Origin of the sequence: Ralstonia sp. AU12-08 (assembly GCF_000442475.1) — a bacterium.
GTDB classification, from domain to species: Bacteria; Pseudomonadota; Gammaproteobacteria; order Burkholderiales; family Burkholderiaceae; genus Ralstonia; species Ralstonia insidiosa.
Genome location: NZ_ASZV01000022.1, coordinates 113,950 through 210,242, shown reverse-complemented (window position 1 = coordinate 210,242; position 96,293 = coordinate 113,950). Strand labels below are relative to the sequence as shown.

Below are 96,293 nucleotides of genomic sequence, written 5' to 3'. Positions count from 1 at the left end.
GCGCGCCCGCAACAGGCTGCGCCTGCTGCTTCGGCGCCGGATGCTACGCCGGGCGGTTCGTATACCGTGCAGCGCGGCGACAGCCTCTACGACATCGCGTCGACGGCCTCGCAAGGCCAGGACGCTGTGTCGCTCGACCAGATGCTGCTGGCGATGTACCGCAACAACCCCAATGCCTTCATTGGCGGCAATATCAACCGCCTGCGTACCGGTTCCGTGCTGAAGGTGCCGTCGCAGGCTGATGCGCAGAAGGTCTCGCCGCGTGAAGCGCGCCGCGAGGTGGTCGCGCAGACCTCTGGCTTTGCTGGCTATCGCAATCGCCTAGCAACCGCCGCTGAAGCCAATGCCGCCACCGATACCGATTCGGCTCGCCAGCAAAGCGGCAGCGTGTCGGCCCGTGTGCAGGATCAAGCAACGCCGGCGGCCAGCGGTCGTGACGAGCTGCGCCTGTCGAAGGCCGATCGCACCGGCAAAGCCAACGCTGCTGCGCGTGACGAAGAACTCGTTGCCAAGGAGCGTGCGCTCAAGGATATGGAATCGCGCGTTGCCCAGTTGGAGAAGAACCTCTCCGACATGCAACGTCTGGTGGAACTGAAAAACGCCGAGTTGGCAAAGGCCGCCAGTGCAGCCAAGCCTGCTGCGGGCGCGGCGCCGGCAACGGCGGCACCTGCTGTGGCGGCTGCCAACGCACCTGCTCCGGCGGCTGCAGCGGCATCGTCCACGTCGGCACCGGCTCAACAGGCCGCCCAAGCAGTCGCTACCGCTCCGGCGGAAACTGCACCTGCAGCACCTGCTGCTTCGGCAACTGCCGCAGCAGCGTCTGCACCGGTGGCTACGGCCTCGGCGCCGCAGGCGGCGGCCAGCGCACCGGTTGCGGCAGCGTCGGCACCTGCTGCTGTGCCGAAGAAGGCACCGGTCGTCGTGGCTCCGCAGCCGCCGATCGCAGAGGAGTCGTTCTTCTCATCGCTGCTGGGCAACCCGATGGCGCTGGGCCTGGGTGGTGTCGTGGTCGCGCTGCTGGGTGGATTGGCGGTGTATCGTCGCCGTCAGCAGAAGCCTGAGCAGGCACATGGCTTCCAGGACAGCCTGTTGTCGCAGGAAAGCACTGTAATGGCGGGTGCGAACTCGCTGTTCGGCGCGGCCGGCGGTCAAAGTGTCGATACCTCGCAGCACAGCGTGTTCGGTGCGGATTTCCGTATTGGCGGCAGCAACGAGAGCAACGAAGTCGATCCGATTGCCGAAGCGGATGTCTATATCGCCTACGGTCGCGATGTGCAGGCCGAGGAAATTTTGCGCGAGGCGCTGGAACAACATCCGGACCGCCAAGCTATTCGTTTGAAGTTGATGGAAATTTACGCAAATCGTCAGGACGCACACGGCTTCCAGACCATTGCAGAAGAAATGCTGGCGCAAGTCGGCGCCGCCTCGCCGGAATGGGCCGAGGCCGCTGCGATGGGTCGCAAATTTGATCCCGCCAATCCGCTGTACCTGACGGTGCAAGGGGATGGACATCATCCTGGCGCCGAAGCGCCTGTCGAGCACAGCCATGCAGGTGCCGCTGCTGCCGGTGCGGCCGCTCTGGCAGGCGTCGGTGCAGTCGCTGCCGCCGAAGCCTTCAAGCCGACCGTGACAGGTGAAACCACCCGCCGCGGCGACGACTGGACTACGTTGTCCCCGGATCTGGACCCGTCTGCGCCGTCGACCAAGGCCCCGCAATTGGCCGATCTGGACCTGCCGCTGGAGTCGTTCCCGGCTCCGGCTGCTGGCGATCCGATCACCGCATCGGCTGACGCTGCCGAGGTGTTCAAGCCGCACGCTGAGCCGGAAGTCGATCTGCCGCAGTTCAACGCACACGCTGGTGAGGCTTACCAGCCGGTGTCTGCGCCGCCGATGCACATGGACCTGTCGGACCTGTCGCTGGATCTGAACCCGACGCCGCCGGCAACCGACGCGGCACCGGCTGCTCCGGCTGCCGTGGCTGAAGAAAGCCTGCCGGCCTGGGCTCAGCCGGCGGATCTGTCGCAGGCGCCGATGCACTTCGATGCCGACCCGCATCACGCGGAGCATGAACATGTTGCCAACGATGAGCCGCAATCGGCCATCCGCCTGGACACCAACCTGCCGCACACGCTGTCCGGCGAGCATGGTGCCGATGGCGTGCGCGATCTGCAGATCAAGTTCGACTTGGCCAAGGCCTATATCGAGATCGGCGACAAGGAAGGTGCTCGCGAACTGCTGCAGGAAGTGCTGGACCTGGGCGATCCGTCGTTCCACGCCGAGGCACAGGCCCTGATGCGTCAGATCGGCTGAGCGCCAGTCGATACAACGCAGTTAAGCTCAAGCTTCATCAGCGCCGGCAGGGTGGTATCCTGCCGGCGTTTTTCTTTCCGCAGAGGATTCACAAGGCATGACGCGCATCGCGCTCGGCATCCAGTACGACGGTGCCGCGTTTTCGGGGTGGCAATCGCAGCCACACGGCAATACCGTGCAAGACATGCTGGAGGCGGCATTGCGCCAGTTTGCCGGCGTGCCACTGCAGACGACCGTCGCAGGCCGCACCGACGCTGGCGTGCACGCACTGGGACAGGTTGTGCACCTCGACACCGACCTCGTACGCGATCCGTTCTCGTGGGTGCGTGGCACCAACGCCTTTCTGCCATCGACCGTGGCAGTGCGCTGGGCGCAGGAGATGTCGGAAGACTTCCACGCGCGCTTCTCTGCGCATCGCCGCACTTACTACTACGCGCTGACCTTCGGGCCCACGCGCGCGCCGCTGCTCGAAGGCAAAGCAGGCTACGTCATGCTGCCGCCCGGCAAGTCGCTTGACGTGGCAGCCATGCACGAGGCCGCCCAAGCGCTGGTCGGCGAGCACGATTTCTCTTCTTTCCGTGCAGCGGAATGCCAGGCGAAGTCGCCGGTGAAGTCGATGTATTCAATAGAGGTGCGAGGCGAGGGCGAGTGGGTGTTCGTGCGCATCCGCGGCAGCGCCTTCCTGCATCACATGGTGCGCAACATCATGGGCTGCCTTGTGGCGATCGGTCGCGGCCGTCAGCCGGCATCGTGGATTGCCGATGTGTTGGCCGCCCGTAGCCGTGTGGCCGCCGCGCCCACCTTCATGCCCGATGGTCTGTATCTGGCCGAGGTCGGCTATCCTGATGCCTTCTCGCTGCCGGCATCTCCGGCTTCCTCCAGTTTGTTTCGCGGCGTGTTCGATGAGCACGCCGGGCCGTGAACTCCGCTTCCTCCATGTCGCTTCATCGCACCCGCATCAAGCTGTGTGGCCTGACCCAGCCCGCCGACGTCGACCACGCCGTCGCGCTGGGTGCTGATGCCATCGGGCTGGTGTTCTATCCGCCCAGCCCGCGCTACGTCGCCACTGAACTTGCGGCTGCGTTGGCCCGCCGCGCAGGTCCCTTCGTCACGGTGACAGGGCTGTTCGTCAATGCGAGCGCAGACGACATCGCCCGTGTGCTCGACCAAGTGCCGCTCACGTTGCTCCAGTTTCACGGCGATGAGCCGCCGGAGCTGTGCGCCGAAATTGCCGGTAAGGTCGGGCTGCCCTGGTTGCGTGCCCTGCGTGTTCAGCCCGGGGCTGATTTGGTAGAATTTGCCGATCGGTTTGCCGCTGCCCAAGGCCTGCTGCTCGACGCATTTGTTGAGGGATATGGCGGTGGCGGCCACGTCTTCGACTGGACCCTGATTCCCCCGCAATGGCTCCCGCAATCGCCATCCTTGCCAACAAGCGCCGCTCCTCGGCTCGTTTTGAGTGGTGGGTTGAGCGCGCAAAACGTCGCTGGCGCGATTGAGCGCGTGCGGCCCTACGCTGTTGATGTCAGCAGCGGGATCGAGGCCGCACGGGGCGTGAAAGACCACGCCCGCATGACTGCATTCGTGCGTGCGGTCCGCGAGGCCGATGCCGCCCTGGGCGCATCGGTGCAAGCCTGAGCCAATCTGGCAGGTCCCTCGCGGTTCGCACCTTCCTGAATTTCTCCGCTGACTTGGACCCATGTGTCTTCGGCGGACGTCCCGAGAGATCGCCATGTATAACCTGCCTGACGCCCACGGCCATTTTGGCCCCTACGGCGGCACCTTCGTTGCTGAAACGCTGTCCCACGCGCTGGATGAACTGCGCGATGCCTATGCGCGCTACCAGCACGATCCCGAATTCATCAAGGAATACGAGTACGAGCTGAAGCATTTCGTCGGCCGTCCGTCGCCCATCTATCATGCAGCCCGCCTGACTGAGCACTGCGGCGGCGCGCAGATTTACCTCAAGCGCGAAGACCTGAACCACACCGGCGCGCACAAGGTGAACAACGTCATCGGCCAGGCATTGCTGGCGCGCCGCATGGGCAAGCCGCGCGTGATTGCCGAGACCGGCGCTGGCCAGCACGGCGTGGCGACGGCCACCATCGCGGCGCGTTACGGCATGGAATGCGTCGTCTACATGGGCAGCGAAGACGTGCGCCGCCAGGCCGCCAACGTCTACCGGATGAAGCTGCTGGGCGCGACCGTGGTGCCGGTGGAGTCGGGCTCGCGCACGCTCAAGGACGCGCTGAACGAAGCGATGCGCGACTGGGTGACCAACGTGGCCGACACCTTCTACATCATCGGCACGGTGGCGGGTCCGCACCCGTATCCGATGATGGTGCGCGACTTCCAGGCCGTGATCGGCGAAGAGTGCAAGGTGCAGATGCCCGAGATGATCGGCCGCCAGCCGGATGCCGTGATCGCTTGCGTGGGCGGTGGCTCAAACGCCATGGGCATCTTCTATCCGTACATCGACCATGCCGACGTGAAGCTGATTGGCGTGGAGGCTGCGGGTGAGGGCATCGAGACGGGGCGTCACGCGGCATCGCTTACGGGTGGTTCGCCGGGCGTGCTGCATGGCAACCGTACGTATCTGCTGCAGGACGACGACGGCCAGATCATCGAGACGCATTCGATTTCGGCGGGGCTGGACTATCCGGGCGTCGGCCCTGAGCACGCCTGGTTGAAGGATGCGCACCGCGCGGAATACGTCCCCATCACCGACAAGGAGGCGCTGCAAGCCTTCCACGATCTGTGCCGCATGGAGGGCATCATCCCCGCGCTGGAATCGAGCCACGCGCTGGCCTATGCGTGCAAGCTGGCGCCGACGCTGCCGAAGGACAAGATCCTGCTGGTGAACCTGTCGGGCCGCGGCGACAAGGACATGCACACCGTCGCCGAATTCTCCGGCATCACACTCTAACGGCACTGGCACCCGCATGACCGAGCGCGCCATCGACGGCATCTTCAACGAGGACTGCATCACCGGGGTCGGGCATCTGGCCGACGGCAGTGTGGACCTTGTCATCGCCGATCCGCCGTACGGGCTGGGCAAGGACTACGGCAACGACTCCGACAAGCTGTCGGGCGATGCGTACCTCGCCTGGTCCGAGCGCTGGATCGATGCGGTGGTTCCCAAGCTGGCGCGCAACGGCTCGCTCTACCTGTTCTGCACGTGGCAATACGCGCCGGAACTGTTCGTGATGCTCAAGCGGCGTCTGACGATGGTCAACGAGATCATCTGGGATCGCCGCGTGCCCAGCATGGGCGGCAGCACGCGCAAGTTCTCGTCGGTGCACGACAACATCGGCTTCTTTGCCGCTTCGCGCGATTACTACTTTGATGTCGACGCCGTACGCATTCCGTACGACGCAGAGACCAAGAAAGCGCGCAGCCGCAAGCGTTTCGAGGGTAAGAAGTGGCTGGAAGTCGGCTACAACCCGAAGGACGTGTGGAGCGTGTCGCGCCTGCACCGGCAGGATCCGGAGCGCGCCGAACATCCGACGCAAAAGCCGCTGGAACTGGTGGAGCGCATGATCCTGGCAAGTTGCCCGCCGGGCGGCCTGGTGCTGGACCCGTTCCTGGGTAGCGGCACCACGGCTGCTGCGAGCGCGCGCCTTGGCCGCCGGTTCGCCGGCTTCGAGATCAACGCCGACTATTGCCGTGTGGCGCGTGAGCGTGTGGCCGCTGTGCATGCCGCAGCCTCGAACGCCCAACCGACTGATTCTGAGGCGCCTGAGACCATCAAGGTCGCCTGACAAACCAATCCCCCTATGTCCCGCATCGCTCAAACTTTTTCGCAACTGTCCGCGCAGGGCCGCAAGGGCCTGATTCCGTTCATCACGGCGGGCGATCCGTACCCCGAGATGACCGTTGACCTCATGCACGCGCTGGTGAAGGGCGGCGCCAACGTCATCGAACTGGGTGTACCGTTTTCTGACCCGATGGCCGACGGCCCGGTTATTCAACGAGCGTCTGAACGCGCATTGGCCCAGAAGGTGGGCCTGCGTACGGTGCTGGAATACGTGCGCACGTTCCGCGCTACGGATGCCACGACGCCCGTGGTGTTGATGGGCTATGCCAATCCGATCGAGCGCATGGGCGTTGACGCCTTCGCCAAGGCTGCGTCTGAAGCGGGCGTGGACGGCGTGCTGGTAGTCGATTACCCACCTGAGGAGTGTGACGACTTTGCCAAAGCCATGAAGGCCGTCGGGATCGATCCGATCTTCCTGCTGGCACCCACCTCCACCGAGGCGCGTATTGCGCAGATCGCCCGCGTGGCCAGCGGCTACATCTACTACGTCTCGCTCAAGGGTGTGACCGGCGCGGCGACCATCGATCTGGATGCCGTGGCTGCACGCATCCCGCAGATTCGCCAGCATGCGCGGCTGCCAGTGGGCGTCGGCTTCGGCATCCGTGATGCGGCAACTGCACGTGCCATCGGTGGCGTTGCCGATGCCGTGGTCATCGGATCCCGCATTGTGCAATTGCTTGAAGAGGCTCCGCGCGAACAAGCGGTACAATACTTGACTGATTTCATCGCGGAGATTCGCCAGGCGCTGGACGCCTGAGTCACATTCTTCGCGCGAGCGCATTCAAGGAGCACGCATGAGCTGGCTGGACAAACTGCTTCCGCCCAAGATCCAACAGACCGATCCGTCGCAACGCAAGGGCATTCCGGAAGGCCTCTGGATCAAATGCCCGGCTTGCGAGTCGGTGCTGTACCGTACCGATATCGAAGCCAATCTGCACGTTTGCCCGAAGTGCGATCACCACATGCGCATCGGCGCGCGTGCTCGCCTGGATGCGCTGCTGGACGCAGAAGGCCGCTATGAGCTGGGCCAGGAGATCCTCCCGGTCGATCCGCTCAAGTTCAAGGACAGCAAGAAATACCCTGACCGCATCAAGGCCGCCATGGACAACTCCGGCGAGACCGATGCGATGGTCGTGCTGGGTGGTGCCATCCATGCGCTGCCAGTGGTGGTGGCCTGCTTCGAGTTTGAGTTCATGACCGGCTCGATGGGCTCGGTGGTGGGTGAGCGCTTTGCACGCGGCGCGCAGATGGCGCTGGAGCAGAAGGTGCCGTTCATCTGCGTGACGGCGTCGGGTGGCGCGCGTATGCAGGAAAGCTTGCTGTCGCTCATGCAGATGGCCAAGACCACGGCGATGATCCAGAAGCTGGCCGAGGCCAAGCTGCCGTTCATCAGCGTGCTGACCGATCCGACCACGGGCGGCGTGTCCGCCAGCTTCGCCTTCATGGGCGATGTGGTGATCGCTGAACCCAAGGCAATGATCGGCTTTGCCGGCCCGCGCGTGATCGAGCAGACTGTGCGCGAGAAGCTGCCGGAAGGCTTCCAGCGTGCCGAGTTCCTGCTGCAGAAGGGCGCCATCGACATGATCGTCGACCGCCGCAACATGCGCCGCGAGATTGCCGAGCTGCTGGCGCTCTTGCAGAAGCAACCGGCCGACGCACTGGCCTGATGCATCACACCTGTTGAACCGAAGCGCGGGCGAGAGTCCGCGCTTCTTGTTTTTGCGCGGCAGGTTTGCCTCAACGCCACCCCGGCCGCGCCACACATCGTTCGCATGCCTACATTCGATAACCTTCCCGATTGGCTGGCCCACCTGGAAACCGCGCACCCGGTCGGCATCGACATGGGCCTGGCCCGCATCAGCTGCGTGCGTGACGCGCTGGGTCTGGAGTTCAAATCCGTCGTCTTTACGGTTGGCGGGACCAATGGCAAAGGTTCGACCTGTTCGATGCTGGAGGCGATGCTGCTGGCCGCCGGCTACAAGGTCGGTTGCCACACGTCGCCGCACCTGATCGATTTCAACGAACGCGCCCGCGTGAACGGTGAAATCGCCACCGACGCGATGCTGCTGCCGCATTTCGAGGCCGTTGAACGCGCGCGCTGCAGCTTCCCGGAGCCGGTCAGCCTGACGTACTTCGAGTTCACCACGCTGGCGATCATGCATCTGTTTGCCAACGCCGGGCTGGATGCGGTCATCCTTGAGGTCGGGCTGGGCGGTCGGCTGGACGCGGTCAATATCATCGACACGGACTGCGCCATCATCACCAGCGTCGACCTGGACCACATGGCCTACCTGGGCGACACGCGCGAGGCGATCGGCTTTGAGAAGGCGGGGATCTTCCGCCCAGGCAAGCCGGCAATCTGTTCCGATCCGGTGCCGCCGATTTCGCTGGTCAAGCAAGCCGAGGCCGTTGGTGCTGACCTTTGGTTGATCGGCCGCGATTTCAACTTCCAGGGCGACAAGCAGCAGTGGGGTTTCAGCGGACGGGGGCGGCGCTGGCCGAGCCTCGGCTATCCGGCGCTGCGCGGTGCGAATCAGTTGCTGAATGCTTCGGCGGCGCTGGCGGCGCTGGAGTCGGTACGCGACCGGTTGCCCATTTCGGCGCAGGACGTGCGCCTGGGGTTGTCGCAGGTGGCGTTGCCGGGCCGCTTCCAGGTCATGGCGGGCCGCCCTGCGGTGATTTTGGATGTGGCGCATAACCCGCACGCGGCGGCTGCGCTTGGTCAGAATCTCGAGAACATGGGCTTCTTCCGCTACACCTACGCGGTGTTCGGCGCCATGCAGGACAAGGACATTGCGGGGGTGCTCGGTCACATGCTCGACAAGGTTGACCATTGGTGCCTGACCGATCTGCCGACGCCGCGTGCGGCCAGCGCCGCGCGCCTGGAGCAGGCATTGACGGACGCCGGCTTCCAGCCGGGCAAGGAATCGAGTGTCAGCACATTCAGCGATCCCGCCACAGCCTATCGCAACGCCATGGAGCGCGCGACTGAGGATGATAGAATCGTGGTCTTCGGATCGTTCTTCACCGTTGCTGGTGTGCTTGCAGAGCGCAAGAATCGCGCGCACTAGCCAAGCGCATTGCCAACATTGGGCAGCGCCGGGTCACAGGACGACCGGGCGTCGGCGCTGCCCTCGCATGCATCGTCTGAGAGCCAAACCGAGCGCAATCCATGGGACTGTTTTCCATTTTCTCCTCCCGCAAGAACGCTGAAGGCGAACGCTCGCGCGGCGCCGCTGGCAGTGCCGCCGATGTGGCCCGCGATGCGGTCCATGAATCGCGCACATCGTCCCGCGCATCGTCGAACTCCCGTAGCCGCGCTTCTCGCCGTGTGGACGATGACGACGATGGCCTCGACCCCGAACTCCCGCAAAAGCAGCGCGCCCGTCGCCGGTTGATCGGCGCGGTGGTGCTGGTGGGCGCTGCCGTGGTGGTGTTGCCGCTGGTGTTCGACGCCAAGCCGCGCCCCGTGACCGATGCGGTGGCCGTGCAGATTCAGGATCAACCGATCGACCGAGGCGCCAAGGCATCTTCCGATGAACCCAAGGTGGCCAGCCGTCGTTCTGCACCGCGTGCACCGGGCTCGTCGGCAGATCAACCGCAAGCGTTGGATCAGGGCGAAGAGGTGGTTGCTTCTGCTGACACACCGTCACCCAGCTCGCCTGCACCCGCACAGAACACGCCGTCGGCCCAGCCGACACCACCCAAGACGGTCGCCAGCCTGACGCCGCCCGCAGATGCCAAGCCCGCCGCCAAACCGGCTCAGCCAGCGCCGCAGGCCGCCGCGCCCAGTGCAGATGCCAGCGGTAACAAGTTCGTCCTGCTGATTGGCGCGTTTGCATCTGAAGACCGCGCGCGCAACTGGTTGAGTAAGCTCAAGGCTGAGAAGATCCCCGGCTATATCGAACACAAGAAGGTGCCCGAGAAGGGCGATCTGGCGCTGTTGCGTGCAGGTCCATTCAGCGATCGTGCCGCAGCGGAAGCTGCGCAGAAGCGCGCCGAGCAGATTGGCCTGACGCCCAAGCTTGTGCAGCAATAACGATGCTGGATCACGTGCACTCGCCAGATTCACTGACCTGTCACGCCACCCTCAGTCAAAGTCAATCCAAGCCGCTGCCCGATGCAACCGACTTTCTTTGACTATGGTGTGCTGTTCATCGTCGTCACGTCTGCGCTGATCGGGTTGTTTCGCGGACTGATTCGCGAAGTGCTGGCGCTGCTTGGATGGTTGTTTGCCGCGTGGGTGGCGTATACGTTTTCGGGGGTAGCCGCAGGCTGGATGCCAGAGTCGCTGCCGGGTGGACCGGTGGCGCGCACCATTCTCGGTTTCGTCCTACTGTTTATCGTGACGGTGATTGCGACGTCGCTGGTGGGGGCGCTGCTCTCGGCGGCATTGGCAAGCGCCGGGCTCAAGCCGGCGGATCGCGGCCTGGGGATGGTGTTTGGGCTGGCACGCGGTGGCGTGATCATCCTCGTGCTGATGACGGTGGCGGGCTTTACCAGCCTGCCCGAGCAACCGTTCTGGCGCGATGCGATCAGCCGGCCGTATGCGGAGGAAGCTGCGCGTGCTGCCAAGCCGCTGCTGCCGCCTGACGTCGCGAAGTATGTTCACTATTGATTCGGAGCGTCTGGCCACCAGCTAGACGATCTGGGAAGTTTTTTTCGGTGCCGGCAACGGGTGCGGGCGCCACCAATACGTTCTCGCTGGAGATCGACATGTGCGGTATCGTTGGCGTGGTTTCCTCCACGCCGGTCAATCAGCTGATCTATGACAGCCTGCTGCTTCTGCAACACCGGGGGCAGGATGCGGCTGGCATTGCCACTGCGGCTGGCAACACCTTCCATATGCACAAGGCCAATGGCATGGTGCGTGACGTGTTCCGCACGCGCAACATGCGCGGCCTGCCGGGCACGAGCGGCATCGGCCAGGTGCGTTATCCGACCGCTGGCTCTTCCAGTGAAGAAGAGGCCCAGCCGTTCTACGTCAATGCGCCGTTCGGCATCGTGCTGGCGCATAACGGCAACCTGACCAACTCCGATCAGCTGCGCGAAGAGATGTTCCGACGCGATCGTCGTCACATCAACACGCAGTCGGATTCGGAAGTGCTGCTCAACGTGCTGGCCGACGAACTGCAGCGCGCCAGCAACGACATCCCGCTGGATCGTGATTCCATCTTCACCGCCGTGGAAGGTTTGCACCGCCGCGTGCGCGGCTCGTACGCCATCGCAGCCGAGATCTCCGGCTACGGCGTGCTGGCCGTGCGTGATCCGTTCGGCATTCGCCCGCTGGCGCTGGGCAGCCAGGAAACGGCGGACGGCAACATCGAATACATGGTCGCCTCGGAATCGGTGGCGCTGGAGGGCATCGGCTTCAAGTTCGAGCGCGACGTGGCGCCCGGCGAAGCGATCTTCATCGACCTCGAAGGCAAGCTGCACACCAAGCAATGTGCCGAGAACCCGGTGCTGTCGCCGTGCATTTTTGAGTACGTGTACTTGGCGCGTCCGGACTCGCGTATGGATGGCGTGTCGGTGTACGACGCGCGTCTGCGCATGGGCGACTACTTGGCCGAGAAGATCAAGCGCGAGGTAACCGACCCGATCGACGTGGTGATGCCGATTCCGGATTCGTCGCGTCCGGCTGCCATGCAGGTGGCCAACCACCTGGGCGTGCCGTACCGCGAGGGCTTTTTCAAGAACCGCTACGTGGGCCGCACCTTCATCATGCCGGGCCAGGCGGTGCGCAAGAAGTCGGTGCGCCAGAAACTCAACGCCATGGCGATCGAGTTCAAGGGCAAGAACGTCCTGATCGTCGACGACTCCATCGTGCGCGGTACGACGTCGTCGGAAATCGTGCAGATGGCACGTGATGCGGGCGCGAAGAAGGTGATCTTCGCTTCGGCTGCGCCGCCGGTGAAGTTCCCGAACGTGTACGGTATCGACATGCCGACGCGCGGCGAATTGGTCGCCTACGGCCGCACGCATGAAGAGATCGCCAAGATCATCGGCGCCGATCAACTCGTGTACCAGGACGTGGAAGACATGAAGCGCGCCGTGCGCGACGTCAACCCGGCGCTCAAGGACTTCGACGCGTCGTGCTTTGACGGCAAGTACGTGACGGGCGACATCGACGAGGCGTATCTCGATCGTCTGGAGACCGCGCGCAACAACTCGGCCACCAATGCCGATCGCGACAACGCGCAGAACGATGATCCGCGTACGCAACTGCACCTGCAACGTTCCGCTGTGAACGAATAAGCGACCGCACCGCAGTCGCCGCAAGCAAAAAGCCCGTCTTACGAAGACGGGCTTTTTGTTGGGTGCTTGGTCTGCCGCATTACTTCAGCATGCGACGGCGCAGCAGCCACAGGCACAGCACGAGCGCGACAGCGGCGTAGAGCAGCAGCACACCCAGGTGCAGCAGAACGTTGTCCGGTGTGCGGCCCAGCATCAGCGGGCGGATCAGCTCCACCGCGTGCGGTAGCGGCAGCACGTTCGTGATCGCGCGCACGGGTGCCGGCAGTTGCGACAGCGGGAAGAACACGCCCGAGAGCAGCATCATCGGCGTGATCACCAGCGTCTGATAGAACATGAAGAAATCGTAGTTGGGCGCGAGCGCCGTCATGTTCATCGCCAGGCAGGCAAATGTGAAACCCGTGAGCACGATGACAGGCAAGGCGAGCAACGCCTGCGGCATCGATGCATAGCCGAGAACGCCCGCCACCAGCATGATCGCCAGACCCGAGAGCACGGACTTGCTGGCCGCCCAGATCAGCTCACCGAGCACCACGTCACCCAGGGTGAGCGGCGCATAGAGGATGGCTTCCCACGTGCGCTGCACGTGCATGCGCGAGAACGCCGAGTACATCGCTTCGAAGCTCGCTGACATCATCGTGCTGGAAGCCACGGTGCCGGCAGCCAGGAACGCGATGTACGACACACCGTCGATATGCCCGACCAGCAGGCCCAGGCCGAGCCCGAGACCAAACAGGTAGATCATCGGATCGGCCAGATTGCCGGCGAGCGACGGAATGGCAAGCTTGCGCCAGACCATGAAGTTGCGCAGCCAGATGGTCTGCCAGTTCCGAAAATTGAGCGGCCGCAGCGATTGCGGATAGGCCTGTTGCGGGGCTGCGGTAAGGGTGGCTTCGTTGGACATGGGGGGCTCGTTCAATCGCGCTGCATTAATCACGCCGCATTAGTCACGCCGCATCAATCCCGCATCTCGCGGCCCGTCAGACGCAGGAACACGTCTTCAAGATTGGCGGGGCGATGCAGGTAGCGCAGGCCGGGCATGGTGTGCGTTTCGGTCTGCGTGCGCAGGGCGGCCACCAGCGGCTGCGGATCGCGGGCGTAGCAGAAGAGGGTTTCGCCGCTGGTTTCTACGCGCTCGGCAAGGGGCTCGAGCAACGTGCGCAGGGCGGAGAGATCGTCGCCGTAGACTTCCACCACGTCGCAGCCGATCTCGCGTGCGATGAGTTCGTGCGGCTTGCCTTGCGCGATCTTGCGGCCGTTGTCGATCACGCAGAGTTCGTCGCACAGGCGCTCGGCCTCTTCCATGAAGTGCGTGGTCAGCAGGATGGTCTTGCCACCGGCCAGCAGTGAACGCAGGCGCTCCCAGATCAGGTGGCGGGCTTGTGGATCGAGCCCGGTAGTGGGCTCGTCCATCACGAGGATGTCCGGGTCGTTGATGAGTGCGCGCGCCACGGTCAACCGGCGCTTCATGCCACCGGAGAGCGCACGTACCGGCGCATCGGCTTTTTGTTCAAGCCGCGCGAATTCCAGCAGGGCAGGGATGCGCTCGCGGATGGCCGCGGAGGACAGGCCAAAGTAGCGGCCGAAGATGCGCAGGTTTTCCGAGACGGTGAAATCGGGGTCGAGGTTGTCGAACTGCGGCACCACGCCTACACGCATGCGTGCACGGTGCGCAAACTCGGGAACCGCCTCGCCGCACAGCTGCATCGCGCCCGCATCGGGCATCGTCATGCCAAGCAGCATGCGCAGCGTGGTGGTCTTGCCGGCGCCGTTGGGGCCCAGCAGGCCGAAGCACTGGCCGCGCCGTACGGAAAAACTCAGGTTGTCGACGACCATTTGATCGCCATAGCGCTTGCGCAAGCCTTCGACGCTCAGGATCGGTGTGCTACTCACGCCAAAGCCCTGTTGCTCGTATCGCACATCGCCTCCGTTGCAAAACGCTGATTATGCGCTTGCGTCGGCATGTGCGTATGCGGGGAATGTGCGATGGCGCGGACCGCGCTCAGATAGCAAAAAGGGCCAGACAACACTGTCTGGCCCCTGCCTTGCAGCGCATGAACGCTGCGGATGAGGCGGATTACTTGGTGGCGGCGTTACCGATCACGCCACCCAGTGCCGCGCCACCCAGCGTTGCGCCCGGGCCGCCCCAGATGGCTGCCCCGGCGACGCCACCTGCGGCCGCGCCCAACGCGGTGTTGCGCTGCTTGGGCGTCATGTCCGCGCATCCGCTGACGGATGCCAGCGCGGCCGCCAGTAACAAGGATACGAAGGCACGCATAGCACACTCCTTTTGTCGTTCGTATGCCCGTATTAAAGGCCGCGCAGGGTGCCATGTGCAGTGGCCGATGCCTGAAAACGGTGTCAGCCGATTCCCACACATGCAACGCGGATTCCGGCGCGGAAGTTCCGCCCTTTCTTGCGTGTTGCTAACGGTCCAGCGTTTTCTTCACCTCTTCACGAACATCGCCCATGGTGGCGCGAGCCTTGCCGATGTTCTTTTCGATGTTGCCCTTGAGCTGCGTTTTTTCATCGCCGGTCACCTTGCCGGCCACTTCCTTGATCTTGCCTTTCGCTTCTTGCAGACGGCCCTTCACTTGATCTTTATTCATGGTGTCGATCCCTCTGTTGGTCGGCCGGTGCAGGGGTCGTCCACCGGCATTGACGAGTGGCGCAATGCCACCGTTGCAGCTTACAGCGTGTGGTTTTCGTGCCCAGGCGACGTTGTCCGAAAGACCTGTAGGACAAACGGGGATGTCACAGAAATAGGCTTGACCGATGGCTACACTGAAACGCCCGGCCGTGTCGGCACGCGCCGGATCCATTCATCCACCATTCTCACGATCCCCAAGGGAGATAGCGACATGATGACTCTGGAGCAACTCGGCATCCTGCACCGATCGCAAATCGAGGCGTGGCTGGCCGTTACGGAAGAAGCTGTTGACGGCGTCAACCGCCTGATCGGGCTGAATCTCCAGGCACTCAAGGCCGGCTTTGGAGAGACGGAGCAGTGCCTGCACGAGGCGGCCGGCGCGCAGGATGCCGGGCAGTGGTTCGGCGCGCAGGCGCGGTTTCTGCAGCCTGCCGGCGAACGTGTCTCCGGCTATACGCGCAACTTCATCGAGATCGGTGTGCAGACGCAGAACGGCATCACGCGCGCGCTGCAACGTCATGGTGACGAAGTGCGTCGTCAATGGGGCTTCGTCGCAGAGAACCTGGCCGACGCTGCGCCGCCGGGCGCCGAGGTGGCCGTGAAGTTTCTCAAGGCAACGGTCGGGCTGGAGGTGGCCGCTGCTGAAGCCGCAGAGGCAGCCGTATCCGAAGCAAGTGGCGTAACCGACAAGAACGACACCGCACATTGAGTACGCCTCCACACGGGGGAGGTTCGTCGGCAGTGGGCCGACATGGATTTCGGCGCAGTCCTACAGGGCGTTGCGGGCAGGCTTCGATACGCGCGCCAGGCGCCGATTTCTACACTTCCTACATGTCCATCAACATGAAGGAGGTGATCGTGCCCTACCTGGTTGCATGGTTCCTGGGCCTTCCCGCGTTCGTGTTGCTGTTGATGTGGCTGTTCGTGCATTGATGCGCGCAGCCCGATCCCTCAACGCGAACCGGAGGAAGTATGACCTTCCGAGGCGATTGCAAGATCGAAGTCTCTGCCTATGAAATTTCCCCCAACGCCTGGCGCGCAGAAGTCAGCATCCTGCGCGTGAGCGACGGTGAAATCCTGTTGCCGCGTACCACTGTGCGCGAATCGATCAACACCTATTCGAATGCAGGCACCGCACTTGAAGTTGCGCGGGCCTATGCAGAAGCGATGATCACTGCGGGTCAGTTCGATTGCAGCCCGGCATGACAAGACGTGGTGGTGGTCTTGTGGCGTTACGTTCTGTTACTAAATCGTCAGCACCGTATCACCTGTGTCTAAGGCCCTGAATACAATACAGATACCGTAATCGGCGCTGGTGCAGTTCTGACCGGGTGCCCTTAAGCAGTAGGTGATGACAATGATTCGACGTAATGGGCTGTTGATTGCAGGTGCAGCCGCACTGGCCGTGCTGGCGGTGCCGCAGATGGCGTCGGCGCACGTAAGCGTCGGCATTGGGATTGGTGTGCCGGTTGCACCCGTGTATGTGGCGCCGGCTCCGGTCTATTATCCGCCCCCGCCGCCGGCGTACTACCCGCCCCCGCCGCCGGTCTACTATGGCGCACCGGCACCCGTGTACTACGGCCCGCCGCCTGTCGTAGTGGGCCCGGGCTGGTATCGCTGGGGTCCGCGCTATCGCTACTACGATGGCTATCACTGGCGTCGCTGGCGCTAAGTCGCACATCGCACACATAAGGCTCCTTCAGGAGCCTTTTTCTTTGCGAGTGCCAGCAAATTCGTGCACCGAAGTCGCCGCGGCGATCGGCAATCAGGACGCGATGGCATGGTGCACTGTCGCATCGCAACATCAGGCCCGGGCTATTCCCGGGCTTTTTCTTTGTGCATCTTCGGCGCGTGCACCGCGTGCCAAGGTCGGCAAGAAGAACTGGCGCGCGGCGCATGCGCGACGATACTGGAGACACGAGATGTATCGGCTCATTTGCATCAGGTAGACAGGATCGCGCTATAGCAGCGACGCAGGCAAATGGCATACTTTCGCCCTATGCGAGCCCACTGCCAGCAACCCGCAGCCTTCGCACACTTGCATCACCACAACCAAGGAGAACGCGTCATGAAAACCAAGCCCTGCCTGTGCCAGGACGATGTCACCAAGATCCTGGATGCCGCCGAGAAGGAAGCACGCGCGCACCAGTGGGCCGTGACAATTGCCGTGGTTGACGATGGCGGCCATCTGATGGGCCTGCGCCGCATGGACGGCTGCGCCACCATCTCGTCGTACATCGCACCGGAGAAGGCTCGTACGGCTGCGCTGGGCCGCCGTGAATCGAAGGTCTACGAAGATATCATCAACAATGGCCGCATCTCGTTCCTGTCGGCGCCGCATCTGCAAGGCATGCTCGAAGGCGGTGTGCCCGTGCTGGTGGAAGGCGTGTGCGCCGGTGCAGTCGGTGTGTCGGGTGTGAAGTCGGCGGAAGATGTGCAGATCGCCAAGGCGGGCATTGCCGCCGTGCACGTGATCTGCTGAGTTGCCGATCGCGAAGACGCGAATCGAAAGAGAAGGGCGCGGCGCAGGTCGCGCCCTTTTTCTTTGGGCGCTCGCCTGGATGGGAGCTGGCGGGAAAGAACGGCTTGGCTGGCAGTCGTCCGGCAGACGGGTCTGGTGTCTGCCAACGCGAAGTGACGATGGCTGGCTACTGCCGAATGTCTCCTGAGAGAGACGTCCCCACAAAAGTCAGTACGTGCCGCGTGTTACTTGGTCAGGATCAGCTTGCCGAAGCGCGTGACGCGCAGCGTGTAGATCGCACCGTTGTGGCGGATGGCGACAGCGCTCTGGCCGGCAAACAATTGTTCGGAAGTCATGACCCGCGTATCACCGATGGTTGCGGGGGTGGCCTCAACGGCTGGTGCTGCGGCAGGCGCGGTGGCCGGTGCGGCATTGAGGCCAGCCGGGCGCTGACGGGCCACGATGACGTGGCGACGGCGGGTCACGGTGCGTCCTGCATCTTGGTGTTCGGCAGCATTCATGGTGAAGGTCCTGGCTGGCGGAAAAGCGTTGACTGGCAAGGGATTCCAGCGAATGCCAAGCAGTCTAAATGAGAATCGTTATCATTACAAGCAGCATCTGACGATGTGCTGATGGCTGCCCGCCAGCCCTGAAAAAAGAAACCGGGCACGTGGCCCGGTTGCGTGTCAGGTATGACCCGGCGCTTCGCGCAGGAGGGTCGTACGCTCGTCTGTGCGTTGGGCGCGGTAGCGCTCGTAGTGGCGCAGGATGTCGGCGATGATCTCTTCGCCGCGCAGGTACTCGATGTCGTAGCCCTCGCGACCATCTTCGAAGAAGGTCACGGGCTCGTGGGTGAGCGCGTGGTCGGGGGCCGCTGCCTGGCTTGGTGTCGCGACGGGGAGTGCTTTGCTCGCGCTGCGCACGCCGTAGACGAAATCGCGGTCCGATGGATCGGGGATGACCAGGCGCACGCTGTCTTCGGCTTCGAGCACGTGCGCCTCGATACCGCGCCGGCTCAGTTCCGTCACCACGTCGTTCATGGCGGGCCGCACATGCGTGGCGAGAAAGGCGCGCACGTCGGCCTCGGTGGACGGGTTCACCATCTGCGCAAGACGCTGGCGCCAGCGCTGACCGCTCCAGAAGGATGTGGCGGGAGCCAGTTCGCGCGAGTAGTGCGCGCGGTCAGCCGACATGCCACGCCACAGGCCATAGCAGAGCAGCAGCATGATGATCGCGACCGGCAGGGCAGCAATCAGCGTCATCGCCTGCAAGGCCTTGAGGCCGCCGGCCAGCATCAGGATGGCGGCCGTTGCCCCGAGCACGACCGCCCAGAACAGCCGTTGCCACACCGGTGAATGCACGGCGCCACGCGAGGCGATCGTGTCGATCACGAACGCGCCGGAATCGGCCGAGGTCACAAAGAACACGGCGATCAGCACGATGGCCAGCCACGACAGTGCCGTAGTGCCGGGAAAGTAATCGAAGAAGTGGAAGAGCAGGGCATCGACATTGCCTGCGGTGCGGGCGAGATCGCCGGCTGCCTGATGGGTGTCGAGCCAGATCGCGCTGTTGCCGAAGGCGGTCATCCACAGCAGGTTGAACGCGGTCGGCACGATCAGCACGCCGATCACGAACTGCCGCAACGTGCGCCCGCGCGAGATGCGCGCAATGAACATGCCGACGAACGGCGACCACGATACCCACCATGCCCAATAGAGAATCGTCCAGCCACTGAACCAGCCGGACGCGTTGGGTGGCGTATAGGCAAAGGTGCGGAACGACAGGTTGACCAGGTTCGATAGGTAGTTGCCGACGTTCTCGCTGAAAGCTTGCAGCAGGAACACTGTCGGGCCGGCAATGATGACGAAGGCTAGCAGCAGGAAGGCCAGCGTCAGGTTCAGCTCCGAGAGCCGGCGCACGCCGTTGCCGAGCCCCGACGCGGCCGACGCGCCGGCCAGCAGCACCACCACGCAGATGAGGCCCACGCGGAAGGTGTCGGAATCGGTTTGCCACCCCGCCACCTGATGCAAGCCCGCACCGAGTTGCAGCACGCCGTAGCCGAGCGTGGTGGCAATGCCGGCGATCGTGCCGATCAGGGCGAAGGCATCCACCCCGTGGCCCAGCACGCCGTTGATGCGCTCACGCAGGATGGGATACAGGCCCGAGCGCATGGTGAGCGGCAGGTTGTAGCGGAACGCGAAGTACGCCAGCGCCAGGCCCATCACACCGTAGATGGCCCAGGCGTGCAGGCCCCAGTGGAAGAAGGTGGAGAGCATCGCTTCGCGCGCGGCGAGGGCGGTCTGCGGTGCGACGGTCGGCGGTTGCAGGTAGTGCTGCATCGGTTCGCCAACGCCGAAGTACATCAGCCCGATGCCCATGCCGGCTGCGAAGAGCATCGCCGTCCAGGAGACGAAACTGAACTCGGGTTCGGCCTCGTCGGGGCCCAGGCGGATGTCGCCGAACCGGCTGGCCGCCACGACGATCAAGAACACCAGGAAGCCCGTGACCGCCAGCATGTAGAACCAGTCGAAGTGCCCTGTGACCCAGCGTTGTGCGACGCCGAAGGCGCGGTCGGCCAGCTCGGGCTGTACGGTGCACAACACGAGCAGCAGGACCAGTACGACCAGCGATGGCACAACGACCTGTGGAACCAGGGTGGTGCGCGGCGGCGCGATGTCGGCAGGGGCGGGAGAGCTTGCCATGTAGGATCCTTCTGATTGCGGGGATGGCCGCAAAAGTACCGCCAGCGCCGCTCCTTTGCAAATGGGAGGAGCCAGAAATGACAAACCCCCGTGCAAAGACGGGGGTTCGAGCCGGTGTGGCGGGATGTTGCGTCAGCTGCCTTAGTTGCGCTCAGGCTCCGTCACGAAGCCGATGCGCGCCAGGCCGCCACGCTGGATGGCCGCCATGACCTGAGCGACACGCTCGTAGCGGACGTTGCGATCCGCACGCAGGTGCATCTCCGGTTGCGGCTGCTGTTGCGCGGCCTGTGCAATGTTGGCCTGCAGCGTGGCTTCATCCACCGGCTGGTTGTTCCAGAACGCCTGACCTTGCGCGTTGATCTCGACATTCACGCTTTGCGGCTTGGCGTCGTCGGGTTTGTTCGATGCGCGCGGCAGGTCGATCTTCACCGCGTGGTTGATCACAGGAATGGTGATGATGAAGATGATGAGCAGCACCAGCATGACGTCGACCAGCGGCGTCATATTGATCTCATTCATCACCTCGTCATCGTTGTCGAAGGTACCGAAGGCCATCTTGGCTCTCCTTACTGCTGCTTGACCGAGGCCAGACGGACGCTGGCATCGTCGCGCGAGGCACCCGGACGCAGGCGCGCGCCGGTCACGAAGTAGGCGTGCAGGTCATGCGCGAAGCGGTTGAGCTTGGCGATGATGGACTTGTTGCCACGCGTGAGCGCGTTGTAGCCCAGCACGGCCGGAATGGCCACGGCCAGACCGAAGGCCGTCATGATGAGCGATTCGCCAACGGGGCCCGCCACCTTGTCGATGGTCGGCACGCCCGATGCGCCGATACCCAGCAGGGCGTGATAGATGCCCCACACCGTACCGAACAGGCCCACGAACGGTGCCGTCGAACCCACCGAGGCCAGCACAGCCAGGCCCGATTGCATCTGGCCGACCGACTCATCAATGGCGCTCTTGAGCGAACGCGTCAGCCAGTCAGAGATGTCCATCACATCGTGCAGTTGCGGCTGGCTGGCGCGGTGGTGCTGCGCGGCTTCGCGGCCGGTTTGCGCGAGTGCGTAGAACGGGTTGTCCTTGGGACTGCCGAGCGTCTGCATGGCGTGGTCGAAGTCGTCGGAGTGCCAGAAGCGCTTTTCGGCGCCTTGCGCCATGCCTTTCAGGCGCACGATGTCCCACGCCTTGGTGAGGATGACGATCCACGAGGCGAGCGACATGATCAGCAGCAGAATGGCCGTGCCGCGCGCGACGATATCGCCTTGTGTCCAGAGATGGGAAAGACCGAGTTCCTGCATGATGAGTGTCCTGAATTGAGCGAGAGACGGATCGGATTAATTATCGAGCTTGAAGACATACGGCTTGCTTGCCACAACGGGCACGGCATGGCCGTTCTGCTTGTACGGGGTGCACTTGATGGAGCGGGCCGCTTCAGTGGCGGCACGGTCCAGACGCGGTGAACCGGAAGACGACGTGAGCGCCACGTTGGTGACCTCACCTGCAACACCGATGGAGAGTTTGACCATGGCGCGGCCTTCCTCGCCCATCTTTTGCGACATCGACGGATACACGGGCTGCGGATCGCTGCACTGGATATCGTTGATGCCCACGCTGATCGGGCCACTGGGCGCCGGGGCCGGTGCGGGTTCTGCGGGCGGCGCGGGTGGTGCAGGCGGCGTGGCCGGCGCCACGGGTGCGTTGTCCGACGGCGGCAGGTTGGGCGTCGGCATCGGTGTCGGCTTGGGTTGCGCCACCGGCTTGACGATGTTCACCTGCTTGGGCGCTTCCTGTTTGACCGGCTGCTGCTTGGGCGGCTCCGGCTGCTTGATGGGCTCTGGCGTGGCGGGGATGAGGTTGACCTGCAGCTCAGGCGGCTCCTCCTTGCTCAGTGGCGACTTGATCAGGCCAAGCTGAATCAGCATCAGCACGCCCGCGTGCAGCAACAGCACGACCACCAGAATCTTGAGAGTACGAGGGTGAATCATCAACGACCGGGAATCGAGAGCGGAAAAAATAGGGCGGAGTGCGGCAATGGGCCTTGGCAGAGCAACCGTTCAACAAGGCTCGGCTTCAGCGCTTGCCGAACACGATGAGCGAAACCCCGATGCTGATCAGCAGACTCAGGAGCAGTTCCATGGCGCCTAGTGTTGGTGTCGGCAGGGTCGCTGCCGACATGACAGGTATTTTAGGCCCGCAACATGCAACAGTGTTGCGAAAGTCGGGGTGCGACTTTGTTTCAGCCTATTGCAGCGATAGGAAAAAGTATAAACGATAATGATTCCTATTTGCGAAAAATCCCATGATCCTTTCGACGTCTTTCGTGGGGCGGGCTGCACATCCAGATGACGGATAGCGGAGAACTGGCTGCCCAGGCGCTTTGATCGTATGGGCTCAGCGGGCCCGCAATTTGCGGGCATGGGGGTCGACCCGGGTACGCTGCATGCGCAAACACGCTACGATGAAAAGCATTCAAACACGGTGACCGGCCGGCCAACCGTGAACGGGGAAGCGGTGAATAGGGGGCGACCATGGATGAAGACAACCTCAGCCTGGACGACGCCGACGATGGTACGTTCGTCCCCACGGGCGGCAGGCAGCCTCAATCGCTGTTGTCGTCACTGGACTCCATGTGCGCGCAATTTGCGTTGCGTACGGTTTGTGCGATGGGCCTGCGCTTCAATCTGCGCACCAACATCAACGACATTCTCACCGTCTGCGCGCCGGAGCTGATCTGGCCCGTGACGGTCATCCAGCGCTTGCAGCGCTTCCTGGCTGCGCGCTGCGCCGATATGCCGGGCTGGCGCGCCGTCGGCAAGCTGGATCTGCCCACCTTTATGGACCGCCACGGCCAGTGGAGCAGCGCCTTTGATGAAAGCTCGCTGTTCTACTACCTCGACGAGTACGTCAAGCATCACGCCAAGGACATGTTCACCGTGTTTGGCGCCTCGTGCGATGCACTGGGCGAGCGGCTATCCAGTGAGCGCGTGCTGCTGGTTGGCAATATCGACATGCTGGCGCACGTGCTGGGCCTGCCGCCGCATGAGCGCGCGCTGCTGCTGTTCGCGTCGCTGGTGAAGTACAAGCGCGACCTGCGTGCGGTGATGGTCGACTGCAAGGTCGCTCACAGCCAGGAGGCCTTCCAGTTGCTGGCGGGGCTGGCAGGCGCGAGCACTGCCGAGGTGGCAGCCTCCCTACGCCCTGGTTCGCGGCTGGAAACGCTTGGCCTGATCGAGCCGCCGTTGCCCGAGAACAGCGTCACGGACCTGGGCGACCTGATGCGTATCTCCGATCGTCTGCTGCACGTGCTGCTGGGCGATTACGCGTGTGAGGCGGAGATGATGGCCGTCTTCACACGCCCCGCGCCGCCGACCACGCTGGCGCAATCCGACTATCCGCATGTCGAGACGGACGCGCGCTATCTGACCGCCTTGCTGGAAAACGCGTCGCAGACGCGTGCCGTGGGCGTGAACATCCTGCTGTACGGCGCGCCCGGCACCGGCAAGACCGAACTGGCGCGTGTGCTGGCGCGCGATGCCGGTTGCGAGTTGTACGAGGTGGATTGCCTCGACAAGGACGGTAACAGCCTCTCCGGCAAAGACCGCTATCGCTCGCTGCAGGTCTCGCAAGCCTTCTTGCGTGGTCGGCCTGGCGCCGTATTGCTGTTTGATGAGGTGGAAGACGTATTCCCCGGCCCCACGCGCGAGTTGATGAGCCTGTTCGGGCATGAAGAGCCGCGCGGCTCCGTCAACGGCAAGGCGTGGGTCAACCAGACGCTGGAGCAAAACCCGGTGCCGGTGATCTGGGTGTCGAACTCGATCCGGCAGATCGATCCGGCGTACCTGCGGCGCTTCCAGTTCCATCTTGAGTTGAAGGTGCCGCCGCCGACCGTGCGTGAGAGCATCATCCGCAAGCATCTGGAAGGGCTGGAAGTGTCGGATGCCTTCATGGCCAAGCTGGCCGCGCGCAAGACACTCACGCCTGCGCAGATCGACTCCGCCGCACGCTTCGCACGCCTGACGCAGCCGGCGATGGAGGAGTCTGCAGAATCGTTGATCGTGCGCCAACTCGATCATGCGGATCAGGCCATGGGCTTGCGCCCGGAAGTGCCGGCGCACCGCGTCGTCACCGAATACAAGCTCGACTATTTGAACCTAGAGACGCGTTTTCCTGTGGAGCGGGTGATTGAAGCGCTGCGCGCACGCAAGCGCGGCACGCTGTGCTTCTTCGGGCCGCCGGGCACGGGCAAGACCGTGTTGGCCGAGCACATCGCCAGCCAGCTTGACGTGCCGCTGATGATCCGCCGCGCATCAGACCTGATGAGCAAGTACGTGGGCGAGACGGAGCAGCAGATTGCCGCCATGTTCTCGCGTGCTGAAGAAGAGCGCGCGCTCCTGCTGCTCGACGAAGCCGACAGCTTCATGCAGAGCCGCCAGGGCGCGGTGCGCAACTACGAGGTGTCGGAAGTCAACGAGATGCTGCAGGGCATGGAGCGCTTTGACGGCATCTTCATCTGCACAACCAACCTGTTCGATCGGCTAGATGAGGCGGCGCTGCGGCGCTTTGCATTCAAGATCCGCTTCAGGCCGCTGATGCGGGCCCAGCGCGAGCAGATGTTCATTGCCGAGGCGCTGGGTGGCAATGCGGATGCACTCAAGCCGGTGTGGCGCGAGATTCTGGCCTCGCTGGATATGCTCACGCCGGGTGACTTTGCGGTGGTCAAGCAGCAATCGCTACTGCTGGGCGAGGCGCTGGAGCCGGAGGCGTTTCTCGCGCAACTGCGGCAGGAGCATTCGGTCAAGCCGGAGTTGCGCGAGCACCGGTCGATTGGTTTTACACCGCGGTGATCAATCGACAATAAAGAGCTGGGCGCCCGTCTTTGTATAGGACTGATGCGCCTCGGCATCATCCCCCACCTGGTAGCTCATACCGGGCGTGAGCGTGAACTTGCGGCCGTCTTCCAGCGTGGTTTCCAGTTCGCCGTCCAGGCAGAACAGGATGTGACCTTTCTTGCACCAGTGGTCGGCCAGGTAGCCGGGGGTGTACTCGACCATGCGCACGCGGATGCGGTTGGGCTCGTCACCAAAGTAGCGCGTGCGCCAGAGGGCCATGCCGGTCTCACCGGTGTGCTCGGTGGGCTCGATGGCGGACCAGTCGGTCGTGCCGAAAGCGAAGGGGGCCATCTTCATCGTGGGGATCCTGTGGGTTTGCCGACCGATGATGGTAGCAGTGATGCAGACGCCGCATCACATGTGTGCTAAAGGGCGCTTGTTGGTATGCGCCGACGGCATTGCGCACCGATCAATAATCTCGCCGACGATGCGCGATGCCAATGCCGGTGCGGCATCGGCACGAGCCGTCAGCCAGCGTTGGGCAATCTATGCAAAATTTGCATGTTGCTATGCAACATCGACATAACGATCGCCATCTGCTTGTCTAATATCCTCGCTTTTTACAAAGCGTGACGAACTTGGGCCGCCCTTGGCCCACACAAGATCCGCTGGCCCGTGACCGCCCTCCGGCCCCGGGGAATTCCTGGAGAAAGTCTTGAACACCAAACGTCTGACCTCCCACATCGGCATTGCCATGGTGCTGGGCATTGCCGTCGGCTGGGGCTGCCACGAATACGCCAAGGACGCCGCTGCGGCCAAGGACATCGCTTCGTACTTCAGCATCATCACCGACATCTTCCTGCGCATGATCAAGATGATCATCGCGCCGCTGGTGTTCTCGACCCTGGTGACGGGGCTGGCGAGCATGAGCGGTGGCAGCGCGGTTGGTCGCGTGGGCCTGCGCGCGATGATCTGGTTTGTGTGTGCGTCGGCCACGTCGCTGGCGCTGGGCATGCTGCTGGTCAACTTCTTCCAGCCGGGCGTGCACATGAATCTGCCGCTGCCAGACATGGCGGCAACGTCGGGTTTGAAGACTGGTGACTTCACGCTCAAGGCCTTTATCACGCACGTCTTCCCGCGCAGCATCGTGGAGGCGATGGCCAACAACGAAATCCTGCAGATCCTGGTGTTCTCGCTGTTCTTCGGCGCCGCGCTGTCGACCATGAAGAACCCGATGGAGAGTGTGATCGGACGAGGCCTGGAAGAACTGACCAAGCTGATGTTCCGCATTACCGACTACGTGATGCGCTTCGCGCCGCTGGGCGTGTTTGCCGCCATGGCTGCCGCCATCACGGTGGAAGGCGTGGGCGTGCTGTGGACCTACGGCAAGCTGATCGGCGAGTTCTATCTGGGTCTTGCGCTGCTGTGGGCGATCCTGTTCTTCGTCGGCTATGTGCTGCTGGGCCGCTCGCTTGGCCGCTTGCTGGGGCTGATTCGCGAACCGACCATGCTGGCGTTTGCGACGGCCAGCAGTGAGTCGGCGTATCCGAAGACGATGGAAGCGCTGGAGAAGTTTGGCGTGCCCAAGCGCGTTGCCAGCTTCGTGCTGCCGCTGGGGTATTCGTTCAACCTCGATGGCTCGATGATGTATCAGGCGTTTGCGGTGATGTTCATCGCACAGGCCTACAACATCGAGATGAGCTTCACGCAGCAATTGACGCTGCTGCTGGTGCTGATGCTCACGAGCAAGGGCATGGCCGGTGTGGCGCGTGCCTCGCTGGTGGTGGTGGCGGCCACGCTGCCGATGTTCCACCTGCCGGAAGCCGGTCTGCTGCTCATCATCGGTATCGACCAGTTCTTCGACATGGGCCGCACGGCCACCAACGTGATCGGCAACAGCCTGGCCACTGCCGTGGTCGCTAAGTACGAGCCGGCGGATGAAGAGGTGAACGAAGGCGAGTCGGTGGGTTCTGCTGCACCGGCGCAGCCGTCGGTATAACGCAGCGCAATGCCGTCGCTTGACGGCGTGAGGTGCCAGGCCTTCGAACGGGCCTGGATGCAAAGGGCCCCGGCGTGATCGGGGCCTTTTGTTTTTTCAGCCCAGCCAATCAGACGTGCTGCTGCGTGGCACGCAGCTGGCGTGCCCCGTCCGCCCGGTGATAGACGAACCCGGCATCCGTCCCACCGCCCTGACGCACGGCGATCTGAATGTTGAGATGTGCCATGGCCTCGAGATAGCGTGCGTTGCTCAAGGGGCCCGTCACGACCGGGGCGAATCCAGCGCTTGCGGCAATGTCTGCGACGATCGTGTTGGCCTGTGCATCGTCACCGGCGATGAACGCCGTCACCGGCTGTCCGCTGCGATCAAGCCGGTCCGGCGTCATGATGTCGGCAAAGACCGTGTTGAACGCCTTGACGAGCCTGGAGGCGGGGAGCAGGTGGTGCAGCGTTTCGGCGGCGGAGGCGAACGCTCCCAGCGGCAACGGCGACCAGTCGTCCTGCAGCGCATTGGTCGCATCCACGACGATCTTGCCGCTCAGCCGTGACGCTAGCGGCGGCAGTGTGTCAGCACACGCCTGGTACAGGATGGCGATCACGACAGCATCGCCATGTGCCGCAGCCGCTTCCAGTGACGTCACGCGATAGTTGGCGCCGGGGCGTGCACGTGCGACATCGCGCAATCCCACCACCACGTCGTGACCGGCTGCCGCGAGTAGGCTGGCCAGGTTGCCGCCGAAATTTCCACCGCCAAGAAACGCAATCTTCATGGTTTGCACCCTAGGGTTGATTGGGAGTCTCCATCTTTCCGATAATGGTTTCTATCGTCAATTAGGTACCTAAAAGTAACCATGTCGAGAAAGATTCAGCTACCGCCGGATGCATTCCTGAAAGTGTGTCCGTCTCGTGGCGTGCTGGCGCGTGTCGGGCAGAAATGGACGGTGCTGACCATGGTGGCGCTGCAAGACGCGCCCATGCGTTTTGGCGATATCCGGCGGCGCCTGGAAGGGGTTTCGCAGAAAATGCTGACGCAGACGCTGCGCGCGATGGAGCGCGACGGCCTGATCGAGCGGCACGTCTACGATGAACGGCCTCTGCGAGTGGAATATGCGTTGAGCCCGCTTGCACGCACACTCTTGCCGCTGGTGATTGCCCTGAAAACCTGGGCGGAGGATTCGCTCAAGGTGATCGAAGCCAATAACCGTGCCTTCGATCGCAAGTTTCCTGCGTGAGGGTGTCGACTACGACGTTGCCAGGGCGGTGTCGCCAATCAAGACTTGGCTGGCCATCGGCGCTTCGCCCAGCAGCGCGGCCACCATGGCCTGCAGCGGAAGCACATCGCCAGTGGTCATGAAGCGTGGCGATGCGGCTGGTCCATCAGCTTGCAACTGCGCCGCGACCAACGTGCGGCCCAGGTGGCGTGCAACAGCGTGGCCGGTATCGATGAGCGTCAACCGATCGCCCGCAATCTCGCGGATGGCATCTTCCAGAAACGGGTAATGCGTGCAGCCGTGCACCAGGGTGTCGGCACCAGCATCCAGCATCGGCTGCAGATAGGCTTGCAGCAGTTCCAGCACGGCGGGGGAGTGCGTGTCGCCGCGTTCGATCAACGGGACGAGGCCATAGCCCGGCTGGCTCATCACTTTGCAATCGCCGGAGACCGCAGCCAACAGGCGCGCGAATTTCTCGCTGCGCAACGTGCTCTCCGTGGCGAGTACACCGATCACACGGCTCTTTGAGTGTGCGACCGCCGGCTTCAGGCCTGGCTCGACACCAATCACCGGCACCGCTAGCTTCTCGCGCAGTACATGCACGGCCTGCGCCGTGGCCGTATTGCACGCAATCACCAGCGCCTTGCAGCCTTGGTCGACCAGCCACTCACATGCGCGCAGCGTGCGATCCGCAATGTATTCGGGAGATTTTTCCCCGTACGGGGCATGGCGGGAATCCGCCAGGTAGAGCAGCGATTCGGCCGGTAGTTCGGCGCGAATCGCGCGCAGGACGGAGAGCCCTCCGAGGCCGGAGTCGAAGACCCCGACCGGTGCCTGCGCGCGTGTCGTCATATCAGACGTTGAGCAGATCAGGCTGCGGCGACCGGAATCTTGCCGATCTTCGCTTGCCATTCCGCCGGGCCGGTCTTGTGGACCGATGTGCCCGAGCTGTCCACGGCGACGGTGACAGGCATGTCCTTCACGTCGAATTCGTAGATGGCTTCCATGCCCAGGTCTTCGAACGCCAGCACCTTGGAACCACGGATGGCCTTCGACACCAGGTAAGCCGCACCGCCCACGGCCATCAGGTAGGCCGACTTGTGCTTCTGGATGGATTCGATGGCGACGGGGCCGCGCTCGGCCTTGCCCACCATGGCGATCAGGCCCGTTTGGGCGAGCATCGTCTCGGTGAACTTGTCCATGCGCGTAGCGGTGGTCGGGCCGGCCGGGCCGACGACTTCATCGCGCACCGGGTCGACCGGGCCGACGTAGTAGATCACGCGGTTGGTGAAATCGATCGGCAGCTTCTCGCCCTTGGCCAGCATGTCGGCGATGCGCTTGTGCGCAGCGTCGCGGCCGGTGAGCATCTTGCCGTTGAGCAGCAGGGTCTGGCCCGGCTTCCACGAGGCGACTTCTTCCGGCGTGAGCGCGTTCAGGTCCACGCGCTTCGACGTTTCGGTGTTCGGTGCCCATTCCACCTTCGGCCATTGCGACAGGTCCGGCGCTTCCAGCTTGGCAACGCCGCTGCCGTCCAGCGTGAAGTGTGCGTGGCGCGTGGCTGCGCAGTTCGGGATCATCGCGACCGGCAGGTTGGCGGCGTGCGTCGGGTAGTCCAGGATCTTGACGTCGAGCACGGTGGCCAGGCCGCCCAGGCCCTGCGCGCCAATGCCCAGCGCGTTGACCTTCTCGTACAGCTCGATGCGCAGCTCTTCCGCACGGTTGCTCGGGCCGCGGGCGATCAGGTCTTGAATGTCGATCGGCTCCATCAGGGCTTCCTTGGCCAGCAGCATGGCCTTTTCAGCCGTGCCGCCAATGCCGATGCCCAGCATGCCCGGCGGGCACCAGCCGGCGCCCATGGTCGGCACGGTCTTGAGCACCCAATCAACGATCGAGTCGGACGGATTCAGCATCACGAACTTCGACTTGGCTTCCGAGCCGCCGCCCTTGGCCGCGACGATCACGTCCACCGTGTCGCCCGGCACGATCGACATGTTGATCACGGCCGGGGTGTTGTCCTTCGTGTTGGTGCGCTTGCCAGCCGGGTCCGCCAGCACGCTCGCGCGCAGCTTGTTGTCGACGTCGTTGTACGCGCGGCGCACGCCTTCGTTGACCATGTCTTCCAGGCTCATCGTGGCGCCGTCCCAGCGCACGTTCATGCCCACCCTCAGGAACACGGTGACGATGCCGGTGTCCTGGCAGATCGGGCGCTTGCCTTCTGCGCACATGCGGCTGTTGGTCAGGATCTGCGCGATGGCGTCCTTGGCCGCCGGACTTTGTTCCTGCTCATAGGCGCGGCCCAGAGCAGTGATGTAGTCCATCGGGTGGTAGTAGCTGATGTACTGCAGCGCGTCGGCGACGCTCTGGATGAGGTCTTCTTGACGAATGACGGTCATGGTGGGGACCAACGTATAGGAATGAGAAACCGGGATGCGGTAGGGCAATGATCCGCGGCAGTGATGCGCCGCAGTGATTTGCACTACGCACCAGCGGCGGGCGCCGCTGGCTCAGAACAGCCGCAGATCATACACCCAATGTCGGGGCCGGATTGTCCGAGCGGATTCGTCGGAATCGATGCGCGGACAGGGCTGCCGCGCCAATGCGCTCCGGCAGCCTCACCCTGCGGGTGGGCGCGAGATGAGGCAGTCCGTCCCCTCTCGGCCCGCAGCGCTACTTGACCCGGCGCAGATGTTTCGGCCGTTTGGCCGCTGCATTCTGTTTGCGAAGTCCACTTGGCCAGCGGAGCAGGCGCCACGCGTGCTCGCCATCGAGCCCGGGGGCCGGAATCAGGTTGATGACTGCGACCAGCAGGCTGACGTAGCCGAGATACAGCACCACCTCGCCGATGATCGGCAAACGTGCAGCCGGTGTGACATTCGCCAGCAGGATCAATGGCAATGCCACCGCAAGCTGCGCCAGCGCACCGCCCCAGGCAATCACGTAGATATCGCGTTCATGTGCCGGGGTCTCGTGTACGCACATGCCGTGGAAGAGGCCAAGGTAGATTGCCTCGGTCCGGGCGCCGGCACGCCGCGCAAAGTAGGCGTGCCCGGTTTCGTGCAGCAGGATGATGCCGAAGTATGAGCAGAGCGCCGCCAGAGCCGTGAAGGGCGCCTTGATGGAATACGCCAGCAGGACAGCCGAGACTACAAGGACGGTCCAATGGACATAGACGGGCGCGCCAAAGACTCGCAGGCTACTCAGGCGGAAATAGCGGTTCATCGGGTGGTGGTCTATCGCGTGTTTGGAGATGGTGTTACTCGCGGTCCAGCGACGGATCAAGCGGGTCCAGCGGATCGGCCACCCGCCCGCGCCGCAAGGGTTGGCGAGGCCGCGCCGGCCAACTCGCCACCAGGATGCCCGCCACCACGCAGGCCAGCGCCACGGCATGTGGCCAGCCCGGTGTCTCACCCAGCGCGACGATGCCGTACGTGGCCGCAGCAATCGGCAGCACCGAGGTGAACACACCTGCCAAGTGCGCCGGCACGTGCCGAATGCCCTTCATCCACAGCCAGAAGGAGAAGATACTGGCCGACAGCGCGTACCAGACCACCAGGCCCCAGATGGAAGCCGGCACGTTCGATGCATCGAATGTCAGCAGCGGCACCAGGCCCAGCGGCAGCATCAGCAGGCCGCCGATCAGGTGCGTGTACGCGCAGATCTCGATGGCGGGCAACGTTTGCGTCAACCGCCGAGACAAAATCACGTAGATCGATTCGCAGATCACCGCGCCCATCACCAGCGCATTGCCCAGCAACGCTTGTGAGGCATCCGCAGGCGTCGCGCCGGAGGATTCGCCACCACGGTACGCGTTGAGAATGGCCACGCCTGCCACGGCCAGCACGACCGACACGAAGGTCCGCCCCGACGGCCGCTCGCGCAGTACCAGCCACGACAGCAGCGCCACCGTGGCCGGGATCGTGCTGGTGATGATGCCGGCAGCCAGCGCCGACGTGAGCTTCACACCGTTGAGCATCAGCAGCGTGAAACCGAAGGTGCCGAAGAACGCCTGCAGGAAGAGGTTGGTCCATTCCCCGCGCGTCACCCGCCGCATGCGCGACGGCTTGTACCACGGTGCCATGCACACGATGGCGATCAAAAAGCGCAGCAACGCAAACAGCATCACCGGCATGACGGCGACGATCGATTTGCCGAAACCGACGTTGCTGCCGACCAGTGCCATGGCAGCAATCAGGAAAAGGGCGTGGATGGGCACGATGACGAATTGGGTGGAGAGTGATGCGGGACGCGGCTTTCAAGCCGGCCATGTTGCATTGCGATGCGCGCCGCAGTGCTGAGTGACGCATTATAGTAATGCCCTTCGCGTCAAATTGCGGCGTCAGATACGTAAGGCTGGAGTCAGGTCAGCCGCTTAGATTCGCCGCAAAACGATTACAGACACCGCTATCAGGAGACAACATGGCTGGCATTGAATCTGTTCTGCAGGAACTGCGCGTCTTCGACCCGCCCGAGTCCTTCGTCAAACAGGCCAACATCGCCGGCATGGACGCCTACCGTGCCCTGTGCGCCGAGGCCGAGCACGACTACGAAGGCTTCTGGGCGCGCCTCGCACACGAGCACCTGCTGTGGCACAAGCCGTTCAGCAAGGTGCTGGATGAATCCAACGCGCCGTTCTACAAGTGGTTTGAAGACGGCGAGATCAACGCCTCGTACAACTGCCTCGAGCGCAACCTTGAGAACGGCAATGCCGACAAGGTCGCCATCATCTTCGAAACCGACGATGGCAAGGTCACCCGCGTTACCTACCGCGAACTGCACGCACGCGTCTGCCGCTTCGCCAACGGCCTGAAGGCACTGGGCATCAAGAAGGGCGATCGCGTCGTCATCTACATGCCGATGTCGGTGGAAGGTATCGTCGCCATGCAGGCCTGCGCACGTATCGGCGCGACGCACTCGGTGGTGTTTGGCGGGTTCTCGGCCAAATCGCTGCAGGAGCGCATCGTCGACGTGGGCGCGGTGGCGCTCATCACGGCGGATGAACAAATGCGCGGCGGCAAGGCGCTGCCGCTCAAGGCCATCGCCGATGAAGCGCTGGCCATGGAGGGCACCGACGCCGTCAAGCACGTGATCGTCTACCGCCGCACCAATGGTAAGGTGAACTGGGTCGAAGGCCGTGACCGTGCGATGGATGAAGTCGAAGCCGGCCAGCCGGACACCTGCGAAGTCACCCCGGTGGGTGCCGAGCATCCGCTGTTCATCCTCTACACCTCGGGTTCGACGGGCAAGCCGAAGGGCGTGCAGCACAGCACGGGCGGCTACCTGCTGTGGGCGCTGCTGACCATGCAGTGGACCTTCGACCTCAAGCCGGACGATGTCTTCTGGTGCACGGCCGACATCGGCTGGGTGACCGGCCACACGTATATCGCCTATGGGCCGCTGGCTGCCGGCGCCACGCAGGTCGTGTTCGAAGGCGTGCCGACCTACCCGAACGCTGGCCGCTTCTGGGACATGATCCAGCGTCACAAGGTCAATACCTTCTACACCGCGCCGACGGCTATCCGCTCGCTCATCAAGGCGGCTGAGGCGGACGAGAAAGTCCACCCGAAGCAATACGACCTGTCGAGCCTGCGCCTGCTGGGCACCGTGGGTGAGCCGATCAACCCGGAAGCTTGGATGTGGTACCACACGAACATTGGCGGTGGCCGTTGCCCGGTGGTCGATACCTTCTGGCAGACCGAAACCGGCGGTCACATGATGACCCCGCTGCCGGGCGCCACGCCGCTGGTGCCGGGTTCATGCACGCTGCCGCTGCCGGGCATCATGGCTGCCATCGTCGATGAAACCGGACAGGACCTGCCGAACGGGCAGGGCGGCATCCTGGTCGTCAAGCGCCCATGGCCGTCGATGATCCGCAACATCTGGGGTGATCCGGAGCGCTTCAAGAAGAGCTACTTCCCGGAAGAGCTGGGCGGCAAGCTGTACCTGGCGGGTGACGGTTCCATCCGCGACAAGGACACCGGCTACTTCACCATCATGGGCCGCATCGACGACGTGCTGAACGTGTCGGGCCACCGCATGGGCACGATGGAAATCGAGTCGGCGCTGGTGGCGAACCCGCTGGTGGCCGAGGCGGCCGTGGTGGGCCGTCCGGATGACATGACCGGCGAAGCCATCTGCGCATTCGTGGTGCTCAAGCGCTCGCGCCCCGATGGCGATGAGGCCAAGCAGATCGCTGCTGACCTGCGCAACTGGGTGGGCAAGGAGATTGGGCCGATCGCCAAGCCCAAGGACATCCGCTTTGGCGACAACCTACCCAAGACGCGCTCCGGCAAGATCATGCGCCGGCTGTTGCGCTCCCTGGCCAAGGGCGAGGACATCACGCAGGACACGTCCACGCTGGAGAACCCGGCAATCCTCGATCAGTTGAAGGAAACCCGCTAAGAGGCCGCTGAAAAATGATTCTGACGGCCCAACGCCGCCTTGCCGTACTCGATGTACTGTCTGCGGCGGCGTTGAACCGTCAGAAGCGCTGCGCTTCATTTTGCAGCAGCCTCTAACTCCAGAAACAGGTCGCCAATCTTGGCTACTGACCCTCAACAAGACAGCCGCTTTCGCAAGCGGCTGTTTCTGTATTACGGGCTCTACACCGTAGGGCTGCTGCTGTTCATCGTCATGATGGGCGCGATCGAGCACGTGCGCGGGCCGGGGGTGTGGCTCGGTTATGTGTTCCTGTTCGTCACCATCGCCATCTATGCGTGCATCGGGCTGATCTGCCGCACGGCGGATCTGACTGAGTACTACGTGGCCGGGCGCCGCGTGCCCGCGTTCTTCAACGGCATGGCCACCGCGGCTGACTGGATGAGCGCCGCCTCGTTCATCGGCCTGGCGGGCATCGTGTTCGCCTCCGGTTATGAAGGACTGGCCTATGTGATGGGCTGGACTGGCGGTTATTGCCTGGTCGCCTTTCTGTTGGCGCCGTACCTGCGCAAGTTTGGCGGCTACACCGTGCCGGACTTTCTTGCCACACGCTATGGCAATGGCGAGCGCGGCGGCAGCTCGGTGGTGCGTGGCATTGCCGTGCTGGGCGCGACGCTGTGTTCCTTCGTCTACCTTGTCGCGCAGATCCAGGGCGTGGGGCTGGTGGTGACGCGCTTCATCGGCGTGGAGTTTTCGGTGGGTGTGTTCTTCGGGCTGGCGGGCATTCTGGTGTGCTCGTTCCTGGGGGGCATGCGTGCCGTGACTTGGACGCAGGTGGCGCAGTACATCATCATGATCGTGTCGTTCCTGGGCGTGGTGGGGCTGATTGGCTGGCATCGGTATCACGATCCGGTGCCGCAGCTCTCGACCGGTCAGCTGCTGCAGCAGATCGAGAAGGAGGAACTGCGCATTGCCCATGACCCGGCCGAGCAGCGCGTGCGTGACCATTTCCTGGCCGAAGCGCAGGCGTTGCAGGAGCGCATTGCCCGGTTGCCGCAATCGTTCGAGGAGTCGCGCGAGGCGCTGAACACGCAGTTGAAGCTGGCGCGCGAGCGCAATGCGCCGCTGCGCGAGATCAAGACGCTGGAGCGTGCGCGCGAGGAGTTTCCTGCGGATGCGGCCAGCGCGTCGATTCTGTGGAACCTGGAGCGCGAAGCAGCCCTGGAGCGCAGTCGCGCCGCACCACCGTCCAGCGAGCCGTTTCCGTCCAAGTCTGAGGCCGAGCGCGGCACCGAGCGGCTGAACTTTGTGTTGCTGGTGTTCTGCCTGATGGTGGGAACGGCCAGCCTGCCGCACATCCTCACGCGCTTTCACACCACACCGTCGGTGCGCGAGACGCGCAACTCGGTGAGCTGGACGCTGTTCTTCGTGGCGCTGCTGTATGTCTCAGCGCCGGCGCTGGCGGCGCTCGTCAAGCTGGACCTGCTGCAGCATCTGGTGGGCACGCCGTTTGCCGATCTGCCGCAGTGGATCGTGCCGTGGCGCAAGGTCGACCCGGCTGTCCTGACGCTGCGCGATATCAATGGCGACGGCATCGTCCAGTGGGCAGAGGTGATGATCCAGCCGGACATGGTGGTGCTGGCGGCACCCGAGATCGCCGGGCTGCCGTATGTGCTGTCCGGGCTGATTGCCGCAGGTGCGCTGGCGGCTGCGCTGTCGACGGCTGACGGCCTGCTGCTGACGATTGCCAATGCGCTGTCGCACGACGTGTACTTCCACATGATCGACAACACGGCCAGCCATCAGCGGCGCGTGACCAGCGCCAAGGTGGTGTTGCTGGCGGTGGCCTTGCTGGCGGCGTATGTGACCTCACTCAAGCCCGGCAACATTCTCTTCCTGGTGGGGGCGGCATTTTCGCTGGCGGCTTCGTGCTTCTTCCCGGTGTTGGTGCTGGGGGTGTTCTGGAAGCGCACCAATCGCGCGGGTGCCATTGCCGGCATGCTCACCGGGCTGGCGGTCAGCGTCTATTACATCTTCGTCAACTACCCGTTCTTCACGCGCATGACGGGCATCCTGGGCCAGCCGTGGTTTGGTGTGGACCCGATTGCCTCGGGTGCGTTTGGTGTGCCGGCCGGGTTTGTGGCGGCCATTGTCGTCAGCCTGCTGACCAAGCCGAACCGGCCGGTGGTGGACAAGCTGGTTGGCTATCTGCGCGATCCGCTGTAGGCCGAAAAAAAGCCCGCGACCTCTCGGCAGCGGGCTCAATGACGGCTTGGAGAATACGGTGTGCGGCTCAGGCGTGCGCGGTATGCACAGCGTGCGGATCAATGCGGAAGAAGGCCACCGCCGCGTTGAGTTCCTGCCCCTGATCCTGCAGTGATTGCGAGGCGGCCGCGGCTTCTTCCACCAGCGCCGCATTGCGCTGCGTGACTTCGTCCATCTGCGAGATCGCCTGGTTGACCTGTTCAATGCCGCGTCGTTGTTCGGCCGATGCAGCGGCAATCTCTTCCATGATGTCCGTGACGCGGGCCACGGCCTGTGTGACTTCGCTCATGGTTTCACCCGCTTCGCTCGCCAGGGTCGAGCCATCGTGAATGCGCTCCACGGAAGATGCGATCAGCTCCTTGATCTCCTTGGCGGCGGTGGAAGAGCGTTGTGCCAGGCTGCGCACCTCGCTGGCCACCACGGCAAAGCCACGGCCTTGTTCCCCTGCACGCGCGGCTTCCACAGCGGCATTCAGCGCCAGGATGTTGGTCTGGAACGCGATGCCTTCGATGATGCCGGTGATGTCCGCAATCTTGCTCGAACGCTCGCTGATGTCCTGCATGGTCGACACCACTTGGTTGACCACCGTACTGCCTTTCTGCGCGACTGCCGATGCGTTGGCCGTCAGTGCCGTGGCCTGCTGGGCGTTGTCAGCGTTCTGCTTCACGGTGGAGGTCAGTTCTTCCATGCTGGCAGCCGTCTCCTGCAGCGACGATGCCTGTGCCTCCGTGCGTTGGCTCAGGTCGGCGTTGCCGGCGGCGATCTGCTTGGCAGCACCGGCTACGCTGCCGCTGCTGTCACGCACCTTGTCGACGATTTCCGTCAGGCGGCCGTTCATGTCGCGCAGGGCAGAGAGCAGGTGGCTGGTTTCATCCTTGCCGCGCACGTCGATGCGGCTGCTCAGGTCGCCGCGCGCCACGGTCTTGGCCACGTCCACGGCAACACGGATCGGCTGCGTGATCGAGCGCGTGATGATCATGCCCGCAATCACTGCCAGCAGTGCCGCGCCAATCGACAGCGCGATCAGCATGTTGCGTTGGTTGGCGTAGTTGGCGTCGTAGTCCTGCACAAGCTGCTCCTGGCGCTCGCGGGTATAGGCAGCGTAGGCTTCCGTGGCCGTGACCAGCGCGGCCAGCAGCGGGCGGCAGTTGTTGTCCATTTTCTGGATGGCTTCATCACGCTTGCCGGCCAGCGCCAGCGACACGATATCGGTCGCCACCGGGCCATAGCGCGATTCCACGCTGTCGATGTCGGCCACCAGCGCGCGGCCGCGATCGGTGGCGTCCTTGGCGTTGGCGATCATTTCCTTAAGCAGCTTGAGTTGCTTCTGCACGTCTTCGTGCGCGCGGAAAACCTCGGCCTTCTCGAGTTCCAGGTCTTGCTGCGTAACCACCAGCACCAGGTTGCGTGCGGCAATGGCGCGACGGTCCACCGCTGTGCGCACTTCCGTGGCAACTGCGGCACGGGCGTTGATGCCGTGCACGAAATTGGAAAAACCTTCGGTCGAATTGGACAGCGCGTGCAATGACATGCCTGATACCACGACGACAATGGCTGCCAGCACGCCAAAGCCTGCAGTGAGCTTGGCCTTGATGGTCATCTGAGAAAGATTCACAGCGTCCTCCAGTCTTACGGGATGGGTGCAATCGTGATTGGCCTGGCTGCCCGGTATGGCACGAGAGAAGCGGGCGAACCTGCCACCGTTTTATTGCCGTTTGCTGCGGACTTCGAAAACCTCACCGTTGGAGAGGTGAGACCGGTTATTCCGGTTTGATTCTGTTGATCTTCACGGGGTTATCGGCGGGGTCTGGAAATCCTGAACATCAATTTTGTGCAGGTTTCCACTTAGTTCTTTCTAAGGCTGTGGAGGCCTTGATCTATAAGGCTTAGCGCTTTTTCCGGTTGTGGCTGCCGCGCAATTTCGGATTGCGTGATGGGTTTTACGGATCACTCCCAAAGTGAAGGGATAAATACCTTATTTTGATTAATTTAAGTCAGGTATAAGCTCGGTTTGCGGTGTTGGTTCATATAGAAAACGTTTTCGAGTGATGTATTAATCCGCTTACACATCGCTACCGCTCTCTGTGTGTAAATAAAAAGCCCGCCAAAAAAAGCACGGGCCGATAATGCGAATGAACCTCGTTTACTGAAGAGCAGACGCTGGCACGACCGGCAGCACGACTTTGGACGGCTGCGTTGCATCGCTATAGAACGTCAGTACACCCTGTGGCAGGTTGCTCGCGCCCACGGCCACGCGCAGCTTGTGGCCCTTGCTGATCAGTGCGCTGGTCGTGAACACCCACAGCCGTGCGCCAACAGCTTGGACGCGGTCAATCAAGCTCCAAGCATGCCTATCGCTGTACGGTGCGCGGCGAGCTTGACGCCGTCATCCGCACGTGTTTTCGGTCAGAAACATCCGGCGCGTTACGTAACGCACCGCGTAACGAACGTGAGAGAAGCGTCCCCCACGTGCCGTTTTCGGATGAGAAATTTGCACCCCACCAAGGTGGGGATTCGGCCGACAAAGGCTTGCCCGTATTGCGTTTCAAACAGGCGCGTTCCGTGTTCGAGTCGGGCAAGACGGCAGCTATCGCCTTGTCGTCAAAACTGGCACAGACGTTGCGTAATCCGGTCAGACCCGCCCGGCACAGGGCGCCACGCAAAGACAGAAGGGGGCCATCATGAACCGCACCATTCAGGACGTCGAAATTGCCGCCGCCATCGATTCGGACCTGCTGCGCCGTCGCCAGCAGTTTGCTGGTCAGCCCGCCGCCTGGCAGGTGTGGTCCGAAGCCGCACACGTCGCTACCTTGAACGAGCGCGCACGCAGCGCCTTCATCGAGCGCGTGGCTGCCAGCCGCGGCGCGGACATCGCACTGCGCCTGCTGATGAAGGCCCAGTCGATCCGCGAACAGGTTACGCAGACGCTGTTGACCGAGGCGTCTGCAACGCTGCACTGAGGTTGCGCGAGGGGGATGCAGGCACGCACGACGTGTCGGCACGTGGGATGCAAAAGGCCTTGTCGGGAGACGGGGCCTTTTGTTTTTGTGAGTAGAGGCAGGGCAGAAAACAAAAACGCCCGCGTGGGCGGGCGTTTTCGTGAATTCTGGCGGGCCATCAGGGACAAATTTGGGCACAGGCGTGCCGGAACGTCCTTGTCGATTACGAAGCGATATGGCTTCGTCGCTGTAACAGGAGCCGCCTTGCCGGTTTCTGGATCGACGAACGGAATGCAACGAGTGGTCAGAGCCGCGACTACTGCTGCCTCATCCAGATCCTTGGTTCCAGACGACTTCACGATCCTAACGTCGCCGGCATACCCCTCTTCACTGATGTGCAAGCGGAGCACTACGTCGCCTTGCTTGCCCAAGTTAAGCGCGGACTTCGGCTACCAAGGAGCTGGGTCGGTGCATGTGACGTAGCCCCGTCACTAAGCTTCTGTTGGTGAGCAGCCATGGCCCGAATGAGCAGCACCCAGGCCATATTGGAGTCGGAGCGGCCTTCATCCCTCGCGCGAGCTTTCAAGTCAGCCAGCTCGTCTGGCGCGAGGCTCACCTGCAGGCGCTTGTCCGAACGAACCCCGTTCGGACACCGCTTTCGTAGGGCGGCGTCGGGATAGGTCATGGTGATAAGCTTTGTGAGTCAACTGGATTCACAAGCATTATCTGCACAAATGTGCGGGTTATAAATTAAAAGCTGCATGAAAGTGCATTACGGGAACCGCCTAGCGGAGGAGCGCGTTCGACTTGGTCTATCGCAGAGCGATATGGCCGAGAAGGGAGGTGTCTCCGCGCGGACCTACGCCTACTACGAATCTGGCGAGCGAGAGCCACCATTCAATGCGTCGCCTGTACGGCCGTATCGCAGCAGCTTGCGCGCATGCGGCGGACGCTCTCTATCGTCGGCGTGAGTGCGCTGGCCGCAGCCGGTATCGCTGGCTATTCGGCCTGGGCGCCGGCATCTGCCTCTGATGCAGTCGTGGCGACTGGCGGTGCCGGCGGCGTCTGCCATCACGACGGCAAAGCTTTTTCCCTCGGTGGTGTTACCCGTATGGGCGACAGCACCTTCTACAGATGCGTCGCTGTAGAAGGTACAGGCCGCCGCCGTCGGCGTGGTAGCCAGGCGTCAGCAGCTTGGCGACGCGCAGAGCGTTCAGGCGGTGTAACTGTCTGGAAGAGGCCATACCCACGATCCTACCCACAATTTAGGGTGAGATTGTCTGGGTGGCTCTGAGAGGAGGCAAGAGCGCCGTTACCCACGAAACCCGCAATCTAGCGCGGGTTGGGAGAGCGCCTGAGACTCAGCGAGAGTCGCTGAGAATGAATTCTGGCGGAGAGAAGGGGATTCGAACCCCTGATAGGCTATTAACCTATACACGCTTTCCAGGCGTGCGACTTCAACCACTCATCCATCTCTCCGGAAGCCCGCGATTGTAGCACACCGGGCAAGGACGCCAAGTCCTCAACACGGTTGCGGTCCAAGTTCGTGATGTGCGAGCACGAAATTGACGAGAAGCGGATCATCCGCCACCTCCCATCGCATAGCCAACAACCAGGGCGCAAATCACAGCGCCGAATCGGACCGGTCCTATACACCCACCAAGAGTGCATCGGTACATTCGACCCCGATGCCGAGTTCGGCGCAAATTCTTGTGCCGTAAGGCACGACCCGATTTTCTTGTTTCTCGATTCTCAAGCGAGTGATGACGTCATGCAGTTCGACCTGCTTTCCTGTCTCGCGCGCGAACAAGGTCGCTCTGCAAGCAACGTTGTCCCGACCCGTCGAGTCCGGCGGTCGCTGTGCGCGTGTCTTGCCTTGCTGTACGGATCCATGACGGCAGTGATCCCCGCACCCGCACTGGGTGTAACGCCGGCACCGGATGCGCCTGCAGTATCGAACGTGGCATTCATGCCGCCGGCGGGCAACCTTGTTGATGCGCGTTTCTCCAATGTGCCCCACGCGCCGTGGGGCGGCTCCTCGGTGCCGTCGCCGACTGCAGATCCGCAATCCGGCACGCGAGCGGGCGAGATCGCGAGCACGTTTCGCAAGGCACTCGCGCGAGCGGATCTACCGGGCGACCTGTTGCAGCAGATCACGCGCTTGCTTCGTGGAAAGGTCGACATGTCGGCCCGAGGCCAGGAAGGCGACTACTTTCGTGTTGCCTACGAACCCGTCGCCGATACTTGCTGCGAGCAGGCGATCCGCCTGACTGCGATTGAGGTGCAGTTCCGTGGTAAGCGTCATGCGGGTGTCTGGTTTGCAACGAACGCGCGTCCACAAGGCGACTACTACCGATTCGACGGCACGCTCTTGGCGGGGTTGCGCTTCACTTGGCCGGTTCAGGCAACCCGCATCAGCTCAGACTTCGGCGAGCGCACGCATCCTGTCACGGGTGTCCATCACGGGCATTCTGGCGTCGATCTTGCCGCGCCGACCGGCAGGGCCGTGCGTGCGTCCGAAGCGGGCGTGGTTGCGCATATCGGCAACGAGCGGCGCGGCTATGGCAAGTACGTGGTCATTCGGCACCCGGATGGGCTCACGTCTTACTACGCGCATCTCTCCAAGATCGACCCCAAGTTGCGTGTAGGCATGCACATTGAACGCGCGCAGCGCGTGGGTGCAGTTGGCCGTACCGGAACGGCGACTGGGCCGCACCTGCATTTCGAAGTCCGCCGTGACGATCGTCCTGTCGATCCGCTTGCCCTGATTCGCAAAGCAAGCGTGCAAGCATTGCAAGGCGATCAACTGGTTCGTTCGCTTTGGGTTACGACTTCGCCAACGGCTGGCGTGTCGAAGGTGAATACACGCTGCCGCGCAAGGATGCCTTCGTAAGCGGGTCGACGCGCTGGCCCAGCAACAACTACCACGATATTCACTCGCAACGTCTGATGGCCAACGTGTACCGCGACTTCGCGGTGGCCAAGAACGTGTCGGTGTACGCAATGGGTGGCCTGGGTCTGGCCATGCTGAAGTCGGAAGGCGCCCAGATCAACCCGGCCAATGGCTTCGGCGGTCCGTTCAACTCCGCAAGCCAAACCAACTTGGCGTGGTCGCTGGGTGCGGGCGTTTCGTATTCCCCGATCAAGAAGCTGACCCTGGACCTGGGCTATCGATACGTTGATATGGGCAAGACGGAAAGCGGTTGGAACGCATTCACCAATGCTGTCGGCATGCAAGACGAAATGCTGCGTGCCAAGCTGGTCTCGCATGAAATCTATCTGGGTGCGCGTTACAAGTTCTAAAAGCCGGTTTGCGATGCATTCCTAGCCACCACGCGGGGAGACTCGCCGTGTTGGTTTTACGCCCGAAGCGTTGACGCTCCGGGCGTTGTTGCATTTGGTGAGAAAAAAACGCTCGGATTTGATATCCGGGCGATTTTTTTTTTGCGAAATCACGCGTGGTTGCCGGCTTTGTAAAGGGCTTGGGGCCTGGCGGGAGCTGCTGGGATGGCCGGAGAAAGTAGGTCGATTTGGCTGGGGCAGCAACTCAAATTGATACGTGTCACCAGTTGTTGCGAGGCAGTCCGAGGCGATGTTATAAACACTAGCGCAACAATCCATAGCAATAGCCCCCGTCATATTGCGAGAAAAAAATGAATAAGAATGCGTGGAGTCTGGGTGTTGGAGGGATGGCGATTATCACTGGCACGATGCCGGTTGGTGCCTACGCCGCCTGTTCGTCAACGGCGCCGGCCAGCGGTACGACCGTCACCTGTTCGAATCCAGGTATTCCATCGGTGAATGCGGTTGCGGGCAGTACCAACGTCACCATCAATATCGATGCAACGGCCACCGGCAGCTATGCGTTGGCGACGACGCCGACGCCATTCTCGGTGGATACGCAAAGCGCGATCACCAATAACGGCAATCTCTCGTTGTCTGGTAACGGCACCGGCGTTGCAAACCGCGGTGCCATGCTGATCGGGGTGAATAACAACAACACGATCACCAATGGCGCGACCGGTGTGATCACGACCACCGGCACATACAACGATGGCATTGCCGCTAACGGCAATAACAATACGCTCGTCAACAACGGCTCCATTACAACCACCGGCAACAATTCGTATGGCATGACTGCCGCGTGGGGCCAAAGCAATCCGGGTGCCTCGGGCAATACGATTACCAACTCCGGTACGGTAACGACGTCTGGAAACAATGCTCGGGCGGTGTCGTTGCTCGGTGGCAACGGCACCGTCAACAACAGCGGTACGCTGACTTCCAACGGCAGGGATGCTCCGGCCGTCTACATGCAGGGCAATAACGACACCCTGAATAACAGCGGTACGATTCAGACGACGGGCACTGCGTCGAGCGGCGGCAGCGTAGATGCAGTGGTGTCGAACACGCTCGGCAGCTCGTTTACCGCAACCATCAATAACCAGGCCGGCGGGCAGATCATCAGCAACAACGGCATCGGCGTGCGCTCGACCAATGGCGCCACAACGATCACCAATACGGGGTTGATCCAGGGTGGCAGCGGCACCGCTATCCAGGGTGGCAATGGCAATGTGACGCTGATCCTGCAGACCGGTTCGCAGATCATCGGCGCGGCCAACGGCGGCGGCGGTACCAACACGGTGACGCTGCAAGGCACGGGTACGGCGTCCAACGCGTTCACCAATTTCCAGAGCCTGACCATGGCGGGCACCGCCTGGACCTGGGCCGGCACCGGTACGTTCTCAACCGCGGTGGTACAGAGCGGCACGCTCAACCTGACGGGCACGCTCGGCACGACCACGGGCTCGGTCGTTGCCACCGTCAGCAGTGGCGCGACGCTGCAGGCGAACGCGTCGAACTTGCCGCTGTCCGTAACCGACAACGGGCTGGTGCGTTTCCAGCAGGATAGCGCCGGCAACTACACGGGCACCATCAGCGGGTCTGGCGCGGTTGAGAAGACCGGCGCGGGTACCTTGACCGTGTCTGGCAGCAACACCCACTCCGGCGGTACCACGATCACGCAGGGCGCGCTGTCCGCAGCTGCAGATAGCGCTCTGGGGGCATCGTCGGGTGCGCTGACACTCAACGGCGGCACGCTGCAACTGGGCAGCACGTTCAATCTTGCGGCGAGCCGCGTGGTGTCGATCACGGCCAACAACGGCACGATCGATACGCAGGGCTTCAATTCCACGGTCGCGCAGAGCATGACCGGAACCGGTTCGTTGACCAAGCTCGGCAGCGGTGTCCTCACGCTGAACGGCACCAACAGCTATGCCGGCGGTACCAACGTCAACGCCGGCACCCTGGTTGTCGGCGATGGCACCAGTGCATCGGCGGCGCTCTCTGGCGGCGGCGCGGTGGCGGTGGCTGGCGGCGCCACGCTTGGCGGCTATGGCAGCGTGACCGGCAACGTGTCGAACAGCGGCACGATCGCAGTCGCAAACGCATTGGCCAGTCTGGCCAGCGGCGCAACCGGTAACTTCCAGATCAACGGCAACCTGACCAACGCGGGGCTCGTGCAACTCAGCGGCAGCGGGGTCGGCAACACGCTAACCGTGGCGGGCAACTACACCGGCCAGAATGCGACGATCGCGTTGAATACGGTACTGGCGGGCGACGGCTCCGCATCGGACAAACTCGTTGTGAGTGGTGGCTCTGCAAGCGGCTCAAGCGCACTCAAGGTGACGAACGTGGGTGGGGCAGGCGCGCAAACGATCGCCGACGGCATTCAGGTCGTGCAGGCAATTCACGGCGCAACAACCAGTGCAAACGCCTTTACGTTGTCGGGCGGCGTTGTCAGTGCTGGAGCCTATTCGTACTACCTTGTTAAGGGGGGCGCTGCGAGCGGCGCCGGCAACAACTGGTACTTGCGCAACACGATTCCGGCACAGCCGACACCGTCGACGCCGCCTTCGTCTGTGGCGGAGGGCACGCCGGAATCGATCATCGAGGCCGTGGCTGCGCCCGGCACGGATCCGATGCCCGTCTATCGCCCGGAAGTGCCGCTGTACTCGGAAGCGCCGGCCGTTGCTCGTCAACTCGGGCTGCTGCAGATCGATACCTTCCATGAGCGCCAGGGCGAGCAGGGCTTGCTGACCGAGAACGGCACCGTGCCGGCTTCATGGGCGCGTGTATGGGGTGGCAATACCAACATCAAGCAGAAGGGCGATGTGACCCCATCGTTTGACGGCACGGTGTGGGGCATGCAGATTGGTCAGGATCTGTATGCGGACACCCAACAGAGCGGCCATCGCAACCACTACGGTGTGCTGCTGGGCTTCTCGCGTGCAGTGGGTGACGTGAGTGGTTTCGCGTTGGCGCAGCAGGGGCTGGGCGTCGGCTCCTTGCAGGTCAACGGTTACAACCTCGGCGGTTACTGGACGCATGTCGCGCCGACGGGGTGGTACACGGATGCCGTCCTGATGGGCAGCGCGCTGACGGTGCGTACCAACTCCATGGATAACGTGCACGGTTCAACCAACGGCAACGCCATCACGGGCTCCGTCGAAGCCGGGCTGCCGATCCCGCTCAGCCAGGGGCTAACGCTGGAGCCTCAAGCACAACTGGTTTGGCAACGGTTGTCGCTCAAGGATTTCAACGATGGCATCTCGAACGTGTCGTGGAACAACGGCAACACGTTCCTGGGTCGCGTGGGTGCACGCTTGCAGTGGTCGTTTGATTCGAACGGGATCAACTGGAAACCGTATCTGCGCTTGAACGTGCTGCGTTCGTTCGGTTCGGATGACAAGACCACGTTTGGTGGAAGCACCACGATTGGCGCGCAGGTTGGCCAGACGGCCGGGCAGATCGGTGCAGGGCTGGTCGCGCAACTCAGCAAACGCAGCAGTGCGTATGCAACGCTCAGCTATCTCACGAATCTGGGTGGTGAGCACCAGCGCACGATTCTGGGCAACGTGGGGGTGCGTTGGGCGTGGTGAGGCGACTGGGGCGACCGGGGCGGCCTAGGCTGCAGCTTGCAGCAACATGGCTTCCATGTAGGCCATGACGTAGCGCTCGTCGTCCAGGACTTTGAGCGCGCGCCTGACGATGAATGGCGTCGGTCGGCTGCAGTCGATCGACGCAATCGCCTGTCTGTCAAACCAGGCGCAGCGCGCAATCTCCTGAGCGGGGCGGGCGATTGCACTGGCTTCGATGTCGGCGACAAACACGTGGTGCTGCTTGTTGCCACCAGCGAATTGGAACAAAGGGCGTACGGCACGGCAGACGATGCCCGTTTCCTCGGTCAACTCGCGGCGGGCGGCGTCGCTCAGTGTTTCACTGCTGCGCGGTTTTCCACCGGGCAGCACCCAGCGTGCACGAGGCCGGGCGACCAGAAGGATCCGGTCACCACGTTGGCAGAGGACGGTTGCACGTTCTTTCATGGCTGGGCTTGCACGGCGGTGCACATAAAAAAACCGCCGCTCGGAGGCGGCGTAATGGAAAGTGTCTGAAACAAGTTGCTGGACTGCGGGAGTGGGCCGCGGGTCCAACACAGTCATTTTCTCGAAGGGGCGCCGTATGCTGAATGAGATTTGTTCGATTTGGATACGTGATGCCGTAGGACAGGACCGAATGTGGTTTGCCGTCCGTCCGCTCAGATGCGCGCCGCACTGATCTCTTGGGTGCAAGAGATTCCGGCGTAACATCGCACTCCATACCGCGCCATTGAAGGCTCGTCACACCATGCCGAATGCCCAGTCATCCACCGTGCTCACGGCAATGCGCCGCTTCCGGCGTTCGGCGCTGTTTGGCGGTGGCATTGTCCTGACCGTGATGGCGCTGCTCACGTTCGGCATTGCCGTGGCGTCGATGGTCCATTCGCACAACGAGCGGCAACGTCGCGAACTCGCGATCGAAGGCCAGCGTATGGCGAGCGAGGTCACGAAGGCGGAGATCGTGCTTCGGAGCACGATCTACATGGCTGAGCTGGTATGGAACCAGCGTGCGGCGGAAGAGCCAAGCGATGCCGCCCGGTTCAAGGCGGACGGCGGCCGATTGGTGCGCCAGAACGACAGCGGACTGCACTCCGTCCTGTTTGCCAGTGCAGGGCCAGACACGCCTGCGCCAGAGTTGGCGCGCTTTACCGCGTTGACGGATCGAGTCTCACGCACGCTTGCCGCCACCGCGAGCATCCAGGGGTATCGGTTCACGACATACGTCTATACGCCGTCACGTGATTTTGTTGCGATGTCGCCGTTTCCCTGGCCCGATCAAGCAAAGCTCGATGCCGCGCTTGCGAACCGGCCGGCCTTCTTTGCTGCGCTCACACAGGATGCTGCGGGTGAGTCGGTCGCCCCAGCTTCCATCTATGACCCCCGCAATGGGTTGCACGCCGTGCGCTGGCTCGAGCCCTATCGCAATCCGCTGACGGGCGAGTCTGCGCTGCGGATGTCGATCTACGGGTTGGACGCCGCTGGCAAGCCGTTTGCCGTGTTCGTTGTTGAGATTCCGATTCAGGCTGTGCTGGCACCGCTGTCGACCGACCGGTTCGACGGAACATTCGTCGTCCTCGGCGCGGGCGGGGCGCCTATCGCCATTGATGCCGATGCAGACAAGCGCCCCGACGTGCTGGCCGCGTTGCGCGAGTTGTCTGGCGCTTCGACGGCCGTGTCCTTGCAGCGCGCGAGCAACGGCGTTTTCATGGTGAGTACCCCACCCGGGCTGATGGGCGGGCGCGTGGTCTACGCATTCACATGGCGCGACGTGCTGGCCGGTGTGTGGCCCGAGATTCGACTGACGACGCTGCTCACAGCCGGGCTGATCGCCGCGTTGTGGATCCTGCTGTGGTGGTTCAACCGGCGCGTGTTTGCGCCGACGCTGGAGCGGTCCGAGCGTTTTGTCGAGATCGAACGCCTGAACCGGATCCTGATCGAAACCGCGCCGATCGGGCTGGGCGTCATCGACGCGCGCACTGGCGAGCCCATGCTGAGCAGCCCGGTCATGAACGAGGTCGCTGGCCGTGCGGTTGTCCAGACACCGTCGCTGTCTGCGGAAATCGCGCAGCGCTATGCAACGCATGGCGGCGCGGGCATCGTGCGTGACGATCTCGCGCTTGACACGGTGGACGGTAACGCGATCGATCTGGCCGTCAATGTTGCACCTGCGCACTATCACAAGGCGAATGTGCTGGTGACAGCGTTTACGGACATCACCGACAAGAAGCGCACCGAGCAGGCGCTGCGCGAAGCCAAACAGGCAGCCGACGAGGCCAACCGGGCGAAATCGACATTCCTGTCGACGATGAGCCACGAAATCCGCACGCCGCTGAATGCAATTCTCGGCAACCTCGAACTGATTCAGCGGATGCCGCTTGAGCCGGCGGTGGGAGAGCGGCTGCAGTCCGTCACGTCGTCGTCCAACGCGCTGCTGGGCATCATCAACGACGTGCTCGATTTCTCCAAGATCGAGGCAGGTCAGGTGTCGATCGAGTCCATCCCGTTTGACGCTGCGGCTGTCGTGCGTGAGGTGGCGGCAATCTTCGAGCCGATTGCGCAGGAGAAGGGGCTGCAGTTCGATTGCATTGTCGACGACAGCGTTGCTCCCTGGTATGCGGGCGATCCGACCCGCCTGCGGCAGATCGCCTCGAACCTGCTCAGTAACGCGATCAAGTTTACGAACAAGGGCGACGTGCTGATCGAGATCTATGCGAAGCAAGACAGCGCAGGCCGGCAAGGGATCGTCATCGGCGTCAGCGATAGCGGGATCGGCATGAGCCCGGAGCAGCAAGCGCGCCTGTTCGAGCCTTTTGTGCAGGCTGATTCGACCATCTCGCGCCGGTTTGGCGGCAGCGGACTGGGGCTTGCGTTGTGTCGTCGGCTGGTCGACCTGATGGGCGGTACGATCAGCCTGCGCAGCGCCCCCGGAGATGGCAGCCAGTTCACGGTCACGCTGCCGTTTGCGCCCACCGAGTCGCCTGCCGACATCAAGGACGATGCCCAGCCCGCCACGAGTGCGCGGAGCGTCCAACCGGGCAGCGTGAGTGTGCTGGCCGTCGACGATCAGGCGTCGAACCGGGAGCTGATCCGGATGCAGCTGGAGTCGCTGGGCTACCAGGTCACCCTGGCCGACAGCGGTGGCGAAGCGTTACGCCGCTTCAACGAACGGCACTACGACATCCTGCTGACGGATCTCAGCATGCCGGGCATGGACGGCTATGCGCTTGCTCGATGTTTGCGTGCGCAAGGCGCGAAGCAGCCGATCATTGCGCTGACTGCGCATGGGGCCATCGAAGAGCATCAGCGTTGTGTGCAGGAGGGGATCGACGCCGTGCTGGTGAAACCGATCCTGCTCAAGGCGCTCGATACGACGCTGCGTCGCACGGTGCGTAGCGATGCGCAGACGGCACCAACAGCTGTGAGCCGCGAGAACATTGGTGAGGGGCGCCTGCCGGAGCGGGTACTTGCCGCGCTCCAGGGCTCAACGCATGAGCTGCTGGAATCCCTGCACGTTGCGCTGTCGGCTGGCGATCGAGAGGCCGCGTTGCGCCAGCTGCACGCCATGCGAGGCACGTTTGCGATGGTGCACGAGCAAGCCGTTGCAGACGCTTGTGCAGAGATGGAACTGCGGGCCAAGCGAGGCGATGATCTGCAAGCGTTGCAGCCTGGGCTCGATCGGCTGGTACAGCTGACACAGGAAACCCTGGCGCGACGGGCTGCCTGAGCGGGTGTTGTGCGATGCCCTTATGCGGGCTGTTGAGCGGCCTTCATCGTAAAATTGTATTGTCTGTTGAGGCCTGACGGACCCGCAGTCGGCAAAAGGAGGGAAGGAATGAGCAGCTTCAGCATTGGCGTGGTGTTGGCGGACGACCATCCGGGGATGATTGCCGGGGTATCGCATGAGCTGTCGTCGGTGGACACCATCGTGTTGAAAGGGCATGCCACCAACTCGACCGACCTCGTCAAGCTGCTCGAATCGACGCCGTGCGATGTGCTGGTGTCTGACTACGCCATGCCGACAGGCGACTATGGCGATGGCATTGCACTGTTCGGCTTCATCGGCCGGCGCTTTCCTCAAGTGAAGCTTGTTGTGCTGACGATGCTCGACAGTCCGGCCATCCTCGGTTCGCTCGATGACATTGGGGTCCGTGCGATTGTCAGCAAGTCCGACGCGGTGTCGCACCTGGTTCCTGCCATTCATGCTGCGCACACGGGGGGCAAGTACCACTCCCCAACGGTTGCCGCTGTGCTGGAGGCACGTGAGGCGCAGCGGGCCGGCGCACCGGCATCGACTGAACTGAGCCCGCGCGAGGCGGAGGTGGTGCGGCTGTATGTGTCCGGCCTGCGGGTGGACGAGATAGCTGAACGGCTCAATCGCAGCAAGAAAACCATCAGCACCCAGAAGAACCGGGCCATGGAAAAGCTCGGCATCTTGCGCGATGCGGATCTCTTCAAGTACGCCGCGGAGCATGGTTGGCTGACTTCGTCGCAAACGCCGCCGCGTGACGCTGGCTGAGCGTTGAGCGCAGCGGTGTCAGGCCGGTTGCTCAGCAGGCGGTACGCTATGCGGTTGCGGCTTGTCCAGCGTGGGTGAGTCTGGCTGCTTCCAGGTTTCGACGATCTGCCGCCTACGCTGTGGTGACGAGAACAGGTATTCATTCATGGCGCCCAGAAACTCGTGGCGCGCTGGCGCCGTCAGCTCGGCAAAGCCGAGCAGAATGTGCCGTAGTTTGTCTCGTTCAGTCTGCTTCATGATTTGGCCTCCTATGGCAACCCTGGGTGCGTTGCGCATGTCGCACCAATGTCATGGCGCGACACTATCTACGTTATGAGTTGAGAAGAAGCGCGTCCATCAGACCGGTCTGGTAGTCGAACCAGACCCGGGCGCGCGACGGAAAGCCCGCCCGCTACCGCATCGGGCGCATGACGGAGGGGATCAGGCCTGTTTCGACGCCATAGTGGAAGAGGTCCACCTCGCGGTTGATGTTGAGCTTGCGCATGGCGCTGCTCTTCTGCGTGCTGACGGTTTTTTTGCTGCGGTTCAGGCGCTCGGCGATCTCGTTGATGGTCATGCCCGATACGTACAGGCGAATGACTTCGAGTTCGCGGCCAGTCAATTGCGCATTGCCGGGTGCGTCCCTGTGGCTCGGTTCCAGCGTACGCAGAATCCTCTCGATCGTCGGCGATACGTAGCGGCCGTTCGCAAACGCGGCGTGTACGGCAAGCGACAGATGGTTCGTCAGATCGGATTTGCTGACGATGCATTGAATGCCCGTCATGAGCACCGACAGGATCGCCGCGTTCTCCATCATTGTCAGAACCACGATGCGTACATGCGGGTAGCGCTGCTGCACCAACGACAGCAATGCCATGCCGTCGCCGTAGTTGCCGCCAGGCATGGCGTAATCGCACACAAGCACGTCGACGCGTGTGCGGTCGAGCAACTCGATCAGTTCGGTCGAGTTACGTACGAGGCCATCGATCGAGATCGATTGGCGGCTGGCCAGTTCATGTTTGACGCCAAACAGGATGGCGGGGTGGTCGTCTGCGATGGCGACGCGGATCTGGACGGGGTTCATGGTGATGGCGCGTGTTGCAGGGCGGCTGCGGCTTCTTTGTGGCGATCTCGCCACGGAAATGCCGGCGTTGTGCATGACCTCTGACACGAGCATGCGCGAAGGACGATGCGCAGACTGTATTCAGTCCGGGGAAGTGCGAAAAGCGGATCAGTCCTAAAGCAGCGAGCCGTGGTGTAGGACTGGGCTTATTCGGGGCGTTGTGCTGAAGTCCGCAGGCGCATGACACCCGAAGGAGCACAACGGCTGCTCACGTATTACTTGTGGTGCGTGTGCTGAAGGCCTGCGCGCTCTTGTGTGTTGCTAGACCTTTGATTCTTTTGCGGAGTTCTCCGGAATCGAGGGCGCCCACTATTGCGGTGCGGAGGCGTTTGAACGTACGCTTTCGCCACAAAAAAGAACACAAAAACAAGGAGACCACCCTCATGGATCTGGACGTCAATCACCGGCCGGTCAGCGTCGACTGCGACCCGGCTACGCCGCTGCTGTGGGTCCTGCGCGACCACCTGAACATGACCGGTACCAAGTTCGGTTGTGGTGTCGCAGCGTGTGGCGCGTGCACTGTGCACCTGGATGGGGCAGCTGTGCGGTCGTGTGTGTTGCCGGTGGCTGCGGTGGCGGGCAAGCGCATCACCACCATCGAGGGGTTGGCCGGAGGCGAAGGCAAGCGCCACGCGCTGCAGCAGGCCTGGGTGGACGAGCAGGTGCCGCAGTGCGGCTATTGCCAGTCCGGCATGCTGATGGCCGCAGCAGATTTGCTGGCGCGGCAACCCGACCCGAGCGACGCCGACATCGATACGGCCATGACCAACATTTGCCGCTGCGGCACGTATCCACGTGTGCGTGCAGCTATCAAGCGCGCGGCGAAGGCGCTGCGGGAGGGCCAGGCATGAACGCCAAGGCAACCAAGCCCCCGAAAGTACGTAAGGGCCGCCGCCGTTTCCTGCTGGGGGCGTTCGCTGTGGGTGGCGCGCTGGTGGTGGGCTGGGGCGTGATGCCGCCGCGCAGCCGCGTGGGGGATCCGGCGCTGTTTCCCGAACACGGGGGCGAGGTCGCCCTGAATGGGTGGATCAAGATCACCCCGGAGGGCAACGTCATCCTGGCCATGCCGCGCGTGGAGATGGGGCAGGGTATCCACACGGCACTGTCGATGCTGGCGGCGGAGGAGTTGGATATTCCGCTGGCGCGCGTGAGTATCGAGACCTCGCCGGTGGAGCGCATCTACGGCAACGTGGTCGCCATGGGCGACAGTTCGCTCCCACTGCATCCGGACAGCGCTGACAAGACCTGGGCTCGCGCGCTGCACTGGGTCATGGCCAAGAGCGCGCGTGAGATCGGGCTCATCATCACCGGTGGCAGCAGCAGTGTGGCGGATGGCTGGCAGCCGGTGCGCGAAGCCGCCGCTACGGCCCGTGGCGCGCTGGTGCAAGCGGCTGCACGTACGTGGAGTGTGCCGGTAGAACAGGTGAGCGTGCGTGAGGGGCAATTGACCGGCCCGGGCGGCAAACAGGCGACCTTCGGCGGCATGGCTAAGGCGGCGCGCGAGATTGCGCCACCGTCCAACGTGGTGCTCAAGCCGGCTTCGCAATACCAGTTGATCGGCAAGCCTGCGCCGCGCAATGATCTGGCCGCCAAGACGGATGGCAGCGCGCGCTTCTCCATCGATGCGCGTCCGGCAGGGATGTTGTACGCCGCCGTGGTGATGTGCCCTGTCTTTGGCGGCAAGCTCAAGACGTTCCAATCGAAGGCGACGCTTGGCATGCCGGGCGTGCGCTATGTGGTGCCGTTTGAAGGTGCAGCAGGCGGTGCGCCCGGCGTGGCCGTTGTGGCGGATCACTATTGGCAGGCGCGCCAGGCGCTGGCGACCGTCGAACCTGTATGGGACAACGGGCCGCACGCCTCGCTCGATTCGGCGGGCATTCGCCAGCAGCTTGTCAGCGCGCTGGATAGCGACAAGGGTGGGTTCACCTACCGCTCGCTCGGCGATGGCCTGAAGGCTTTCGACAAGGCCGACGGCGCCACGCTTGTAGAAGCCGAATACACGGCACCGTATCTCGCGCACACGGCCATGGAGCCGATCAACTGCACGGCACAGGTGACAGCGGACGGGGTGCACTTGTGGGCGCCCACGCAAGCCGCCACGCTGGCGCAACTGGTGGCAGCGCGTGCGGCTGGGGTGAGCGGCGACAAGGTCCGCATCGACATTCCGCTGATCGGCGGTGGCTTTGGGCGGCGGCTGGAGTCCGATTTCATCAGCCAGGCCGTCACCATTGCTACCAAAACTGAAGGCAAGCCGGTCCAGGTCATCTGGTCGCGCGAGGAAGATGTCCGGCATGACTTCTATCGCCCGCATGCCATTGCACGACTCAAAGCGCGTGTGGAGAACGGCAAGATCACGGCGATTGCCTCGCGCAGCGCCGGTCAGTCGATCCTGGCGGGGGAACTGGACCGCCTGTTCGGTGCGCCCTCCGCTGGCATCGACCGCTACACCGCCGAGGGGCTGTTCGATCTGCCGTACGAGATCGAGCACGAGCACATTGCGCATCTGGCGGTGGATCTGCCGATCCCGGTCGGGTTCTGGCGCAGCGTGGGGCACTCGTACAACGGGTTCTTCATGGAGGGCTTCCTCAACGACGTGGCGGCGGCGGCCAAGCTGGATCCGCTGGCGATGCGGCGTGATTTGCTGAAGGCGCATCCGCGCGAACTGAAGGTGCTCGACACGGCAGCGCAGGCAGCAGGCTGGGGGCAGCCATTGCCGCCCGCAGCCGATGGCGCTCCGCGTGCACGTGGCATTGCGTTGCACCCCAGCTTCGGTTCGGTGGTGGCGCAGGTGGTGGAGGTGTCGATGAAAGACGGCAAGCCGCGCGTGCACCGTGTGGTGTGCGCGGTCGACTGCGGCACCGTCATCAACCCGGGTATCGTCGCGCAGCAGATGGAAAGCGCGGTGATCTTTGGCCTGACGGCGGCGCTGTACGGGCGGATCGACATCAAGGACGGGCAGGTCGTGCAGTCGAACTTCCCTGACTACCCGGCGCTCAAGATGGCCGAGGTGCCCATCATTGAAACCCACATCGTGCCGAGCACAGCGGAGCCCACCGGTGTGGGCGAGATTGGCGTGCCACCGATTGCGCCCGCGGTGGCGCATGCCGTGGCGCAGTTGACGGGTAAGCCCGTGCGGCAACTGCCGATGGTCTGATGCTGGTTGCGGGGGATTGGCGCGATTGGCATATCCCCCGTTTCGTCCCCTGCCGGGGCCGACTCACTTTCTTTGTCTTGCCAAAGAAAGTAAGCAAAGAAAGGCGCGCCCGATGTGGCGAAAGCCTCCTTGAATTTCCGTAACCGGGCGGAGACGGGGAAAACTCGCTTCGCTCAGACAGTTCCCCGTCTTTTTTCCGCCCGCTTACATCAATTCAAGGCGCCGCATAGGGCAGGGTACGGCCAAACCATCAGAGTGCGTGGGTTGGCGCTGTATGTGATCGTGCACGGCGTTCAGGCCGCTTCCGGAAACACCGGTTCCCCCAGGTTCAGCATCAGCCGATTCGCCCACGCGAAGATCGCCACAGCGTGAATCAGGTCGAGAATCTCCGCATCCGTCAGACCAGCGGCCTTGAGCGGTTGCAGGTCTTCGGCACGTACGTCACCGGGGCGCAGCGTCAGGTCGATGGAGAACAACGCGATGGCACGCTCACGCGTGTTCGTGCCGGCGGTGTGCGGGTCTTCGAAGACTTGCTTGATCACGTCGTTGCGCTTGGCAAGCTGCTCGAAGCGCTGCGCGTGCACCGATGCGCAGTACACGCAGCCGTTCACGCGCGATACCACGGCGCTGGCGAGTTCGCGCTCTGCGCGCGACAGGCCGCCCGGCGCATACATGATCGCGTTGAAGGCCGCCGAGCGCTGGCGCAGGATCTCGGGCTGATGGACGAGGAAGCGGTAGTAGTCCGACGTCTTCGCCTTCGGGTGGCTCTCTTCCAGCACGGCGATCTGTTCGGGCGTGGCGCGGTCGAGGTCGACCACATCGAGCCATGCCTGCCACTCCAGCGATTCGTTGGTGAAGCCGTGGGCGCGGATGATCTCGGTCATGCTGCGGTCTCCGTGGAGGTTGCGGATGCGTTGGTGCCGGCCGCCGCGTTGAGCGCACGCAGACCAGCCACCAACCGTGTTTGGTATGACAGGAACGCGATGAGTTGTGCGAGCGTGACAACATCCGCCGTGGCCAGCCCGGCGGCAGGCAGCTTCTGCAATGCTGCGCGATCGCCTTCGATGGGGCGCTCGATGAGCGTGCGCGTGAAGGTAAGGATGGCGTGCAAACGCGGGTCAGTCAGTGCTTCCAGTTCACCCTGGTCGACCGCTTGCAATGCCGTGGCGTCGACCGGCGTTTCCGCCAGCCACGCGCGGTAGTGCTCGGCCAGTTCAGGGGCCGGCGTCAAACGGCAGGCATAGAGCGCCACCAGCAGGCGCTCGCCAGGTGTGAGGCCGGGCAGGGCTGTGTCGAACAGGGCATCGTAGCTGCCTTGGGTGGCGGTCGCCACCTTCTCGCGGGCGTGACGCAGCGCGTGCGTGGCGCTGCCGTCGTCCAGGCCAGCAACTTGATCGACAACATCTTGAGCGGGCGTGAAATCCATCGTTGAAAGGCTCCGAGAATCGGGTACGGAGGCGCCGCGCGCAGCCACCGCGCTGGCGAGAAAGCGACGTACAGCGACCCACGACTGCGCGTCGGCACGAGCGTTGGCACGCGGTTCGCCGCCGCCGGTGCTGATGCGGCCCGACACTGGGTGCGCATACACGAGCTGTGTGGTCGGCACGTAGGGGAAGACGATGGCGTGGCCGGCGCCTTCGTAGTCGAAGTGCTGCACGGGGTAGGGGTGGCGCACCTCAGCCAGCTTGGCGGTGACCATGCGGGAGTAATCGCCCGAGGGCCACGAGCCGTCGTCAGTGGCGGAGAGCAGCAGCACCGGCCCGCGCGCGCGTTCGATGCGGATGCGTGCACGGGCGACGGCATCGGCATCCTGCAGTGCGGTGCGGATGGCGCGTTCGTGCCGGTGCGGTGCCGGACCTTCGTCGAACGGTGCCCACGTGGCGGTGCGGTTGCCCTCCCACAGGTGCGGCAGCGGCTGGCCGCGATACAGCCACGTCGGGCCTTCACGGCCGATGGCGGGGTCGGCGGCATTCTGCGCGCTGTGCACGACTGCGCCAGGCACATAGCCGATCACGGCGGACACGGCTTCTGGAAACGTCGCACCCAACAGCAATGCCAGCTCGCCACCGCGCGACTGGCCGCTCACCGCCACGAAATCATGCAGTGGTTCAACACGCTTGCGCAGCCACGCAAGTGCGCGCTCGAAATACTCCAGCGGCGTGTTGGAGATGTAGTCCGACAGCCCAGGCGCCTTGAAGTAGGCCAGCGCAAACGCCGCATAGCCGTGTGAGGCGTACAGCGCCGCGCGCGGCTCATTGATGCCACCGCCCGAGCCATTGAGGATCAGCACTGCCGGGCGCGGGCCGGGGTGGGCATATGCATCGGGCAAGTACAGCGTGCCGACCAGACCCTCGTCGCGTACTTCATGGCGCGTGACGCCGGGTGCAGCCAACCGCTGCACGAAGCTCGCATGGATCGACTCGCCGTTTGCGGTGGCTGTGAGCGTGGTCGTCAGCGGCTCGGTCACCGGCTGCGGGAACACCTCGCGTGCCTTGTCGTCTTCCGGGCGCTGGCTCCAGATCAGGCCCATGGCGCTGATGCCGGTGTAGTCCCCCGAGACGGGCGCATCGCGCGTCAGGTCAACGGTGCCTTGCGCATCCGCAACGAAGGCGGCGCGGCTGTGCCACAACACACCATTGCCGCGGCGCGTTTGTGCGACGATGCCGACCTGCGCGCCGGGCGGCAGCCCTGTCACGACAATGCGGCGTTGCACGTCGATCAGGTCATCCGCTGGCGTGGCGTTGAGCTCGAACGTAGCCATGGCGCGCTTACTTGCCGTCCTTGGTGACCATCTGTGCGGCCGTGCGGTCGCTGGTCATCGGGGCCACCTTGAGGCCCTTCTTGGCGGCCCACACGTTCTGGTAGTGGAACAGTGGCAGCACGCCCACGTCATCCGACACCAGCTTGACCGAGTGACGCAGGATGGCCGCGCGCTTCTCGACGTTGAACTCCTCGGTGGAGGCGTTCAGCGCGTTGTCCACGGCCGGGTTGCTGTAATGGCCCCAGTTCGATGCACCCAGGCCCTTCTTGGTATCCACCGTGGCCAGCACGTTGACCAGCGCGTAGCTCGCCTCACCCGTGCCGTTGCCCCACGCCAGCATGCTCATCGCGTAGTCGTTCTTGTTGGCGCGGCCTGAGTAGACCGACCAGGGCACCACCTCCACCTTGGTCTTCACGCCGATGCGCGACCAGAACTGCGCCACCGCCTGCGCCGTTTCCGGGCCTTGCGGGTAGCGATCGTTCGGCACGTGCATCACCAGGTTGAAGCCCTGCGGAAAGCCTGCATCGGCCAGCAGCTTCTTGGCCTGTGCCGGGTCGTAGGCAATGTTCTTCACATCGGGGTTGTAGCCGTACGTGTCGGCAGGCATCCACTGGTTGGCGACGGTGGCAGCGCCTTACAGGATGCGATCGACGATGGCCTTGCGGTCAACCGCCAGCGACAGCGCCTGGCGCACACGCACATCCAGCAGCGGATTGTTGGCGAGCGGCTTGCCGTCGTTGCCGGTGATGTATTCGTTCGGTCCCTTGCGGAAGCTCGGCTGCAGCAGCATCACGCGCAGGCCGGGGTAGGCAAACACGTGCACGTTGGGCGATTGGCGTAGGCGCGCGAGGTCAGCCACCGACACCTTGTCGATCACATCCACCTCGCCCGAGAGCAAGTTGGCCGTGCGCGCGGCGGCGTTGTTGATGTAGCGGTAGTTGACCTTCTCCCAGAGTTGCTTGCCGCCCCAGTAGTTGTCGTTACGCGCCATGACCACGCGGTCGCCCGGCACGTACGAAACGAATTTGTAGGGGCCGGTGCCCACCACGGCGCGGCCGGCGTTGTAGTCCTCGGTGGCGGACTTTTCCCCCACGTGCTTGCTGACGATGTGCACGGATGCCAGGTTCAGCGGCAGGTCTGGGTTGGGGATGTTCGTTTTGATGATGAGCGTGAGCGGGTCCTTGGCCGTGACGGATTCCACCGTGCGCAGATAACCCGCGAAGGTCGCCACGCTGCCCGGCACGCTGCGCGCGCGCTGGTACGAGAAGATGACGTCATCCGCTGTAAAGGGTTGGCCGTCGTGCCACTTCACGCCGGGGCGCAGCTTGAACTCCCACGTCTTCGGGTCCAGCGTCTTCCATGACAGCGCCAGGCCGGGCTGCAGCTTGTTCCACTTGTTCTCGACCAGCAGATCCCAGAAGTGCACGTCGACGGAGCGGTCGCCGGCATGATTGTTCAGTTGCGGGTCGAGCGACGACAGCGGATCGGCAAAGCCGATGTTCAGCGTCTGCGCACCTGCAGAGGTGGTGGCAACTGCGGCAGCAGCAAACAGGGCAACGGCAATCGACGAAGCGAGGAGGCGTTTCACGTAGGTTCCCTTTTCCTTTTTTTGGAATCGTTGGCTTATTGGATGTCGTTCAAATGACAGGCGCTGACATGGTTGACCGCAATGCCGCGCAGCGTCGGCGTTTCGGTTTTGCAGCGGGGCATGGCGTGCGGGCAGCGCGGGTGGAAATGGCAGCCCGTGGGTGGGTTCAGCGGGCTGGGCATTTCGCCCTGGATGGCCGTGAACGTCTTGTGCCGGGCCGATAGGCGTGGAATCTCCGCCAGCAGCGTCTGCGTGTACGGATGGTTCGGACGGCGGAACACTTCCTCCGCTGGCGCCGATTCCACCACGCGGCCCAGATACATGATGACCACGCGATCCGACAGGTGCTCCACCACACCCAGGTCGTGGCTGATGAACAGGTACGTCAGGTTGAGCTGCTCGCGCAGGTCCATGAACAGGTTCAGGATCTGCGCCTGGATGGACACGTCCAGCGCTGCCACCGCCTCGTCGCAGACGAGCATCGACGGCTGCACCGCCAGCGCGCGTGCAATGCCGATGCGCTGACGCTGCCCCCCGCTGAACTGATGCGGATAGCGGTCACGCAGGGCAGGGTCGAGGCCCGCGCGCTGCATCTGCGCGGCTACGTAGTCGGCAAAATTGGCGCGGTCGGTCAGGCCGTGCACACGCGCCGCCTCGCCGATGATTTCTTCCACACGCAGGCGCGGGTTGAGGCTGGCGTATGGGTCTTGGAAGATCATCTGGATCTTCAGGCGGGCATCGCGTGCCTCCTCAGCAGAGAGCGTGTTGACGGCTTTGCCGTCCACGCGCACCTCGCCGTCAGACGGCGGCATCAACCCTGCGGCGATGCGGCCGAGCGTGGACTTGCCGCAGCCTGATTCACCGACCAGACCGACGACTTCACCGGGCTGGATCGCCAGGTCGATGCCATCAACGGCGCGCACCACGGCGGGCGGCTTCGCGAGCCCCAGACGCTGCAGCATGCCGTCAACTGGGCCAATCTTGCGATCACCGAAGCGCTTGCCGACTTGCTTGAGTTCTACCAGCGGCGTGCTCATGCGACCTCCCGCGTGGCTGCCGGCAGCGTGCCAGGGTGGAAGCAACGCACCAGGCGGCCAGGGTTCGGTTGGGTGATCTCCGGGCGTACGCCGCAGGCATCGGATGCGCGCGGGCAACGCGCAGCAAACGCGCAGCCAGCCGGCAGCGACAACAGGTTCGGCGTCATGCCCGGAATCTGGCGCAGGCGCTGGCCGCGGCGGTTTTCGCTGGGCAGGCTGTCGATCAGGCCCATGGTGTACGGGTGCAGCGGGGCATCGAGCACGGCGTCCACCGGGCCATGCTCGACGATGCGGCCGGCATACATCACGGCCACTTCATCGGCCAGGCCGGCAACGACGGACAAGTCATGCGTGATCCAGATCAGCGCGGTGCCGTGCTGGCGTGCGAGCTTCTGCACTTCCGACAGAATTTGCGCCTGGATGGTCACGTCCAGCGCCGTGGTCGGCTCGTCCGCAATGATCAGGTCGGGCCGATGCAGCATCGCAATGGCAATCGCCACGCGCTGTCGCATGCCGCCAGAGAGCTGGTGCGGATACGCGTGTAGCCGCTCTTCCGGGCTGGGAATGCCCATCAGGCCCAGCGTGTCGCGCGCGTGCTCACGGGCCTGCGTGTGGCTTATGCTGCTGTGCGCGCGCACGGCCTCGATCATCTGGGCGTCGATGCGCAGCACCGGGTTGAGCGTCATCATCGGGTCTTGAAAGACCATGGCGATGCGGTTGCCCTGCAGCTTGCGCAGTTCACGCGCGGGCAGCTTGGTCAGATCGCGGCCCTGGTAGAGGATCTCGCCGCCGACCACGCGGCCGGGCGGGTCCACCAGACCCATGATCGAGAAACCGGTGACCGACTTGCCCGAGCCCGATTCCCCGACCAGCCCCAGGATGCGCCCGCGCTCCAGCGAGAACGACACGTCGTCCACCGCCGGCAGTACGCCGTCGCGTGTGAAGAAATGCGTGCGCAGGTTGCGGACTTCCAGCGTCAACGGATTGGAACTTGCGGACGCGCTCATCGTTGCGTCCTCGGGTTCAGCACTTCGCGCAGGCGGTCGCCCACCAGGTTGATGGCGACCAGCGCCAGCAGCAGCGCAATGCCCGGATAGAAACTGATCCAGTACTGACCAGACAACATGTATTGGTATCCGTTGGCAATCAGCAAGCCCAACGACGGCTCGGTAATCGGTACGCCCAAGCCCAGGAAGGAGAGGGTGGCTTCCAGCGTGATCGCACGCGCCACCTGCAGCGTGCCCACCACGATCAGCGGCGGCAGGCAGTTCGGCAGGATGTGCTTCAGCGCAATGCGCCAGCCGGGCAGGGCGAGCGAGCGAGCGGCTTCCACGTATTCGCGGCGGCGCTCAACCAGCGCTTGCCCGCGCACCGTGCGTGCGTAGTACGCCCACTCCAGCAGTACCAGCGTCAGCACCACGTTGGTGATGCTTTTGCCGAGGTAGGCCAGGATCATCATCGCGACCAGTACAGACGGAAACGACAGCAGCAGATCGACCGTGCGCATGATGAAGTTGTCGACCTTGCCACCCGCGTAGGCGGCAATCAGCCCGAGCAACGTGCCAATCACGGCGGCAACGGCGGCCGAGCCAATCCCCACACCCAGGCTGATGCGCAGGCCGTAGAGGATGCCGGAGTAGAGATCGCGCCCCTGGCCATCCGTGCCAAGCCAGTACGTAAAGGTGCCCAGCCCATTGGGCGAGCCCGGCGGCAGGCGCGAGTCCAGCACGTCGAGCTGCATCAGGTCGTACGGGTTCTGCGGTGTGATCCAGGGCGCAGCCAGCGCGGCAGCCATCAGCAGCACAACAACGGCCAGCCCGAAGATGGCGGATTTGGAGGCGAGGAAATCTGCTGCCACGCGCCGCCAAGGCGATTGCTTTCTTGGTGCGGGAGCCGTTGGCGTGGCGGTTGCCACCGTGGTTTGCGAAGACGTGTTCATGCGGCCTCTGCGTTATCTGCTGCGCGCACACGCGGGTCCAGCATGCGATACAGGATGTCGACGATCAGGTTGAGCGACACGAACAGGCACACCACAACGATGAGGTAGGAAACGATGACAGGGCGGTCCAGCGAGTTGATGCTGTCCAGGATCAGCTTGCCCGCGCCGGGCCACGCAAAGATGCTCTCCGTCACCACGGCAAACGCGATGGTCGAACCCAGCTCCAGGCCGAGCACCGTCACCAGCGGGATCAACGTGTTGCGCAGCACGTGCGCCAACACCACGCGCAGCGGCGACAGCCCCTTGGCACGTGCGAACTTCACGAAGTCCATCGGCAGCACCTCGCGCACGCCGGCTGAAGTCAGTCGCAGCACCAGCGAGAGCTTGAACAGCGACAGGTTGATCGCAGGCAGTAGCAGGTGGCGCAGGCCGTCAGCCGTCAGCCACGACCACTCGACGCCGAACAGGCGAGCCGTCTCACCGCGCCCGCTGGCGGGCAGCCAACCGAGGCTCACGCTGAACGCCATGATCAGCATCAGCCCCACCCAGAACGTCGGCAGTGAGAAACCCACCACGCTGCCCGTCATCAGCAGACGCGACACCGGATGGTTCGGATACAGCCCCGCGAACAACCCCAGCGGCACACCGATCACCACCGCGATGATGAGTGCCGCAAAGGCCAGTTCCAACGTGGCCGGCAGGCGCTGCAGGATCAGTTGGATGGCGGGTTCGTTGTAGACAAAGCTTTTGCCGAGGTTGCCGTGCACCGCACCGTTCAGAAAACTCAGGTACTGCTGCCACAGCGGCTTGTCCAGGCCAAGTTCGGCAATGATGCGCGCGCGGTCGATTTGGTCCACGTCCTGACCGATCAGGATGTCGACCGGGTTGCCAATGGCGTGCAGCCCAACAAAAACAATCACCGTCATTACCAGCACGACCAGCAGCGCCTGGCCGATGCGGCCTACTAGCCAACCGAGCCAACCCGTCATCGTGCCGCCTCCTGGCTTGAGGTGGCCTCTGCATTAACGTCGATGCCGGGAGGCGGTGCGGGTGTCCATTCGTCACCGAAAATTTCCGGCTCCGCATACGCCTCGATGGCGGCGTAGTGCGCTTCGATGTCTTCTTGGTACAGCAGGCCTGCAATGCCTTGGGCCAGTCGCTTCGCACCCTCACTGATGGCGGGGATGTCGCCCGACACGCTGCCGTGCGTGAGGGATGCGGGGTAGCAGAAGCAATGCACGCGCGACAGACCGGGCAGCGAGCCGGGCACTTTCTCGCGGAATTCAAATGCGGGGCCGAGATCGGGGGAGTCGCTCAGCTCGGTGTCTTCCTCGCCGGGGCGCGGGGTGTAGCGGTCGCGCCATAGGCGGATGTGTGGTGCCAGCAGTCTGAACTCGGGGCGCGAGGCCCAGTCGGTGCGAAAGCCCGTCGAGAAGATCAGGAAGTCCAGATGGAACACGCCCTTGGGTGTGGCCACGTGCAGCACGCCGTCGTGCTCGTCCACGCCCAGAATGGCGCAGCCGAAGTTGAAGCGCGCATTGGCATGACGCGACACGCGCAGCGTGCTGCCACGCGGCGGGGGTACCTGTTCAACGTTGATGTAATGGCGGATGCGCCATTTCCACGCGTCAGGCAGATGCAGGTGGCCGTGCACGAGCCCGGGGCTGCCGGCGCCCTTGCCCTTGTTCACGCGGGGCAGGTCGGCGCGGCGGATCAGCAGGTCGACGCTGGCTGCGCCGGCTTCCAGCGCCGTTGCCGCCGAGTCCATCGCCGATGCGCCCGCGCCGATCACGCCAACACGCTTGCCGGCCAGGGTGCCGTAGTCCATCTCATCGGACGAATGCGCCCACCACCGGCGTGGCAGGCGACTTGCAAAGTCCGGCACGGTCGGGCCACCCAGGCCGTCACGTCCGGTGGCCAGCACCACGCGGCGCGCATACACGCGTTGCGTCGGCTGACCCGGCACATCGATCACGAGTTCGACAGCGCCATCCTTGCGCGGGTGAATCGCTTTCACGTGGTGCTCGTTGCGTACGTCAATCTGCAGCACGTGGCGGTACCAGCGCAGGTAGTCCATCCATTGCAGGCGCGGGATCTTGTCGAGCACTTCCCACGCTTCGGTACCAAACTGCGCCTCGAACCACGCGCGGAAGGTCAACGCGGGCAAGCCCAGCGCAGGGCCCGTCAACTGCTTGGGAGAGCGCAGGGTCTCCATGCGCGCGGTGGTTGCCCACGGGCCTTCGAAGCCAATGGGCGAGCGGTCGAACACCACCGCGCCAATGCCCAGATGCTTGAGCGACGTTGCCGCCGCCAGGCCAGCCATGCCGCCGCCAATGACGGCCACATCCAGCACGGGCTGGCCGTTCAGTTCATGCGGTAGTGTCCACGCCTTGGCGGGCAATTCCAGCCACGCCAGGTCCTGGCGCAAACGGGCTTCCAGTGCCTTCAGTCCGGTGGGCCCGGTGGCGCCGGGCGCGTGCGGCGCGTTGTCGTGTTGTGCTGCGGTCATGCGGACGCGTCTTCTGTTGCGTTAGTGGGTTCGCCGTACAGCACCTGCAGCACGCTGGCGTGGCGTGACGGGTTGTGCAGCTTGCAGTCGGGCAGCAGGCGTTGCGCGGCGCGGGAGAGCGCGTTGATCAGCGCGGTCACGGCCGCCGATGGCCGCTTGGCCTCTGGGGTGATCACGCCAAAGAAGAAGGGGATGTCGGCGTCGATTGGGCGTACCGTCACGCCGTCAATCGGCACGCCGTAAGCGGTGATCGGCTCCAGCAACGCCACGCCCAGGCCGGCACGCACGGCGGTCAGCGCGTTGAACGAGGCGTTGGTTTCAATCAGTTCGGCTGGGGTGACGCCGGCTTGCGCGAGCGCCTGATCCAGGCGGCGGCGCAGGCGATACGGGTTGTGCATCGTCACGATGCGGCGGCCGGCGCAATCCGCCAGCGCCACACGATCACCGGCGGCCAGTGGGTCGCTGTGCTGCACTGCAGCCACGCATGCCGATTCGCCAATCCAATGCACCGTCACACCGCGATGCTCCAACGGCAGGCTGCTCATGCCCAGGTCTGCCGCGCCTGTGAGTACTGCATGCACAACCTGCTCGGGCGAGGCGCTACGAATTTGAACGTGCTGGGTCAACTCGGGGTGATCGGCCAGCGCCGCGGGCAGCAGCCCGGCCGCCAGCGCAGAGGTGGCAGCCAGCCGCAGCGGGCGCGCTTCTCCACGCGCGATTTCTTCTGCGCGCGTGCGGATCTGCCGCAAACTGATCAGCGTGTGTTCGACGTCTTCATACAGCAGGAAACCCTGCTCGGTGGGCGAGACGCGCGGCCCTGCACGCGTGAACAGGGCATAGCCGATTTCGGCTTCGAGGTCTTGAATGAGGCGGCTGATGGCGGGCTGCGAACGGCCCAGCAGTTTGCCTGCCGCGGTGACGCTGCCGGTCGACATGACGGCAGCAAACGCTTCGAGTTGTCGGAGTTCCATCAGCCTGATTGATCCCAGTCATGCATGTGGTTCATGCATTCTGGTAGAGGCAGTATGCGAATTCCAAATAGTATTTTCTTATGTACTCATGCGTTTTACGCAGGCAACCGCTATGCCTTGCGGTAGAGCGGCTGCTGCGGCAGCGTGCATCGGAGTATGCACCTCTTTGACGAACGTACCGATCGAGCCGATCACCGTGAGTTTGGCGTAGTCCGATTCCTTGCGGGTAATTGGGGCCGTAGCGGACGTCCAGCCCGCCCAGATCGATCGTGCCGGCGGATTTCAACCCGGAGACAAAGCTGGCGCGCATGGGCGACCTGCCTGCGCGCTTTTCTGTGTGGTTGCTTTGTTGTCTTGCACCGGGATGCTGCAACGCGCGCTGCAACATCGGTGCAACGCTGTATGCCCGACCGGCAAAAAAAAACCGCCGTACGAGACGGCGGTTCTTGCAACAGGCAGCGTGTGCGGATCAGTTGGTCTGCTTGGTGATCTTCGTGCCTTCGACCGATGCGCCAGCCATCAGGCCCGCATTGGTCAGGTTGAAGCCGATGATCGGCTGTTGCGCGGTGTTGGTGTCGATCGCGCCATTGGCGCCGATCTTGGCCAACGCCACCGTGGCGTCCACACCAGCCGTCCAGCCCTGGCTGGCTTGGAATTTCTGCAGCGCCTCGTCCGTCATGAACAGGATGATGAGTGCGCGCGACTGGGCGCCGGCCTGGAAGCCCACCGAAGCGGAGGCGATGTTGTAGTAGCCCAGCGGACGGCCGCCGCCGGTACGCAGCACGCCTTCACCGTATTGCCCGCCGACCACAAAGCCGGCATTGAGCACCGACGGGAACACCAGTACACCCTTGGCGCGCCCAACAAGCTCGCGTGAGCCATCGGCCGTGGTGTACAGGCGCGAGAGCACGGAATCGGCTTGCGAGTTGGTAGTGGCGTGCTTGTTGGTCGACGTCATCACGTCGGAGCCCGCGGCATTCGGGCTGGTGGTGGTACAGGCTGCGATCTGGGTGCCAAGCAGCGCGATGGCAGCAAGCGTGGCGGCAGTACGGCGGCTAATGAGGTTCTTATTCATGGCGATCGGTCTCAGTGTTGTGGAAGGGGGCCAGACGGTGCAAACGCGCCCTGTGTAATGAGCTGACGTGGGCCCCGAACTTGTCGGCCAAGGGTGTCAATCTCCTGGCAGCAAGCGGCGTGCCCGCCATATCAGATGAGCGCCTGAGCGCTCAGTTCCTGACATTAGGCGAGATTTGTGGCTGACGTAGCGCTTTTTCACACCGACTTGTGTAAAAGCGTAAGGAAGTCGTATTGCTTGCATCTTTTGCAAACGCAACAAAAAACCGGCGCGAAGCCGGTTTCTTGTGCGATGCCATGCGTGTCGATCAGATCCAGATGATGAGCGCTGCCACGCCGATGATCAGGCCGAACTTCACCACGTAGTAAGCCTTGCGGTTCCACGCCTTGAAGCGGCGGCGATACTGGCCCATCAGCCAAACGTAGCGGAACAGCTTGTTGATGCCGCCGGTCTGGTCGCCCTCATCGTTGGGAGAGCTGGCGGCGGTCATGACCTTGCGGCCGAGCCACTTGTTGATGCGCTGCGCCCAGCCGAATTTCATCGGGCGCTCGATATCGCAGAAGAGGATCAGGCGGTCCTTGTCGGAGCCGTTCTGCGCCCAGTGCAGGTAGGTCTCGTCAAAGACCACGCCTTCGCCGTCACGCCAGCTGTGGCGCTCGCCGTCGACTTCGATAAAGCAGCGGTCATCGTTCGGCGTGGCCAGGCCCAGGTGGTAGCGCAGCGAACCGGCAAACGGGTCACGGTGTGGGTTGAGCTTGCCGCCGGGTGGCAGTTCGGCGAACATCGCGGCCTTCACACTGGGCAACTCACGCAGCAACGCCACGGTTTTCGGGCAGAACTGCTCGGCCGACGGGTGGCTCGCTTCATACCACTTCAGGTAGAAACGCTTCCAGCCATTCTTGAAGAAGGAGTTGAAGCCAGCATCGTCGTTCTTCTCGGCCGCCTTGATCTTGCTCAGGTTGACCAGTGCCAGGCCTTCATCGCGAATTTGCGGCCAGGCGGCCTGTAGCTTTTCCAGGTCAGGAAAGCGCTCGACCGGCACATAGGCCGTCTGCGGCACGCCTGAGAAGGCGTACATGAAGCAGTTGACCGGCGCGACCACGGCGGAGTGGTCGAACATCTGGCGCCAGAACTTCAGGCGCACCTTGCCGCGAAAGTGCACGTACAGGATGGAGCCCAGGTAGAGGGCAACGAGAATCCACTTGATCAAGGCGACTTCCTTGCCGCGCAAAGGCGGTCAGCAAATGACAGGGCGCAGGGCAGGGGGGGGGCACGTTGCGCACAATCTTCTATTTTAACCGTGACGCGGTCATGCGGCGTTGATCCAAGCCAACAGCAGTCGCTTGGTTGATTGCGCGTTGTCACAGCCGGCGCCATTTTTTCCGCACAAATGTGATCTTTTGTCGCGCTGTGCGCTATGCGCCTTACAATCCGTTTTTCGCCTCGGTGCGTTTTGGGCAACGGGCGGCAACCGGAGGGGACCATGGACGCGAAAAAAATAGCCGAACCGCCCAATGAATCGCCGACCATTGGTTTGCTGCAGGCCAGCACCGAATCGTTGGATGCCTCCATCCGTCGCGCACAGGAAGCCTTGAGCGGTGTATCCGCCCGGCTTGCACGCCAGGGCGTGGCCGTCAGCCAGCCCGCGGACCGTTTCGTTCAAGCCGATGTCATGTCACCAACGGAAGCGCGCGCTTTGGCTGAGCGTTGCATTGCGGGCGTAGCGTCCGATGCCAACAGCATGGCGCGGGCCTTTTCGGCGTTGCTGACGCAGGTGGATTCGCTTGAGACTGAGCACGCAGGCCGTCGCCGCGTGCTGCGGCAGTGGATGGTGAGCCAGCTCACCTACAAGATGCTGTATCTGCACCACACCGGTCAGGATCCGACGGTGCCGCCGCGCGCATTGCGGGCGCAGAAGGAGCGGGTGAAGGCGCAGGTCTCAGCCCTGCTCGATGCAGGGCGCTCCTACGCCGATGTTCGCTTGACTGACCTGCGCTTCGACGGTGAAAACGCAGGCCGGGCAAGCTAGGCGGATTACTCCTCGTCGTCTTCCTCGGAATCGAGGAAGTCGCGGCGGGTCAGCCAGTCGGCGATGGCTTCGTCGCAGGCGTTCTTCAGCTTGGCCTTGTTGTCCACCTTGTCGAACAGCGTGAAGTTCATCAGCGCCAGGCCCAAGTCGGTGATGTAGAACATCCGCTTGGGGTTTTCGAAGTGGACGATGCGGCCATCGATATCGCCATCGTCTTCCGGCTCGGCGGGCATGTCTTCGAGTTCCACCACGCGGCACGTGAAGCGCGGCGAACGCGTGTGCGTGAGGTATTCGAATTCATCGTGCGACACTTCGCCGGACGGTGTGACGTCAATGGCGAAGCCCCAGATAAAGCGCGGGGTCGGCAGATCCGACAGCTCGTCGATTTCATCCATCCTTGTTTCTCCAATCTGATGATGGCGTCTACTAACAGCACATTATCGCGCATGAACAGCACATTCGGGCGCGGCGCGGAAAGCACAATGCCATGCTGCTGTGCGCGGTGATCGCATGACTGACTCACGTATTCATCGGGTTGTTGACGGTTTGGCGGCCCGCAACGCCTTTGACGCCGCAGCTTTGGTGCCCTGGATCGTTGGGGGGCAGCGCGTTGGCTGGCTGGATGCCGGGCGCGCCACGCTGCTTGGCCGCTGGCCGCAGTGGTTCGAGGTATCGGCAGGTCGGGTCGATTTGCGCAGCACCCTTACCACCGAGGGCGATCGCACGGCCGCCTTGGCCGAGGTGATTGCGCGCCTGGCCGAGGAGGGGCACGTACGTGGTTGGCGCGACGAGCAATTCGCCGTCAATACCGGCTGGGGCACGCTTGCACTGGCGCTGATCGAGCGGGCGGCGGCACGCTTTTTCGGTATCCGGACGTACGCCGCCCACATGAACGGCTTGATCGACGGCCCAGAGCCGATGCTCTGGCTGGCCCGCCGTGCCAACACCAAGCCGATCGACCCCGGCATGTGGGACAACCTCGTCGCCGGCGGTATCAGCCACGGGTTCGATGCGCGCCGCGCACTGGAAAAAGAATGCTGGGAAGAGGCGGGCATCGGTGCCGATCTGGCGGCCCGGCTGGTGCCGTGCGGCACGATCGACGTCCTGCGCACCGTGCCCGAAGGCATCCAGAACGAGACCCTGTTTGCCTTTGACCTGACGCTGCCCGCCAGCTTCACCCCAGCCAATCAGGACGGCGAGGTGGCTGGCCACCTGCGTGCCAGCCCCGACGCCGCGCTTGATATCATGGCGGATTGTGCGATGACGGTGGACGCCACGCTCGTCACCCTCGGTGCCCTGGCGCGCCTGATTCCGTCCCTTGTGCCGCAACGGTTCGCGCCTGACAACAATACGTAAAACGCTTCATGAGTCACTCCGGTTTCATCCTCACCCTGTCCTGTCCGGACCAGCCCGGCATCGTTCATGCCGTGTCCGGTCTGTTGTTCGAGCAAGGCTGCAACATTCTCGATTCCGACCAGTACGGCGACGAGTTCACCAACCGCTTCTTCATGCGCGTGCATTTCGTGCCGCAGGGCCAGCCGCTGGAGCTGCAGACGCTGCGCGACCGCTTTGCACCCATCGGTGATCGTTTCTCGATGCAGTGGGGCATGTTCGACGCCGCGATCAAGCCGCGCGTGATGATCCTGGTCTCGAAGATCGGCCATTGCCTGAACGACCTGCTGTTCCGCGCCCGCGCAGGCCAACTGCCGATCGAGATCGCCGCGATTGTTTCGAACCATCGCGATTTCTACCAACTGGCCGCGTCGTACGACGTGCCATTCATGCACTTGCCGCTGCTGCAGGCGACTGATGCACAGAAAGCGCAGCAAGAAGCCCGCATCTGGGAAATTGCCCAGGAGCAGCAGATCGACCTGGTGGTGCTCGCGCGCTACATGCAGATCCTCTCGAACGACCTGTGCCGCAAGCTGGAAGGCCGCGCCATCAACATCCACCATTCGTTCCTGCCGAGCTTCAAGGGTGCCAAGCCGTACTACCAGGCACACGAGCGTGGCGTGAAGCTGATTGGCGCGACGGCCCACTATGTGACGGCCGACCTGGACGAAGGCCCGATCATCGAGCAGGAGATCGAGCGCGTGGACCACAGCATGGACCCGGAGCAGCTCACCGCCGTCGGCCGTGACGTGGAATGCGTGGCGCTGGCCCGCGCAGTGAAGTGGCATGCCGAACACCGCATCCTGCTCAATGGCCACAAGACAGTCGTCTTCAAGTAACGGGTAGGTGGGCGTATGACACGACAGATCATCCTCGATACCGAAACCACGGGCCTGAACGCCGCCACCGGCGACCGCGTGATCGAAATCGGCTGTGTGGAGATGGTCAACCGCCGGCTGACCGGCCGCAATCTGCACTTCTACATCAACCCTGAGCGCGAGATCGACGCAGGCGCAATGGCGGTGCACGGCATCACCAACGAGTTCGTGGCCGACAAGCCCAAGTTTGCGGAAATCGTCAACGAAATCCGCGACTACGTGCAGGGCGCCGAGGCGATCATCCACAACGCCGCGTTCGACTTGGGCTTCCTGGACATGGAATTCCAGCGCCTGGGGCTGCCGCCCTTCCGCGAACATCTGTCGGGGCATATCGATACGTTGCGCGAGGCGCGCCAGATGTTCCCGGGCAAGCGAAACTCGCTGGATGCGCTGTGTGACCGGCTGGGCGTGAGCAACGCGCACCGTACGCTGCACGGCGCCTTGCTGGATGCGGAACTGCTGGCCGAGGTCTACCTGGCCATGACACGCGGCCAGAACACGCTGGTAATCGACATGCTGGAAGGCGGCGAGAGCGCTTCGGCAGTGGCCGCCACCGTTGACTTGAGCGCGCTTGAATTGCCGGTGCTACTGGCCACCGAGGCGGAAGCCCAAGCCCATGCTGGCGTGCTCAAGGAGATCGACAAGGCCAGCGGCGGCAAGACTGTCTGGACCCGGGAAGAGTCGGAAGCCACGCCTCCGGCGGCTTGATGCGAGATCGAAGCAAAAAAGTGCAGCCGGGGGCTTTACACGGGCGAAGCTTTTCGCCATAATCTCGTTTTCGCCGCATCCCGGCAGCAGTTTTCGGGTGGTTAGCTCAGCGGTAGAGCACTGCCTTCACACGGCAGGGGTCACAGGTTCAATCCCTGTACCACCCACCAAATTCACTTCCGGCGAGTTCCGCCGAAGTCCAAAAACCCGCGATAGCTCAACGCTTCGCGGGTTTTTTCTTTCCGTCGAAGTTCGGTGGAGTCCATTGGCAGCCGGGGGTATATGGGGGTATTTTTGGGGGTACATCAGATACCCCCAGCTGGAGATACCCCCAGATGGCACTCACCGACACCGCTATCCGCAACGCCAAGCCCGCCGACAAGCCGATCAAGCTGTTCGACGGCGGCGGCTTGTTTCTCCACATCACGCCCGCCGGGCAACGCTACTGGCGACTGAAGTATCGGTTCGCAGGCAAAGAGAAGCTTTTGGCCCTTGGCGTCTACCCGGAGGTCAGCCTTAAGGAGGCGAGGGACCGGCGCGAGGAGGCCAAGCGGCTTCTGGGCGAGGGCGTTGACCCGTCATTCGAGCGCAAGGCACAGAAGGTGGCGACGGTCGAGCGAACGGCAAACAGTTTCGAGGCCGTCGCTCGTGAGTGGCACGCCAAGTACGCGCCAAGCTGGTCCAAGAGCAACGCCTACAAGGTGATTGCTCGCCTGCAGAACGATGTATTTCCCTGGCTGGGCGGCCGGCCGATCGCTGAAATCAAGGCGCCAGAGCTGCTTGGTGTGGCTCGCCGCGTCGAGTCTCGCGGCGCCCTCGACACGGCGCACCGTGTGCTGCAAACCTGCGGCCAGATCTTCCGCTACGCCGTTGCCACCGGGCGGGCAGAGCGCGACCCGTCAGGCGACCTGCGGGGAGCGTTGCCGCCAGTGAAGGGGAAGCACTTTGCGGCGCCGACCGATCCCAAGGAGGTGGCAGGGCTGCTGCGCGTGTTCGACGCCTTCACGGGCACGTTTGTCGTGAAGTGCGCGCTGCTGTTGGCCCCGATGCTCTTCGTTCGACCTGGTGAGTTGCGGGCAGCGGAATGGGCGGACATCGATCTCGATGCAGGCGAATGGCGTTTCGTGTCATCCAAGCGGGATGTGCCCCACATCGTGCCGCTATCCACCCAGGCCGTCGCCATCCTGCGGGACCTGCACGCGTTGACCGGTCACGGGCACTACGTCTTCCCCGGTGCTAGGGACAAGAAAAAACCCATGTCGGAAGCTGCCGTCAACGCTGCGCTCAAGCGCATGGGCATCGACACGCAAAAGGAGTTCACAGGCCACGGTGTGCGACCTATTGCCCGGACGATCCTGCGCGAGGTGCTGGGCTTCGAGGCCGAGGTGATCGAGTTGCAGCTCGCGCACCGGAAGAAGGACCCGAACGGAGCGGCGTATGACCGTGTGGCCTTTCTGGCTGAGCGCAGGCGCATGATGCAGACATGGGCCGACTACTTAGACGAACTGAAGGCCGGCGCGAAGGTTCTGGCGATCGCCGGGGCCACTACCCGAGATTAAAGTAAAACTTTCCTTTTTCCATTCGCGCCAGGTCAATAAACTGGACGCACTTCCCTGAACCGCTGCGCATCAGCGAGACCTCCGCAGAGTGATGTGGGTTTGCGCTGCTGAGGAGTACGGGAAGAGGAGGATGGGCGGCGGCCTAGGAAACTACCGCCCATCCGATTTTGACACTCGGTCAGTCCCGCGAGAGGACAGGCTCGCTTACGCGCCAACGTAGGCTAGCCTGAGCGAATGATATACAACCGCGAGTGGAAGCAGCGCATCCAGCGAAAAATCGCAATCTTGAAGTGAGGATTTTCGCTTGCGCGCAATCTCTGCTCTCTGCGGGCTGACTGTTCTTCCAAGGAAGAAGGATGGCAGCCAAACTGCTGCGCCTAGCGGGCGTCATGGACGCCGTGGGCCTCAAAAAAACCGCAATCTATGCGCTTATCCGCACGGGTGATTTTCCCGCGCCGGTCGCGCTTACGTCTCGGTCTGTTGCTTGGCGATCTGACGACGTTGACCGTTGGATTGAATCTCGCGCCAAGGTAGCCGATACCTCCCCACATGGAAGACGCGAAAGCTGCGCCTCTGATGCTGCAGGGGTTTGAGCATGAGCGCCCCAACTTTGAATGCCCGCGCTGGAGGTGAATCTGTTGCGGGACGTATCGCGGCAAGCCTTGACGCTCGTCCGCGCGTGCCCTACAGTGCAGCCGTCGTCTACACAGAGGCGACCGGGCGTGAGAACCCGAGCAACGTAGGCGGACAGCCGCCGAGAGCGGCATTTTTTATGTCCGTCACGCCTTCGCACGCCTTCGATCACGGCGGGCCGGGCGGGGCAGCCTTCGGGCTGGCCGGTGCCTACGTTCCGGTTTCTCACCCCCGCTGTCAGGCCCGCCACCCCTCACGTGAGAATGAGCGGCGGGCCTCCACCAGCAACGTAGGAGGCCGCACCATGCGCCATGCCCCCGCTCGCCCTGAGCAAAAGCAATTTCCCCTCTCAATCGCCGCAGGCCGAGCCGCCGCCGTGCTCTGGCTGGAAAACCCTGTGATGTCCGCCGCCACGTGGCGCGACAACCGCTTTGTCGCGCATGCGTGCGGCATGGGCTTCACCGAGTCGGCAGAGCGTCGCCGCGCGTTCAACGAAGCCTTCGAGCAAGGCATTGCTGACGCCATCGTTGGTGTGGTGTTCGTCGCTGTGGAGGTGAGCCATGTCTAAGGTCATTGCGCTCACCGAGCAAACCAACAAGAACGATGGCGCCAGCGTGGGTTTGCTATCGGTGCATAACACGCCGGTCATCACCGACGGCATGGCTGCCATCTCAATGATGATTGCGGACGCGGTATCGCAAGACGATTGCGACCGCGAAACCATTGCTGATGCGGCTTTGTTGCTGGCCGAACTCGCGCAGTTGGTGCAGAGGGTTATCCACGCGGAGGTGTGCCATGCCTAAGCTCACCTCCAATACTGCGGCTTCCTCCACGTCTCGCTACAACATTGCGGCCTGTGTTGAGGGCGATGACACCTTCGTCGCGGATCGCCTCCCGGGGTGTCCACCGAGGGTGATGGCTTCGACCAAGATCGATCAGTTACACGCATTGCTGCGCTTACTCCGCTCCAACGATGGAGGTCCTTTGGAAAGCCTTGAAACCGACGAATTGGATTCCGTCATGGGGCTCGCTGAAGACTTGGCGCTTGAAACCAAGCTGCTGCTCGATCTAGCCACCGAGGTGGAGCAATGACCCTACCGAGCGGGTTTGTCCCGCATCACCACGCTCTGATCTCGCAGCGCCGCCTCTGCGCGACTGCCTGGTACCTGCTGGGAGCCTAGTACCTATGAATCTGAGACTCAACCGACTGCACGGGCAGCCGGGCGGGGGCGCTCACGCCTCGCGCTGCCCTATCTGGCTACTGCCACTTCATCGCGCACGCGCTTCGGGGCTGACACTGCGTCATGGCTGGATCGTTATCCAGGCCGGCGGCCGCATCGCGAAATGGGTGCCGGCAGTTTCCGTCACGCCTGGATACAAACCGAGCCCGAACGACGATCTGTCGGCGTTCCAAGGCCTCGATTGCGAGCTGTTGATCGACGACGACACGAGTTGCGGCCTAGTACGGGGTTTGATCGCCGGCATCTTGCAGGCGAATCCACGGCGCTTGTGGTTGCTGACAGGCGAGCGGCATCCCGCCATCGTCATTCTCAAGAAGGGGGCTATGCATGGGGCTCATTGAGAACTTGGTCCCGGCGACGGCTGAGGCGCAAGCCACCTTCGAGGCAGTCCAGGCAAAGCGGGAGCAACCGGCCAGCCTTCGCCTATTGCTGACGTGCGCCGCGGAAGTTGTGCCGGAAGCCATCACTTGGCTGTGGCCAGACTGGTTGCCCGCTGGGAAGATCTCGCTCTTGGCCGGCTCGCCTGGCACCGGAAAAACCACGCTGGCGCTCGCAATGGCGGCCATTGTCACCAAAGGGGGCACATGGCCGGATGGCTCCCGGATGAAGAAACCAGGGGGAGTGTTGATCTGGTCAAGCGAGGATGACCCGGCCGACACGCTGGTCCCGCGCCTGATGGCCGCTGGTGCCGATCTGCGGCGCATCCACTTTGCACAAGCTGTGGCAAACGAGAACGGCGAGCTGCAGCCGTTCGACCCGGCCAGAGACATGCACCTGCTGTCTGAGCGCTTGGCGGAAATGCAGGATGCCAATCTACTGATTGTCGACCCCATTGTCAGCGCCGTGTCTGGCGATGCCCACCGGGTGAATGACGTGCGTCGCAACCTGCAGGATCTGGTGAACGTGGCTGCGGCACATCGTTGCGCTGTGCTGGGGATCTCGCACTTTGCCAAGGGAACACGGGGAGCGAGCCCGGCCGAGCGCGTGATCGGCTCTCAGGCGTTCGTTGCGCTTGCACGCATGGTGCTGGTGGCCGGCAAGGATGAAGCAGCAGAGCGCCGCATCCTCGCCCGAGCCAAGTCCAACATATCCCCTGATGACGGCGGCGTTAGTTACTCGATCGAGCTGGTGGAGGCCGGTGTCGGCATCACGGCCAGCCGGATTGTGTGGGGTGAACTGATACAGGGCACCGCACGCGAGATCCTGGGGGATGTCGAGCACGAAGAAGACCAGGAAGAACGGACAGAGCGCGATGAGGCTGCCGACTTCCTGCGCTCGATGCTGGAGGATGGCCCAGCGTCGGTGAAGGTCATTAAGTCTGACGCGGCTGGAGCTGGGTACTCCTGGCGCACCATCGAACGCGCAAAGCGTGAACTGGGGGTCGAGGCTCGCAAAGCCGGTATGAAAGAAGGCTGGGTGTGGGTGCTTCCCGCCGAAGTCCGCCACGAAGATGACGAACCCCGCCACTCCCTAAACGGTGGCGGTCTTCGGGAACCGTGGCGGTCTTCCAGAAAAGCAAGGGTTTGCGGGCAGGCGAAGACCGCCGTTTCTAAAGAGGAACGCGAAGACCGCCACAGCGGAGGGAGTGGCGTTGTTCGTCTGAAATCTGCCGACGATGACGCGGAGGACGAGGTATGAGCGTTGCACAGATCCTGAGCAAGGCGAAGGCCATGGGCGTCCGCCTGTCTTTGAATGGCGATGGGGTGAAGTTGCGCGGTCCTGCCGATTCAATTGCCGCGCTCAAGCCCGAACTCGCCGCCCACAAGACAGAAATCGTGGCCTATCTGCGACGGGCCGCGAATGACGCCGCCGATTCGTCGGACTACCCGGTGGCGGATGGGCCATTTATGCCGTGGTGCCTCCCGATGTCGCCGGAGCGCGTAGCGGGTTTGCTTGCTGACCTCCGGGCCACTATCTGCAAGGTGGCTGACATAGAGGGTTGGCCAGGTGACCACCGGGCGCATTTGCTGGGTTTGGTTGCTCGTCAGCCTGTTTCCAGCCTGGCCGACGAGCTGGCGCACTTCCGTGAGCGTCTGGGCGCTATCGAGGCTGTGGCGCGTGTCGCTGACATCGCACGACAGGCAATGGCCGAGCATGACGCTATTCGCAAGTGCTGCACCTGTGAACACAGGACGCTCCATGACAGCGGCGTGCCGGTGCGATGTCAGATGGGAACAGCGCTGGGCTGGCGGCATCACGAGTGGTTGGATGCACCGGACACGTTGAATACGTGTCGACTTCACCGCCCCAGGTGGCGAGCCCGAGAAAAGATGCCGAAATCCCGGCTGAATTGACGGGGTTGGCGTGGCAGCCGACCGCGCACGGGTCCTTCCGCGGTTCGGGTCCCGCGGGTACCGGCGACCCCGATCACCGACTAGGTGTGCGAATTCGTGCGTCTTCGCAGGGTTCGCACTTCGCAGGGTTTGCAGCAGGAAAGCAGAAGGGGCAGAGGAGTGAACAACCGAGACATCGAGATCGAGGGGGAGCGCGAAGCCCTCATTCAACTAGTAGCGTGGATCGCAGGCATCCCTATTGATGTGTTGCGCCCACTCGCGTTCTCCCATTGGGGAGCCGACGGGCACCGCTATGTGGGCATGCGGCTGCGCGCCCACGGACAGTCCACGATGTATGCGGCCCGAGAGGCTATCCGGCGCAAACCGAAGGTTGGTGACGCCGTCCGCGCGGAGGTTGATGCACTACGCGCTGCGGGCTGGAAAATCGATGCCGCGTGCGCCGAGGTCGCACGTCTGCGCCATCGGGAGCCGACGACCATTCGGGCGCAGTACTACAGGCGATCTGGCGGGTAGTGCAAAAGAGAGGCCAAATTGCACTATTGCACTTTCAGAGATGCGGCTGCCCGCCCATCATTGGCATCACGATATACGCGAGATGAATCCGATGGATGAACTCAGAAAGCTGATGCCGGCCGCCGAGGTACCACAAGCTGATGCGGTCGATCTCATGCGGGTTGCTATGTTGCTTGCGGACTATGACCATGCACGCGCCGGAACGGTGGTGGCTGCGCTGAAAAGCGCCCTCGTGGCCGGCGATCTATGCAGTATCGACGACATCCACTTCATTACCCTCACTATCGATGGCGCGCAATGGCGGAAGCCGCGCGAAGTCATGGAGGGCGTCCGCATCGATCGCACCGAACTGGCCCGATGGCTCGCAACGCGCGATGTCAATCTTCCCGAAACTTCACCAGCCCTGCGCTGGATCAATCGGAGCTGATCCATGGCAATTCGTGATTTTCTGGTGGCGCTGACTGGTGCGCGAAACTCGATCGGCACCCTTGATAGGGAAATTGCCGACCTTGAAGGGGAACGTGCGCGTGTGGCGAAGCTTCCCCCAGATACAGCGTCTTTTATCGCTTGGCTGAAAAAGGGCCTTGAAAATCATGAGAGGGCTTTTATCGAGAGCCTGAGTTGGCATTGGACACCAGACACCCTTTCTAAGCTCGACGGAGAGTGGATTGACAACGATGCTGAGGGCGGCCATTTGCTTGGCACGAAGCGCCACCGTGCCGGTAATGGTGAGTACGTCGGGCAGTATCGAGGCTTGGATATATCGCAGCCGCCCGCGGACCCGGCGGCACTGGTTTTTTTCATGCGCCCGCTGATTGAAGACCGCTTGCCAGAGCTTGTTGGTCGGGTTTGGGGAAGCGAGCTTAGGAACGGTATCAGCGCGGCTGATCGAGCTAAACGCTTGTCGAGGATCGATACAGATTTGATCAAGCTACGCAAGCAGCGAGAAGAGATTTTGGCCGAGCTGGAGGCTGCCAGAGCGGCGGCGACCTGATTTTCCTTGGTGCCGAAACGCGTGTGCAGGCACCGCTGCAGATGCGATGGCCGCTGACCTGGTGCCACCCGTTCTGTATGGGTTTGCGAGGGTGACGCGGCCACTTCTCATTCATGATGACATCCTATGCCTACCAAGCCTACCCGTGAACATCGTCGCCTGGCTGAAGCCGTCGCGAAGGACTTCGCCAACCAGCAAGCCCAAGCGAATGAGCCAACGAACATGGTGCTTGCATTTCTTTCCGCCGCACGCGGAGACGTGGCCAAAGCTCTGGCGCTTGCAGAGCAATCGGCGAAGATCGAGAAGCAACTCAAGCGCGGCAGTCATGTGAAGCACTGATCGGTATCGAAGCGCAGGGAGTGATGAGCCTCTTCCTAGCATCAGTTTCTTGGATGGTCAGCTTTACATGCTGACCCGAATCGACGGGCGTCTGTGTGGTCCGTCTCATGTATTGAGGAGATTCCAATGAACGGATGGATTCAACTTGCCATCATGGTCGTGACGTACATCCTGAGCGTTGCGATGAGGCCAAGACCGAGTGATCCGCCTGCCTCTACGTTGCAAGATGTCAACGTGCCAACCGTCGACCAGGGCACGCCTGTTCCTGTCGTCTTTGGTGACGTATGGATCGAAAACTGGATGGTGCTCTGGTATGGAGATCTGCGGGTCGCGCCAATCAAGTCAGGGGGTAAGAAGTGAGCTACGTTACTGCTCTCGCCACACCACGAGTGGGCGGGAGTGCGGAACTGCTCTACACCCACGGCAATTCCATCGCGTTGTTGAGCTTGCTCCAGACGCTATAGGACGCGCTAGGAGCGTCGCACGTGCTGCTCCCATGTCGGGGGCGGCGCGCCCGAGAAAGCACAATCCCGGGCGAATTGACGGGGTTGGTCAGCCGCCCGGCCGCGCCCGGGTCCTTCGGCGCTTCGGGCACCGCGGGTACCGGCGACCGCGCGACCGCGTTAGCGGGGCACCATCCGAACAAGTTACCAACTGGGGTTACCGCTGAGACGCGATCAGATTCCGCGTATGGGGATGTAGGCTCGGACAAACAGCCGGAACTGCGAGAGAGGGATCGGCAGCCGACTTTCGTTGCGAGTGGTAACCAGTGTGAGGCGGTTACCACGTGGGGGCATGAAGTCGTCTGGTATAGCCGTGATGCCATCGAACAGTGACGGTTGGATTTTCACTGTCCACTCGGCATGTTCGATTCTTCTGCGCAAGGTGCCGGCGCCAATCGCCAGGTGATCGGCGACGGCGCATCGATCGTTTTTCATCGCTGCGAAGATGCGAAGGTATGCAACAGCCTCAGCGAAATACCCGAGGATCTGCCGTTCTTGTCTGCGCTCGTCTTCTCGATTTTCGATAGCCCGAGATGGGTCGTACTCTGGCGGAGCTGCTAAGGCTGCCGCGATAGCATTCTCGCGCACCCCTCCGTCATCGCCTTCTCTCTGCTCGTCGATACGCGCAGCGAACCGCAGGTGCTGGTCTGCGAATTTGACAAAGCGGTTGTAGAGGCGGCCGAGTATTTGCTGCTGGAAGCCCCTGTCGCTCGCATCTGGCGGAGGGTCGCGGTCTCGGCTTAACTCCTCCGCTACGAGCCACGCCTCGGTTTGGAGATCTTCGACCGTGGTTTCGCCGCGTGAGCGGCTCGCAATGCGACGAAGGTCAGAAATAATGGATGGGATCAGCCTGGCGAAGAATGTGCCGGCGGAACGTGGTGACATGGCATGACGCGGATGGATGGCGCAGCCTTGGACTCTACGTCATTGTGCATTAGGTGTGCCTAATACGTAGCCGATGCACTGGGTTCCCCTTCATCACCGACGCTCTGATACCAGCGCCGTTCGCTGATCGTGCGCTGGCGCTGATACTTGCGCGGGTTGCCACACATCCAACAACTGCAAGGAGCAGGGGTCCGCACCCATCGCCCTATATCTCGTCGATCACGTGCGCCGCCATGGTATTTGCGCCGCTTCGCTTTGAGCCGTTCAATCTGAGCACGGCGATTTGCGATTCCCTCTGCCATCTTGCTCCCCATTTCGTAAGTCGGAGGTGCAAAAGCCCGCTCGCGGCGGGCTGGCTCGGGAAACATGGTGACACCCGACAGATGGTACAGGTTTCAGAGCGATAGAGGGCGTACGCCGGCACAGATCTCGGGCGTAGAATCACCTAGCAGAGGGAGAGCGCAGCTATGCCATTCCGATTTCAACGCCGCGTCAAAATTGCCCCGGGCTTGCATCTGAACGTCAGCAAGTCAGGCATATCACTTTCCATCGGCGGGAAGGGGGCGACGCTGAATGTTGGCAGCCGACGTGGCCCTCGTGCCACTGCAGGCATCCCCGGCACCGGTCTGTCGTACTCTCGCAGCGCGGCTAACCCGCGCGACGAGGCAGAACCAGGGCGCTCAGGCTGGCCATGGGTGCTGACGTTGATTGTGCTGGCACTTGCGGCGAGCTGGTTCTACTTCGGGTAAGCGCCGTATGGCAGAGGGGTTGGTGTGGGGGTATTTTTGGGGGTATTTTTCGGATTTTGAAAAATCGGATGGCTTGGCGGCTGGGTTTGCCGTATCTGTTCGGTAGTTGTACCACCACCAAATTCGCGAGCAATCGCAAAAGAAAGGCCCTCTGGCAATCGCCGAGGGCCTTTTTTCTTTGCCGTCTTTCGTTATTTGTTCCCGCGCACGCTTCGGCATCTCCTCGCTGGCGTAAAAAAAGACAATCAACCCGCTTGCTTCGTGCGCGTGGCGCTTGCACCGAATCGAGGCCACTCGCCCCGTTATGTGCAATTGACCGTTGCGCAACGGAAGGAAAGTTGCCGGCACAACGGGGCGGCCGCCCGGGTCGCTACGCATGCAACACCACAACAAGCACTGAACGCGAACGGGGCCGGGATAACCCCTGCTTCTGTTGGGGCGGTTGGTGGGAACTCATACAGATCGGTTACGTACAAACATGCGAGCGCACACGTGGAACTGGGTACGCTTTCTGCTCCACCTCGCGTGGGCGCGTCAACGGTGCGAGTGGTGACAACAGATTGCTGTGCATGAATATGCTGATGCGATTGCGAGCCGTTGCGATTTGGCACTGCATCACGTCGAGCGCTAATGCGATCACGATTGGTTGTGCACCGCTTGGCAGGCTCAAGCGTTCTTGTGCTCATCCGTGATTGGTCTACAGTGGAATAAGTACCGCATTCAACGCACGCAAGAACTAGCCTCGTTCCAGCATAACCATGCTGGTGGTGAGGAAGAAATCTACGGGGGAGATATGGATATTTTCCGCCACTACGCTACGCGTTTCGAAGCTCGCAAAGAGGACGAGTACAGCATCCAGGAGTACCTGGATATCTGCAAGAAGGACTCCACCGCTTATGCGACCGCAGCCGAGCGCATGCTTGCTGCAATCGGCCAGCCCGAACTTGTGGATACCCACCACGATCCTCGGCTGTCGCGGTTGTTCTTCAACAAGGTCATCCGCATTTACCCGGCCTTCCGGGAGTTCTACGGCATGGAGGACACGATCGAGCAGATCGTCTCGTTCTTCAAGCATGCCGCGCAGGGTCTTGAAGAACGCAAGCAGATTCTCTATCTGCTCGGGCCTCCGGGGGGCGGCAAGTCTTCTCTGGCTGAAAAGCTGAAAGCGCTGATGGAGCAGATTCCCATCTACGCGCTCAAGGGCTCGCCCATTCACGAGTCCCCGCTCGGGCTGTTCTCGCCCGAGGAAGACGGCAAGATTCTGGAGGAAGACTACGGCATTCCACGGCGCTATCTGAACTCGATTGCCTCACCGTGGGCGGTCAAGCGGTTGCATGAGTTCAACGGCGACATCACGCGCTTCCGTGTGGTGCGGCTGCATCCGTCGGTGCTCTCGCAGATTGCGATCTCCAAGACCGAGCCCGGCGATGAGAACAATCAGGACATCTCGTCACTGGTCGGCAAGGTCGATATCCGCAAGCTGGAGGACTATCCGCAGGACGATCCGGATGCGTACTCGTACTCCGGCGGGCTGTGCCTGGCCAACCGTGGATTGCTTGAGTTCGTGGAGATGTTCAAGGCGCCTATCAAGGTGCTGCACCCGTTGCTGACGGCCACGCAGGAGGGCAACTACAAGGGCACCGAGGGTTTTGGTGCAATCCCGTTTGATGGCGTGATTCTGGCGCACTCGAACGAGGCGGAGTGGCAGAGCTTCAAGTCCGATCGCAACAACGAGGCCTTCCTCGACCGCATCTACATCGTCAAGGTGCCGTACTGCCTGCGTGTGTCAGACGAGGTGAAGATCTACGACAAGCTGCTGCGCAACAGCTCGCTGTCGAACTCGCCGTGCGCGCCGAACACGCTGAAGATGATGGCGCAGTTTGCGGTGCTCACGCGCATCAAGGAACCGGAGAACTCCAACATCTTCTCCAAGATGCGCGTCTACGACGGCGAGAGCCTCAAGGACGTCGACCCGAAGGCCAAGTCGTATCAGGAGTACCGCGACTTTGCCGGTATTGATGAGGGCATGACCGGGCTGTCGACGCGCTTTGCCTTCAAGGTGCTGTCCAAGGTCTTCAATTTTGATGGGGCGGAGGTGGCGGCCAACCCGGTGCATCTGCTGTACGTGCTCGAGCAGCAGATCGAGCGTGAACAGTTTGCGCCGGAGACCGAATCCAAGCTGATGTCCTACATCAAGGAGTACCTCGCTGCGCCTTATGTGGAGTTCATCGGCAAGGAGATCCAGACCGCTTATCTGGAGTCGTATTCGGAGTACGGGCAGAACATCTTCGATCGTTATGTGGTGTTTGCCGACCTGTGGATCCAGGATCAGGAGTACCGCGATCCGAACACCGGCGAGATTCTCGATCGCAGTGCCTTGAACGACGAGCTGGAGAAGGTGGAGAAACCGGCGGGCATTTCCAACCCGAAGGACTTCCGCAACGAGATCGTCAACTTCGTGCTGCGCGCGCGGGCCAAGAATGGGGGCAAGAACCCGCTCTGGACCAGCTACGAGAAGCTGCGCGCGGTGATCGAAAAGCGGATGTTCTCGACCACGGAAGATCTGCTGCCGGTGATCTCGTTTAACGCCAAGTCGTCGCACGACGATCGGGCCAAGCACGAGAACTTCGTCAACCGCATGGTGGAGAAGGGCTATACGGAGAAGCAGGTGCGCCTGCTGGTGGAGTGGTATCTGCGCGTACGGAAGTCGTCTTAAGGAGAGGCGCGAAGCAGATAACTTCCAACCGAGGGCAGCCACATGGGCACGATCATCGATCGGCGAGAGAACGGCGGCGGCAAGAGTACCGTCAACAAGCAGCGCTTCATCAAGCGCTACAAGGACCAGATTCGTCGCGCGGTGGCCAAGGCGGTGTCCGGCCGGAAGATCATGGACATCGAACAGAGCGGGCAGGTGTCCATTCCGGTCAAGGACATCTCCGAGCCCATGTTCCACCACGGCTCGGGCGGGCGCCGGGAAGGCGTCCACCCCGGCAACAGGCAGTTTGTCCGGGGCGACAGCTTTGACCGTCAGCAGCAGGGCAGCGGCGGTGCGGGCTCTCAGGCCAGCGATTCAGGCGAGGGCGAGGACGACTTTGTCTTCACGCTCTCGCGCGAGGATTTCCTCAACTTCTTCTTCGAGGACATGGCACTGCCCGACATGGCCAAGCGTCACTTGGCCAAGATCGCGGAAGTGCGCAAGGTGCGCGCCGGCTACTCGCTGGACGGCACGCCTTCGAACCTGTCTATCTTGCGCACGATGCGCAGCTCCCTCGGTCGCCGCATTGCGCTATCCAGCCCGTATCAGCGGCGCCTGCATGAACTGGAGACTGAGTACAACGAGGTGCTCCAGAACGACGGGCCGTACTGTGCGCGCGCGTTGGAGTTGACGAAAGAGATGCGGCACCTGCGCTCGTGCCTGGACCGTGTGCCTTTTATCGAGAAGCTCGACCTGCGCTACAACAATCGCGTGCAACGCAAGCGCCCTCAGGCGCAGGCAGTGATGTTCTGCGTGATGGATGTGTCGGGCTCGATGGATGAACAGCGCAAGGATCTTGCCAAGCGCTTCTTCATGCTGCTGTACCTGTTCCTGAAGCGAAACTACGAGCGCATCGACGTCGTCTTCATCCGGCACCACACCGTAGCCAAGGAGGTGAGTGAGGAGGATTTCTTCCACTCACGGGAATCTGGCGGCACGGTGGTATCGAGCGCGCTCAAGCTCGTCACGGAAGTGATCCATGACCGCTACCCACCGAGCCAGTGGAACATCTACTGTGCCCAGGCATCGGACGGTGATAACTGGGCAGGGGATTCAGAGCTTTGCGCCCAGCTGCTGCGCGAATCGATCCTGCCGGTGACGCAGTATTTCGCCTACATCGAGGTGGTCTCGACGGAGCCACAGAACCTGTGGGAGGAGTATCTTACGGTGCAGGCTGCATACGAGAACTTCGCGATGCAGCGCATCCTCAAGGCTGACGAAATCTATCCGGTATTGCACGATTTGTTCCAGAAGCGCACCACCTGAACGGCAGTGCCCGTGGCGCTGCTTCGGAGAGCACGCGCCAGCGTGTGACGGAGTCAACGGGGAACGAGCATGGCCTATCTTTCGACTGGCTCGGAATGGACCTTCGATCTGATCAAGCTCTATGACCAGAACATCGCCCGCATTGCCGGCGATTTTGGCCTAGACACGTATCCGAATCAGATCGAGATCATCACCGCAGAGCAGATGCTGGATGCCTATGCGTCATCCGGCCTGCCTCTGGGCTACAACCACTGGTCGTATGGCAAGCACTTTCTGGCTTCCGAGCGCGGCTACCAGCGTGGCCAGATGGGGCTGGCGTACGAGATCGTCATCAACTCCAACCCCTGCATCGCCTACCTGATGGAGGAGAACACGATGCCCATGCAGGCGCTGACGATCGCGCACGCCTGCTACGGCCACAACTCCTTCTTCAAGGGCAACTACCTGTTCCGCACCTGGACCAACGCCGACGCCATCGTCGACTACCTGCTGTTCGCCAAGAGCTATGTGGCCGAATGCGAACGCCGTTATGGCGAGCAAGAAGTGGAGTTGCTGCTCGATTCCTGCCACGCGCTGCAGAACTACGGTGTGGACCGTTATCGCCGGCCCAAGAAGCTGTCGATTACCGAAGAGCAGGCACGCCAGGACGAACGCGAAAAATACCTGGAGGCGCAGGTCAATGACTTGTGGCGCACACTGCCCAAGCACCGCGCGCATGCGCTGGCCACCGCAGACGATGCGCCAGAGCCGGAACCGAAGTTTCCGCCGGAGCCGGAGGAAAACCTTCTCTACTTCATCGAGAAGAACGCGCCCAAGTTGCAGCCCTGGCAGCGAGAGATCGTGCGCATCGTGCGCAAGATTGCGCAGTACTTCTATCCGCAGCGGCAGACCAAGGTCATGAACGAAGGCTGGGCTACGTTCTGGCACTACACCATCCTGCACAAGCTGTACGACGAAAAGCTCGTCAACGATGCCTTCATGCTGGAGTTGCTGCAGGCGCACACCAATGTGATTTACCAGCCGCCGTACAACAGCCCGTACTACAGCGGTTTCAACCCGTACACGCTGGGCTTCCTGATCTTTCAGGACATCCGCCGCATTTGCGAAGCACCCACCGATGAGGATTTCCGCTGGGCGCCCGAGATTGCGGGCAGTGACTGGCAGGAGACGCTCGACTTTGCCATGCGCAACTTCAAGGACGAGAGCTTCTTGCTGCAGTTCCTGTCGCCGCGGGTGATTCGCGAGTTGAAGTTGTTCTCGGTACTGGATGATGACCGCGAGCCCAAGCTGCGCGTGACTGCCATCCACGACGACGAGGGTTATCGCATGATCCGCCAGTTGCTGGCCAGCCAGTACGACTTGTCGAACATCGAGCCGAACATCCAGGTCACCAATGTGGACGTGGGCGGTGATCGTTCGTTGACCATGCGGCATCAGCAGAACAACCGTCGCCCCCTGGGCAGCAACTACGAAGAGATGGTCCGCCACGTCACCCGACTCTGGGGCTTCACCTGTCGGCTGGAAGTGGTCTACGAAGACGGTCGGCGCGAGATGAAGTACGAGTGCAAGCCTGACTAGCGCGTCAACCGTCGGTGAGTTGCTGTGCTCACACCGCCGGGGCGGCGGGCTCAGCGTTCTTTGCGCTCGCCTTTTTCTTGTCCGAAGGCTGAAGCGTTTGCGGCATGCCCGGCAGTTCTGCGGTCCCCAGTGCGCCGAACAGTGCGCGGACGGGCGCGATCATCGGTTCATCTCCCCAATGTGTTGCCAGCGTGCGCCAGGCTTCCGCTGATGTGGTGGCCTGTTGCAGCAGGGCGTTCTGCTGCTCGCTCGCCATGCTCAGGAAGGTTTGGAAGAGGCGACTGCTTTGCTCGATACGGGTTTGCAGCAGGGCGGCCGGCAGCGAGGCCAGGTCTTCCCAGTTGGCGGCCTCGGAAACCGAGGCGCAGGCTTGCAGTGCACGCCGCTCTGCATCTTCCACGCCCTTGAGCGTGATTTTGAGCGCGCGTTCTTGCGTTTCCTCCAGAGTGGTCAGGGTGTGCAGGGCGGTTTGTAGCTGAGTGCGAAAGACTTCGAGAGAGAGATCGATCGGTGCTTGCACGGCGTGCCTCCAAAAATGGGTGGGTGGCGAGGCCCTGCCGATGTTGTCCGCTGTCCCGGATGGCGCCCCTTTCTCCCCCGGTCCCCCAAGGCTATTCGCTGTTCTGGTGCGGGCGAACGTGCCTGGCAAGTGACGCAACCGGGGTGACGTCACCTTCTGAGATGTCGAGCTACATGCCAAAGCGGAAGTGTCCGCTGCGCAGCACGATGTCGTGTGAATCAGTCAATTTGAATAGTGAGCGGGCCATGTCTTCGATGGTCCCGCGATGGGTTTCCATTGCCTGCAGCAGATCCTCTTGCCGCCAGGAACGGGCGCCGAAATGCTCTTCCAGTGCCTCCGCCGTCACCGCATAGCAGGCGTAGGTGCCGTCAACGCTGGCGGTGCAGGTGAGGGTGAGATCTGCCGCGCAGTAGCGGGGTGTGCCCGCGGGGAATTCAATCGATTTCATGGCCGGCCTCCATGAAAAAACGGCGATGCACCGTGCGCCGCCTTTGCTCCAGTGTATGGCGCGAGTCGATGAATGCAATGTCATTACGAAGGCGTTTGGACCTGCGTCAAACCTGGGTTTCTTCTGCTGCACGCGTTGCACTGCTGGTGACAGCGCGCCCATCTGCGAGCTTGCAAGTAAGAAGCGTCAGGCGCCGGTCTGGATTGCCTTGCGCGCCAGTTCCACGCCCTTGTTGGCGAGCGCATCGGCGCGTTCGTTGCCCGGGTGGCCAGCATGGCCCTTGACCCAGTGCCAGCTCACCTCGTGTGTGACGACGAGTTCATCGAGGATGCGCCACAGGTCATCGTTCTTCACGGGCTTCTTGTCGGCCGTTTTCCAGCCGCGTGCCTTCCAGCCGGCCAGCCATTCGCTGATGCCTTTCTGCACGTACTGCGAATCGGTGTAGACCTTGACCCGGCACGGCCGCTTGAGCGCGCGAAACGCTTCGATGACGGCCATCAGCTCCATGCGATTGTTGGTGGTGACGGCCTCGCCGCCAAAGAGCTCTTTTTCGTGGCCGCCCGAGACGAGCACGGTGCCCCAGCCGCCAAGGCCGGGGTTGCCCTTGCATGCGCCATCGGAATAGACGGTGACTTCCTGCATGAATAAAGCGAAAGCGATCAGTGAGTGGTGGGAGGGGCGCTGGTGAGCGTGCGTTATGCGCCTGATTTGCCGTCGCACGCGGCGGCCGGCGGTGCTTTGGTCGAGTGCGAACCCGATGGCGTGGCGACTGGCGTGCCGGCCGGCACCAGCGCGGGCGACTTGCGGGTCTTCCACGCGGGGCCAACCATACGCATGCTGCGCACGCGCTTGACGGCCTGCAGCATGTAGACCGCCCCGAAGATTGGCCACCAGCGATCACCAGCCTTCTCCATGAAGGCCGTACGCTGCAGCCACTTCTCGGTGCGGTTGGGCGGCCGGTAGCAGCCGAAACGGCCGCGCACGATATCAAATCCGAGCAGCTTGAGCCAGTCCTTCAGGCGGGTGAACGCAATCATCTGGCTCTGCGCGGGCAGGAACGATTCCGTACCCAGGCGCCGCATGCCCTGGCGCATGCCCCACAGGCTCAGCGGGTTGAATCCGGTGATGATCAATCGCCCCTCAGGCATCAGCACGCGCGCCACTTCGCGCAGTACCTCATGCGGGTCGTCGGTGAACTCCAGCACGTGGGGCAGGGCTACGAGGTCGATACTCTGCGAGGCGAACGGCAGCTCGTCGTAACGGCAGATCACACGGGGCTTGGCCTGGCGTTGCGGGGCACTGGCATCGCTCTCTGCGTCGGCTGAGGCGTCTCCGGGCTCGGCCGGGTCGCCGTCCATCGGGTTGAGCGTTTCAATGGGGGCGGTTGGGTCGATGTCGTCGATCACGCGCGCAATCAGCGGGATGCGGTTCTCGCGCAGCGCGCCAAAGCCCGGGTGGCCGAGTTGCAGCGCATGAAAGCCGAACATGTCGGCGACGGTGCGATCGAATTGCGCCTGCTCCCAGCGCAGGACGTATTGCCCAGGCGGTGAAGCCAGCCAGTGGTGCCAATCTATAATGCGGCGATCGTTAGAGGAGTCAGGCATGGTCCAGGGTGGTGTGCCGTCGGAAGTAGCACTTGAGGTAGAGGCGATCGCTGCGTTTGCCGATAATTATATTTGGGCACTTCACGATGGCCGCGTGGCTGCTGTTGTGGACCCAGGCGACGCGCAACCCGTGCTGCGCTTCCTCCAGGAGCGCGGGTTGGCGCTCGGTGCCATTGTAATCACACATCATCACGGCGATCACGTCGGCGGGGTACGGGAACTGGTCGCGGCGTATCCGGAGAATCCCGAAGGGGTACCGTTGCCGGTGATCGGTCCGGCAGGCGAATCCATCCCGTGCCGCACCCAAGCCGTACGCGAAGGCGACATCGTTGCACTTGCCCAACCGGCTGCCACGTTCCGCGTGATTGATGTGCCGGGGCACACCAGTGGCCACGTCGCCTACGTCGGTCATCTGCAGGGCGACAAGACGCCCGCCAGCCTGTTTTGCGGCGATACGCTATTCGCGACGGGTTGCGGCCGTCTCTTTGAAGGCACGCCTGCGCAAATGCGCGCGTCGCTGGCCAAGCTGGCCGCGCTGGCGCCAGACACCCTTGTTTACTGCGCGCATGAATACACCGCATCGAATGTGCGCTTTGCGCGCGCTGTCGAGCCGGGCAACGCCAGCTTGGCCGCCTGGGAGGACAAGGTTGCGGCGTTGCGGGCCGAGGGCCGCTCGACCGTGCCCACCACGGTTGGCCATGAGCGCGCGACCAACCCGTTCATGCGGTCAGATGCGCCCGAAGTGACGCAAGCGGTGGCGCGTCACGCCGCGATCGGCACAAAAGATCCGGTGGCCGTATTCGCCGCTTTGCGCGAGTGGAAGAACGGTTTCCGTTGAGAATACACGCCGCGCGGGGGATCACCGCCTGCGCGACGGGTGTTTGCCGAGGCAGATGTCGGGTCTACGCGGGTTGACGTGGCGGGATGCGTTTCTTACTATCTGGGGCAATTTTTAGGTCCAACCCCTCAGAACTTGATGCGATCCGTGCGACTTCTTGCGGCATCTGTGCTCAGTCTGCTTCTCGCGGCCTGTGCTACGGCTCCCGCTCCGAATGCCGACACTGCCAGCACAAGCGCCTCTGCCTCCGCTTCCGGCAAAAATGCGCCGGTCGTCAATGTTGATCAGCAGCCCGTGGCCTCCCTGAAAGGGCCGGCCAAGGATCTCTGGGCGCGCATTCGCCAAGGCTTCTCCATGCCCGATCTGCAAAACTCGGCCGTGGATGACCGTGCCGATTGGTATGCGCAGCGTCCGGAAGCGTTCCAGCGCATGGTCGAGCGCTCGAACCGCTACCTGTATCACATCGTCGAAGAACTGGAGCGGCGCAACATGCCCACCGAATTGGCCTTGCTGCCGTTCGTGGAAAGTGCGTTCAACCCGCAGGCAGTGTCGAGTGCCAAGGCAGCCGGGATGTGGCAGTTCATCCCCAGTACCGGCCGAACCTACAACCTCAAGCAGAACGTCTTCCAGGACGAGCGCCGCGACGTGCTCGCCTCGACAGACGCCGCGCTGGACTACCTCTCCAAGCTGCACGATCAGTTTGGCGACTGGCAGTTGGCGCTGGCCGCCTATAACTGGGGCGAGGGCTCGGTCGCCCGGGCGATTGCGCGCAACCAGGCGGCGGGCCTGTCGACGGACTACGTCAACCTGAACATGCCGGCCGAGACGCGCATGTACGTGCCCAAGCTCCAGGCGGTGAAGAACATCATCGCCAACCCCGAGCGCTACAGCGTCAGGTTGCCGGACATCCCGAACCACCCGTATTTCGTCACCGTCACGACCTCACGTGACATTGATGTCGTGCTGGCGGCGCGGCTGGCCAATCTGCCGATGGATGAGTTCAAGGCGCTCAACCCGTCGTTCAACCGGCCGGTGATCCTGGGGGCCTCGAATCCGCAAATTCTGCTGCCGTACGACAACGCGGAAACGTTTCAGTACAACCTGAATACGTATCGCGGCGGCCTGTCGAGCTGGACGGCGGTGACGGTGGGCAACCGCGAGCGCGTGGAGGCCCTGGCGGCGCGGTTGAAGGTCGATCCCGATACCATTCGCGAGATCAACCGCATTCCCAAAGGCATGCGCCTGAAAGCGGGTTCCACGGTGGTCGTGCCGCGCGCGGACGGCGCCAAGGACGATGCGCCGGATATCAGCCCTGAACTGGCCGAAAACGCCACCATGGCTGTCGAACCCGACATGCCTGACCTGAGAAAGGTGGTGGTGCGCGCAGGCAAGCGCGATACGGTTGCCGGCCTGTCGCGGCGTTATGGCGTGTCGGTGGCGCAGATCCGTGCGTGGAACCAGTTGCCGGGCGATGCGATCCCGCGGGGCCACAACGTGGTGCTGATGTTGCCGCAGGCGCGGGGCGGTGGTCGTGTGCGTGCGGTGCGCGTATCGGCAACGTCGGCGGCGGCGTCGACCGGGCGGGTCCCGACAGCCAAGGTGGCCGGCAAGCCGGTCGTCAAGGCCAGGCCGGTGGCCAGCACATCGGCCAAGCGCAAGAAGCGCTGAAGCTGGCAAACTAAAGCGGCGTCCTGCGGGGCGCCGTTTTCTTTTTGGACTGCGGTAAGACCTGCGTAAGTTGGCGGTCGCACAGTAGCCGCATCGAGCACATCGAACATTGAGCCGGCGCGCCACGCAGTGGGTCGGCCAGGAGACAACGTCATGCCCATGTCCGCCGCATACCGCGCGCTGTACCAGCGTTCCGTCGACGACCCTTCCGGCTTCTGGCACGAGCAAGCCCAGCGCATCGACTGGCAGACGCCATACGCCGCCGTGCTCGACGATTTACGCTTGCCGTTTGCGCGCTGGTTTGTCGGCGGGCGCACCAATCTGTGCCACAACGCGGTGGATCGTCATCTCGCCACGCGTGGCGAGCAGGCGGCGCTGGTGTATGTGTCCACTGAGACCGGCATCGAGACGACGTACACGTATCGCCAGCTGCACCGCGAGGTCAACCGCATGGCGGCCAGCCTGCAGGCGCTGGGCGTCAAGCGCGGCGATCGGGTGTTGATCTACCTGCCGATGATTCCTGAGGCCGCGTTTGCGATGCTGGCCTGCGCGCGCATTGGGGCGATCCACTCGGTGGTGTTCGGCGGCTTCGCATCCAACAGCCTGGCTACGCGCATTGACGATGCCACGCCGCGCGTTATCGTCAGCGCGGACGCGGGCTCGCGCGCGGGCAAGGTGGTCGAGTACAAACCGCTGCTCGACGCCGCCATCGACCTGGCAGTGCATAAGCCCGAGCGCGTGCTGCTCGTCAATCGCAACTTGGCGCCAATGCGGCACAACGCGCGCGATGTCGACTACGCCGCGCTTGGCAGCGAGCATGCGAATGCCGATGTGCCGTGCGAGTGGATGGAGTCGAGCGAGCCGTCGTACATCCTCTACACCTCGGGTACGACCGGCAAGCCCAAGGGCGTTCAGCGCGACACGGGTGGTTATGCGGTGGCATTGGCTGCGTCGATACCGCTGATCTTCGGCGCACAGGCCGGCGACACGATGTTCACTGCGTCGGACGTCGGCTGGGTGGTGGGCCACAGCTACATCGTCTATGCGCCGCTACTCGCTGGCCTGACGACAGTGATGTACGAGGGCACGCCCATCCGCCCCGACGGCGCCGTCTGGTGGCGCATTGTCGAGCAGCACCGGGTCAACGTGATGTTCACAGCGCCGACGGCGATCCGGGTGCTCAAAAAGCAGGATCCGGCGTTGCTGCACCGACATGACCTGTCCAGCCTGCGCCGCCTGTTCCTGGCGGGCGAACCGTTGGACGAGCCCACCGCAAGCTGGATCGGCGAAGCATTGCAAAAGCCCATCGTCGACAACTACTGGCAGACCGAAACCGGCTGGCCGATGCTGGCCATTCCACAGGGCGTGGAGCCGTCAACGCAAAAGCTGGGTTCGCCCGGTTTCCCGGTCTATGGCTACAAGCTCGACATTCTCGACGAGGTGACCGGCCAGCCCTGCGCACCGGGCGAGAAGGGGCTGCTGGCCGTGACGGCACCGCTGCCGCCGGGCTGCATGAGCACCGTCTGGCGGGATGACGCGCGTTTCCTCAAGACATACTGGTCGGCGTTTCCTGGTGGCCAGATCTATTCCAGCTTCGACTGGGGTGTGCGGGACGCTGAGGGTTACATCACCATCCTCGGGCGCACCGATGACGTGATCAACGTGGCGGGCCATCGCCTGGGCACGCGCGAGATCGAAGAGAGCCTGTCGTCCCATCCCGCGATCGCGGAGGTGGCCGTGGTGGGGGTGGCGGACCAGTTGAAGGGGCAGGTGGCGATGGGCTTTGCCATCGTGCGCGACGCGTCACGCGTTGCCGAGTCGGCCGATCGCCTTGCGCTGGAAGGAGAGCTCATGCGCACCGTGGAGGCGCAGTTGGGTGCGGTGGCGCGGCCGTCACGCGTGTTTTTCGTCAACGCACTGCCCAAAACACGCTCGGGCAAACTGCTGCGCCGGGCGATGCAGGCGGTGGCCGAAGGGCGCGATCCGGGCGACCTGACCACGATTGAGGACCCGACTGCGCTGGCGCAAGTGCAGGCCGCTATGCAAGGGTAGCGGCGCACAGAAAAGTGACGCTCGCGCCCGCTTGGGTGCGGGGTGTCGGGCGCACCGGGACGTCACAATTGGCGGGCTACCCGGCGTTAAGTCCTTCCTTTCATTGAGTTTTTTGTGGTGCGCGGGTATACTTGTCAGGTTTGAGTTCAGAAACCCATCACCCTAGCGCCAACCGCTTCCTACCTCCCGCCTACTGCCCCGTCTGCCTCGTTTCCTGGTGAGTTCCGCCCCGGTTTCGACGCGCAAACGGCCCGGATTCCGCGCAGCCGGAATTCCGCTTCGGCGCCAAGGCGATCAGGTCGGCACAGGGTGAATCCAGCAGGAGCTACCCGTGTTGCCGTCTTTCCCGCCCGCCATTCTCGCGCTTGCAGACGGCACGGTCTTTCGTGGCTATTCCATCGGTGCGGCCGGTCATACGATCGGCGAAGTGGTGTTCAACACCGCCATCACCGGCTATCAGGAAATCCTTACCGATCCGAGCTACTCGCGCCAGATCGTCACGCTCACGTACCCGCACATCGGTAACGTCGGCGTGAACCGTGAGGATGTCGAAGCCACGAAAGTCCATGCCGCCGGTCTCATCATCAAGGATCTGCCGATCCTCGCGTCGAACTTCCGCAAGGAACACTCGCTCTCGCATTACCTGAAGGGCGAGAAGGTTGTCGCCATTGCCGGTATCGACACCCGCAAGCTGACCCGCATCCTGCGTGAAAAGGGTGCCCAGAACGGCTGCATCCTGGCCGGCGAAGACAACGTCCAGAAGGCCATCGACCTGGCACGTTCGTTCCCGGGCCTGTCGGGCATGGATCTGGCGAAGGTGGTGTCCGTCACCGAGCCGTACGAGTGGACCCAGACCGAATGGGAGCTGGGCCGAGGCTACGGCAAGCAGGACGCCCCGAAGTACCACGTGGTTGCGTATGACTTCGGCGTCAAGTTCAACATCCTGCGCATGCTGGCCGAGCGCGGCTGCCGCGTGACAGTGGTGCCGGCCCAGACCAGCGCTGCCGACGTACTGGCGCACAACCCGGACGGCGTGTTCCTCTCCAACGGCCCTGGCGATCCGGAACCGTGCGATTACGCCATCGCCGCTGCCAAGGAATTCCTCGACCGCCGCCTCCCGACATTCGGCATCTGCCTGGGTCACCAGATCATGGGCCTGGCCGTCGGCGCCAAGACGCTCAAGATGAAGACCGGCCACCACGGTGCGAACCACCCGGTCAAGGATCTGCAGGACGGCCGCGTGCTCATCACCTCGCAGAACCACGGCTTTGCGGTGGACCCGGACTCGCTGCCGGCCAATGCACGCGTGACGCACGTCTCGCTGTTCGACGGCACGCTGCAGGGCTTCGAGCTTACGGACCGCCCGGCATTCTGCTTCCAGGGTCACCCGGAAGCCTCGCCTGGCCCGCACGACATCGCGTATCTGTTCGACCGCTTCACGGCGGCGATGGACGCGG

At 62.9% G+C, this 96,293-nt stretch carries 91 protein-coding genes, 2 tRNA genes and 2 pseudogenes (1 of these 95 running past the window's edge); 55 read left to right on the top strand and 40 right to left on the bottom strand.

What is annotated here, in order from left to right; all coding sequences use genetic code 11:
- The 11 genes from C404_RS42600 to purF all read left to right on the top strand — a co-directional run.
- On the top strand, nucleotides 1–2,310 hold a 2,310-nt coding region (locus C404_RS42600), incomplete at its 5' end, for a FimV/HubP family polar landmark protein (RefSeq protein ID WP_021194912.1).
- A gap of 97 nt (nucleotides 2,311–2,407) precedes the next feature.
- A complete protein-coding gene (truA, locus tag C404_RS42595; protein WP_021194911.1) occupies nucleotides 2,408–3,232 on the top strand; it encodes a tRNA pseudouridine(38-40) synthase TruA in 825 nt (274 codons plus the stop codon).
- Nucleotides 3,229–3,945 carry a phosphoribosylanthranilate isomerase gene (locus tag C404_RS42590; protein ID WP_268744658.1) on the top strand — a complete coding sequence of 239 codons (717 nt, stop codon included), beginning with the start codon at nucleotides 3,229–3,231 and terminating at the stop codon, nucleotides 3,943–3,945. Before truA ends, C404_RS42590 begins: the two co-directional genes overlap by 4 nt.
- A 94-nt stretch (nucleotides 3,946–4,039) precedes the next feature.
- Complete coding sequence (trpB, locus tag C404_RS42585; RefSeq protein WP_021194909.1) at nucleotides 4,040–5,233, top strand: tryptophan synthase subunit beta; 1,194 nt, start codon at nucleotides 4,040–4,042, stop codon at nucleotides 5,231–5,233.
- 16 nt (nucleotides 5,234–5,249) lie between these two features.
- The gene (locus C404_RS42580; RefSeq protein WP_021194908.1) at nucleotides 5,250–6,068 is read left to right on the top strand and encodes a DNA-methyltransferase; all 819 of its coding nucleotides are present in this window, start codon (nucleotides 5,250–5,252) and stop codon (nucleotides 6,066–6,068) included.
- Between the two features lie 15 nt (nucleotides 6,069–6,083).
- Entirely contained in the window at nucleotides 6,084–6,881 is a 798-nt protein-coding gene (gene trpA / locus C404_RS42575; protein WP_021194907.1) for a tryptophan synthase subunit alpha, read from the top strand.
- A gap of 37 nt (nucleotides 6,882–6,918) precedes the next feature.
- Complete coding sequence (gene accD, locus C404_RS42570) at nucleotides 6,919–7,791, top strand: acetyl-CoA carboxylase, carboxyltransferase subunit beta (protein WP_021194906.1); 873 nt, start codon at nucleotides 6,919–6,921, stop codon at nucleotides 7,789–7,791.
- 105 nt (nucleotides 7,792–7,896) lie between these two features.
- Entirely contained in the window at nucleotides 7,897–9,195 is a 1,299-nt protein-coding gene (gene folC / locus C404_RS42565; protein ID WP_021194905.1) for a bifunctional tetrahydrofolate synthase/dihydrofolate synthase, read from the top strand.
- 101 nt (nucleotides 9,196–9,296) lie between these two features.
- Nucleotides 9,297–10,163, top strand: coding sequence for an SPOR domain-containing protein (locus C404_RS42560; RefSeq protein ID WP_021194904.1), 867 nt, complete (start codon nucleotides 9,297–9,299; stop codon nucleotides 10,161–10,163).
- Nucleotides 10,164–10,244: 81 nt separating this feature from the next.
- Nucleotides 10,245–10,742: a CvpA family protein gene (locus tag C404_RS42555; protein WP_021194903.1), complete on the top strand. Its 498-nt coding sequence runs from the start codon at nucleotides 10,245–10,247 to the stop codon at nucleotides 10,740–10,742.
- A gap of 98 nt (nucleotides 10,743–10,840) precedes the next feature.
- Complete coding sequence (purF, locus tag C404_RS42550; RefSeq protein WP_031329357.1) at nucleotides 10,841–12,379, top strand: amidophosphoribosyltransferase; 1,539 nt, start codon at nucleotides 10,841–10,843, stop codon at nucleotides 12,377–12,379.
- 79 nt (nucleotides 12,380–12,458) lie between these two features.
- Here the strand turns inward: purF and C404_RS42545 are convergent, their stop codons facing one another.
- From C404_RS42545 to C404_RS60915, 4 genes are all read right to left on the bottom strand, one after another.
- A complete protein-coding gene (locus C404_RS42545; protein WP_021194901.1) occupies nucleotides 12,459–13,280 on the bottom strand; it encodes an ABC transporter permease in 822 nt (273 codons plus the stop codon).
- Between the two features lie 53 nt (nucleotides 13,281–13,333).
- Nucleotides 13,334–14,296 (bottom strand): nodulation factor ABC transporter ATP-binding protein NodI, encoded by a 963-nt coding sequence (nodI, locus tag C404_RS42540; RefSeq protein ID WP_021194900.1) that lies wholly within the window; start codon nucleotides 14,294–14,296, stop codon nucleotides 13,334–13,336.
- Nucleotides 14,297–14,453: 157 nt separating this feature from the next.
- Nucleotides 14,454–14,654: a glycine zipper 2TM domain-containing protein gene (locus C404_RS42535; protein ID WP_021194899.1), complete on the bottom strand. Its 201-nt coding sequence runs from the start codon at nucleotides 14,652–14,654 to the stop codon at nucleotides 14,454–14,456.
- A 148-nt stretch (nucleotides 14,655–14,802) separates the two neighbouring features.
- Nucleotides 14,803–15,198, bottom strand: coding sequence for a CsbD family protein (locus tag C404_RS60915; RefSeq protein ID WP_306303180.1), 396 nt, complete (start codon nucleotides 15,196–15,198; stop codon nucleotides 14,803–14,805).
- Nucleotides 15,199–15,237: 39 nt separating this feature from the next.
- On the opposite strand from C404_RS60915, the gene C404_RS42525 reads away from it, so the two are divergent.
- The 4 genes from C404_RS42525 (at nucleotide 15,238) to C404_RS42510 (ending at nucleotide 17,508) form a co-directional block, all read left to right on the top strand.
- Complete coding sequence (locus C404_RS42525; RefSeq protein WP_021194897.1) at nucleotides 15,238–15,735, top strand: phasin family protein; 498 nt, start codon at nucleotides 15,238–15,240, stop codon at nucleotides 15,733–15,735.
- A 263-nt stretch (nucleotides 15,736–15,998) separates the two neighbouring features.
- The gene (locus tag C404_RS42520; RefSeq protein WP_021194895.1) at nucleotides 15,999–16,232 is read left to right on the top strand and encodes a hypothetical protein; all 234 of its coding nucleotides are present in this window, start codon (nucleotides 15,999–16,001) and stop codon (nucleotides 16,230–16,232) included.
- Between the two features lie 145 nt (nucleotides 16,233–16,377).
- Entirely contained in the window at nucleotides 16,378–16,698 is a 321-nt protein-coding gene (locus tag C404_RS42515; protein ID WP_021194894.1) for a hypothetical protein, read from the top strand.
- Nucleotides 16,699–17,094: 396 nt separating this feature from the next.
- A complete protein-coding gene (locus tag C404_RS42510; RefSeq protein ID WP_021194893.1) occupies nucleotides 17,095–17,508 on the top strand; it encodes a GlcG/HbpS family heme-binding protein in 414 nt (137 codons plus the stop codon).
- A gap of 224 nt (nucleotides 17,509–17,732) precedes the next feature.
- Here C404_RS42510 and hemP read toward each other — a convergent pair whose 3' ends face one another.
- From hemP to C404_RS42485, 5 genes are all read right to left on the bottom strand, one after another.
- On the bottom strand, nucleotides 17,733–18,008 hold the full coding sequence (hemP, locus tag C404_RS42505; RefSeq protein WP_021194892.1) for a hemin uptake protein HemP: 276 nt from the start codon (nucleotides 18,006–18,008) through the stop codon (nucleotides 17,733–17,735).
- Nucleotides 18,009–18,173: 165 nt separating this feature from the next.
- The gene (locus C404_RS42500) at nucleotides 18,174–20,189 is read right to left on the bottom strand and encodes a BCCT family transporter (protein WP_021194891.1); all 2,016 of its coding nucleotides are present in this window, start codon (nucleotides 20,187–20,189) and stop codon (nucleotides 18,174–18,176) included.
- A 141-nt stretch (nucleotides 20,190–20,330) separates the two neighbouring features.
- The gene (locus tag C404_RS42495) at nucleotides 20,331–20,744 is read right to left on the bottom strand and encodes an ExbD/TolR family protein (protein ID WP_021194890.1); all 414 of its coding nucleotides are present in this window, start codon (nucleotides 20,742–20,744) and stop codon (nucleotides 20,331–20,333) included.
- Between the two features lie 11 nt (nucleotides 20,745–20,755).
- Entirely contained in the window at nucleotides 20,756–21,484 is a 729-nt protein-coding gene (locus C404_RS42490) for a MotA/TolQ/ExbB proton channel family protein (protein WP_021194889.1), read from the bottom strand.
- A 36-nt stretch (nucleotides 21,485–21,520) separates the two neighbouring features.
- Nucleotides 21,521–22,171 (bottom strand): energy transducer TonB, encoded by a 651-nt coding sequence (locus C404_RS42485; RefSeq protein ID WP_021194888.1) that lies wholly within the window; start codon nucleotides 22,169–22,171, stop codon nucleotides 21,521–21,523.
- 543 nt (nucleotides 22,172–22,714) lie between these two features.
- Between C404_RS42485 and C404_RS42480 the strand changes: the two genes are divergently transcribed.
- The gene (locus C404_RS42480; RefSeq protein WP_021194886.1) at nucleotides 22,715–25,030 is read left to right on the top strand and encodes an AAA family ATPase; all 2,316 of its coding nucleotides are present in this window, start codon (nucleotides 22,715–22,717) and stop codon (nucleotides 25,028–25,030) included.
- Here the strand turns inward: C404_RS42480 and C404_RS42475 are convergent, their stop codons facing one another.
- The gene (locus tag C404_RS42475) at nucleotides 25,031–25,372 is read right to left on the bottom strand and encodes a DHCW motif cupin fold protein (RefSeq protein WP_021194885.1); all 342 of its coding nucleotides are present in this window, start codon (nucleotides 25,370–25,372) and stop codon (nucleotides 25,031–25,033) included.
- 358 nt (nucleotides 25,373–25,730) lie between these two features.
- Here C404_RS42475 and C404_RS42470 point away from each other — a divergent pair, with 358 nt between their 5' ends.
- Complete coding sequence (locus tag C404_RS42470) at nucleotides 25,731–27,014, top strand: dicarboxylate/amino acid:cation symporter (RefSeq protein WP_021194884.1); 1,284 nt, start codon at nucleotides 25,731–25,733, stop codon at nucleotides 27,012–27,014.
- Between the two features lie 109 nt (nucleotides 27,015–27,123).
- Here the strand turns inward: C404_RS42470 and C404_RS42465 are convergent, their stop codons facing one another.
- Entirely contained in the window at nucleotides 27,124–27,783 is a 660-nt protein-coding gene (locus C404_RS42465; protein ID WP_021194883.1) for an NADPH-dependent F420 reductase, read from the bottom strand.
- Between the two features lie 81 nt (nucleotides 27,784–27,864).
- On the opposite strand from C404_RS42465, the gene C404_RS42460 reads away from it, so the two are divergent.
- Nucleotides 27,865–28,245 carry a winged helix-turn-helix transcriptional regulator gene (locus tag C404_RS42460; RefSeq protein ID WP_031329354.1) on the top strand — a complete coding sequence of 127 codons (381 nt, stop codon included), beginning with the start codon at nucleotides 27,865–27,867 and terminating at the stop codon, nucleotides 28,243–28,245.
- Nucleotides 28,246–28,254: 9 nt separating this feature from the next.
- On the opposite strand, the gene murI is transcribed toward C404_RS42460, so the two are convergent.
- The 4 genes from murI to C404_RS42440 form a co-directional block, all read right to left on the bottom strand.
- Complete coding sequence (murI, locus tag C404_RS42455; protein WP_021194881.1) at nucleotides 28,255–29,076, bottom strand: glutamate racemase; 822 nt, start codon at nucleotides 29,074–29,076, stop codon at nucleotides 28,255–28,257.
- A 17-nt stretch (nucleotides 29,077–29,093) separates the two neighbouring features.
- Nucleotides 29,094–30,617 (bottom strand): fumarate hydratase, encoded by a 1,524-nt coding sequence (locus C404_RS42450; protein WP_021194880.1) that lies wholly within the window; start codon nucleotides 30,615–30,617, stop codon nucleotides 29,094–29,096.
- Nucleotides 30,618–30,891: 274 nt separating this feature from the next.
- Nucleotides 30,892–31,443: a hypothetical protein gene (locus C404_RS42445; protein ID WP_021194879.1), complete on the bottom strand. Its 552-nt coding sequence runs from the start codon at nucleotides 31,441–31,443 to the stop codon at nucleotides 30,892–30,894.
- A gap of 34 nt (nucleotides 31,444–31,477) precedes the next feature.
- On the bottom strand, nucleotides 31,478–32,437 hold the full coding sequence (locus C404_RS42440) for a DMT family transporter (protein WP_080981255.1): 960 nt from the start codon (nucleotides 32,435–32,437) through the stop codon (nucleotides 31,478–31,480).
- Nucleotides 32,438–32,640: 203 nt separating this feature from the next.
- On the opposite strand from C404_RS42440, the gene acs reads away from it, so the two are divergent.
- Nucleotides 32,641–34,623 carry an acetate--CoA ligase gene (gene acs / locus C404_RS42435; protein WP_021194877.1) on the top strand — a complete coding sequence of 661 codons (1,983 nt, stop codon included), beginning with the start codon at nucleotides 32,641–32,643 and terminating at the stop codon, nucleotides 34,621–34,623.
- 135 nt (nucleotides 34,624–34,758) lie between these two features.
- Nucleotides 34,759–36,825: a sodium:solute symporter family protein gene (locus tag C404_RS42430; RefSeq protein ID WP_031329353.1), complete on the top strand. Its 2,067-nt coding sequence runs from the start codon at nucleotides 34,759–34,761 to the stop codon at nucleotides 36,823–36,825.
- Nucleotides 36,826–36,892: 67 nt separating this feature from the next.
- On the opposite strand, the gene C404_RS42425 is transcribed toward C404_RS42430, so the two are convergent.
- Together C404_RS42425 and C404_RS42420 are read right to left on the bottom strand one after the other, a co-directional pair.
- Nucleotides 36,893–38,464: a methyl-accepting chemotaxis protein gene (locus C404_RS42425; RefSeq protein WP_021194875.1), complete on the bottom strand. Its 1,572-nt coding sequence runs from the start codon at nucleotides 38,462–38,464 to the stop codon at nucleotides 36,893–36,895.
- Nucleotides 38,465–39,007: 543 nt separating this feature from the next.
- Entirely contained in the window at nucleotides 39,008–39,202 is a 195-nt protein-coding gene (locus C404_RS42420) for a hypothetical protein (RefSeq protein ID WP_021194874.1), read from the bottom strand.
- Nucleotides 39,203–39,545: 343 nt separating this feature from the next.
- Here C404_RS42420 and C404_RS42415 point away from each other — a divergent pair, with 343 nt between their 5' ends.
- The gene (locus C404_RS42415) at nucleotides 39,546–39,824 is read left to right on the top strand and encodes a DUF7696 family protein (protein ID WP_021194873.1); all 279 of its coding nucleotides are present in this window, start codon (nucleotides 39,546–39,548) and stop codon (nucleotides 39,822–39,824) included.
- 212 nt (nucleotides 39,825–40,036) lie between these two features.
- On the opposite strand, the pseudogene C404_RS61005 reads toward C404_RS42415, so the two are convergent.
- Both C404_RS61005 and C404_RS61000 read right to left on the bottom strand, forming a co-directional pair.
- A pseudogene (locus C404_RS61005) lies at nucleotides 40,037–40,240 on the bottom strand (energy transducer TonB); the annotation flags it as partial.
- The gene (locus tag C404_RS61000; protein ID WP_064496187.1) at nucleotides 40,213–40,488 is read right to left on the bottom strand and encodes a ribbon-helix-helix domain-containing protein; all 276 of its coding nucleotides are present in this window, start codon (nucleotides 40,486–40,488) and stop codon (nucleotides 40,213–40,215) included. The pseudogene C404_RS61005 and the gene C404_RS61000, both read right to left, overlap by 28 nt.
- A 76-nt stretch (nucleotides 40,489–40,564) precedes the next feature.
- Between C404_RS61000 and C404_RS60675 the strand changes: the two genes are divergently transcribed.
- Nucleotides 40,565–40,774 carry a helix-turn-helix transcriptional regulator gene (locus C404_RS60675; RefSeq protein ID WP_037011623.1) on the top strand — a complete coding sequence of 70 codons (210 nt, stop codon included), beginning with the start codon at nucleotides 40,565–40,567 and terminating at the stop codon, nucleotides 40,772–40,774.
- A gap of 417 nt (nucleotides 40,775–41,191) precedes the next feature.
- Here the strand turns inward: C404_RS60675 and C404_RS42400 are convergent.
- A tRNA-Ser gene (locus C404_RS42400) sits at nucleotides 41,192–41,282 on the bottom strand.
- Nucleotides 41,283–41,352: 70 nt separating this feature from the next.
- On the opposite strand from C404_RS42400, the gene C404_RS0129950 reads away from it, so the two are divergent.
- The 3 genes from C404_RS0129950 to C404_RS42390 all read left to right on the top strand — a co-directional run bounded on the left by C404_RS0129950 (nucleotide 41,353) and on the right by C404_RS42390 (nucleotide 46,741).
- The gene (locus C404_RS0129950) at nucleotides 41,353–42,696 is read left to right on the top strand and encodes a M23 family metallopeptidase (protein ID WP_080981253.1); all 1,344 of its coding nucleotides are present in this window, start codon (nucleotides 41,353–41,355) and stop codon (nucleotides 42,694–42,696) included.
- Nucleotides 42,624–43,106, top strand: coding sequence for an outer membrane protein (locus C404_RS42395; RefSeq protein WP_021194871.1), 483 nt, complete (start codon nucleotides 42,624–42,626; stop codon nucleotides 43,104–43,106). The genes C404_RS0129950 and C404_RS42395 overlap by 73 nt, the downstream gene beginning before the upstream one ends.
- A 386-nt stretch (nucleotides 43,107–43,492) precedes the next feature.
- Nucleotides 43,493–46,741 carry an autotransporter outer membrane beta-barrel domain-containing protein gene (locus tag C404_RS42390; protein ID WP_021194870.1) on the top strand — a complete coding sequence of 1,083 codons (3,249 nt, stop codon included), beginning with the start codon at nucleotides 43,493–43,495 and terminating at the stop codon, nucleotides 46,739–46,741.
- Between the two features lie 24 nt (nucleotides 46,742–46,765).
- Here C404_RS42390 and C404_RS42385 read toward each other — a convergent pair whose 3' ends face one another.
- Nucleotides 46,766–47,302, bottom strand: coding sequence for an NUDIX hydrolase (locus C404_RS42385; protein WP_232317486.1), 537 nt, complete (start codon nucleotides 47,300–47,302; stop codon nucleotides 46,766–46,768).
- Between the two features lie 184 nt (nucleotides 47,303–47,486).
- On the opposite strand from C404_RS42385, the gene C404_RS0129945 reads away from it, so the two are divergent.
- Both C404_RS0129945 and C404_RS42380 read left to right on the top strand, forming a co-directional pair.
- Entirely contained in the window at nucleotides 47,487–50,462 is a 2,976-nt protein-coding gene (locus C404_RS0129945; RefSeq protein WP_021194868.1) for a hybrid sensor histidine kinase/response regulator, read from the top strand.
- Between the two features lie 108 nt (nucleotides 50,463–50,570).
- Entirely contained in the window at nucleotides 50,571–51,254 is a 684-nt protein-coding gene (locus C404_RS42380) for a LuxR C-terminal-related transcriptional regulator (protein ID WP_021194867.1), read from the top strand.
- Between the two features lie 18 nt (nucleotides 51,255–51,272).
- Here the strand turns inward: C404_RS42380 and C404_RS42375 are convergent, their stop codons facing one another.
- Nucleotides 51,273–51,491, bottom strand: coding sequence for a hypothetical protein (locus tag C404_RS42375; RefSeq protein ID WP_021194866.1), 219 nt, complete (start codon nucleotides 51,489–51,491; stop codon nucleotides 51,273–51,275).
- Nucleotides 51,492–51,645: 154 nt separating this feature from the next.
- Nucleotides 51,646–52,317 (bottom strand): response regulator transcription factor, encoded by a 672-nt coding sequence (locus C404_RS42370; protein WP_031329349.1) that lies wholly within the window; start codon nucleotides 52,315–52,317, stop codon nucleotides 51,646–51,648.
- Nucleotides 52,318–52,739: 422 nt separating this feature from the next.
- Here C404_RS42370 and C404_RS42365 point away from each other — a divergent pair, with 422 nt between their 5' ends.
- Nucleotides 52,740–53,207 (top strand): (2Fe-2S)-binding protein, encoded by a 468-nt coding sequence (locus C404_RS42365; RefSeq protein WP_021194864.1) that lies wholly within the window; start codon nucleotides 52,740–52,742, stop codon nucleotides 53,205–53,207.
- Nucleotides 53,204–55,510 carry a xanthine dehydrogenase family protein molybdopterin-binding subunit gene (locus C404_RS42360; RefSeq protein WP_021194863.1) on the top strand — a complete coding sequence of 769 codons (2,307 nt, stop codon included), beginning with the start codon at nucleotides 53,204–53,206 and terminating at the stop codon, nucleotides 55,508–55,510. The genes C404_RS42365 and C404_RS42360 overlap by 4 nt, the downstream gene beginning before the upstream one ends.
- A gap of 293 nt (nucleotides 55,511–55,803) precedes the next feature.
- Here C404_RS42360 and C404_RS42355 read toward each other — a convergent pair whose 3' ends face one another.
- The 11 genes and pseudogenes from C404_RS42355 to lpxO form a co-directional block, all read right to left on the bottom strand.
- A complete protein-coding gene (locus C404_RS42355) occupies nucleotides 55,804–56,394 on the bottom strand; it encodes a peroxidase-related enzyme (protein WP_021194862.1) in 591 nt (196 codons plus the stop codon).
- On the bottom strand, nucleotides 56,391–58,271 hold the full coding sequence (locus C404_RS42350; RefSeq protein ID WP_021194861.1) for a bile acid-CoA:amino acid N-acyltransferase: 1,881 nt from the start codon (nucleotides 58,269–58,271) through the stop codon (nucleotides 56,391–56,393). The genes C404_RS42355 and C404_RS42350 overlap by 4 nt, the downstream gene beginning before the upstream one ends.
- Before the next feature lie 7 nt (nucleotides 58,272–58,278).
- Nucleotides 58,279–59,859, bottom strand: a pseudogene (locus tag C404_RS42345) (ABC transporter substrate-binding protein).
- A gap of 35 nt (nucleotides 59,860–59,894) precedes the next feature.
- Nucleotides 59,895–60,896: an ABC transporter ATP-binding protein gene (locus C404_RS42340; RefSeq protein ID WP_021194858.1), complete on the bottom strand. Its 1,002-nt coding sequence runs from the start codon at nucleotides 60,894–60,896 to the stop codon at nucleotides 59,895–59,897.
- Entirely contained in the window at nucleotides 60,893–61,903 is a 1,011-nt protein-coding gene (locus C404_RS42335; RefSeq protein WP_031329348.1) for an ABC transporter ATP-binding protein, read from the bottom strand. The genes C404_RS42340 and C404_RS42335 overlap by 4 nt, the downstream gene beginning before the upstream one ends.
- Entirely contained in the window at nucleotides 61,900–62,835 is a 936-nt protein-coding gene (locus C404_RS42330) for an ABC transporter permease (RefSeq protein ID WP_021194856.1), read from the bottom strand. The genes C404_RS42335 and C404_RS42330 overlap by 4 nt, the downstream gene beginning before the upstream one ends.
- Complete coding sequence (locus tag C404_RS42325; RefSeq protein WP_021194855.1) at nucleotides 62,832–63,824, bottom strand: ABC transporter permease; 993 nt, start codon at nucleotides 63,822–63,824, stop codon at nucleotides 62,832–62,834. The genes C404_RS42330 and C404_RS42325 overlap by 4 nt, the downstream gene beginning before the upstream one ends.
- Nucleotides 63,821–65,344 carry a flavin-containing monooxygenase gene (locus C404_RS42320; protein WP_021194854.1) on the bottom strand — a complete coding sequence of 508 codons (1,524 nt, stop codon included), beginning with the start codon at nucleotides 65,342–65,344 and terminating at the stop codon, nucleotides 63,821–63,823. Before C404_RS42320 ends, C404_RS42325 begins: the two co-directional genes overlap by 4 nt.
- On the bottom strand, nucleotides 65,341–66,315 hold the full coding sequence (locus C404_RS42315; RefSeq protein ID WP_021194853.1) for a LysR family transcriptional regulator: 975 nt from the start codon (nucleotides 66,313–66,315) through the stop codon (nucleotides 65,341–65,343). Before C404_RS42315 ends, C404_RS42320 begins: the two co-directional genes overlap by 4 nt.
- Before the next feature lie 469 nt (nucleotides 66,316–66,784).
- A complete protein-coding gene (locus tag C404_RS42310) occupies nucleotides 66,785–67,390 on the bottom strand; it encodes a BPSL1445 family SYLF domain-containing lipoprotein (RefSeq protein WP_021194852.1) in 606 nt (201 codons plus the stop codon).
- A gap of 307 nt (nucleotides 67,391–67,697) precedes the next feature.
- Nucleotides 67,698–68,600: a lipid A hydroxylase LpxO gene (gene lpxO / locus C404_RS42305; RefSeq protein ID WP_031329347.1), complete on the bottom strand. Its 903-nt coding sequence runs from the start codon at nucleotides 68,598–68,600 to the stop codon at nucleotides 67,698–67,700.
- A 273-nt stretch (nucleotides 68,601–68,873) separates the two neighbouring features.
- Between lpxO and C404_RS42300 the strand changes: the two genes are divergently transcribed.
- Complete coding sequence (locus C404_RS42300) at nucleotides 68,874–69,419, top strand: hypothetical protein (protein ID WP_021194850.1); 546 nt, start codon at nucleotides 68,874–68,876, stop codon at nucleotides 69,417–69,419.
- Nucleotides 69,420–69,424: 5 nt separating this feature from the next.
- On the opposite strand, the gene C404_RS42295 is transcribed toward C404_RS42300, so the two are convergent.
- The gene (locus C404_RS42295) at nucleotides 69,425–69,814 is read right to left on the bottom strand and encodes a hypothetical protein (RefSeq protein ID WP_021194849.1); all 390 of its coding nucleotides are present in this window, start codon (nucleotides 69,812–69,814) and stop codon (nucleotides 69,425–69,427) included.
- 115 nt (nucleotides 69,815–69,929) lie between these two features.
- Between C404_RS42295 and C404_RS42290 the strand changes: the two genes are divergently transcribed.
- The 17 genes from C404_RS42290 (at nucleotide 69,930) to C404_RS42225 (ending at nucleotide 80,330) form a co-directional block, all read left to right on the top strand.
- The gene (locus tag C404_RS42290) at nucleotides 69,930–70,775 is read left to right on the top strand and encodes an NUDIX hydrolase (RefSeq protein WP_021194848.1); all 846 of its coding nucleotides are present in this window, start codon (nucleotides 69,930–69,932) and stop codon (nucleotides 70,773–70,775) included.
- Between the two features lie 8 nt (nucleotides 70,776–70,783).
- Nucleotides 70,784–71,650 (top strand): formyltetrahydrofolate deformylase, encoded by an 867-nt coding sequence (gene purU / locus C404_RS42285; protein ID WP_021194847.1) that lies wholly within the window; start codon nucleotides 70,784–70,786, stop codon nucleotides 71,648–71,650.
- Between the two features lie 15 nt (nucleotides 71,651–71,665).
- Nucleotides 71,666–72,397, top strand: a complete 732-nt coding sequence (gene dnaQ, locus C404_RS42280) for a DNA polymerase III subunit epsilon (RefSeq protein ID WP_021194846.1) — start codon at nucleotides 71,666–71,668, stop codon at nucleotides 72,395–72,397.
- Between the two features lie 95 nt (nucleotides 72,398–72,492).
- A tRNA-Val gene (locus C404_RS42275) sits at nucleotides 72,493–72,567 on the top strand.
- 165 nt (nucleotides 72,568–72,732) lie between these two features.
- A complete protein-coding gene (locus C404_RS0129935; protein WP_031329346.1) occupies nucleotides 72,733–73,956 on the top strand; it encodes a tyrosine-type recombinase/integrase in 1,224 nt (407 codons plus the stop codon).
- A 356-nt stretch (nucleotides 73,957–74,312) separates the two neighbouring features.
- A complete protein-coding gene (locus C404_RS59295) occupies nucleotides 74,313–74,549 on the top strand; it encodes a helix-turn-helix transcriptional regulator (protein WP_081659357.1) in 237 nt (78 codons plus the stop codon).
- A gap of 440 nt (nucleotides 74,550–74,989) precedes the next feature.
- Nucleotides 74,990–75,157: a hypothetical protein gene (locus C404_RS60670; protein WP_021194845.1), complete on the top strand. Its 168-nt coding sequence runs from the start codon at nucleotides 74,990–74,992 to the stop codon at nucleotides 75,155–75,157.
- The gene (locus C404_RS42270) at nucleotides 75,150–75,392 is read left to right on the top strand and encodes a hypothetical protein (RefSeq protein WP_021194844.1); all 243 of its coding nucleotides are present in this window, start codon (nucleotides 75,150–75,152) and stop codon (nucleotides 75,390–75,392) included. Before C404_RS60670 ends, C404_RS42270 begins: the two co-directional genes overlap by 8 nt.
- Nucleotides 75,385–75,681: a hypothetical protein gene (locus C404_RS42265; protein WP_021194843.1), complete on the top strand. Its 297-nt coding sequence runs from the start codon at nucleotides 75,385–75,387 to the stop codon at nucleotides 75,679–75,681. The genes C404_RS42270 and C404_RS42265 overlap by 8 nt, the downstream gene beginning before the upstream one ends.
- 94 nt (nucleotides 75,682–75,775) lie before the next feature.
- A complete protein-coding gene (locus C404_RS42260) occupies nucleotides 75,776–76,171 on the top strand; it encodes a hypothetical protein (protein WP_021194842.1) in 396 nt (131 codons plus the stop codon).
- Nucleotides 76,158–77,468, top strand: coding sequence for an AAA family ATPase (locus C404_RS42255; RefSeq protein ID WP_021194841.1), 1,311 nt, complete (start codon nucleotides 76,158–76,160; stop codon nucleotides 77,466–77,468). The genes C404_RS42260 and C404_RS42255 overlap by 14 nt, the downstream gene beginning before the upstream one ends.
- Nucleotides 77,465–78,124 carry a hypothetical protein gene (locus tag C404_RS42250; protein WP_021194840.1) on the top strand — a complete coding sequence of 220 codons (660 nt, stop codon included), beginning with the start codon at nucleotides 77,465–77,467 and terminating at the stop codon, nucleotides 78,122–78,124. Before C404_RS42255 ends, C404_RS42250 begins: the two co-directional genes overlap by 4 nt.
- 159 nt (nucleotides 78,125–78,283) lie before the next feature.
- The gene (locus C404_RS42245) at nucleotides 78,284–78,637 is read left to right on the top strand and encodes a hypothetical protein (protein WP_021194839.1); all 354 of its coding nucleotides are present in this window, start codon (nucleotides 78,284–78,286) and stop codon (nucleotides 78,635–78,637) included.
- Between the two features lie 82 nt (nucleotides 78,638–78,719).
- Nucleotides 78,720–79,064: a hypothetical protein gene (locus tag C404_RS42240; protein ID WP_064496188.1), complete on the top strand. Its 345-nt coding sequence runs from the start codon at nucleotides 78,720–78,722 to the stop codon at nucleotides 79,062–79,064.
- Between the two features lie 3 nt (nucleotides 79,065–79,067).
- Nucleotides 79,068–79,631, top strand: coding sequence for a hypothetical protein (locus C404_RS42235; RefSeq protein ID WP_021194837.1), 564 nt, complete (start codon nucleotides 79,068–79,070; stop codon nucleotides 79,629–79,631).
- Between the two features lie 126 nt (nucleotides 79,632–79,757).
- On the top strand, nucleotides 79,758–79,970 hold the full coding sequence (locus C404_RS42230) for a hypothetical protein (RefSeq protein WP_021194836.1): 213 nt from the start codon (nucleotides 79,758–79,760) through the stop codon (nucleotides 79,968–79,970).
- Nucleotides 79,971–80,096: 126 nt separating this feature from the next.
- A complete protein-coding gene (locus tag C404_RS42225; RefSeq protein WP_021194835.1) occupies nucleotides 80,097–80,330 on the top strand; it encodes a hypothetical protein in 234 nt (77 codons plus the stop codon).
- Nucleotides 80,331–80,647: 317 nt separating this feature from the next.
- Here the strand turns inward: C404_RS42225 and C404_RS42220 are convergent, their stop codons facing one another.
- Nucleotides 80,648–81,358 (bottom strand): hypothetical protein, encoded by a 711-nt coding sequence (locus C404_RS42220; RefSeq protein WP_021194834.1) that lies wholly within the window; start codon nucleotides 81,356–81,358, stop codon nucleotides 80,648–80,650.
- Between the two features lie 467 nt (nucleotides 81,359–81,825).
- Between C404_RS42220 and C404_RS60995 the strand changes: the two genes are divergently transcribed.
- From C404_RS60995 to C404_RS42200, 4 genes are all read left to right on the top strand, one after another.
- On the top strand, nucleotides 81,826–82,107 hold the full coding sequence (locus C404_RS60995; RefSeq protein WP_081659356.1) for a DUF4236 domain-containing protein: 282 nt from the start codon (nucleotides 81,826–81,828) through the stop codon (nucleotides 82,105–82,107).
- A 793-nt stretch (nucleotides 82,108–82,900) separates the two neighbouring features.
- Nucleotides 82,901–84,823, top strand: a complete 1,923-nt coding sequence (locus C404_RS42210) for a PrkA family serine protein kinase (RefSeq protein WP_021194832.1) — start codon at nucleotides 82,901–82,903, stop codon at nucleotides 84,821–84,823.
- 42 nt (nucleotides 84,824–84,865) lie between these two features.
- The gene (locus tag C404_RS42205; RefSeq protein ID WP_021194831.1) at nucleotides 84,866–86,128 is read left to right on the top strand and encodes a YeaH/YhbH family protein; all 1,263 of its coding nucleotides are present in this window, start codon (nucleotides 84,866–84,868) and stop codon (nucleotides 86,126–86,128) included.
- 69 nt (nucleotides 86,129–86,197) lie between these two features.
- A complete protein-coding gene (locus tag C404_RS42200) occupies nucleotides 86,198–87,706 on the top strand; it encodes a SpoVR family protein (protein WP_021194830.1) in 1,509 nt (502 codons plus the stop codon).
- A 28-nt stretch (nucleotides 87,707–87,734) separates the two neighbouring features.
- On the opposite strand, the gene C404_RS42195 is transcribed toward C404_RS42200, so the two are convergent.
- From C404_RS42195 to C404_RS42180, 4 genes are all read right to left on the bottom strand, one after another.
- A complete protein-coding gene (locus C404_RS42195) occupies nucleotides 87,735–88,226 on the bottom strand; it encodes a hypothetical protein (protein ID WP_021194829.1) in 492 nt (163 codons plus the stop codon).
- Between the two features lie 169 nt (nucleotides 88,227–88,395).
- On the bottom strand, nucleotides 88,396–88,674 hold the full coding sequence (locus C404_RS42190) for a DUF1488 domain-containing protein (protein ID WP_021194828.1): 279 nt from the start codon (nucleotides 88,672–88,674) through the stop codon (nucleotides 88,396–88,398).
- Between the two features lie 186 nt (nucleotides 88,675–88,860).
- Nucleotides 88,861–89,316: a ribonuclease HI gene (rnhA, locus tag C404_RS42185; RefSeq protein WP_021194827.1), complete on the bottom strand. Its 456-nt coding sequence runs from the start codon at nucleotides 89,314–89,316 to the stop codon at nucleotides 88,861–88,863.
- Between the two features lie 53 nt (nucleotides 89,317–89,369).
- Complete coding sequence (locus tag C404_RS42180) at nucleotides 89,370–90,278, bottom strand: class I SAM-dependent methyltransferase (protein ID WP_021194826.1); 909 nt, start codon at nucleotides 90,276–90,278, stop codon at nucleotides 89,370–89,372.
- Between C404_RS42180 and gloB the strand changes: the two genes are divergently transcribed.
- The 4 genes from gloB to carA all read left to right on the top strand — a co-directional run.
- Entirely contained in the window at nucleotides 90,277–91,116 is an 840-nt protein-coding gene (gloB, locus tag C404_RS42175; RefSeq protein WP_021194825.1) for a hydroxyacylglutathione hydrolase, read from the top strand. The two genes, C404_RS42180 and gloB, sit on opposite strands and share 2 nt — an antisense overlap.
- A gap of 138 nt (nucleotides 91,117–91,254) precedes the next feature.
- A complete protein-coding gene (locus tag C404_RS42170; RefSeq protein ID WP_031329343.1) occupies nucleotides 91,255–92,784 on the top strand; it encodes a transglycosylase SLT domain-containing protein in 1,530 nt (509 codons plus the stop codon).
- A 153-nt stretch (nucleotides 92,785–92,937) separates the two neighbouring features.
- Nucleotides 92,938–94,836, top strand: coding sequence for a propionate--CoA ligase (gene prpE / locus C404_RS42165; protein WP_021194823.1), 1,899 nt, complete (start codon nucleotides 92,938–92,940; stop codon nucleotides 94,834–94,836).
- A 331-nt stretch (nucleotides 94,837–95,167) separates the two neighbouring features.
- Nucleotides 95,168–96,293 carry the 5' portion of a glutamine-hydrolyzing carbamoyl-phosphate synthase small subunit gene (carA, locus tag C404_RS42160; RefSeq protein ID WP_021194822.1) on the top strand. 11 nt of this gene lie beyond the right edge of the window, so the window shows 1,126 of its 1,137 coding nt (coding positions 1–1,126); the start codon lies at nucleotides 95,168–95,170; its stop codon lies beyond the right edge, outside the window.

Coding starts and splice junctions, on each gene's coding strand:
- C404_RS42320 (WP_021194854.1), bottom strand. CDS start 65,344: ATGACCGCAGCACAACACGACAACGCGCCGCACGCGCCCGGCGCCACC.
- accD (WP_021194906.1), top strand. CDS start 6,919: ATGAGCTGGCTGGACAAACTGCTTCCGCCCAAGATCCAACAGACCGAT.
- C404_RS42325 (WP_021194855.1), bottom strand. CDS start 63,824: ATGACGGGTTGGCTCGGTTGGCTAGTAGGCCGCATCGGCCAGGCGCTG.
- C404_RS42560 (WP_021194904.1), top strand. CDS start 9,297: ATGGGACTGTTTTCCATTTTCTCCTCCCGCAAGAACGCTGAAGGCGAA.
- C404_RS42500 (WP_021194891.1), bottom strand. CDS start 20,189: ATGGCAAGCTCTCCCGCCCCTGCCGACATCGCGCCGCCGCGCACCACC.
- C404_RS42385 (WP_232317486.1), bottom strand. CDS start 47,302: ATGACTGTGTTGGACCCGCGGCCCACTCCCGCAGTCCAGCAACTTGTT.
- purF (WP_031329357.1), top strand. CDS start 10,841: ATGTGCGGTATCGTTGGCGTGGTTTCCTCCACGCCGGTCAATCAGCTG.
- C404_RS42265 (WP_021194843.1), top strand. CDS start 75,385: ATGCCTAAGCTCACCTCCAATACTGCGGCTTCCTCCACGTCTCGCTAC.
- C404_RS42200 (WP_021194830.1), top strand. CDS start 86,198: ATGGCCTATCTTTCGACTGGCTCGGAATGGACCTTCGATCTGATCAAG.
- C404_RS60995 (WP_081659356.1), top strand. CDS start 81,826: ATGCCATTCCGATTTCAACGCCGCGTCAAAATTGCCCCGGGCTTGCAT.
- C404_RS42300 (WP_021194850.1), top strand. CDS start 68,874: ATGGACGCGAAAAAAATAGCCGAACCGCCCAATGAATCGCCGACCATT.
- C404_RS42545 (WP_021194901.1), bottom strand. CDS start 13,280: ATGTCCAACGAAGCCACCCTTACCGCAGCCCCGCAACAGGCCTATCCG.
- C404_RS59295 (WP_081659357.1), top strand. CDS start 74,313: ATGGCAGCCAAACTGCTGCGCCTAGCGGGCGTCATGGACGCCGTGGGC.
- trpA (WP_021194907.1), top strand. CDS start 6,084: ATGTCCCGCATCGCTCAAACTTTTTCGCAACTGTCCGCGCAGGGCCGC.
- C404_RS42330 (WP_021194856.1), bottom strand. CDS start 62,835: ATGAACACGTCTTCGCAAACCACGGTGGCAACCGCCACGCCAACGGCT.
- C404_RS42510 (WP_021194893.1), top strand. CDS start 17,095: ATGAAAACCAAGCCCTGCCTGTGCCAGGACGATGTCACCAAGATCCTG.
- rnhA (WP_021194827.1), bottom strand. CDS start 89,316: ATGCAGGAAGTCACCGTCTATTCCGATGGCGCATGCAAGGGCAACCCC.
- C404_RS61000 (WP_064496187.1), bottom strand. CDS start 40,488: ATGACCTATCCCGACGCCGCCCTACGAAAGCGGTGTCCGAACGGGGTT.
- C404_RS42380 (WP_021194867.1), top strand. CDS start 50,571: ATGAGCAGCTTCAGCATTGGCGTGGTGTTGGCGGACGACCATCCGGGG.
- C404_RS42180 (WP_021194826.1), bottom strand. CDS start 90,278: ATGCCTGACTCCTCTAACGATCGCCGCATTATAGATTGGCACCACTGG.
- C404_RS42235 (WP_021194837.1), top strand. CDS start 79,068: ATGGCAATTCGTGATTTTCTGGTGGCGCTGACTGGTGCGCGAAACTCG.
- C404_RS42350 (WP_021194861.1), bottom strand. CDS start 58,271: ATGGCTACGTTCGAGCTCAACGCCACGCCAGCGGATGACCTGATCGAC.
- C404_RS42225 (WP_021194835.1), top strand. CDS start 80,097: ATGAACGGATGGATTCAACTTGCCATCATGGTCGTGACGTACATCCTG.
- C404_RS42425 (WP_021194875.1), bottom strand. CDS start 38,464: ATGACCATCAAGGCCAAGCTCACTGCAGGCTTTGGCGTGCTGGCAGCC.
- C404_RS42480 (WP_021194886.1), top strand. CDS start 22,715: ATGGATGAAGACAACCTCAGCCTGGACGACGCCGACGATGGTACGTTC.
- C404_RS60915 (WP_306303180.1), bottom strand. CDS start 15,198: ATGGATCCGGCGCGTGCCGACACGGCCGGGCGTTTCAGTGTAGCCATC.
- C404_RS42465 (WP_021194883.1), bottom strand. CDS start 27,783: ATGAAGATTGCGTTTCTTGGCGGTGGAAATTTCGGCGGCAACCTGGCC.
- C404_RS42490 (WP_021194889.1), bottom strand. CDS start 21,484: ATGCAGGAACTCGGTCTTTCCCATCTCTGGACACAAGGCGATATCGTC.
- C404_RS42255 (WP_021194841.1), top strand. CDS start 76,158: ATGGGGCTCATTGAGAACTTGGTCCCGGCGACGGCTGAGGCGCAAGCC.
- C404_RS42340 (WP_021194858.1), bottom strand. CDS start 60,896: ATGAGCACGCCGCTGGTAGAACTCAAGCAAGTCGGCAAGCGCTTCGGT.
- C404_RS42220 (WP_021194834.1), bottom strand. CDS start 81,358: ATGTCACCACGTTCCGCCGGCACATTCTTCGCCAGGCTGATCCCATCC.
- C404_RS42390 (WP_021194870.1), top strand. CDS start 43,493: ATGGCGATTATCACTGGCACGATGCCGGTTGGTGCCTACGCCGCCTGT.
- C404_RS60670 (WP_021194845.1), top strand. CDS start 74,990: ATGTCCGCCGCCACGTGGCGCGACAACCGCTTTGTCGCGCATGCGTGC.
- C404_RS60675 (WP_037011623.1), top strand. CDS start 40,565: ATGAAAGTGCATTACGGGAACCGCCTAGCGGAGGAGCGCGTTCGACTT.
- C404_RS42360 (WP_021194863.1), top strand. CDS start 53,204: ATGAACGCCAAGGCAACCAAGCCCCCGAAAGTACGTAAGGGCCGCCGC.
- folC (WP_021194905.1), top strand. CDS start 7,897: ATGCCTACATTCGATAACCTTCCCGATTGGCTGGCCCACCTGGAAACC.
- C404_RS42260 (WP_021194842.1), top strand. CDS start 75,776: ATGAATCTGAGACTCAACCGACTGCACGGGCAGCCGGGCGGGGGCGCT.
- C404_RS42445 (WP_021194879.1), bottom strand. CDS start 31,443: ATGAACCGCTATTTCCGCCTGAGTAGCCTGCGAGTCTTTGGCGCGCCC.
- C404_RS42580 (WP_021194908.1), top strand. CDS start 5,250: ATGACCGAGCGCGCCATCGACGGCATCTTCAACGAGGACTGCATCACC.
- C404_RS42520 (WP_021194895.1), top strand. CDS start 15,999: ATGACCTTCCGAGGCGATTGCAAGATCGAAGTCTCTGCCTATGAAATT.
- C404_RS42375 (WP_021194866.1), bottom strand. CDS start 51,491: ATGAAGCAGACTGAACGAGACAAACTACGGCACATTCTGCTCGGCTTT.
- C404_RS42290 (WP_021194848.1), top strand. CDS start 69,930: ATGACTGACTCACGTATTCATCGGGTTGTTGACGGTTTGGCGGCCCGC.
- C404_RS42205 (WP_021194831.1), top strand. CDS start 84,866: ATGGGCACGATCATCGATCGGCGAGAGAACGGCGGCGGCAAGAGTACC.
- purU (WP_021194847.1), top strand. CDS start 70,784: ATGAGTCACTCCGGTTTCATCCTCACCCTGTCCTGTCCGGACCAGCCC.
- C404_RS42415 (WP_021194873.1), top strand. CDS start 39,546: ATGAACCGCACCATTCAGGACGTCGAAATTGCCGCCGCCATCGATTCG.
- trpB (WP_021194909.1), top strand. CDS start 4,040: ATGTATAACCTGCCTGACGCCCACGGCCATTTTGGCCCCTACGGCGGC.
- hemP (WP_021194892.1), bottom strand. CDS start 18,008: ATGAATGCTGCCGAACACCAAGATGCAGGACGCACCGTGACCCGCCGT.
- murI (WP_021194881.1), bottom strand. CDS start 29,076: ATGACGACACGCGCGCAGGCACCGGTCGGGGTCTTCGACTCCGGCCTC.
- C404_RS0129945 (WP_021194868.1), top strand. CDS start 47,487: ATGCCGAATGCCCAGTCATCCACCGTGCTCACGGCAATGCGCCGCTTC.
- C404_RS0129950 (WP_080981253.1), top strand. CDS start 41,353: ATGTGCGAGCACGAAATTGACGAGAAGCGGATCATCCGCCACCTCCCA.
- C404_RS42495 (WP_021194890.1), bottom strand. CDS start 20,744: ATGGCCTTCGGTACCTTCGACAACGATGACGAGGTGATGAATGAGATC.
- C404_RS42335 (WP_031329348.1), bottom strand. CDS start 61,903: ATGAGCGCGTCCGCAAGTTCCAATCCGTTGACGCTGGAAGTCCGCAAC.
- C404_RS42535 (WP_021194899.1), bottom strand. CDS start 14,654: ATGCGTGCCTTCGTATCCTTGTTACTGGCGGCCGCGCTGGCATCCGTC.
- gloB (WP_021194825.1), top strand. CDS start 90,277: ATGGTCCAGGGTGGTGTGCCGTCGGAAGTAGCACTTGAGGTAGAGGCG.
- C404_RS42250 (WP_021194840.1), top strand. CDS start 77,465: ATGAGCGTTGCACAGATCCTGAGCAAGGCGAAGGCCATGGGCGTCCGC.
- C404_RS42315 (WP_021194853.1), bottom strand. CDS start 66,315: ATGGAACTCCGACAACTCGAAGCGTTTGCTGCCGTCATGTCGACCGGC.
- C404_RS42270 (WP_021194844.1), top strand. CDS start 75,150: ATGTCTAAGGTCATTGCGCTCACCGAGCAAACCAACAAGAACGATGGC.
- C404_RS42190 (WP_021194828.1), bottom strand. CDS start 88,674: ATGAAATCGATTGAATTCCCCGCGGGCACACCCCGCTACTGCGCGGCA.
- acs (WP_021194877.1), top strand. CDS start 32,641: ATGGCTGGCATTGAATCTGTTCTGCAGGAACTGCGCGTCTTCGACCCG.
- C404_RS42170 (WP_031329343.1), top strand. CDS start 91,255: ATGCGATCCGTGCGACTTCTTGCGGCATCTGTGCTCAGTCTGCTTCTC.
- C404_RS42210 (WP_021194832.1), top strand. CDS start 82,901: ATGGATATTTTCCGCCACTACGCTACGCGTTTCGAAGCTCGCAAAGAG.
- C404_RS42295 (WP_021194849.1), bottom strand. CDS start 69,814: ATGGATGAAATCGACGAGCTGTCGGATCTGCCGACCCCGCGCTTTATC.
- C404_RS42555 (WP_021194903.1), top strand. CDS start 10,245: ATGCAACCGACTTTCTTTGACTATGGTGTGCTGTTCATCGTCGTCACG.
- C404_RS42475 (WP_021194885.1), bottom strand. CDS start 25,372: ATGAAGATGGCCCCCTTCGCTTTCGGCACGACCGACTGGTCCGCCATC.
- C404_RS42230 (WP_021194836.1), top strand. CDS start 79,758: ATGCCTACCAAGCCTACCCGTGAACATCGTCGCCTGGCTGAAGCCGTC.
- C404_RS42525 (WP_021194897.1), top strand. CDS start 15,238: ATGATGACTCTGGAGCAACTCGGCATCCTGCACCGATCGCAAATCGAG.
- C404_RS42460 (WP_031329354.1), top strand. CDS start 27,865: ATGTCGAGAAAGATTCAGCTACCGCCGGATGCATTCCTGAAAGTGTGT.
- C404_RS42310 (WP_021194852.1), bottom strand. CDS start 67,390: ATGAATAAGAACCTCATTAGCCGCCGTACTGCCGCCACGCTTGCTGCC.
- dnaQ (WP_021194846.1), top strand. CDS start 71,666: ATGACACGACAGATCATCCTCGATACCGAAACCACGGGCCTGAACGCC.
- truA (WP_021194911.1), top strand. CDS start 2,408: ATGACGCGCATCGCGCTCGGCATCCAGTACGACGGTGCCGCGTTTTCG.
- C404_RS42515 (WP_021194894.1), top strand. CDS start 16,378: ATGACAATGATTCGACGTAATGGGCTGTTGATTGCAGGTGCAGCCGCA.
- C404_RS42355 (WP_021194862.1), bottom strand. CDS start 56,394: ATGACCGAGATCATCCGCGCCCACGGCTTCACCAACGAATCGCTGGAG.
- C404_RS42485 (WP_021194888.1), bottom strand. CDS start 22,171: ATGATTCACCCTCGTACTCTCAAGATTCTGGTGGTCGTGCTGTTGCTG.
- C404_RS42240 (WP_064496188.1), top strand. CDS start 78,720: ATGAATCCGATGGATGAACTCAGAAAGCTGATGCCGGCCGCCGAGGTA.
- prpE (WP_021194823.1), top strand. CDS start 92,938: ATGCCCATGTCCGCCGCATACCGCGCGCTGTACCAGCGTTCCGTCGAC.
- C404_RS42365 (WP_021194864.1), top strand. CDS start 52,740: ATGGATCTGGACGTCAATCACCGGCCGGTCAGCGTCGACTGCGACCCG.
- C404_RS42370 (WP_031329349.1), bottom strand. CDS start 52,317: ATGAACCCCGTCCAGATCCGCGTCGCCATCGCAGACGACCACCCCGCC.
- C404_RS42450 (WP_021194880.1), bottom strand. CDS start 30,617: ATGACCGTCATTCGTCAAGAAGACCTCATCCAGAGCGTCGCCGACGCG.
- C404_RS0129935 (WP_031329346.1), top strand. CDS start 72,733: ATGGCACTCACCGACACCGCTATCCGCAACGCCAAGCCCGCCGACAAG.